Source organism: Pseudomonas sp. UTLPPB19802, assembly GCF_059730225.1.
The window spans coordinates 7,110,659-7,220,072 of record NZ_AP048545.1 but is presented as its reverse complement, the minus strand read 5'-3'; the positions used below and the strand labels follow the sequence as shown (position 1 = coordinate 7,220,072).

Sequence of the window (109,414 nt, the reverse complement as noted above, 5' to 3'; positions counted from 1 at the left end):
TGGGAAGGCCCCAAACACACAACTTCCAGTTCCGGTCAATTTCGCTTCGGTAAATTTACCTAGCGAACTCAAGGCATTACGTACTTCTGGATAGCGCCTTGAAACAACCGGCAAGCAGTCATTTCGACTGTTTCCCTCGGGAACGGGGCGCACTTTAATGGGCGCGGAGTCACGTGTCAACAGTGGATCCGAAAAAATTTCTGCTGTACTTACAGAGACTTGCGGGACCAGCACGACGTACCACGGCTCTTCGGGGGCCACCGGGGTGAGTTTTTCCCCGACACCCTCGGCGAAAGCCGCGTGGCCGCGGACGAAAACCGGTACGTCGGCGCCTAGTGTCAGGCCCAGGGTGGCGAGGCGATCCTCATCCCAGTTCAACTGCCAGAGATGGTTCAGGCCGAGCAGGGTGGTCGCAGCATTCGAACTGCCACCGCCGATGCCGCCGCCCATGGGCAGGATCTTGTCGATCCAGATGTCCGCGCCCAGTGTCGAGCCGGATTGTTCCTGGAGTCTTTTCGCTGCGCGCACGATCAGGTTGCTGTCGTGGGGGACGCCGTCGAATTCGGTGTGCAGTTGGATCACGCCGTCGTCGCGCAGGGCGAAGCGCAGTTCGTCGCCGTAGTCGAGAAACTGGAAGAGTGTCTGCAGCTCGTGATAACCGTCGGCCCGGCGCCCGAGGATGTGCAGCATCAGGTTCAACTTGGCCGGTGCGGGCAAGGTCAGTTGGCTGGCGCTCATGTCATTGCCCCAGCCGGCGTGGCTGCCAGTCCTTGATCACGAGGGTGACATCAAGGTCCTGGCCATGCAGCTTCAGGCGCTCGGGCAACCAGTAGCCGTTCTGTTCGGAATAACTCAGGTACTCGACCTGCCAGCCATCCTGCTCCAGGGTTGCCAGGCGACTGTCGTTGTCCAGGCCCAGGCGGCTCTTGCTGTCGGGCGCGGGCAGGCCGCGGACCCACCAGACCAGGTGGGACACCGGCAGTTTCCAGCCCAGCTGTTCTTCCAGCAGGGCTTCGGGGCTCCGGGCCTCGTAGCGACCCTGGTTGGCGACCTCCAGCGACACCTGGCCGGGACGTCCGGTCAGGCGTGCGGCACCGCGACCCAGCGGGCCGGAGAGGCGGATGTCGTAGTAATCCTGGCGCTGCAGCCAGAACAGCGTGCCGCTGCCGGAATCCTTGGGCGCGCGGATACCGACCTTGCCGTTGATCTGCCAGCCGTCGAGGCTGCTCAACTGCTGCTTGTGGCTGGCCCACAGGGCCGGGTCGCCGTGGCCCTCGACGGACTCACGGGCGCCGAAGCCCGCACAACCGGCGAGCAGGGCGATCAGGCTGAAAACAACGAGGTGGCGCAGGAACATAAGATTAAAGAGTCTCGGAACCGGTCAGGCGTTTGATGGTGCCACGCAGGATTGGGCTGTCGGGCTGGTCCTTGAGGAACTTGCCCCAGATTTTCCGGGCTTCACCCTGCTTGCCATTGGCCCACAGGACTTCGCCCAGGTGGGCTGCCACTTCCTGATCGGGGAAGCGTTCCAGGGCCTGGCGCAGCAGGCGCTCGGCTTCATCGAGGTTGCCCAGGCGGAAATTGACCCAGCCAAGGCTGTCGAGTACGGCGGGATCTTCCGGGTTCAGTTGATGGGCTTTTTCGATCAGTTCCTTGGCTTCGGCGTAGCGCGTGGTGCGATCCGACAATGTGTAGCCCAGGGCATTGAGCGCCATGGCGTTGTCCGGCTCGCGCTTGAGAATCGCCCGCAGGTCCTTTTCCATCTGGGCCAGGTCATTGCGTTTTTCCGCCTGCATGGCCCGGGTATAGAGCAGGTTGAGATCGTCCGGATACTGCAACAGGGCCTGCTGCAGGACTTTCCAGGCCTGGTCGCCCTTGTTGTTGGCGGAGAAAATCTCGGCTTCGATCAGGTACAGCTGGATCGCGTAGTCCGGCTGTTCGTCACGCGCAGCGGCGAGTCGTTTCGAGGCTTCGGCGCCGCGGCCGCTGGTAACCAGGATATCGGCCTGGCGCAGTTGCGCCGGCAGGTAGTCATTGCCCGCCCCGACTTGTTCGTACTCCTGCAGTGCGCCTTGCGGGTCGTCCTTCTCTTCGGCGATACGCCCCAGGTTGAGGTGGGCGGAGTCGACGTGGCTGTCGCGGGCGATCAGTTCCTCGAGGTAACCCTTGGCCTCGTCCCAGGCCTTGGCTTCCAGGCAGACCAGCGCCAGGGAGAAACGCAGTTCGTCGTCTTCCGGGTACTGCTGGACCAGGCTGGAGAACTGCACCTTGGCATCGGCCATGCGGTCCTGTTCGACCAGCATGCGTGCATAGGTCAGGCGCAGGCGCTTGTCATCCGGGTATTTCTTGATGCTTTTTTCCAGCAGCGGAATCGCTTCCTTGCCACGATTGAGGTTCTGCAGCAGGCGTGCGCGCAACAGCAGCGGGGCGATCTCGCCGTCTTCCGGCGGATTGTTCTCCAGCAGTGTCAGGGCGCCCTGGTTGTCGCCGTCCTGTTGCAGCAGCAGGGCCTTGCCGAAAATCAGCTGGCTGTTCTTCGGGTGCTTGACCAGCAGGCGGTCGAAGCTTTTCATCAGGCCGTTGCGGGTGTCCTGGTCGGTATCGGCGGCCGACAGGGCGAGGAAGTCGAAATGGGTATCGCCCTTGCCCTGCAGGACCTTCTCCATATAGACCATGGATTCGTCATAACGCCCGCTGCGGGCCAGCTGGATCGCAGCCGCGCGTTGCGCCTCGAGGTCGTCCGGGGCGTTTTTCGCCCAGATCAGCGAGGTGTCGAGGGCGGCCTGGTCGGCGCCCAGGTACTCGGCGATGCGGAAGGCCCGTTCGGAAATGCCCGGGTCCTGGGTATTGATCGCCTGGGTGACGTAGTTGTCCAGGGCGATATCGAAGCGATTTCGCTGGCCGGCCAGCTCCGCGCTCAGCAGGCTGAAGACCGTGTCTTCACTGAAGGATCCGTAGACCTTGGGCTTTTCCGGGGCCGCCGTGGTTTCCTCGGCCGCTGGCGTAGGGCCTGGCGACACGGGAGCCAAGGCCTGGCAGCCGCTGAGGAAGACAAAAGCAAGAAGCAACGCGGACGATCTATTCATATGGGAGAAGGGCAACTAACCTGCGGTCGGGCCATCATGACACAAGCGGTGGGCAGAACCATACCCGAGACCGCTCACCGGGGGCATTAATAGCAACGTTCCGTTATGACAATAGTCGGCGGTGGTTGTTCTGAACCGGGTGAAGTAGGACAATTGTCGGCTTCTCGACATCATCAGCGACCTTGAATGGCCTTCCTCGCACTCGGCATCAACCACAAGACGGCCTCCGTAGACGTGCGCGAGCGCGTGGCGTTCACTCCCGAGCAACTGGTGGAGGCGCTGCAGCAGCTCTGCCGCCTGACCGACAGCCGGGAAGCCGCGATCCTCTCCACCTGCAATCGCAGCGAGCTGTATATAGAGCAGGACCACCTGGCGGCGGAGACGGTACTGCGCTGGCTGGCCGATTATCACCACCTGAGCCTGGAGGAGCTGCGCGCCAGTGCCTATGTGCACGAGGACGATGCGGCCGTTCGTCACATGATGCGCGTCGCCTCCGGGCTGGACTCGCTGGTGCTTGGCGAACCGCAGATTCTCGGCCAGATGAAGTCGGCCTACGCCGTGGCGCGCGAGGCCGGCACCGTCGGTCCGCTGCTCGGGCGGCTGTTCCAGGCCACCTTCAGCGCGGCCAAGCAGGTGCGCACAGACACCGCCATCGGTGAGAACCCGGTTTCGGTGGCATTTGCCGCTGTCAGCCTGGCGAAGCAGATTTTCAGCGACCTGCAGCGCAGCACCGCACTGCTGATCGGCGCCGGCGAGACCATCACCCTGGTTGCCCGCCACCTGCATGAACAGGGCGTGAAGCGTATCGTGGTGGCCAACCGGACCCTGGAGCGGGCGAAGATCCTCGCCGAGGAGTTTGGTGCCCATGCCGTGCTGCTGGCCGACATCCCGCAGGAACTGGTGCACAGTGACATCGTGATCAGCTCCACGGCCAGTCAGCTACCGATCCTCGGCAAGGGTGCGGTGGAAAGTGCGCTGAAGCTGCGCAAGCACAAGCCGATCTTCATGGTGGATATCGCCGTCCCTCGCGATATCGAGCCGGAAGTCGGCGAGTTGGATGACGTTTACCTCTATACCGTCGACGATCTTCACGAAGTGGTCGCCGAAAACCTCAAGAGCCGCCAGGGCGCTGCGCAAGCCGCCGAAGAACTGGTCAGCAGTGGGGTCGACGATTTCATGGCTCGCCTGCGCGAGCTGGCCGCCGTGGATGTATTGCGTGCCTACCGCCAGCAGAGCGAACGCCTGCGTGACGAAGAATTGCAAAAGGCCCAGCGTCTGCTGGCCAACGGCAACAGCGCCGAGGAGGTGCTGATGCAACTGGCCCGGGGCCTGACCAACAAGTTGATGCATGCGCCCAGTGTGCAACTGAAGAAGTTGTCCGCCGAAGGCCGTCTCGATGCGCTGGCCATGGCGCAGGAACTCTTTGCCCTCGGTGAGGGCTCATCGGATAGCTTTTCGGATAAAAAACCGCAATGAAAGCGTCACTGCTGAAAAAACTGGACGTCCTCCAGGACCGTTTCGAGGAACTGACCGCCTTGTTGGGCGATGGTGAGGTCATTTCCGACCAGGCCAAGTTCCGCGCCTATTCCAAGGAATACGCCGAGGTCGAGCCGATTGTCGCTGCCTACCAGCAGGTGCTGAAGGTGCAGTCGGACCTCGAGGGTGCCCAGGCGCTGCTCAAGGACAGCGACCCGGACCTGCGCGAGATGGCGGTCGAGGAAGCTCGCGAGGCCAAGGAACAACTGGTCGAGCTGGAGTCCACCCTGCAGCGCATGCTGTTGCCCAAGGACCCTAACGACGGGCGCAACGTGTTCCTCGAAATCCGTGCCGGTACCGGTGGCGACGAGGCGGCGATCTTCTCCGGCGACCTGTTTCGCATGTACTCGCGGTATGCCGAGAAACGCGGCTGGCGGGTGGAAATCCTCTCGGAAAGCGAAGGCGAGCATGGCGGCTATAAAGAGGTCATCGCCCGGGTCGAGGGCGAGAATGTCTATGGCAAGCTGAAGTTCGAGTCGGGCGCCCATCGCGTCCAGCGTGTGCCGGCCACCGAGTCCCAGGGTCGTATCCACACGTCGGCCTGTACCGTGGCGGTATTGCCCGAGCCGGACGAACAGGAAGCCATCGAGATCAACCCGGCGGACCTGCGCATCGATACCTATCGCTCCTCGGGCGCCGGTGGCCAGCACGTGAACAAGACCGATTCGGCGATCCGGATCACCCACATTCCTTCCGGGATCGTGGTCGAGTGCCAGGAAGAGCGTTCCCAGCACAAGAACCGGGCGCGGGCCATGGCCTGGCTGTCGGCCAAGCTCAACGACCAGCAGACCAGCGCCGCCGCCAACGCGATTGCCAGCGAGCGCAAGCTGCTGGTGGGCTCGGGCGATCGCTCCGAGCGCATCCGTACCTATAACTTCCCCCAGGGCCGGGTCACTGACCATCGCGTCAACCTGACCTTGTACTCCCTGGATGAAATCATGGCCGGTGGTGTCGAGGCGGTGATCGAGCCGTTGCTGGCCGAGTACCAGGCCGACCAACTGGCGGCACTGGGTGATTGAATGACTATTATTGCCAGCCTGCTGCGCGCCGCCGAATTGCCTGATTCACCGACTGCGCGTCTGGACGCCGAGTTGCTGTTGGCGGCGGCTCTGGGCAAGTCCCGCAGTTACCTGCACACCTGGCCGGAAAAGATCGTCAGCAGCGAAGACGCGCTGGCCTTCGCCGATTTCCTCCAGCGCCGTCGCGGTGGTGAGCCGGTGGCCTACATCCTCGGTCAGCAGGGCTTCTGGAAGCTCGACCTGGAAGTCGCGCCCCATACCCTGATTCCGCGCCCGGATACCGAACTGTTGGTGGAAGCCGCTCTCGAACTGCTGCCGGCGACCCCGGCGAAGGTGCTCGACCTCGGCACCGGTACCGGCGCGATCGCCCTGGCCCTGGCCAACGAGTGTCCGGGCTGGCGGGTCACCGCAGTGGATCGTGTGCCGGAAGCCGTGGCCCTGGCCGAGCGCAATCGCCAGCGCCTGGGCCTGGACAACGCCACCGTGCTGCACAGCCACTGGTTCAGTGCCCTCGAAGGCCAGCGCTTTCAACTGATCATCAGCAACCCGCCCTACATCGCCGCAGCCGACCCGCACCTGGCCGAGGGTGACGTGCGTTTCGAGCCGGCCAGTGCGCTGATCGCCGGGGCCGACGGCCTGGATGACCTGCGCACGATCATCGCCCAGGCGCCCGCACACCTCGAAAACGGTGGCTGGCTGCTGCTCGAACACGGTTACGACCAGGCCGAAGCCGTTCGCGAACTGCTGGCGGCGCAGGGTTTCAGCGAGGTGCACAGCCGCACCGACCTGGGCGGCCACCAGCGTATCAGCCTGGGACAGCTAGCGTGCTGAACGACCAGGAGCTGTTGCGCTATAGCCGGCAGATCCTGTTGCGACAGGTCGATATCGACGGCCAGTTGCGCCTGAAACACAGTCGGGTACTGGTCGTCGGCCTGGGTGGCCTGGGCGCTCCGGTGGCGCTGTACCTGGCCGCCGCCGGTGTGGGCGAGTTGCACCTGGCGGATTTCGACAGCGTCGACCTGACCAACCTGCAACGCCAGATCATCCACGATACCGACAGCGTTGGCGCTAGCAAGGTCGATTCGGCGCTGCGCCGGCTGACCGCGCTCAACCCCGAGGTGCGCCTGGTCGCTCATCGCCAGGCCCTGGATGAAGACAGCCTGGCGGCGGTCATCGCCGGCGTCGACCTGGTACTGGACTGCTGCGACAACTTTGCCACCCGCGAGGCGGTCAATGCCGCTTGCGTGGCTGCTGGCAAGCCGCTGGTCAGTGGTGCGGCGATACGCCTGGAAGGCCAATTGTCGGTATTCGACCCGCGCCGGGCCGAGAGCCCGTGCTACCACTGCCTGTACGGCCATGGCAGCGAGGCTGAATTGACCTGCAGCGAGGCCGGTGTGGTCGGCCCGCTGGTGGGCCTGGTCGGCAGTCTGCAAGCCCTGGAGGCCCTGAAGCTGCTGGCCGGTTTCGGCGAACCGCTGGTGGGTCGCCTGCTGCTGGTCGATGCCCTGGGTAGCCGATTCCGTGAATTGCGGGTCAAGCGCGACCCGCAGTGTGCCGTCTGTGGCAGCCGCCATGCGTGAGGCGCCGATCGGGGTGTTCGACTCGGGTGTCGGCGGCCTGTCGGTGCTCAATGAAATCCATGCCCTGCTGCCCAATGAGTCGCTGCTGTACGTTGCCGACTGTGGGCATATCCCCTATGGCGAAAAAAGCCCTGAATACATTCGCCAGCGTTGTGAGGTGATTGCCGACTTCCTGCGCGAGCAGGGCGCCAAGGCGCTGGTGATTGCCTGCAACACCGCGACCGTTGCTGGCGTCGCCGACCTGCGCCAGCGTTATCCGGACTGGCCGCTGGTGGGCATGGAACCTGCGGTCAAGCCGGCCGCCGCCGCCACCCGCAGTGGAGTGGTCGGGGTGCTGGCCACCACAGGCACCTTGCAGAGTGCCAAGTTCGCCGCCTTGCTCGACCGCTTCGCCAGCGATGTGCGAGTGGTCACCCAGCCCTGTCCGGGGCTGGTGGAGATGATCGAGGCGGGCGACCTGCACAGCCCGGCCTTGCGCCAGTTGCTGGCCAGCTATGTCGAGCCGTTGCTGGCGGCCGGTTGCGACACGATCATTCTTGGTTGCACCCACTATCCGTTTCTCAAGCCGCTGCTGCTGGAGATGGTTCCCGCTTCCATCAGCCTGATCGATACCGGCGCTGCCGTGGCCCGGCAACTGCAGCGCCTGCTGCAGGCCCGCGACCTGCTGTCCTCGGGGCCTGCCCGCGAGGCAAGGTTCTGGAGCAGTGCTGATCCCCATCACCTCGGAAACATCCTGCCGATGCTATGGAATAAGCCGGGCGCCGTGGAACGCTTCGATCGCTAGGAAAATTCCTGCAAATTCGCTGAACTTCTGCCGCACGCCGCATTTCTATTGGATGTCTTTCTCGCTGTAAAACATCCATTTGAAATAGGACATTTCTGATGAAGCGATTGCTTTGTCTGGCCGCGTTGACGGCTGCGACCCTGGTGTATGGCGTGACGGCACAAGCGGCTGGAGTCGAGTTCTCGGTCGGCCAGACCAGCGATTCGACCCAGGCCTATCGCCTGGGCCTGCAATGGGATTGGGACAAGAGCTGGCTGCAAAGTGATGTCGGTCGCCTGACCGGCTACTGGAGCGGTGCCTACACCTACTGGGATGGCGACACGGCAGCGAGCAACCACAGCCTGTCGTTCTCGCCGGTGTTCGTGTACGAGTTTTCCGGGGCGTCGGTGAAACCCTACATCGAGGCCGGGATTGGTGTTGCGGCGTTCGCCCATACGGAAATCGAGGACAACAAGCTGGGATCGTCTTTCCAGTTCGAGGATCGCATCGGTTTCGGCCTGCGTTTTGCCGGAGGACATGAGCTGGGTATCCGCGCCACCCACTATTCCAATGCCGGCATCCGCCAGCCGAATGACGGTACCGAGAGCTACGCCCTGCATTACACCATGCCCCTGTAGCGGATCCTCGCTCAGCCTGGGAGGCGCCCGAGCAGCGGCTGCGGGCGCGCCGCCGGCTTGGCCAGCAGCAATTGCGCATTACCCAGCGTGCGTTCGAGAAAACCGCCCTCGCAATAACACAGGTAGAACTCCCACAGGCGCAGGAAATGCTCGTCGTAGCCCAGCTCGCCCAGGCGACCATGGGCCAGTTGGAAGTTCTCGTGCCACAGGCGCAGGGTGCGCGCATAGTGTAGGCCGAAGTCTTCCATGTGCAGCAGGTTCATGTCGGTGTGTTGTCCGACGGTTTCGAGGAGCTTCTGGACGCTGGGCAGTGCACCGCCTGGAAAGATGTAGCGCTGGATGAAATCGACGCTGTTTTTCGCCTGCTCGTAACGTTGTTCACGGATAGTGATCGACTGCAGCAGCATCAGGCCATCGTCCTTGAGCAGGCGGGCGCATTGCTGGAAATAGCCGGGCAGGAAACGGTGGCCGACCGCTTCGATCATTTCGATGGATACCAGTTTGTCGTACTGGCCAGTCAGGTCCCGGTAGTCCTCCAGCAGCAGGGTTATCCGGTCCTGCAGGCCAAGGGCCTCGACGCGTTGCCGGGTGTAGGCCAATTGTTCGCGGGACAGCGTGGTGGTGGTGACCTTGCAACCATAGTGCTGGGCGGCATGGATGGCCATGCTGCCCCAGCCGGTGCCGATTTCCAGCAGATGGTCGTCCGGCTTCAACGCGAGTTTCTGGCAGATCCGCTCCAGTTTGTTCAACTGGGCCTGTTCCAGGCTGTCTTCGGGGCTGAGGAACTGCGCCGCCGAGTACATCATGGTCGGATCGAGAAACTGCTCGAACAGTTCGTTACCCAGGTCGTAGTGAGCGGCGATGTTCTTGCGCGAGCCTTCGCGGGTATTGCGATTGAGCCAGTGCAGAGCCTGGATGAAGGGTCTCCCGAGCAATGCCAGGCCACCTTCCATGGCATCGAGCACGTCGAGGTTGCTGACGAACACACGGACCACTGCGGTCAGGTCGGGGCTGGTCCAGTAGCCATGGATGAAGGCCTCGCCGGCACCGATCGAGCCGTTGCTGGCGACCAGGCCCCAGGCCGCCGGGTCCTGGATATGGATCTCCCCCAGCAGGCCGCCGGGCTGGCCGAACAGTTGGCGCTCGCCGTCCTCGATCACCAGCAACTGGCCGTGACGCAGTGAACCCAGGTGGCGCAGCACGCCGCGGCGCAATAGGCCGGTGGTCAGTTGGTTGGCGCTCCACAGGTTGCTCCGGGTCACCAGGCTAGGGCTTCTCATGACGTTGTTCCTCGTGTTGCGCGGTGGCAATGCTGAAGGCGCCATCGGCAGCCTGATGGGAGAAAATCGGTGTGCGCTTGAGCAGCAGGCGCAGGGCCTGCCAATAGATCGACAGGCAGGTCTTGGCGCTCATCCAGGGGAAGTGCCACAGATAGCGGTGCAGGCTGGCGCGGCTGAGGGGCTCGCGTTGCAGGTCGAGGGTGGCATCGAATAGCTTCAATTCGCCCTGCCAGTCGGCCATGTGGACGCCGAGCCGTTCGGTCGGCTGGCTGAAACTCATGCGGTATTGCAGGTCGCGGGGCAGGAACGGCGAGACGTGGAAGGACTTGGCGGCCGTGACATGCTGATGGCCTTCACCATTGGCGGCGAGCACGTAGTGGTAGCGCTCGCCCCACGGCGTATTGGTCACTTCGCAGAGAATCGCCGCCAGGCGCTCGTCGCGGTCGAAGCAGTAGAAGAAACTCACCGGGTTGAACGACAGCCCCCAACTGCGTGGTTGGGTCAGCAGGCGTACTGCGCCTTGCGGAGCCTGGCCGAGGGCCTGGGCGACCTGCTGGCGTACCGCGTCAATCAGCGGCATGCCCTGGCGGGTGAAGGCGCACAGGTAGTCGGTCTCGCGCCAGGCGAACGGGGCGAAGCGGCTGCGGCCGGCCAACGTTGAAAGGCCAAGCACACTGTCCTGTTCGGCGAGGTCCAGGTACAGCAGGCCGATCCGATAGCGGAAGGCATGGCGACGGGGAGCGAAGCGCCGGTGGCTGATCCAGCCGCTGTACAGGGCGCTGTTCACAGCCGTTCCCCAAAGGCTTCGGCGACCCGCAGGGCGCTGTTGACGCCATCCTCGTGGAAGCCGTTGGCCCAGTAGGCGCCGCAATAGTAGGTATGACGATCGCCATGTAACTCCGCCCAGCGTTGCTGTGCGGCGATGGAGGCCAGGCTGTACTGCGGATGGGCGTAGGTGTAGCGGGCCAGGACCTTGCCTGGGTCGATATCCGCCGTCTGGTTGAGGCTGACGCAGAAGGTGGTATCGCTGGCGATGCCCTGGAGGATGTTCATGTTGTAGGTCACCGCCGCCTGGCGCTGGCCGCCGAGGCGATAGTTCCAACTGGCCCAGGCCAACTGGCGCTCCGGCAGCAGACGGGTATCGGTATGCAGCACCACCTCGTTGTCGGCGTAGGGCAGGGCGCCGAGGATCTGCCGTTCGGTGGCACTGGGCTCGGCCAGCAGTCTGAGGGCCTGGTCGCTGTGGCAGGCGAACACCACCTTGTCGAAGCGCTCGCTGCCGGCGGCGCTGTGGATAACGACGCCTTGTTCGTCGCGCTCGACTTGAGTCACCGGGCAGTTCAGGCGGATGCTCTCGCGAAAGCTGGCGGTCAGCGGCGCTATATAACGACTGGAGCCGCCCTCGATCACCCGCCATTGCGGCCTGTCGTTGACCGACAGCAGGCCATGGTTCTTGAAGAAACGGACGAAGAACTGCAAGGGGAAACCGAGCATGTCCGCCAGTGACATCGACCAGATGGCCGCGCCCATCGGCACGATGTAGTGCTGGATGAAACGTTCGCCGTAGCGGCGCTCGCGCAGATAGGTGCCGAGGGTGGTGTCGGCGGCGATACGCTGCTGCTCGAGGTCGTCGAGGGCCTGGCGATTGAAGCGCAGGATATCGCGCAGCATGCCCCAGAAGGCTGGCGAGAGCAGGTTGCGGCGTTGGGCGAACAGGCTGTCGAGGGTGTTGCCGTTGTATTCCAGGCGGGTCGCCGGGTCGTGCACCGAAAAACTCATCTCGGTGGGCTTGTGGCTGACGCCGAGTTGGCCGAGCAGGCGGATGAAGTTCGGGTAGGTCCAGTCGTTGAAAACGATGAAGCCGGTATCGATGGCATGGTGCTGCCCGGCGACCGTGACGTCGACCGTGTGAGTGTGGCCGCCGATCCAGTCGGCCGCTTCGAACAGGGTGATCGAATGCTGCCGGTTGAGCAGGTAGGCGCAGGTCAGGCCGGAGATGCCGCTGCCGATCAGGGCGATCCTCATGAACGGTCCTCGGTCTGCTGGCCGTTGCGCGCCATGCGCTTGCCGATTGCCAGCTGCAGGCGTCGGGGCAGGAGTGACAGCGGCCAGAGCCCGGCCATGAACAGTGCCGGAAAGGAAATTTCCAGCGGTCGCTTGGGCAGCCTCTCGCAAATGTGCTCGGCAGCCTTGTCGGCGGGCCAGCTCAGCGGCATGGGGAAATCATTCTTGCGGGTCAGCGGGGTGTCGACGAAGCCGGGGCTGACAAGGGTGACATCGATTCCCTCGTGGGCCAGGTCGATGCGCAACGACTCGAACAGATACCGCATGCCGGCTTTCGAGGCCCCATAGGCTTCGGCGCGGGGCAGTGGCAGGAAGGTAACGGCACTGGCGATGCCGACCAGGTGCGGCCGGTTGCCGGCCCGCAGCAGCGGCAGGGCGGTCTCGATGCAGTAGCTGCTGGCGAGCAGGTTGGTGCGTACCACCCGTTCGATGACTGCGGCGTCGAACTCCCGGGCATCGACGTATTCACAGGTCCCGGCGTTGAGAATCACGGTATCGAGGGCGCCCCAGGCCTGTTTGATGCGCTTGCCGATTTCACGCACCTGCTGGCTATCGGTCAGGTCACCGGGGACCGCGAGTACCTGGCCCGGATAACGCCCGGCGAGGGCTTCGAGGGCTTCGCTGTTGCGTGCGCTGACGGCCAGTTGGGCGCCGCCCTTGAGCAGCACTTCGGCGATGGCCGCGCCAATACCGCTGCTGGCTCCGGTCAGCCAGATCCGGTGGGTGAGCTTCGTGCTCATGTCATTCTCCTTTTCAGCCAGGCGGTGGCCCAGCCCAATAACGGCAGGTGGTCGTAGAGCAGGGCGCCAGCATCGAAGTAATCGCGATGACGGTAGACCTTTTCGATCCACAACAGGTGGGAACAGCCCTCGACGTGGATCGGTCTGCCCCCTGACAGTCTCGGATGACGGTAGCTCATGTTCCAGCGCAGGTAGCCTTCGCCCTGGCAAATTTGGTCGAAAGCGTGGAAATTGAACTCAACTTCGCTGACATTGCTGTACAAATCAGCGAAATAGCGCCGTAGCTCCGGGCGGCCGCGGACGTCGTGCAGCGGGTCGGTGAAGTGCACGTCGACGCTGTAGAGGTCGTCGAGCAGGTCCAGGTTGTGCTTGTCCAAGGCGCAAAAACGCTGGGCGAAATCGCAGAGGAACTCACTCATGCGGGCCTCCGGGCTCTTGGCGGGATGGCAGGCTCTTGAAGGCGGCCAGGGCGCGTTCGCGGCTGCTGGCCAGGTCGACGATCGGCTGTGGATAACCGGCAATGCCGAACAGGCCACCGAGGGCGGCCGGGTTGTGTATGTCCTTTTTGTTCAGTGCCGCCAGTTCCGGCAGCCAGCGTTTGATGAACAGCCCCTCGCTGTCGAATTTCTGCGATTGGCTGATCGGATTGAAAATGCGGAAGTAGGGCGCCGAATCGGTGCCGGTGGACGAACTCCACTGCCAGCCGCCGTTGTTGGCTGCCAGGTCGCCGTCGATCAGGTGGCGCATGAAGAAGCGTTCGCCTTCGCGCCAGTCGATCAGCAGGTTCTTGGTCAGGAACATCGCCACCACCATGCGCAGGCGGTTGTGCATCCAGCCGGTGTCGAGCAACTGGCGTATGGCGGCGTCGATGATCGGCAGGCCGGTACGGCCTTGTTGCCAGGCCTCCAGGTCTTGCGGTGCGTGGCGCCAGGCCAGGGCCTCGGTCTCCGGGCGGAACGCGCGATGGCGCGAGACCCGTGGATAACCGACCAGGATATGTTTGTAGAACTCGCGCCAGAGCAGTTCGTTGATCCAGGTGACGGCGCCGACATTGCCGCTGTCGAATTCGCCCTGGTTGCTTTGCAGCGCCGCATGCAGGCACTGTCGTGGTGAGACCACGCCGGCGGCGAGATAGGCGGAGAGCTGGCTGGTGCCGGGCTTGGCCGGGAAGTCCCGTTCACCCTGGTAGTAGTCGATCTGCTGGTCGGCGAAGCTTTCCAGGCGCCGCCGGGCTTCGTCTTCACCGGCAGGCCAGAGGTCGCGCAGGGCCTGGCTGGGGCTGGCAAAGCCGTCGATCGCGGTGGGAATAGGGTCACTGCGCAGTGACAGTGACGCCTGTGCCGCAGGTGCTGGAACCAGCGTCGGCAAGGCGCCGTGCAGACGGCTGTAGCAGACCTTGCGGAACTGGCTGAACACTTGGAAGTAGCCGCCGGTACGGGTCAGTACACTGCCGGGACGGAAGAACAACTGGTCGAGATGGCTGTGGAAATCGATGCCCTGGGCTTCGACGGCCTTGGCCACGGCACGGTCGCGGCGGGTTTCATGCACGCCGTACTCTTCGTTGACGTGTATCGCATCGATCCCGAGGGATTGGCACAGCTCAAGCAGGACGGCAGGAGCCTGGTCCCAGGTGTCCGCCTGGCGAACCAGTAGTGGAATGTTCAGCTCGGCCAGCGCCTGGCCCAGCTCCCGCAGGTTGCGCAGCCAGAAGTCGATCTTGCAGGGCGCGTCGTCATGGGCCAGCCATTGTCCGGGGGTGAGCAGATACACCGCCACCGTGGGTCCGCTGCGAGCCGCGGCGCTCAGGGCGGTGTTGTCATGCAGGCGCAGGTCGGTGCGCAGCCAGAACAATTGCATAGTCATTCCTTGGGGGCTTCAGAGCAGGCCGAGCCGGGTCAGGCCCTGGCAGGCCGCAAGCGGGTCCTGGGCGAGGCTCAGGCCGGGATATTCGTCGGTACAGGCGGACAGCTCGCTGGCATGGATGCACACCGAGGCACCGGCGATCAGTATCGGTGTCTCGATCCCGTTGATCAGTCTGGGCAAGGTCGCCAGGTTCAGGGTCTTGCTGGAGTACAGGAGCAGTGCGCGAGCCTTGATCTGCTCGACCGCCAGGGCCAATTCACCGGGCGGCACCGGCCAGTCGAAGACTTCCACCGGGCAGTCCGCGCTGCTGGCCAGCCAGGCTGTGAGCCAGAGATGCGGTTCGAGTGGCAGGTCCGACTGATTGACCAATAGCAGTGGCTGGCCCCTGAGCTGACGGTTGTTGTGATAGATGCGTGCGCCCAGCTTGCTGCGTAGCCAGGAGTAGAAGAACGACCGTTCCATCTGTCCACCGAACTGGCCTTGCCAGCGCTGTTCGAGTTCGGCCAGCAGTGGCATCAGCAGTTGCTCGCAGACGGTGCGTGGCGGGTACAGCGACATCGCCTGGTTGAAGCGGTCGTCGACCTGGCGTTCGTCCAGGTTGCCAATGGCCTGGATCAGTTCCTGGTGCAAGCGGTGCCAGTCGTTTTCCGGTACCTCGACAGGAGGTTGCGGTGCATCGAGCAATTGCTTGACCTGGCGCACCGCCACACCGCGGTTCAGCCAGGTCAGGATGGCCTGGATACGTTGCACGTGGTCGGCGGAGAACAGCCGGTGCCCCTTGGCCGTGCGATGGGGCACGATCAGGCCATAGCGGCGTTCCCAGGCGCGCAGGGTGACGGCGTTGACGCCGGTTTGCCGGGCCACTTCGCGAATCGGCAACCAGCCGGCCGCCAGGGCGCTGACATAATCGGGATGGGACTCATCGTCCTCGGGGAGGGGTTTGGACATGGTCAGATCGAGTTTCGCAGGCTGAGGTTTTCCGGATGGGGTTGCAGGTAGACCTGCAACCCCACGTAGGGATCGGGGTGTTGACGGAAGTGGTGCTTGAGCAGGGTCAATGGCACCACCAGCGGGACGATGCCTTGGCGGTACTGGCTGATGACCTGCTGCATCTCCTGCTTGTCTTCGCGGCTGATCGATTGCTTCAGGTAGCCGCTCAGATGCTGGAGGACATTGGTATGGGTGCGGCGGGTCGCGCATTTTCTCAACGCGGCCATCAGCTCGCTGAAGTAGCGCGGACCGAGCTCGTTCGGGTCCGAGTCGCCCATGCTGCCCAGCAAGTGGCCCAGCACCTTGTACTGCTCCGGGTTGTGAGCCATCAGCAGGTACTTGTAGCGCGAGTGGAAGTCGGTCAGGGCGCGTCGGCTCAGGCCCTTGGCGAGCAGTCGTTGCCAGTCGGCGTAGGCCAGTACCCGGGTCAGGAAGTTCTCCCGCAGCACCGGATCGTTCAGACGTCCTTCCTCTTCCACCGGCAGGTCGGGATGCAGGGAACAGAAGGCGGCAGCGAACAGGCCGCGTCCGGCATGCTCGGCAGGACGTCCGCGGTCCTGGTAGACCTTGACCCGTTCCAGCCCGCAGGACGGTGATTTCTGCATGAAGATGTATCCGCAGATATCCGTCAGTTCGCCTGCCATGCGGGTGCCATAGTCGATCAGCGCCTGGCTGACGTCCTGCTCCGGGTGAACCGTGCCTACGGCCCTGGGCTGCTGTGGGTCACCGACCAGGCGGATCGGTTCACGCGGTGCCCCCAGGCCGATCGCCATTTCCGGGCAGACCGTCAGGAAGTCGAAATGCTCGCTGAGGATTCGGCTACACAGCCGCGATTCCTTGTGCCCACCGTTGTAGCGCACCTCGTCGCCCATCAGGCAGGCGCTGATGGCAATCTTCGGTTTGGGGGAGAAGCCGCTGGGCGTAAGCATTGCAGAACCTCGACGATTTACTTGTACAGGAATCAATTCCTGTACAACTAGGTTTCATCATAGATTCTGCCTTGTACAAGTCAAATACTTTGTACAGGATTTCCTGGGCCGGCTTATCGCCAACCCATATGCCATCGCTCGGCGTCCTGCAGGTTTTGCCAGGGGATTCGCTGGTTGCGTCGGGTCAGCACCGCTTGCAGTTCAAGCTCCAGCAACAGCGTGCCGGTTTCATCATGGAACAGCTCGGTGACCAGAAAGTGTTTCTCGCGGTTCCGGGGCTGGGCTGCCGTCCATTTCGACAGCAGCAGCTTGCGCGGGTTGATGCGATTCACGCCAGGTGTTCCAGTAATCGGCGGGCCGCTTCCTGGCCACTGAGCCAGGCCCCTTCGACCCGACCGGACATGCACCAGTCGCCACAGACGTACAGGCCCAGGTCGGCGTCGGCCAGCGCGCCCCATTCGCGGGCGCCGGCTGGCCGGGCATAGAGCCAGCGGTGGGCGAGGGTGAAGGCCGGGGCGGGCATGGTGATATGCAGCAGCTCGGCGAATGCGCCGTGCAGATGCTCGATCACCGACTCCCTGGACAGATCCAGGTGCTGCTTGCTCCAACTGCTGGTGGCGTGCAGGACCCAGGTGTCGAGATGATTGTCGCGTCCCGGCTTGCTGCGGTTGCGGGCCAGCCAGTCGAGTGGGCTGTCCTGTACGAAGCAGCCCTCCATCGGCGTATCCAGTTCGGTCTCGAACGCCAGGGCGATCGCCCAGGTCGGTTCCATCTGGACTCCGGCGGCGGCTCCGGCGAGTTTCGGCGCGGCGGCCAGCAGGGCGGTTGCCTGGGAGGCTGGCGTGGCGATGACGACATGGCTGAACGGGCCATGGGTGACCCCTTCGGCATCCTGCAGGTGCCAGTGCTGCTCACCGCGGAACACGTCGGTGATCCGGCAACTGAAATGGCTGTGCAGGTCGCCGAGCAGGCCGCGGGTGATGGCGCTCATGCGCGGGGTACCGACCCAGCGGGTCTGTTCGTCCGGCGAGAGGTTGAGCTGGCCGTTCTGCCAGGTGTAGAGCTTGGGGTCCCATTCGGCGACCCAGCCTTGTGCCTGCCAGCGCTGCACCTCGTTGACGAAGCGCCGGTCGCGAGCGGTGAAATATTGGGCGCCCATGTCCAGCGACCCGGCGTCGCTGCGCTTGCTCGACATGCGCCCGCCGCTGCCGCGGCTCTTGTCGAACAATTGGATGGCATGCCCGGCATCGTGCAATGCGCGAGCGGCTGAAAGTCCGGCGATACCGGCACCGATTACTGCGATAGGTACAGTCATAGGGACCTCGTTACCTGTTTGCACAGACTACGCCGTCGGTAAAACCTGTACAATCCTATTTTTAGGTATAAGTCTCGACGTTCCTGTCGTCTGAAGCTGTCCTATTGTTAAATCAGTCGAAAAGAAAAGAACCCTGCTTATAAAAGTAGACTAACGCTCCAGGCAAAACGTTACGCGAGGACGCTTTCATGCACATATTGCTGACAGGCGGTACTGGTTTGATCGGGCGTCGGTTGTGCGAGCACTGGTTGGCACAGGGGCATCGCCTGACGGTCTGGAGTCGCCGGCCGGCGGAGGTCGCCCGGCTGTGCGGCGCGCAGGTACGGGGCGTGCGCCATCTGGAAGATCTCGCCGGAGAGCCATTGGATGCAGTGGTGAACCTGGCTGGTGCACCGATTGCCGAGCGACCCTGGACCCACCGGCGCAAGGCGCTGCTCTGGAGCAGCCGGGTCCAGTTGACCGAAACCCTGCTGGCCTGGCTCGAAGGCCTCGAACAGCGCCCGGCGGTGTTGATTTCCGGGTCGGCGGTGGGCTGGTATGGCGACGGGGGCGAGCGTGAGCTGGCCGAAGATTCACCGCCGGTCAGCGAGGATTTTGCCAGCCAGTTGTGTATTGCCTGGGAGGAGACTGCGCAACGTGCGCAGGCCCTCGGCATGCGCGTGGTGCTGCTGCGGACCGGACTGGTGCTGGCGGCCGGGGGCGGCTTTTTGTCGCGCCTGCTGTTGCCGTTCAAGCTGTGCCTGGGCGGCCCGATCGGCAACGGTCGGCAGTGGATGCCGTGGATACATGTGCAGGACCAAATTGCCCTGATTGATTTTCTTCTGCACCGCAGCGATGCCAGCGGTCCCTATAATGCCTGCGCACCGAAGCCGGTGCGCAATCGCGAGTTCGCCGAGGCGCTGGGCCGGGTGTTGCACCGTCCGGCACTGATCCCGCTGCCGGCGCCGCTCCTGCGGGTTGGCCTCGGCGAAATGTCGCTGTTGCTGCTGGGTGGCCAGCGTGCGCTGCCCAAGCGCCTGCTGGCGGCCGGGTTCGAGTTTCAGTTTAACGATCTGCCCGCGGCCCTCGACGATCTGTCGGGTCGCCTCTGACATAGGACATTGCATGACCGATCACGCGTTGCTACTGGTCAACCTGGGTTCGCCGGCTTCCACTTCGGTGGCCGATGTGCGCAGCTATCTCAATCAGTTCCTGATGGACCCGTATGTGATCGACCTGCCCTGGCCGATCCGGCGCCTGCTGGTGTCGCTGATCCTGATCAAGCGGCCCGAGCAGTCGGCCCATGCCTATGCCTCGATCTGGTGGCACGAAGGTTCGCCGCTGGTGGTGTTGAGCCGACGCCTGCAGCAGCAGATGACGGCCCAGTGGACCCAGGGGCCGGTCGAACTGGCCATGCGGTATGGCGAGCCGTCGCTCGAGTCGGTGCTGACCCGGCTGGCCGGGCAGGGCATTCACAAGGTGACGCTGGCGCCGTTGTATCCGCAGTTCGCCGACAGCACCGTGACCACCGTGATCGAGGAGGCGCGACGGGTGGTCAGGGAACGGCGGCTGGACGTGCAGTTCTCCATCCTGCAGCCGTTCTACGATCAGCCGGAATATGTCGATGCCCTCGTTGCCAGTGCCAAGCCGCACCTGGAACAGGGTTTTGATCATCTGCTGTTGAGTTTCCACGGCTTGCCCGAGCGCCACTTGACCAAGCTCGATCCTACCGGCAGCCACTGTCTCAAGGATGCAGACTGCTGTCGGAACGCATCGCCAGCGGTGCTTGCCACCTGCTACCGGGCGCAGTGCCTGCGCACTGCAGCGGCGTTTGCCGAGCATATGGGGCTGCCTGACGGCCAGTGGTCGGTGTCGTTCCAGTCTCGACTGGGACGTGCCAAGTGGATCGAGCCCTACACCGAGGCGCGCCTGGACGAGTTGGCCAAGGCCGGCGTGAAGAAACTGTTGGTGATGTGCCCGGCGTTCGTCGCCGACTGCATCGAGACCCTGGAAGAGATTGGTGACCGTGGGCGCGAGCAGTTCATCGAGGCGGGGGGGGAGGAGTTGGTGCTGGTGCCGTGCCTGAACGATGAGCCGCAGTGGGCGGTGGCGCTGAACAAGCTCTGCGAGCGAGCTCCGTTGGCCCCATAGGCCTTTGTGGCGAGCGGGCTTGCCCGCGTTGGGCGCGAAGCGGCCCCGAATGTGTGGTTTCAGGTTTTCGGGGTGTCCGGTTTTACGGCGGCTTTGCCGCCGAGCGCGGGCAAGCCCACTCGCCACAGGCCCGCTCGCCACAAGGGGGGGCTCGTGGCGAGCGGTAGCGATTACACCAGCGGTTCGTCGCCCTTTTTCTTCCAGCCGTCATTACCTGGCAGGATCAGGTTCAGCGCGATCGCGACGACGGCGCACAGGGCGATGCCCTTGAGGCCGAAATCGTCGGGACCGGTGCCGCTACCGACCAGCACGCCGCCGATACCGAATACCAGCGTGACCGAAACGATCACCAGGTTGCGTGCTTCGCCCAGATCGATCTTGTGGCGAATCAGGGTGTTCATGCCCACCGCCGCGATCGAGCCGAACAACAGGCACAGGATTCCGCCCATCACCGGTACCGGAATGCTCTGCAGCAGCGCGCCGAACTTGCCGATGAATGCCAGGCTGATGGCAAACACCGCCGCCCAGGTCATGATCTTCGGGTTGTAGTTCTTGGTCAGCATCACCGCGCCGGTCACTTCGGCGTAGGTGGTGTTGGGCGGGCCGCCGAACAGGCCGGCTGCCGTAGTGGCGATGCCGTCACCCAGCAGGGTGCGATGCAGGCCGGGTTTTTTCAGGTAGTCACGACCGGTCACGCTGCCGACCGCGATCACCCCACCGATATGCTCGATGGCCGGAGCCAGGGCGACCGGGACAATGAACAGGATCGCCTGCCAGTTGAACTCCGGTGCGGTGAAGTGTGGCAGGGCCAGCCAGGGCGCTGCGGCGATCTTCGCGGTGTCGACCACGCCGAAGTAGAACGACAGGGCGAAGCCTACCAGTACACCGGAAATGATCGGTACCAGGCGGAAAATCCCCTTGCCGAACACCGCGACGATCAGGGTGGTGAGCAGGGCCGGCATGGAAATCAGCATCGCCGTGCGATAGGGAATCAGTTCGCTACCGTCGCCGGCCTTGCCCATCGCCATGTTCGCGGCAATCGGCGCCATGGCCAGGCCGATGGAGATGACCACCGGACCGATCACCACGGGCGGCAGCAGGCGGTCGATGAAACCGGTACCCTTGATCTTCACCGCCAGGCCCAGGAAGGTGTAGACGAAACCTGCCGCCATCACGCCGCCCATGGTCGCGGCGAGGCCGAACTGGCCCTTGGCGAGAATGATCGGGGTGATGAAGGCAAAGCTCGACGCCAGGAACACTGGCACCTGGCGGCCAGTGACCAGCTGGAACAGCAGAGTCCCAAGGCCCGCCGTGAACAGCGCAACGTTCGGGTCCAGGCCGGTGATCAGCGGCATCAGCACCAGTGCGCCAAAAGCTACGAAGAGCATCTGCGCGCCGGACAGCACCGTGCGCCAGAGCGGGTCGTTGAACTCATCCTGCATGTTCAGGCGTCCTTCTGTTTGGTGCCGAAGATCTTGTCACCGGCATCGCCCAGGCCTGGGATGATGTAGCCATGTTCGTTCAGTTTCTGATCGACGGACGCGGTGTAGATGGTCACGTCCGGGTGGGCCTTCTCGACCACGGCGATACCTTCCGGCGCGGCGACCAGCACCATGGCGCAGATGTCCTTGCAGCCGGCTTTCTTCAACAGGTCGATAGTGGCGACCATCGAACCACCGGTGGCGAGCATCGGGTCGATGATCATCGCCAGGCGCTCGTCGATTTCCGGTACCAGTTTTTCCAGGTAGGTATGGGCTTCGAGGGTTTCCTCGTTGCGGGCAACGCCCACGGCGCTGACCTTGGCGCCCGGAATCAGGCTGAGCACGCCTTCGAGCATGCCGATACCGGCACGCAGGATCGGCACTACGGTAATTTTCTTACCGGCGATTTTCTCGACTTGTACGGTGCCGCACCAGCCTTCGATGTCATAGGCTTCGAGGGGTAGATCCTTGGTTGCTTCATAGGTCAGCAACGCTCCGACTTCCTGGGCAAGCTCACGGAAGTTCTTCGTGCTAATGTCTGCGCGGCGCATAAGGCCGAGCTTGTGACGGATCAGCGGATGGCGGATCTCACGGATGGGCATAGGGAAAGGCTCCGACGGCGGGCAAAAAAACCGGCCTAGATTAATCTATCCGGGGTTTATGTCCTATAGACCCGTAGTACGTTAGTCCAGAAACGCTTGATCTGACCTGCGCGGGTGCGTACCTTTGCCCGCTTTTCTTGCGCAGCCCCCTGCGCAAGTTCCATTTGAGCACCTTTTGGAGAGCGCCATGTCCGCTGATCTCGAGCATATCCGTCAAGTCATGCGCGAAGCCGACTGCCTGTACACCAACGCTGAAGTCGAGGCGGCTATCGCCCGCGTCGGCGCCCAGATCAATGCCGAACTGGCCGAGCGCAACCCGGTGGTGTTCTGCGTGATGAACGGCGGCCTGATCTTCTCCGGCAAACTGCTGACCCACCTCGACTTCCCGCTGGAAGCGTCCTACCTCCATGCGACTCGCTATCGCAACGAGACCAGCGGCGGCGAACTGTTCTGGAAGGCCAAGCCGGAAGTTTCGTTCATCGACCGTGACGTGCTGATCATCGACGACATTCTCGACGAGGGGCATACCCTGGGTGCGATCATTGACTTCTGCAAGCACGCCGGTGCCCGCCAGGTGCACACCGCCGTGCTGATCGACAAGGAACACGACCGCAAGGCCCGTCCGGACCTCAAGGCCGACTACGTTGGCCTGCCGTGCATCGACCGCTACATCTTCGGTTATGGCATGGACTACAAGGGTTACTGGCGCAACGCCGCCGGTATTTTTGCCGTCAAGGGCATGTAACCCATGGCCGCGCCCAGCTTTCTCGACTCGGCGTTGTTCGCCGACCTGGCCGCGAAAGCTGCGGCCAGCCCTCGTGGGCGTACGCACCACAACTTCCACGAGATGGACGAGCCGTGCCACCGCATGGCCGTCGGCCTGCAGCCGAGCACCTATGTGCCGCCCCACCGGCACCTGAGCGCGGACAAGGCGGAAACCCTGCTGGTGCTGCGCGGTAGCCTGGGCCTGCTGGTGTTCGACGAGGCTGGTCAGGTAGTTGCTCGGCGCGTCCTGCAGGCGGGCGGCGAGTGCCCGGCGGTGGACCTGCCGGCCGGGGTGTTCCACGGTCTGGTGGTGCTTGAGCCCGATACCGTGATGTTCGAGTGCAAGGCCGGTCCGTATCGTCCGGTGGGCGAGGGCGAGATGGCCGCATGGGCTCCGCGTGAAGGCGATGCCGGCGTGGCCGAGTATCAGGCCTGGATGCGTGCGCAGTTCGACTGACGTATGCGCAGAACGGCCGGCTTTGCCGTATCATTAGCCTCCTAACGACAGGCAACGGGTTCTCAGGGCATGCTGGCCATCTTTCTCGGTACATTGACCATCACCGCGCCGGTCTTCGCCATGTTGTTCCTCGGCGTGGCGCTCAAGCGCGTGGGTTGGATCAACGACAACTTCATCCACACCGCTTCGGCACTGGTGTTCAATGTCACCATGCCGGCGTTGCTGTTCCTCGGGATTCTTCACGCCGACTTGCATTCGGCGCTCAAGCCTGCGGTGCTGGGCTATTTTGTCGTCGCGACCCTGGTGACCTTTGCCGGCGCCTGGGGTTGGGCGATCTGGCGTTGTCCCCGGGAGGACCGCGGGATCTACACCCAGGGAGCCTTTCGCGGCAACAACGGGGTGATTGGCCTGGCCCTGGCGGCGAGCATGTATGGTGACTATGGGATTTCCCTGGGGGCGATCCTCGCTGCGCTGGTGATCCTGTTCTACAACACCCTGTCGACTATCGTCCTGGCGGTCTATAGCCCGGTGATCAAGTCCGATCCGTGGAGCATCTGCAAAAGCGTGTTGAGCAACCCGCTGATCATCAGCGTGATTGCGGCGGCGCCCTTTGCCTATTTCCAGATCGGCCTGCCGGGTTGGCTGGAGACTTCCGGCAACTACCTGGCGCAGATGACCTTGCCGCTGGCGCTGATCTGCATTGGCGGCACCTTGTCCCTGGCGGCGTTGCGCAAGAGTGGCGACATGGCGCTGAGTGCCAGCCTGGTGAAGATGGTCGGCATGCCGCTGTTCTCCACGCTGGGTGCCTGGCTCTGTGGTTTTCGCGGTGCGGAGCTGGGGATTCTGTTTCTCTACTTCGCCAGCCCGACGGCGGCGGCCAGTTTTGTCATGGCCCGCGCCGCCAACGGCAACCACGAACTGGCAGCCGCCATCATCGTGATCACCACGCTGATGGCGGCGGTCACGACGAACATCGGGATCTTTGTGCTGCAGTGGGGCGGCTGGATCTGAGCCGGTCTGCTGGTGAGCCGGCGAGGTGGCGAGCGGGCTTGCCCGCGCTGGGGTGCGAAGCAGCCCTGAAACCAGCCGACGCGGTGTGCCAGCCAAGACGGCGTCGCAGTGTCTGCGGCTGCTTCGCAGCCGAGCGCGGGCAAGCCCGCTCGCCACAGGTAGCCACAGCTGTAGTCAGAGGAGGCCGCAGGTAGCCACAGCTGGGGTCAGCTGAAGCCGCAGGTAGCCACAGCTGGAGTCAGAGGAGGCCACAGGTGGTCACAGCTACAGCTACAGGAAGCCAAAGCCACATGATGTCTTTCGGTCAGTCGGCTTTCTGATAGGTGTCGATGACTTCCTGGGCGGCACGGAACGCGTCGATCGCCGCCGGCACGCCGGCATACACCGCGCAATGCAACAGGGCCTCGCGGATTTCCTCGACGGTGCAACCGTTGTTCAGGGCGCCGCGGACGTGGCCCTTGAGTTCCTGCGGGCACTTGAGGGCGGTGAGCGCGGCCAGGGTAATCAGGCTGCGGGTCTTGAGCGGCAGTCCGTCGCGATTCCACACGCTGCCCCAGGCATGTTCGTTGACGAAGTCCTGCAGCGGCTGGCTGAATTCGGTGGCATTGCCCAGGGCACGGTCGACGAACGCATCGCCCATGACCTGGCGGCGCATCTCGACTCCGGGTTTTTTCTGATCGGTCATTGCGTTAGCTCCTAGGAATGTTGGCGGCGCCAGGCTCGCAGCGTACTGAAAAGCAGATACGCCAACAGCGCCGGCAGTATGAAGAACAGCATCAGGTGTTCCAGGCGCACCGCCATCGGCATGCCGGTGGTGAACCACACCACGTGTAGCCCGTAGGCCAGGTACAGACCCAGAAACAGCAGGCCTTCGGCGCGAGTGATGCGATAACCGGAGTAGAACACCGGCCAGCACAGTACCGCGACGCCGAGCATCACTGGCAGGTCGAACGATAGCGCGTTGGGGGAGACCGATAGCGGCTCCGGGGCGACCAGCGCGGTCACGCCGAGCACGCCCAGCAGGTTGAACAGGTTGCCGCCGATCACGTTACCGACGGCGATATCCCGCTGGCCGCGCAGGGCCGCGATCAGTGACGTGGCCAACTGTGGCAGTGAGGTGCCGACCGCGACCACGGTCAGGCCAATGATGCGCTCCGACAGTCCCAGTTCGGTCGCGACATCCACGGCGGCGTCGAGCAGCAAGTGGCCGGCGAGGGCCAGCAGGGCCAGGCCCAGCAACATCCAGCACACACTGCTGATCCACGGTGCGCGCAGGCGCTGCGGGTGCTCGGTGGACGGATGAGTCGACTGGCCGTGCTGCGAGGTGCGCAGCAGCAATCCCAGGTACAGCGCAAAGATCACCAGCATCAGTACGCCATCGAAGCGGCTCAGCTCTTCATTGAGGGCCAGGCCGAAGACCAGCAGGCTGGCGACGATCATCAGCGGGATATCCAGGCGCACCAGCTGTCGCGATACCCGCAGCGGGATGATCAGCGCCGAGAGGCCGAGGGTGACCAGGGTATTGAAGATATTGCCGCCGATCACGCTGCCGACGGCGATGTCGGCGTTTTCCTGGATGGCCGCCTGCAGGCTGACGGCCATTTGCGGGGCACTGCTGCCGAAGGCCACGATGGTCAGGCCGATCAGCAGCGACCGCACCCGCAGGCTCGCGGCCAGGCGCACGGCTGCACGCACCAGCAGTTCGGCGCCGATGACCAGCAGTAGCAGGCCGCCCAGCAGTTGCAGCAGGCTAAGGATCGGTAGATGGGTCAATCCGAAAATGGTGGGGCTCCCCGGAGTCAGTCGCTGAGGCTTTGCACGCGCACGCGCGCGGTACCGCTTTGTAGCATGCCCAACTGTTCGGCGGCTTGTCGGGAAACATCGATCAGGCGCCCACGGGTATGCGGGCCGCGATCATTGATACGGACCACGACGCTGCGGTCGTTGGCGAGGTTGGTGACTTTTACCCGGGTGCCGAAGGGCAGTTGGCGATGGGCGGCGGTCAGGCCGTTCTGGTTGAAGGGTTCGCCGCTGGCGGTGCGCTTGCCGTGGTGCTGGCGACCATAATAGGAGGCGGTGCCGGTCTCATCGTAGCCGCGCGGGTCGATATCGTGAGTGGCGCAACCGGCCAGCAGGCTGAGGAAGGCAAGGGCGGCGAGCAGGCGTCTCATCAGGTGTCCTCGGTGGAGCTAAGATTGCGCATCTGTGGCGAGGGGGCTTGCCCCCGTTCGGCTGCGTAGCAGTCGTAAAACCAGGCAGCTCATCTCTCCTGAGGCTCTGAGTGTGCTGGTTTCAGGGCCGCTTCGCTGCCCAACGGGGGCAAGCCCCTCTCCACAAGGGGCCTGTACCGTTGGGTGCTATCAGCCTTCGAGCTTGCTTTTCAGCAGTTCGTTCACCTGTTGCGGGTTGGCCTTGCCCTTGGAGGCCTTCATCGCCTGGCCGACGAAGAATCCGAACATCTTGCCGCGCTTGGCTTCGTCCGCCGCCCGGTACTGCTCGACCTGCTCGGCGTTGGCCGCCAGCACTTCGTCCAGCACCTTCTCGATTGCACTGCTGTCGGTCACCTGTTTCAGGCCGCGGGCCTCGATCACCTGGTCGGCGCTGCCTTCACCGTTGGCCATGGCCTCGAACACGGTCTTGGCGATCTTGCCGGAAATGGTGTTGTCCTTGATCCGCAGCAGCATGCCGCCCAGTTGCTCGGCGGTGACCGGCGCCTGGTCGATTTCCACGCCCAGCTTGTTCAGCAGGCTGCCCAGTTCGACCATGACCCAGTTGGCTGCCAGCTTGGCGTCGGCGCTGATGGCGACTACCTGTTCGAAGTACTCCGCCTGCTCGCGGCTCGACGCCAGGACGCTGGCGTCGTACAGCGACAGGTTGTATTGCGACTGGAAGCGCTCGCGTTTCTGCGGTGGCAGTTCCGGCAGGTTGGCGCGTACCTCATCCAGGAACGAGTTCTCGATGACCACCGGCAGCAGGTCCGGATCGGGGAAGTAACGGTAGTCGTTGGCTTCCTCCTTGCTGCGCATGGCGCGGGTCTCGTCCTTGTTCGGGTCGTACAGGCGGGTTTGCTGGATAACCTTGCCGCCGTCCTCGATCAGCTCGATCTGGCGCTGTATTTCGCTGTTGATCGCCTTTTCGATGAAACGGAACGAGTTGACGTTCTTGATCTCGCAGCGGGTGCCGAACTCGACCTGGCCCTTGGGGCGTACCGAAACGTTGCAGTCGCAGCGCAGCGAACCTTCGGCCATGTTGCCGTCGCAGATACCCAGGTAACGCACCAGGGCGTGGATCGCCTTGACGTAGGCCACGGCTTCCTTGGCGCTGCGCATGTCCGGTTCGGAAACGATTTCCAGCAGCGGCGTGCCGGCACGGTTCAGGTCCACGCCGGTGAAACCGCCGAGGTCTTCGTGCAGGCTCTTGCCGGCATCTTCTTCCAGGTGCGCGCGGGTAATGCCGATGCGCTTGACCGTGCCGTCTTCCAGGGTGATGTCCAGGTGGCCCTTGCCGACGATCGGCAGTTCCATCTGGCTGATCTGGTAGCCCTTGGGCAGGTCCGGATAGAAGTAGTTCTTGCGGGCGAACACGTTGTGCTGGCCGATCTCGGCGTCGATCGCCAGGCCGAACTTCACCGCCATGTGCACCGCTTCCTGGTTCAGCACCGGCAGTACGCCGGGCATGCCCAGGTCAACCAGGCTGGCCTGGGTGTTGGCTTCGGAGCCGAAGGTGGTCGAGCTGCCGGAGAAAATCTTCGATTGGGTGGCGAGCTGGGTATGAATCTCCAGCCCGATCACGACTTCCCATTGCATGGTGTTTTCCTCGAAATCTTTCCAGGGGACTTTTGAAGCGTTACGAGCGAAGGTAGGGCAAGGCGAAAGCTGACGAGTAAGCGGAGTTGACATTGGTCAATGAGCATTACGAGTCAGCTTTCAACGCAGCCATACCGAGCGCAGTAGCTTCAAAACCCCTGGGGGGTGCGGGTGTGCCAGTCAGTGTTCAACTGATACTGGTGCGCAACGTTGAGCAAGCGGCCTTCCTGGAAATACGGGGCAAGCAATTGCACGCCGACCGGCAAACCGTCGACGAAGCCCGCTGGCATGGACAAGCCCGGCAGGCCCGCGAGGTTGGCGGTGATGGTGTAGAAGTCTTCCAGGTACTCGGCAACCGGATCGTTGTTCTTGGCGCCGATCTTCCAGGCCGGGTTGGGCGTGGTCGGGCCGAGAATCACGTCGACTTCCTTGAAGGCGTTCATGAAGTCGTTCTTGATCAGGCGGCGGATTTTCTGCGCCTTGAGGTAGTAGGCGTCGTAGTAGCCAGCCGACAGGGCGTAGGTACCGACCATGATCCGGCGCTGCACTTCGGCACCGAAGCCTTCGCGACGGGAGCGCTTGTACAGGTCGGTGAGGTCCGCCGGGTTCTCGCAGCGATGGCCGAAGCGCACGCCGTCGAAACGCGACAGGTTGGAAGAGGCTTCGGCCGGAGCGATTACATAATAGGCAGGGATCGCGTGCTGGTTGTTCGGCAGGCTGATTTCCTTGATCACCGCGCCGAGTTTTTCCAGCTCCTTGACGCTGTTGTGCACCAGCTCGGCGATACGCGGGTCGAGACCGGCGCTGAAGTATTCCTTCGGTACGCCGATGCGCAGGCCCTGCAGCGAGTCGTTCAGGCTGGCGCTGTAGTCCGGCACCGGCTCATCGATACTGGTAGAGTCCTGCGGGTCGAAACCAGCCATGCCCTGCAGCAGCAGCGCGCAGTCTTCGGCGGTGCGGGCCAGCGGGCCACCCTGGTCGAGGCTGGAGGCGTAGGCGATCATGCCCCAGCGCGAGACGCGGCCGTAGGTTGGCTTGAGGCCGGTGAGGTTGGTGAATGCCGCCGGCTGGCGGATCGAGCCGCCGGTGTCGGTCGCGGTGGCCGCAGGGAGCAGGCGCGCGGCAACGGCCGCGGCCGAACCGCCGGACGATCCGCCGGGCACGTGCTCCAGGTTCCACGGGTTCTTCACCTTGCCGTAGTAGCTCGACTCGTTGGCCGAACCCATGGCGAATTCGTCCATGTTGGTCTTGCCGAGGGTCACTGCGCCGGCGGCGGCGAGCTTGGCAACCACGGTGGCGTCGTAGGGCGCCTTGAAGTTGTCGAGCATCTTCGAGCCGCAACTGGTGCGTACACCCTGGGTGCAGAACAGGTCCTTGTGGCCGATCGGCGCGCCGAGCAGGGCACCGCTTTCGCCATTGGCGCGACGCACGTCGGCAGCCTTGGCCTGTTGCAGGGCCAGTTCCTCGGTTAGGCTGATGAAGCTGTTGACCTGCGGGTCGAGCTGGGCGATACGCGCCAGCAGGGTACGGGTCAGTTCTTCGGCGGAAAACTTCTTGTCGGCGAGTCCGCGGGCGATCTCGGCCAGAGTCATTTGATGCATTGCAGGCTCTTTCCCTTTAGTCGATGACTTTCGGAACCAGGTACAGGCCGTTTTCGACCGCTGGTGCGATGGACTGATAGGCCTCGCGGTTATTGCGCTCGGTCACGGCGTCGACGCGCAGGCGCTGGCTCGCTTCCAGAGGGTGGGCAAGGGGTTCGATACCATCGGTATCGACAGCCTGCATCTGGTCGACCAGACCCAGGATGCTGTTCAGAGCTTCAGTGGTGCGTGGAATATCGTCTACGACCAGGTCCAGGCGGGCCAGGTGAGCGATCTTTTCCACGTCGGAGCGATCAAGCGCCATGGGAATCTCCAGTGGAAAACAAAACGGAAGCTGTCCGTGTGTTAGATTGGCGGAACACTACCGCATTTCTACGGTCACATGGCCGCGATTGTATGGGATGGTGCTCGGAAAAACGCCTAATTTAACATATTGGCGCCTTGCCCAAAATCCCCGTCGTTGTTAGAGTTTGCCGCACTTTTTTACCCACGCGTTGCCCAGGGTCCCTTTCCAATGTTCAAGAAACTGCGTGGCATGTTTTCCAGCGATCTTTCCATCGACCTGGGTACAGCCAACACCCTTATTTACGTGCGCGAGCGCGGTATCGTCCTGAATGAGCCATCGGTTGTTGCGATTCGCACCCATGGCAACCAGAAAAGTGTCGTAGCCGTCGGTACCGAAGCCAAGCGCATGCTCGGTCGTACGCCGGGCAATATTGCCGCCATTCGTCCGATGAAGGACGGTGTGATCGCCGATTTCAGCGTCTGCGAGAAGATGCTGCAGTACTTCATCAACAAGGTTCACGAAAACAGCTTCCTGCAGCCAAGCCCTCGCGTGCTGATCTGCGTTCCTTGCAAGTCGACCCAGGTCGAGCGTCGTGCCATCCGTGAATCGGCCCTGGGCGCCGGTGCTCGTGAAGTGTTCCTGATCGAGGAACCGATGGCTGCAGCGATCGGTGCCGGCCTGCCGGTCGAGGAAGCCCGTGGCTCGATGGTCGTCGATATCGGTGGCGGTACCACTGAAATCGCACTGATTTCCCTGAATGGCGTGGTTTACGCCGAATCCGTACGTGTCGGCGGCGACCGCTTCGACGAAGCGATCATCACCTACGTGCGTCGCAACTACGGCAGCCTGATCGGTGAGTCCACCGCCGAGCGCATCAAGCAGGAAATCGGTACTGCCTATCCGGGCGGCGAAGTCCGTGAAGTCGACGTGCGCGGTCGTAACCTGGCCGAAGGTGTACCACGTGCCTTCACTCTCAACTCCAACGAAGTGCTCGAAGCCCTGCAGGAATCCCTGGCGACCATCGTCCAGGCGGTCAAGAGCGCCCTGGAGCAGTCGCCTCCGGAACTGGCTTCGGACATCGCCGAGCGTGGCCTGGTGCTGACCGGTGGTGGTGCACTGCTGCGTGACCTCGACAAGCTGCTGGCCCAGGAAACCGGCTTGCCGGTGATCGTTGCCGAAGACCCGCTGACTTGCGTGGCTCGCGGCGGTGGTCGTGCCCTGGAAATGATGGACAAGCACACCATGGACCTGCTCTCCAGCGAGTGAGTTCGCTGGCAGGCGCTATGACGGTCCGTTCACAGGCAGCACTTTGCAGTGCTGCCTGTTGCGTTTATCTTCTGTCAATCTGCATCCAGGCCGGTTTGATGCCGTATGAATAAAATATCTATTTGCCTGGGAGGAGCGGCTCATTAAACCGCTTTTCGCCAAAGGCCCCTCATTGGGCGTGCGCCTGCTGGTGCTGGTCGTGCTATCGGTTGCACTGATGGTGGTCGATGCCCGCTTCACGGTGCTCAAGCCGATCCGCAGCCAGGCCTCGCTGGTGCTGATGCAATCGTACTGGATCACCGACCTGCCGCAACGACTGTGGCAAGGCGTGGCCAGCCAGTTCGGCAGCCGCACCGAGCTGGTCGCCGAGAACGAGAAACTCCAGACCGAGAACCTCCTGCTCCAGGGCCGCCTGCAAAAACTGGCCGCCCTGACCGAGCAGAACGTACGCCTGCGCGAGTTGCTGAACTCCTCGGCGCTGGTCAACGAAAAGGTCGAAGTCGCCGAGTTGATCGGTATGGACCCCAACCCTTTCACCCATCGCATCATCATCAACAAGGGTGAGCGCGATGGCGTGGTGCTCGGCCAGCCGGTGCTCGATGCCCGCGGCCTGATGGGCCAGGTGGTCGAGTTGATGCCGTACACCTCTCGCGTGCTGCTGCTGACCGATACCACCCACAGCATTCCGGTGCAGGTCAACCGTAACGGCCTGCGGGCGATTGCCAGCGGTACCGGCAACCCCGAGCGCCTGGAGTTGCGCCATGTCGCCGACACCGCCGATATCAAGGAAGGCGACCTGCTGGTCAGCTCCGGCCTCGGCCAGCGTTTCCCGGCCGGTTACCCGGTGGCAACGGTCAAGGAGGTGATCCATGACTCCGGCCAGCCGTTCGCGATTGTCCGCGCCGTGCCGACTGCTGCCTTGAACCGTAGTCGCTACCTGTTGCTGGTGTTCAGCGACAGCCGCACGCCGGAAGAACGCGCCAACGAGGCGGCCCAGGCCCAGGAGGCCGACAAGCAGGGTGACGGTGCCGCGGTCGTTCCGGCGACGGTGCCGAAGCCGGCTGCAACTCCGGCTACTCCGGCAGCCACGGCTCCGGCAGCCAAGCCTGTGGCCCATGGCACCACCAATGCGACCCCGGCCCACGGCACGACCAACAGCACTCCGGCAGCCAGGCCGACCAACGCCAAGCCCGCGGCCAAGCCCGCGGCCAAGCCAGCCAGCAAACCGCCGGCGGCCACCCAGCGGCAGGAGGAATGATGGCAGGCGCTACTCTTTCGCGTAATGGCTGGATTGTCTGGCTGACCTTTGTGATCGGTCTGCTGCTTAGCGTCTCGCCGTTGCCGCAGTTCATGGAAATCCTGCGTCCGCTATGGCTGGCGCTGTTGCTGGCGTTCTGGTCGTTGTACCTGCCGCACAAGATCGGCATGGTCACCGCCTTCCTGCTCGGCCTGGCCGAAGACGTGCTCTACGGCACCCTGCTGGGGCAGAGCGCGCTGATCCTGACGCTGATCACCTTCCTGGTGTTGTCACTGCAGCAACGGTTGCGCATGTTCCCGATGTGGCAGCAGAGCCTGGTGATCCTGGTGATCTTCGGCCTGGCGCAGTTGGTCCAGCTGTGGCTGAGTGCCCTGACCGGGAACCGCCAGCCGACCCTGGCGCTGGTCCTGCCGGCCCTGGTCAGTGCGTTGCTCTGGCCCTGGGTAAGCTTCGGCCTGCGCGGCCTGCGCCGACGCTACAAGATCAACTGATTGAATCGTCGGCCATTTCCCGGTGCCAGATGATCTGGACGAAGAGTCCTGACAAGGAGATGTCTTGATGAACCCGCTCTACCTGGCCTCCGGCTCGCCGCGTCGGCGTGAACTGCTGACCCAGATCGGCGTGCCCTTCACCGCGATCAGCGCGGACATCGACGAAACTCCCCTGGCCGATGAGTCCCCGGTGGCCTATGTCGAGCGCCTGGCGCGTGGCAAGGCGGCGGCTGGCCGGGCGACACTGGGTCAGCTCACGGCGGCCTGCGTGCTGGGCGCCGATACTGCGGTGGTTCTCGATGGACGAATCCTCGGCAAACCGCTGGACGAGGCCGATGCAGTCGCCACGCTGCTGGCGCTGTCGGGGCGCGAACACGAAGTGCTGACGGCTATTGCCGTGCTCGGGGGGGAACGCTGCGAGTCACGGGTGGTTCGTAGTCTCGTGAAATTTCGTACTATCAAGGTAGAAGAGGCATATGCCTACTGGTCCAGCGGGGAGCCCCGGGACAAGGCCGGCAGTTACGCCATTCAAGGCCTGGCGGCGGTTTTCGTGGAAAGCCTGAACGGTAGCTATTCGGGGGTTGTCGGTTTGCCTGTGTGCGAAACCGCAGAACTGCTCGGCCTTTTCGACATACCCTGTTGGCAGAACCTTATCGTGCGCTGATCGCCGCACCCCAGTGAACGGCAATAATTGTGAACACGCCTGAACGAGACGCAGCCATGAGTGAAGAGATCCTGATCAACATCACGCCGATGGAATCGCGCGTGGCGGTGGTAGAGAACGGTGTGTTGCAAGAGGTACATGTCGAACGTACGCAGAAACGCGGCATCGTCGGCAATATCTACAAGGGCAAGGTGGTCCGGGTGTTGCCGGGCATGCAGGCGGCGTTCGTCGATATCGGCCTGGACCGGGCGGCCTTTATCCACGCCTCGGAAATCTCCATGCGCGAGGGCCCGGCGGTGGAAAGCATCAGCGCGCTGGTTCACGAGGGGCAGAGCCTGGTGGTGCAGGTCACCAAGGACCCGATCGGCACCAAGGGCGCCCGCCTGACCACGCAACTGTCGATTCCCTCGCGTTACCTGGTGTACATGCCGCGTACCGCGCATGTCGGTATTTCGTTGAAGATCGAAGAGGAAGCCGAGCGTGATCGCCTGAAAAAGGTGGTCAGCGACTGCGTCGCCCAGGAAGGCATCAAGGAGGCCGGTGGGTTTATCCTGCGCACGGCCGCCGAGGGTGCCGGGGCCGACGAGATCATGATGGACATCCGCTACCTGCGGCGGCTCTGGGACCAGATCGGCGCTCAGATCAAGACCATTGGCGCGCCGAATGTCATCTATGAAGATCTCGGCCTGGCATTGCGTACCCTGCGCGACCTGGTCAGCCCCAAGATCGAGAAGATCCGGATCGATTCCCGGGAAACCTTCCAGAAAACCACGCAGTTCGTTGCCGAGCTGATGCCGGAAATCGCCGATCGCCTGGAACACTACCCGGGCGAGCGGCCTATTTTCGACCTGTATGGCGTCGAGGATGAAATCCAGAAGGCGCTGGAGCGCAAGGTGCCGCTCAAGTCCGGTGGCTACCTGGTGGTCGATCCGGCGGAAGCCATGACCACCATCGACGTCAATACCGGGGCGTTCGTCGGGCATCGCAACCTCGAGGAAACCATTTTCAAGACCAACCTCGAGGCGGCCACCGCGATTGCCCGCCAACTGCGCCTGCGCAACCTGGGCGGGATCATCATCATCGACTTCATCGACATGGAGGACGAGGAGCATCAGCGCCAGGTTTTGCGAACCCTGGAGAAACAGCTGGAGCGTGATCACGCCAAGACCAACATAATCGGCATCACCGAGCTTGGACTGGTGCAGATGACCCGCAAGCGCACCCGCGAGAGTCTCGAGCAGGTGCTGTGCGAACCGTGCAGCAGTTGCCAGGGGCGCGGCAAGCTGAAGACTCCGGAGACGATTTGCTACGAGATTTTTCGGGAAATCCTTCGTGAGGCCCGTGCCTACCAGGCCGAAGGCTATAGAGTGTTGGCCAACCAGAAAGTCGTTGACCGCCTGCTGGACGAAGAGTCGGGCAATGTCGCCGAGCTGGAGACTTTCATTGGTCGCACCATCCGTTTTCAGGTCGAGACCATGTATTCCCAGGAACAATATGACGTGGTGCTGCTCTGATTTCCTGTTCCGCAGATCTGTCTTGCGCACCGGCTGACGCTGGCCTTTTCATCGAATCCTGCCTGGGGGGCCACTGACATGGAGCGTTTGCCGCGCTTTGTTGCCGCGTTGACCCGCTGGGGCCTGAACATCTGTGCGCTACTGTTGGTGTTGCTGGCGTTGTACGTCAGCCTGGGTCGGCAACTGGTGCCGTTGGTGGCCGAGTACCGTGCCGACGTCGAAGCCAAGGCGCAGGCGGCGCTGGGCATGCCGTTGTCCATCGGCAGCCTGGAAGGGCACTGGAGCGGGTTGGCACCGGTGCTGTCGGCCCACGATGTGATGGTCGGTGCCGGTGATTCGGCCCTGCGCCTGGATCATGTGCAGGTCATCCCGGATATCCGTGCCAGCCTGCTGGCCCGTGAACTGCGTATCGGTCATCTCGAACTCGACGGACTGAAACTCAACCTCAAGCAGGGCGAGGACGGGCAATGGGCTCTCGAGGGCCTGCCTCGCCAGGCTGATGACCAACCGCTGGACCCCGAACAATTGCTCAAGCGCTTGCAGGCGGTCGAGCAATTGTCGGTGCTGAACAGTCAGTTGACGCTGGAGCCGTACGGTGAGTCGCCGCTGACGCTGACCTATGTCGGCCTGAATCTGCGCGCCGGCCCCAATCGCCAGCGCCTCGACCTGCGCCTGACCCTGCCCGATGGCCAGCCGGTTGCCCTGAACCTGGTCACTCGCATGCGCCCCAGTGAATGGCGCAAGGCTTCCGCAGAAGCCTACCTGAGCCTGCCGCAGAGTGACTGGGCGCGCTGGTTGCCGGCAGGCCTGAGCGGCAAATGGAAACTCGCCGAACTCAAGGCCGGTGGCGAGTTCTGGCTGAAGTGGGCTGATGGCACGGTGCAGAGTGCCGTGGTGCGGCTCAATGCCCCGCAGTTTCGCGGTGGTTATGCGGATCGCAAGCCGACGAAGATCGAGAACCTTGCGCTCAACGCCTATCTGCATCGCAATGAGCAGGGCTTCAACCTGCTGCTTGATTCGCTGGCGATGAATCTGGGGCAAACCCGTTGGGAGTCCCATCTGCAAGTGCAACAGAGTGTGGCGACCGACAAGACGGGAGAGTTGTGGCACGTGCAGGCCGACCGCCTCGACCTGACACCGATCACGCCGCTGCTGGACAGCCTGGCGCCGCTGCCGGATGGGCTGGCTACCGTGATCGATCACCTGAAGGTCACGGGTGCCTTGCGCAATGTGCTGCTCGATTACCGCCCGCAGGAAACCGGCGATCGTCGTGTGAGCTTCGAAGCCAACCTGGAACGCGTCGGCTTTGACGCCTATCACGGCGCGCCAGCAGCGCGGAACGTGACCGGCAGTATCAGTGGTGACCTCGGCCACGGCGAGCTGCGCATGGACAGCAAGGACTTCTCGCTGTTCCTCTATCCGATTTTCAACAAGCCCTGGCAGTACCTCCAGGCCAATGCGCGGCTGACCTGGAAACTCGACCAGCAGGGGTTCACCCTGATCGCACCCTATATCAAGGTGCTGGGCGAGGAGGGCAAGATCGCCGCGGACTTCCTGATTCGCCTGCATTTTGCCCAGGAGCAGGAAGACTACATGGACCTGCGGGTCGGCCTGGTCGATGGTGATGGCCGTTTTACGCCGAAATACCTGCCAGCGGTGCTGAGTCCATCCCTGGATGAATGGTTGCGCACCGCGATTCTGCACGGCGCCGTCGACCAGGGTTTCTTCCAGTACCAGGGTTCACTGAATCACGATGCCATCGCCGCTGCGCGCAATATCAGCCTGTTCTTCAAGGTTCATGACGCCGAGCTGGCCTTCCAGCCGGGCTGGCCCCATGTCAGCAAAGTCAACGGTGATGTGTTCATCGAGGACAGCGGCGTGCGGATCAAGGCCAGCAAGGGCCAGTTGCTCGACACTCGGGTCAGTGACGTGATGGTCAACATTCCCCATTCGACCGCAGGCAAGGCCCCGCACCTGTTACTCGACGGCAACTTTGCCGGTGGCCTTGGCGATGGCCTGAAGATTCTTCAGGAGGCGCCGATCGGCACCGGCCCGACTTTTGCCGGATGGCAGGGCGAGGGCGACCTGCAGGGCAAGGTCAAGCTGGATGTTCCGTTGGAGAAAGGCGACGAGCCCAAGGTCCTGGTGGATTTCGCCACCGATCAGGCGCGCCTGAAACTGGCTGATCCGAACCTGGAGCTGACCCAACTCAAGGGCAACTTCCGTTTCGACAGCGATAAGGGCCTGAGTGGCGATGGCATCAGTGCCCAAGCCTTTGATCGACCGATCACCGCGCAGATCAGCGCCGATGGCAAACCTGGCAACCTCAGCACCCGAGTCATGGCCAAGGGCCAGGTGGCGATCAGGAAACTCACCGACTGGCTGGGCGTCAGCCAGCCGCTGCCGGTGTCTGGCGACCTGCCGTACCAGTTGCAGTTGAACCTCGACGGTGCCGACAGCCAGTTGATGATCAACTCCAACCTCAAGGGCGTTGCCGTCGACCTGCCCGCGCCCTTCGGCATGCCGGCCAGCCAGGGGCGTGACAGTGTGTTCCGCATGACCTTGCAAGGTGCCGAGCGACGCTACTGGTTCGACTATGGCGAGCTGGCGAACTTCACCTTCGCCGCGCCGGGCGGCAAGCTGGTGGAGGGGCGGGGTGAACTGTTCCTCGGCGATGGCGATGCGCAGTTGCCGACGATCAAGGGCTTGCGCGTGCGTGGCGTGCTTTCGGAGCTGGATCTGGAACCGTGGAAAGCGGTGGTGGATCGTTATGCCGGCCAGGATCCGGGCGGCAACGCGAAGCAATTGCTCAGCAGTGCGGACTTCAAGGTCGGCAAGCTCACCGGCTTTGGCACCCAGTTCGACCAGGTGAGCCTGCAGATGGCTCGCAGCGCCACGGCCTGGGGCCTGCTGATCGACAGCCAGCAGGCCAAGGGTAGCGTGACCCTGCCGGATGCCAAGGGGGCACCGATCGGCGTCAAGCTGGCCTACGTGCGATTGCCGGCGCCGGACCCGAGCGTAGTCGCCGACGAGAATGCGCCGGACCCGCTGGCTTCAGTGGACCCGCGGCAGATTCCGGCACTGGATATCGGTATCGATCAACTGTTCCAAGGGCAGGACCTGGTAGGCGCCTGGTCGCTGAAAGTGCGGCCGACACCGAAAGGCATTCAGCTCAACGACCTCAATCTCGGTCTCAAGGGCATGCAGTTGCAGGGCAACGGTGGCTGGGAAGGCGCGCCCGGCAGCAGTGGCAGTTGGATCAATGGCCGACTGGAAGGCAAGAACCTGGCCGATGTACTCAAGGCCTGGAGCTTCGCGCCGACCGTGACCAGCGAAGATTTCCATTTGGATGTCGATGGCCGCTGGCCTGGCTCGCCGGCCTGGGTCGGGCTCAAGCGTTTCTCTGGCAGCCTGGATGCGACCCTGCGCAAGGGGCAGTTCGTCGAGGTCGAGGGCGGCGCCCAGGCCCTGCGAGTGTTTGGCCTGCTGAACTTCAACTCCATCGGTCGGCGTCTGCGTCTGGACTTCTCCGATCTGCTCGGCAAGGGCCTGAGTTACGACCGGGTCAAGGGCGTGCTGGTGGCCAGTGATGGCGTGTACGTCACTCGCGAGCCCATCACCCTGACCGGCCCGTCGAGCAACCTGGAACTCAATGGTACCTTGGACATGGTCCGCGACCGGGTCGATGCCAAGCTGTTGGTAACCTTGCCGGTGACCAACAACCTGCCGATCGCCGCGTTGATCGTCGGAGCGCCAGCGATCGGGGGAGCGCTGTTCCTGATCGACAAACTGATCGGCGACCGCGTTGCGCGGTTTGCCAGCGTGAAGTACAGCGTCACCGGGCCGTGGAAAGAACCGAAAATCACCTTCGACAAGCCTTTTGAAAAATCCAAGTAGCGCCCCATGGAGTAGCATGGTGGCCGGTCTTCCAAGGAGTGCGCCATGACTTTATCCGTCATCCAGATGGTCAGCCAGGACGATGTGCTGGCCAATCTGACCCAGGCCCGCCGCCTGCTTGAGCGGGCCGCCGAAGGCGGCGCGCGGCTGGCCGTGTTGCCGGAAAACTTTGCCGCCATGGGCCGTCGCGACGCGGCGGCGATCGGTCGTGCCGAAGCGCTGGGCGAAGGCCCCATCCTGCCGTGGTTGAAACAGGTCGCCCGTGACCTCAGGTTATGGATTGTCGCCGGGACCTTGCCGTTGCCGCCGGTCGATCAGCCGGACGCCAAGGCCAACGCCTGCTCGCTGCTGGTCGATGACCAGGGCGAGACGGTTGCCCGTTACGACAAGGTGCACCTGTTCGATGTGGATGTGGCGGACAATCGGGGCCGTTATCGTGAATCCGATGACTATGCTCATGGTAGCCGGGTGGTGGTGGCGGATACGCCGGTGGGACGCCTGGGCCTGAGCGTGTGCTACGACCTGCGCTTTCCCGAGCTGTACAGCGAGCTGCGCCTGGCCGGTGCCGAATTGATCAGCGCACCTTCGGCCTTCACCGCGGTGACCGGCACGGCGCATTGGGAGGTGCTGATTCGCGCCCGTGCCATCGAGACCCAGTGCTACCTGCTGGCTGCAGCCCAGGGCGGTGTGCATCCCGGGCCGCGTGAGACCTTTGGCCATGCAGCGATCGTCGACCCGTGGGGAGCTATCGTCGCCGAACGTGATCAAGGCGAAGCGGTCCTGCTGGCCGAGCGCGACAGTAATGAACAGGCGTCCATCCGGGCGCGAATGCCGGTGGCGAACCATCGGCGCTTTTTTTCGCAGGGCGCACAGCGACCTGCCTCGAAATGACGAAATAAGGCGCGAAACCTATGAGCGAGTTGTTGTCCTCAGTCAGCGAACACCTGTTGGCGCCGGGTGGCGTGACCATCGAAAACCTCCAATCGGTCCTGGGGGATCTGGCCGGGCCTGGTATCGACGCCGCCGACCTGTATTTCCAGGGACAGATTTCCGAGTCCTGGGCGCTCGAAGACGGCATCGTCAAGGAAGGCAGTTTCAACCTTGACCAGGGTGTTGGCGTGCGGGCGCAATCCGGGGAAAAGACCGGCTTCGCCTACAGCAACGCAATTACCCTCGAAGCCCTGGGTGCGGCCTCCCGTGCGGCCCGTTCGATCTCCCGTGCCGGGCAGCATGGTCGGGTGCAGGCGTTCACTTCGCAGGATGTGGCGCAGCTCTATGCGCCAGATAATCCACTGGATGTCCTGACCCGGGCCGAGAAAGTCGAATTGCTCAAGCGTATCGACGTTGCCACGCGTGCCCTGGATCCGCGTATCCAGCAGGTTTCGGTGAGCATGGCCGGCGTCTGGGAGCGCATTCTGGTGGCCTCCACCGACGGTGGTCTGGCAGCGGATGTACGGCCGCTGGTGCGTTTCAACGTCAGCGTGATCGTCGAGCAGAACGGCCGTCGTGAGCGCGGCGGCCACGGCGGGGGCGGGCGTACCGACTACCGTTATTTCCTCAGCGAAGACCGTGCCATGGGGTATGCCCGCGAGGCCCTGCGCCAGGCGCTGGTCAACCTTGAGGCTGTTCCCGCCCCGGCCGGTACGCTGCCGGTGGTGCTGGGTTCCGGCTGGTCCGGCGTCCTGCTGCACGAGGCGGTCGGGCACGGCCTGGAAGGCGACTTCAACCGCAAGGGCAGTTCAGCCTACAGTGGCCGGGTTGGCGAAATGGTTGCTTCGAGCCTGTGCACCATCGTCGATGATGGCACCCTGGCCGGCCGTCGTGGCTCCCTCAGCGTCGATGACGAAGGCACGCCGACCGAGTGCACCACGCTGATCGAGAACGGCGTACTCAAGGGCTATATGCAAGACAAGCTCAATGCCCGTCTGATGGGCGTGGCCCGGACCGGCAACGGTCGTCGCGAATCCTATGCGCACCTGCCGATGCCCCGTATGACCAATACCTACATGCTCGGTGGCGAGAGTGATCCGGCGGAAATCATCGCCTCGGTGAAGAAGGGCATCTACTGCGCCAACCTGGGCGGTGGCCAGGTTGATATCACCAGTGGCAAGTTCGTGTTCTCCACCAGCGAAGCCTACCTGATCGAAGACGGCAAGATCACCGCGCCGGTCAAGGGTGCAACGTTGATCGGCAACGGGCCGGAAGCGATGAGCCGGGTGTCGATGGTCGGCAACGACCTGTCGCTGGACAGTGGCGTGGGCACGTGTGGCAAGGATGGGCAATCGGTGCCGGTAGGCGTTGGCCAGCCGACTCTGAAGATCGATGCAATCACCGTGGGTGGCACGGGCGCATAAGGGAAGGGCGCCTGGGTGAGCCGCAGGGCGGTCACCCAGGGCGACACTCAACGCAGGCCGCGTTGGGTATCGTCCAGCTCGCGGATGTACTTGAAGACTTTACGGCTGGAAGCCGGTGGCTTGTTATGCGCCAGTTCGTGCTGGGCCTGGCGGATCAGCGAGCGCAGTTGCTGGCGGTCCGCGTCGGGGTACTCGTTGACGAACTTTTCCAGGACGTCGTCGTTGCCCGTGATCAGCCGATCACGCCAGCGCTCGAGGTTATGGAAGCGCTCGTTGTATTGCTTGGTGGAAGCATCGACCTGGTCGAGCACCACCTGGATGGCTTCGATGTCCTGGTCGCGCATCAGCTTGCCGATGAACAGGATATGCCGTTTGCGCGCAATGTTCGCGGTGTGCTTTGGCGCATCGGCCAGGGCACGGCGCAAGCCGTCGGTCAGTGGCAGTTTTGCCAGCAGGTCAGGCTTGAGTGTGGTAAGTCGCTCGCCGAGATCAACCAGAGCATGCAGCTCGCGTTTGACCTGGGATTTGCTTTTCTCCCCATCGAGGGAGTCGTCGTAAGAATCAACCATGGTGGCAGTCCGCAAAGAAACGCCGCCATGATAACCAGTCGGGGGCCGCTTGTCCGGCCCACTCGCTCGATGAGCGTTACCGAACGCAGAATTTGATTGGAGAAAGCTGGGTGGAGAAGACCATGAGTTCAGCACAAAGCGTCGGCCCGCAGGCGTTGCCGGCACTGCAGGAGCAGGTCGAGCAGATTCTTGCCGAAGCCAAGCGCCAGGGCGCCAGTGCCTGTGAAGTGGCGGTGTCGGTGGAGCAGGGGTTGTCGACGTCGGTGCGCCAGCGGGAAGTGGAAACGGTTGAATTCAACCGGGACCAGGGCTTCGGCATCACCTTGTACGTGGGCCAGCGCAAGGGCTCGGCCAGCACGTCGGCCAGTGGCGCCGAAGCCATTCGCGAAACCGTCGCGGCGGCGCTGGCCATCGCCCGGCACACCTCCGAGGATGAGTCTTCCGGCTTGGCCGATGCGGCCCTGATGGCCAGGGAGATCAAGGACTTCGACCTGTTCCACGAATGGAACATCACCCCGGAACAAGCCATCGAGCGGGCTTTGGCTTGCGAAGCAGCGGCGTTCGACGCCGACAGTCGGATCAGGAACGCCGACGGCACGACGCTGAGTACCTCCCAGGGCTGCCGGGTGTATGGCAACAGCCATGGTTTCATCGCCGGCTCGGCGTCGACACGCCATAGCCTCAGTTGCGTGATGATTGCCGAAGGCGATGGACAGATGCAGCGCGACTACTGGTACGACGTCAATCGCCAGGGCGAGTTGCTGGCCGATGCGGTCAGCATTGGCCAGAAGGCTGCGCAACGAGCGGCCAGTCGCCTGGGCGCACGCCCGGTGCCCACCTGCGAAGTGCCGGTACTGTTTTCCGCAGAGTTGGCGGGGGGACTGTTTGGCAGCTTCCTGTCGGCAATCTCCGGCGGCAACCTGTATCGCAAGTCGTCGTTTCTCGAGGGTGCGCTGGGGCAAAGGCTGTTCCCGGAGTGGCTGACCATCGATGAGCGTCCGCACCTGCTGCGGGCCATGAGCAGTTCGTCCTTCGACGGCGATGGCCTGGCGACCTATGCCAAACCGTTCGTCGAAAACGGCACGCTGGTGTCCTACATTCTGGGGACATACTCGGGGCGCAAGCTGGGCCTGCCGAGTACCGCCAACGCCGGGGGCGTGCACAACCTGTTCGTCACCCATGGGGTCGAGGACCAGGATGCGCTGATTCGCCGTATGGGCCGTGGGCTGCTGGTGACCGAGCTGATGGGCCATGGCCTGAACATGGTCACCGGTGATTATTCGCGCGGAGCGGCGGGCTTCTGGGTGGAGAATGGGGAGATCCAGTTCCCCGTCCAGGAAGTGACCATTGCCGGCAATATGCGTGACATGTTCAAGCAGATCGTCGCCGTTGGCAGCGATCTTGAGCTGCGCAGCAATATCCGCACCGGTTCGGTGCTGATCGAGCGGATGACCGTCGCCGGTAGCTGATCCACCTCCCTTGTGGTGAGCGGGCTTGCCCGCGCTGGGGGGCAGAGCCCCCCTGAAACCTGCCAACCCTGACCATCAGGTTGAACGACATCTAGCGTTTACGGCTGCTGTGCAGCCGAGCGCGAGCAAGCTCGCTCGCCACCCGCCAGGCTTATCCATTACTCCTCATTGCTCACCAGCCCTTGTATTTTAGGGTTGTTCCGATTCTTATTATCATATAATAATAAATCTCATTATCGAGTGAGCCTGGGTCATGAGTTCTGCCTTGCATGAGCATCCCTATCTGGACAGCTGGCGCTGGATGAGCCGCCAGGTCCGTTGCGCACTGCTGCCGGACGAGCCCCGGCTGATCGATCATTACCTCGCCGAAGGCCGCTACCTGGCCAGTTGCACGGTTACCTCACCCTGGACCGTTGCCGAAACCGCCTTTCGCCTGCTGCTCGACACCGCCACCGATACCGCGTTGCCCTGGCACTGGCGCTCGTTATGCCTGGACCAGGCCTGGCGACCATTGCGCGACCTCGAGCGCCTGGCCTTGTGTAACTGCCGGCTACGCCGCTGGCAAAGCTTTGCCTGGCAGTTGGCGAGTTGTTCGCTGCTGCCTTCCATTCCCCTGACTGAACTGGTGCAAGGATTTCCCGATGAGTAATACCCGTATCGAACGCGACAGCATGGGCGAACTGCAGGTGCCGGCCGACGCGCTGTATGGCGCCCAGACCCAGCGTGCCGTGAACAACTTCCCCATCAGCCACCAGCGCATGCCGACGCAGTTCATTCGTGCCCTGATCCTGGCCAAGGCCGCAGCGGCCCAGGCCAACGTCGAGCTGGGTCAGGTGAGCGCGGCTCAGGGCAAGGCCATCGTCGATGCCTGCCATGGCCTGCTCGGAGGCGACTTCATGGTGCATTTCCCGGTGGATATCTACCAGACCGGTTCCGGCACCAGTTCCAACATGAACGCCAACGAGGTGATCGCGACCCTCGCCAGCCGTCTGCTGGGCGAGCCGGTGAACCCCAACGACCACGTCAACTGCGGTCAAAGCAGCAACGACATCATTCCGACCACCATCCACGTCAGTGCCGCGCTGGCCTTGCACGAGCAACTGCTGCCGGCCCTGGCGCACCTGGTGCAGGTCACCGAAGCCAAGGCCGAACAGGTTCACCCGTTCATCAAGACCGGCCGTACTCACCTGATGGATGCGATGCCGGTGCGCCTGAGCCAGGTACTCAATGGCTGGGCGGCACAGCTCAAGGCCAACGTCCTGCATCTGCAGAACCTGCTGCCGAGCCTGCAGTCCCTGGCCCAGGGCGGCACCGCGGTCGGCACCGGTATCAATGCGCACCCGCGCTTCGCCGAATTGTTCAGTCGCCAGTTGAGCGCCTTGACCCATGTGTCGTTCACGCCGGGCAGCAACCTGTTCGCCCTGATCGGTTCCCAGGACACCGCCGTCGCCGTTTCCGGCCAGTTGAAGACCACTGCGGTGTCGCTGATGAAAATCGCCAATGACCTGCGCTGGATGAACTCCGGTCCCCTGGCCGGCCTGGCCGAAATAGAGCTGGAGGCCTTGCAGCCCGGCTCGTCGATCATGCCGGGCAAGGTCAATCCGGTGATTCCGGAAGCCACCGCCATGGTCGCGGCTCAGGTGATCGGCAACGACGGCACGATTGCCGTGGCCGGCCAGTCGGGCAACTTCGAGCTGAACGTGATGCTGCCGATCATTGCCCAGAACCTGCTGAGCAGCATCGAGCTGTTGGCCAACGCCAGCCGCCTGCTGGCCGACAAGGCCATCGCCAGCTTCAAGGTCAACGAGGCCAAGCTCAAGGAGGCGTTGTCGCGCAACCCGATCCTGGTCACTGCACTGAACCCGATCATCGGTTACCAGAAGGCTGCCGAGATTGCCAAGAAGGCCTATCAGCAAGGTCGTCCGATCATCGACGTCGCACTCGAACATACCGATCTGCCCCGCAGCCAACTGGAAACCCTGCTGGATCCGGAAAAGCTGACGGCTGGCGGCGTGTAACCCACTGCATTGTCTGGAGGTTCGTCATGGAACACTGGAGACGCACGATCGAAAGGGCCAACCGCCATTTCCACCTTGGCGAGCTGGTCGATGCCCGCGAGCACTACCTGCAGGCCCTGGCCCTGGCGCAGGTGCTGTTCGAGCGCTGGCCGGATGCGGAGGAGGCGGTAGCCGCCTGCGTGATATCCCACCACAACCTGGCGGACCTGCACCTGCGCCTCAACCAGCCGGAAGAGAGCGTCGAGTACCTGTGTGCCATTCACCAGCGCCTGCTGCAGGCGATGCAGGACACTCGACTCAGCCTCGCGCTACGTGAGGCTGCGCTGCATCAGAGCAGTAAAACCTACGTCGAGCTGCTGGCCTTCATCAGCGAGCACGGCGAATACCCTCGCACCAGCCGTCTGCTCCACAACCAGACGGCCTCCTCGGGCAATGTCCCGTCGAGTCATCAACATGGAGTTCATTGAAATGCCTCATGCCTTGCCTGCGCTGCCCTATAGCTACGACGCTCTGGAACCGCATATCGATGCCAAGACCATGGAGATTCACTACACCAAGCACCACCAGACCTACGTCACCAACCTCAACGCGGCCGTCGAAGGCTCGCAGTGGGCCGACTGGCCGGTGGAAAAGCTGGTTGCCGCAGTCGCAGAATTGCCGGAAAAAATGCGCCCGGCAGTGATCAATCATGGTGGCGGCCATGCCAACCATTCGTTGTTCTGGGCGGTGATGAGCCCGTTGGGCGGCGGTGAGCCGGAAGCGGCGCTGGGCAAGGCCATCAACGAGCAGTTGGGGGGCTTCGAGGCGTTCAAGGAAGCCTTCACCAAGGCTGCGCTGACGCGTTTCGGCAGTGGTTGGGCCTGGCTGAGCGTGACTCCACAGAAACAGCTGGTGGTCGAGAGCAGCGGCAACCAGGACAGCCCGCTGATGAACGGCAATACGCCGATCCTCGGCCTGGATGTATGGGAGCACGCGTACTACCTGCTGTACCAGAACCGTCGTCCGGAATACATCAACGCCTTCTACAACGTGATCAACTGGCCGGAAGTCGAACGGCGTTATCTCGCTGCCCTGGCGTGAAGCACACTACCAACAAGATCCAAAGCCGATGATGGAGACTGAAACCGTGGCAATGAGCAGATGGCGATTACTTCGCCAGGGAGTTGGCTGGCTATTGTTGCTGGCTGGAGTGGTATTGCTCGTTGCCCGGCTGTTGGGCTGGTCGGGAGGGGGCTGATAGCAGGGGCGTTGCTTCAATCATCGCCTGCAAGCCGGCTCCCGTGGGAGCGGGCTTGTTGCGAAGGTGTCTACTCGCCTTCGTCGAAATAGTTGTTGATCAGTGCCACCAGCGCGGCCATGGCCTCGTCTTCCTGTTCGCCTTCGGTCTTCATGTGGATCTTGGTGCCCTTGCCGGCAGCGAGCATCATCATGGCCATGATGCTCTTGCCGTCGACCATGCTCTCGGGCGTACGCCCTACCCGGATATTGCAAGGATACTGGCCGGCAACGCCGACGAACTTGGCGGAGGCACGGGCGTGCAACCCCAGCTTGTTGATGATTTCGATTTCCAGAGCGGGCATCGCGATGGTGATCCTTTCAGCTAAGGTCGCGGTGGCGGACCTGGACGTTCTTCAGGGATTGCTGCAGGAGCTGACCCAGGCGCTCGGTCAGGTAGACGGAGCGGTGATGCCCGCCAGTGCAGCCAATGGCAATAGTGACGTAAGCGCGGTTGCTGGCAGCGAAACGTGGCAACCATTTGAGCAAATAGCTGGAAATGTCCTGGAACATTTCCTCCACATCCGGTTGCGCAGCCAGGTATTCGGCCACCGGCTGATCAAGCCCGGATTGTTCGCGCAGCTCCGGTTTCCAGTAGGGGTTGGGCAGGCAGCGCACATCGAACACCAGGTCGGCGTCCACCGGCATGCCGCGCTTGAAGCCGAACGATTCTACCAGAAACGCAGTGCCCGGCTCCGGCTGGTTCAGCAGGCGCAGCTTGATGGTGTCGCGCAACTGATAGAGGTTGAGGTTGGTGGTGTTGACCTTGAGGTCCGCCAGGTCGGCGATCGGCCCGAGCAGGCTGCTCTCGTCGCGGATGGCCTCGGCTAGCGAGCGGTTGGCGTTGCTCAGGGGGTGGCGCCGACGGGTTTCGGAGAAGCGCTTGAGCAGCGTCTCCTCGTCGGCGTCCAGGTACAGGACGTCACACTGGATATGCCGCCCGCGGACTTCGTCGAGCAGTTCGGGAAAGCGCGACAGGTGGCTGGGCAGGTTGCGCGCATCGATGGATACGGCGACCAGTGGTTGCGCCAGCTCGGTATGGATCAGCGCCCGTTCGGCCAATTCCGGCAGCAAGCCGGCCGGCAGGTTGTCGATGCAGTAATAGCCATTGTCCTCGAGTACGTCGAGGGCAGTGCTTTTACCTGAGCCGGAGCGGCCGCTGACGATGATCAAGCGCATGATTACTGACCGTTTTGTACGTCCAGAACAACCTGATAGAGGGCTTCATTGCTTGGTGCGCCACGCAGCCGGTCACGCACCTCCTTGCGGTCCAGCATACTGGCGATCTGCCGGAGCAGTTCCAGGTGTGCATCGGTGGCGGCCTGCGGGACCAGCAGCACGAACAGCAGGTCTACCGGCGCACCGTCGATGGCGTCGAAATCGATCGGCGCATCCAGGTGCATCAGCGCGCTGACGGGGGCCTCGCAGCCCTTGAGGCGGCAGTGGGGAATGGCGATGCCGTTGCCAAAACCGGTTGAACCGAGTTTTTCGCGGGCAATCAGGCTCTCGTAGACATCCTGCATTTCCAGATCGGGCACTTCGCGGCTGATCAGGTTGGCGATTTGTTCGAGGGCGCGTTTCTTGCTGCCGCCCGGCACGTTCACCAGGGAACGGCCGGGGGTCAGGATATTTTCAAGTCGAATCATGGGAGGGAGTTAACGACCCGTACCTTGGAGCAGGTGCAGGTTCTTTTCCTTATGCTTTTTCAGTTGGCGATCCAGCTTGTCGGTCAGCAGGTCGATGGCTGCATACATGTCGTCATGTTCTGCGTTGGCGACCACCTCACCGCCGTGGATATGCAAAGTGGCTTCGATTTTCTGCTTCAGTTTTTCGACGGCCATTGTCACCTGTACATTGGTGATCTTGTCGAAGTGGCGTTCCAATCGGTCGAGCTTCTCGCCGATATAGGCACGCAGTGGTTCGGTCACTTCCAGTTGGTGTCCACTGATGTTGACTTGCATACAGCTTCTCCTTCGTTGCCAGTGCATAAAGCGGCAAGCCTGGTGGCTTGCCACTGGAACGCTGTGGCACGCCCGGCGGTTACATCAACCGCTTCCGTTCGCTGGAAGGCGCGATCCCGAGGGACTCGCGGTACTTGGCGACGGTACGACGGGCGACCTGAATGCCTTGTGCCTCCAGTAAACCAGCGATCTTGCTGTCGCTCAACGGCTTTTTCTGATTTTCCGCTGCAACCAGTTTCTTGATGATCGCGCGGATCGCCGTGGACGAGCATTCGCCGCCTTCGGAGGTGCTGACGTGGCTCGAGAAAAAGTATTTCAGTTCGTAGATGCCGCGCGGGGTATGCATGAATTTCTGGGTGGTAACCCGGGAAATGGTCGACTCGTGCATGCCCACGGCTTCGGCGATGTCATGCAGCACCAGCGGCTTCATCGCTTCGTCGCCATATTCCAGGAAGCCGCGCTGATGCTCGACGATCTGGGTGGCAACTTTCATCAGCGTCTCGTTGCGGCTCTGCAGGCTCTTGATGAACCAGCGCGCCTCCTGCAACTGGTTGCGCATGAAGGTGTTGTCGGCGCTAGTGTCGGCGCGGCGGACAAAGCCGGCATACTGCGGGTTGACCCGCAGGCGTGGCACCGACTCCTGGTTCAGTTCCACCAGCCAGCGCTCATTGTCCTTGCGCACGATCACGTCGGGCACCACGTATTCGGCCTCGGTCGACTCGATCTGCGAGCCGGGGCGCGGGTTGAGGCTCTGCACCAGCTCGATGACCTGGCGCAGTTCGTCCTCCTTGAGCTTCATGCGCCGCATCAGCTGGCTATAGTCGCGGCTGCCGAGCAGGTCGATAAAGTCGGTGACCAGGCGCTTGGCCTCGTTCAGCCAAGGGGTCTTGGCCGGCAGTTGGCGCAGTTGCAGCAGCAGGCATTCGCCGAGGTTGCGTGCGCCGATGCCGGCGGGCTCGAACTGCTGGATACGGTGCAGGACGGCTTCGATCTCGTCGAGCTCGATGTCCAGTTCCGGGTCGAATGCCTCGAGAATCTCCTCGAGCGTCTCGTCCAGGTAGCCCTGGTTGTTGATGCAGTCGATCAGGGTCACGGCGATCAGGCGATCGGTGTCGGACATTGGTGCCAGGTTCAATTGCCACAGCAGGTGGCTTTGCAGGCTTTCACCGGCGGACGTGCGGGTGGTGAAGTCCCACTCGTCATCATCGTTGCTGGGCAGGCTGCTGGCGCTGGTCTGGTAGACGTCTTCCCAGGCGGTGTCGACCGGGAGTTCGTTGGGAATGCGTTCGCTCCACTCGCCTTCGTCGATGTTGTCGACTGTCGGTGCAGCTTCCTGCTGATAGGAAGTTTCCGGAGCGTCGGGAGTGGTCTTCTGCTCGGCGTTGTCGGCCATTGGATCGCTGTTGTCGAAGTCGTCGCCTTCTTCCTGGCGCTCGAGCATCGGGTTGGATTCCAGGGCCTCCTGGATTTCCTGCTGAAGATCCAGGGTCGACAATTGGAGCAGTCGGATGGCCTGTTGCAGCTGCGGTGTCATCGTCAGCTGCTGGCCCATTTTCAGGACGAGCGATGGTTTCATGGCAGGGGCTTAACACCTTATTCGCCGGCGCGCATGCGCCATCCACTACAGGGCGCCGGAACGCCAAACATAAGCAAATTATATGCCTGAAACCGGAGTGTTTGCCTAGAGCGCTGTAACAATAAAACAGTGGTTTTTATCGAACATCGATGCGCTCCGGGCGGGTATTGGGCATCCCGATACTTACAGGCGGAACTCGTGGCCCAGGTAGACTTCCTTGACCAGTTCGTTGGCCAGGATGGTGTCCGAATCGCCTTCGGCGATCAGTTGTCCATCATTGACGATATAGGCGGTTTCGCAGATGTCCAGGGTCTCGCGGACGTTGTGGTCGGTGATCAGTACACCGATGCCCTTGGCCTTGAGGTGATGGATGATCTGCTTGATATCGCCCACGGAGATCGGGTCGACACCGGCGAATGGTTCGTCCAGCAGGATGAACTTCGGTGCGGTGGCCAAGGCGCGGGCGATTTCCACGCGACGGCGTTCACCACCGGACAGGCTCATGCCGAGGTTGTCGCGGATGTGGCTGATATGGAATTCCTGCAGCAGGCTTTCCAGCTCCTTGCGACGGCCGGCCTTGTCGAGGTCCTTGCGGGTCTCGAGGATCGCCATGATGTTGTCGGCCACCGACAGCTTGCGGAAAATCGAGGCTTCCTGCGGCAGGTAGCCGATCCCGGCACGGGCACGACCGTGCATCGGCTGGTGGCTGACGTCCTGGTCGTCGATCAGGACGCGGCCCTGATCGGCCTGGACCAGGCCAACGATCATGTAGAAACAGGTGGTCTTGCCGGCACCGTTGGGGCCGAGCAGGCCGACGATCTGTCCGCTTTCGATCGACAGGCTGACGTCACGCACCACCTGGCGACTCTTGTAGGCCTTGGCCAGATGCTGGGCTTTCAAAATTGCCATTACTGGGCCTTGTGCTCGTCGGTTTTCTTTTTCGGCTGGATCACCATGTCGATTCGCTGGCGCGGCGTGGTGATCGGGGTGCCGTTGGCGCGGCCGGCGGTAGCCACCTGCTTGACCGTGTCGTAGACGATTTTCTCGCCTTCGGTGGTGTTGCCGTCGTTGATCACCTTGGCCTGGTCGAGCAGGATGACGCGGTTCTGCTGGGCGTGGTACTGGATGGTCTTGCCATAGCCCTTGACCGGCTGCGGGTCGGTAGCTTTCTGCTTCTGCTCGAAATAGGCCGGGCTGCCGACTGAGGTGACCACGTCGATGGCGCCGTCCTTGGTTCGGGTCAGCGTCACGGTGTTGCCCTTAACGATCATCGAACCTTGAGTGATGATGACGTCGCCCTTGTAGGTGGCAATGCCTTGCTTGTCATCCAGTTGAGCGTCGTCAGCCTGAATGCGGATGGGCTGTTCGCTGTCGTTCGGCAGAGCCCAGGCGCTCACGCTTCCCAGTGCTGCGCCCAGGCTGAGCAAAATAGGGAGGGTTTTAACGAGACTCATACTGTCCTCTTACGTTCGATAGCAGGTGCATCCTGCTTTCTTCCAGATAGGCTTTCATGCCTTTGCCCGTGGTCACGCCATTGGGGCCGTCGATTCTAACGGCTTGCTCGGTCTGCGCATATTGCTTCTGTGGGAATACTGTCATCCGAGTTGTAGTAATAAGTACATTGCGCTGCTTTTCGTCGGTGCGGGCGACCCGTACCGAGTCGATCAGCTCGACCTCGGTGCCGTCCGGATTGACCTCGGCGCGTTCGCTCTGGACGTGCCAGGGAAAGGCGGTGCCGCGGTAGATCTGCATGTCGGGCTTGGTCACCACGGTGACATCGGAAACCTTGAGGTGCTCGACCTTGTCACCGGTCATGTCGTACTGGATCTTGCCGTCGGGCATGTACTGGACGCTGTGGGCGTTGACCGCATAGTAGTCGATAGCGGTGTTGTCCACTGGCGCGGCGGTCTGCTCCAGGAACCGTTCCGGACTGATGTTCCAGTAGCCGACGGCCGCGAACAGTGCGGCAATGACTCCAAACAGCAGAATGTTGCGAATCTTCTTGCTCAGCATAAAAGGCTCTACAGGTAGGCGGCGTGCGCCGCTTCGAGGCTGTCTTGGGCGCGCAGGATCAGTTCGCAGAACTCGCGGGCAGCACCTTCGCCACCACGGGCCTGGGTAATGCCATGGGCGTGTTCGCGCACGAAGCTTGCAGCATTGGCCACGGCCATGCCCAGGCCGACGCGCCGGATCACCGGCAGGTCGGGCAGGTCGTCGCCCAGATAGGCGACCTGCTCATAGCTTAGGCCGAGTTGGGCAAGCAGGGCGTCGAGTACCACCAGCTTGTCTTCGCGGCCCTGGAATACATGGGGAATGCCCAGGTTTTTGGCGCGTCGCTCGACCAGCACGGTCTTGCGACCGCTAATGATAGCGGTTTGCACGCCGGCGGCCATCAGCATCTTGATGCCTTGGCCGTCCAGTGTGCTGAATGACTTGAACTCGCTGCCGTCCTCGAGGAAATACAGGCGACCGTCGGTAAGTACGCCGTCGACGTCGAATACCGCCAGCTTGATGTTCTTGCCGCGTTGCAGCAGATCGATGCTCATTTACATTACTCCGGCGCGCAGCAGGTCGTGCATGTTCAAGGCGCCGACCGGGCGGTCCTCGTCATCGACGACCACCAGGGCGCTGATTTTATGGTCTTCCATGATTTTCAGGGCTTCGGCGGCGAGCATTTCGGCCCGTGCGGTCTTGCCGTGAGGGGTCATGACGTCTTCGATCAGGGCGCTGTGGATATCGATGGTGCGGTCCAGGGTGCGGCGCAGGTCGCCGTCGGTGAAGATCCCGGCGAGACGGCCGTCGGCCTCGACGATCACGGTCATGCCCAGGCCCTTGCGAGTCATTTCCATCAGCGCGTTTTTCAGCAGGGTGCCGCGCAGCACGTTTGGCAACTCTTCGCCGGCGTGCATGACGTTTTCCACTTTCAGCAACAGGCGTCGCCCCAGGGCACCGCCCGGATGGGAAAAGGCGAAGTCTTCGGCGGTGAAGCCACGAGCCTCGAGCAGGGCGACGGCAAGGGCGTCGCCCATCACCAGGGCTGCGGTGGTCGACGACGTCGGAGCCAGGTTCAGCGGGCAGGCCTCGTGCTCGATGCGGGCGTTGAGGTTGACCTCGGCGGCCTTGGCCAGCGGTGAGTCGGGATTGCCGGTCAGGCTGATCAACTGGATGCCCAGGCGCTTGATCAGAGGCAGCAGAGTGACTATTTCCGAGGTCGAACCGGAGTTCGACAGGGCCAGGATGACGTCGTCACGAGTGATCATGCCCATGTCGCCGTGGCTGGCTTCCGCCGGGTGGACGAAGAACGCCGGAGTGCCGGTGCTCGCCAGGGTGGCGGCGATCTTGTTGCCGATGTGGCCGGACTTGCCCATGCCGAGCACGACCACGCGGCCCTTGCTGGCCAGAATCATCTCGCAAGCACGTACGAAATCTGCGTCGATATGGCTCAACAAGCCTTCTACGGCTTCTACTTCGAGGCGGATGGTGCGTTGTGCCGATTGAATCAGCTCGCTGGATTGGCTCATGTCAGAAATCGTATAGCCCGATGAAAAGGCGCGATTATAGCGGTAATGAACAATTCCCTCACGCTTGATCTTTACGCCATGAGCGTAGGGGTTGGCTATCCGTTTTCGTACGATGGTGTGTCAAAACCCACTGTACCTATCCTGAACAAGCACGGCTTCGGCCTTGGGCGGCTCGTATCAGCAGTGATATAGTTCGCGACCAGTTCGGCCCGCTCAGGATGTGCGCACCTCTTTACAGGGGCCTGGTGTCCGAGACAGAGGCTGCATCGCAAGGAGTTTAGATGAGCGTCGATAACGCCTACGCGGTCGAGCTGAAGGGGGTTTCCTTCAAGCGCGGCGCGCGCAGCATCTTCAATAATGTCGATATTCGCATCCCCCGGGGCAAGGTCACCGGCATCATGGGACCCTCCGGGTGTGGCAAGACCACGCTGCTGCGGCTGATGGGCGCCCAGTTGCGTCCGAGCAGCGGCGAAGTCTGGGTCAACGGCCAGAACCTGCCGACACTGTCGCGCAGCGATCTGTTCGATGCGCGCAAGCATATGGGCGTGCTGTTCCAGAGTGGGGCGCTGTTCACCGACCTGGACGTGTTCGAGAACGTCGCCTTTCCGCTGCGGGTGCACACCAAGCTGCCGGACGAGATGATTCGCGACATCGTCTTGCTGAAACTCCAGGCCGTTGGCCTGCGGGGTGCGGTCGACCTGATGCCCGACGAGCTTTCCGGCGGCATGAAGCGACGCGTGGCCCTGGCCCGGGCGATTGCGCTGGACCCGCAGATTCTCATGTATGACGAACCGTTCGTCGGCCAGGACCCGATCGCCATGGGCGTACTGGTGCGCCTGATCCGCCTGCTCAACGACGCGCTGGGTATCACCAGTATAGTCGTCTCCCATGACCTGGCGGAAACCGCCAGCATCGCCGACTACCTCTATGTGGTGGGTGACGGGCAGGTGCTCGGGCAGGGCACTCCCGAAGAACTGATGAATGCCGACAACCCGCGCATTCGCCAGTTCATGACCGGCAATCCGGATGGCCCCGTGCCGTTTCATTACCCGGCGCCGGATTACCGCGCAGATCTGTTGGGGAAGCGCTGATGCGCAAACATTCATTGATCGAGAGAATTCGCCTGTTCGGACGTTCGGGCATCGACGTGCTCGCCGTGCTCGGACGTTCGACGCTGTTCCTGTTTCATGTGTTGTTCGGTCGCGGTGGCATCGGCGGCGGCTTTGGCCTGCTGGTCAAGCAGTTGCACGCGGTGGGCGTGATGTCGCTGGTGATCATCGTCGTATCCGGCATCTTCATCGGCATGGTGCTGGCACTGCAGGGGTTCAATATCCTTTCCAGCTACGGTTCCGAGCAGGCGGTGGGGCAGATGGTGGCCCTGACGTTGCTGCGTGAACTGGGGCCCGTAGTGACCGCCCTGCTGTTCGCCGGTCGCGCCGGTTCGGCATTGACCGCGGAAATCGGCAACATGAAGGCCACCGAGCAGCTTTCCAGCCTGGAAATGATCGGTGTCGATCCGCTCAAGTATATTGTCGCGCCTCGGCTTTGGGCCGGCTTCATTTCCCTGCCGCTGCTGGCGGTGATCTTCAGCGTGTTGGGCATCTGGGGTGGCTCGTGGGTCGCGGTGGACTGGCTGGGTGTCTATGACGGCTCCTACTGGGCCAACATGCAGAACAGCGTGACCTTCAGCGGCGATGTATTGAAGGGTGTTATCAAGAGCATCGTGTTCGCCTTCGTGGTGACCTGGATTGCCGTGTTTCAAGGCTATGACTGCGAACCCACCTCAGAAGGGATCAGTCGTGCCACCACCAAGACCGTGGTCTATGCCTCACTGGCAGTACTCGGCCTGGACTTTATTCTGACCGCCTTGATGTTTGGAGATTTCTGATGCAAAACCGCACCCTGGAAATCGGTGTCGGCCTTTTCCTGCTGGCTGGCATCCTGGCTTTGCTGCTGCTGGCGCTGCGGGTCAGTGGACTGTCCCCGACGGCAAATACCGAAACCTATAAACTTTACGCGTACTTCGACAATATTGCCGGTTTGACTGTCAGAGCTAAAGTGACCATGGCCGGTGTGACCATCGGCAAGGTCACGGCGATCGATCTGGACCGCGACAACTTTACTGGCCGGGTGACCATGCAAGTCGAGAAGAACGTGAACAATTTGCCCACCGACTCTACCGCGTCCATTCTCACGGCAGGCCTGCTGGGCGAGAAGTACATCGGTATCAGCGTCGGCGGGGAAGACACGCTGCTCAAGGATGGCGGGACCATCCATGACACCCAGTCGTCGCTGGTGCTGGAAGATCTGATCGGTAAATTCCTGCTCAATACCGTTAACAAAGACGCCAAATGAGGAGTTTTTTCATGGTCTCTATCTTGCGCCGTAGCCTGTTGGTATTGCTTGCGGCGTTGCCGCTGATGGGCAACGCAGTGGCTGCGCCCACCGCCCACGACCTGGTCCAGGACACCACCAACCGGATGCTCGCGGACCTGACGGCGAACCGGGAGAAGTACAAGCAGAACCCGACGGAATTCTACAACTCGCTCAATGCCATCGTCGGTCCGGTGGTGGATGCCGAAGGTATTTCCAAGAGCATCATGACCGTCAAGTACTCGCGCAAGGCAACGCCCGAGCAGATGACCCGCTTCCAGGAAAACTTCAAGCGCGGCCTGTTCCAGTTCTACGGCAATGCACTGCTGGAGTACAACAACCAGGGCATCACCGTCGATGCACCGAAGGATGAGTCGGGCGATCGCACCAGCGTCGGCATGACGGTCAAGGGTAACAATGGCGCGATCTATCCGGTTTCCTACACCCTTGAGAAAATCAATGGCGAGTGGAAGCTGCGCAACGTGATCATCAATGGCATCAACATCGGCAAGCTGTTCCGCGACCAGTTCGCCGACGCCATGCAGCGCAACGGCAACAACCTCGACAAGACCATCGATGGTTGGGCAGGTGAAGTGGAGAAGGCCAAGGCCGAGTCCGAGAAGAACCCGCAGAAGGCCAGCGGCGGTGAGTGAGGCGAGCGTTCGCCTGGGCGAAGCGGGTGAGCTGCACCTGGCTGGCGTGCTCGACTACAGCACCGGCGCCGACCTGCGCAAGCAGGGCCAGGCACTGATCAAGTCCAGTAGCGCGACGGCCCTGGTGGTCGATTGTTCGGCGGTGGAAAAATCCAGTAGCGTCGGCCTGGCCCTGCTGCTGGCGTTCATGCGTGACGCCGCGCAGCTTGGCAAGTCGTTCTCTATCCGCGGCATGTCCCGGGAAATGCGCGAAATCGCCGAGGTTTCCGAGCTTACGGAACTGCTGGGCGTTCATTGATTGACACAAACCACGAAGCCCCCCGTCAGAGTCCTGCTAATGCGGGGTTCGCAGGCGCGGGGCTTTTTTGTATCATGACCGACCCGCGCGCGTTGGGCGCCGATCGAGGTTGAGCATGCAGGCCACCGAAGTAAAGAGCTTCCTTGAAGGAAAGCTGCCAGGAACTCAGGTTGAAGTTGAGGGCCAGGGCTGCAACTTCCAGTTGAATGTAATCAGTGACGAACTGGCGGCCTTGAGCCCGGTGAAGCGTCAGCAGAGCATCTATGCCCATTTGAACCCATGGATCGCCGATGGCAGCATCCACGCGGTCACCATGAAATTTTTCAGCAGCGCGGCCTGGGCCGAGCGCACCTGAGCCTGAATTGGCGTCGAGATTCCTATGGATAAACTGATTATTACCGGCGGCGTTCGTCTTGATGGCGAAATCCGCATCTCCGGGGCAAAGAACTCCGCCCTGCCGATTCTGGCTGCCACCTTGCTGTGCGATGGCCCGGTCACCGTGGCCAACCTGCCGCACCTGCACGACATCACCACCATGATCGAGCTGTTCGGACGCATGGGCATCGAGCCTGTGATCGACGAAAAGCTCGCCGTGGAAATCGACCCGCGCACCATCAAGACCCTGGTGGCGCCGTACGAGTTGGTTAAAACCATGCGCGCGTCGATCCTGGTACTGGGGCCTATGGTTGCCCGTTTCGGTGAGGCCGAAGTGGCCCTGCCTGGCGGTTGCGCCATCGGTTCGCGTCCGGTCGACCTGCACATCCGTGGCCTGGAAGCCATGGGCGCGGTGATCGACGTCGAGGGCGGATACATCAAGGCCAAGGCGCCGGAAGGCGGCCTGCGCGGCGCCAACTTCTTCTTCGATACCGTCTCCGTGACCGGTACGGAGAACATCATGATGGCCGCAGCCCTGGCCCGCGGCCGCAGCGTGCTGCAGAACGCCGCGCGCGAACCGGAAGTGGTCGACCTGGCGAACTTCCTCATCGCCATGGGTGCGAAGATCTCCGGTGCCGGTTCCGATACCATCACCATCGACGGTGTAGAGCGCCTGCATTCGGCCAACTACAAGGTCATGCCCGACCGCATCGAGACCGGTACTTACCTGGTCGCAGCCGCTGTCACCGGTGGCCGCGTCAAGGTCAAGGACACCGATCCGACCATTCTCGAAGCGGTGCTGGAGAAGCTCAAGGAGTCCGGCGCGGTCATCACCACCGGTGAGGACTGGATCGAGCTGGACATGCAGGGCAAGCGGCCCAAGGCGGTCAACGTGCGCACCGCGCCGTACCCGGCTTTCCCGACCGACATGCAGGCCCAGTTCATTTCTCTCAACGCGATTGCCGAAGGCACTGGCGCGGTGATCGAGACCATCTTCGAAAACCGCTTCATGCACGTCTATGAGCTGCACCGCATGGGCGCCAAGATCCAGGTCGAGGGCAATACCGCAATCGTCACCGGTACCGAGGTCCTCAAGGGCGCTCCGGTCATGGCCACCGACCTGCGGGCTTCGGCCAGCCTGGTGATTTCGGCCCTGGCCGCCGAAGGCGACACGCTGATCGACCGGATCTACCACATCGACCGCGGCTACGAGTGCATCGAAGAGAAGCTGCAGATGCTCGGCGCCAAGATCCGTCGCGTTCCGGGCTAGTGTGTGGGAGCCGGCTTGCTGGCGATAGCGGTGTGTCAGGCGGTAGAGATGTCGACTGATAGATCGCCATCGCCAGCAAGCCGGCGCCTACAAGGAATGCGCTTCGGTCTGTTAGAGTGTTGCAATATCCTGAATTGAAGGACCTAGGTTTTCCCATGCTGACCATTGCACTGTCCAAGGGCCGCATCCTCGACGACACCCTGCCGTTGCTCGCCGAAGCCGGTATCGTGCCCACCGAGAATCCGGACAAGAGCCGCAAGCTGATCATTCCGACGACCCAGGACGATGTGCGCCTGCTGATCGTTCGGGCCACCGATGTGCCGACCTATGTCGAGCACGGCGCGGCCGACCTCGGTGTCGCCGGCAAGGATGTGCTGATGGAATACGGCGGCCAGGGTCTCTACGAGCCGCTGGACCTGCAGATCGCCCGTTGCAAGCTGATGACCGCCGGCGCCGTTGGTGCGGTGGAGCCCAAGGGCCGCCTGCGGGTGGCGACCAAGTTCGTCAATGTCGCCAAGCGCTACTACGCCGAACAGGGCCGTCAGGTCGACATCATCAAGCTGTATGGCTCGATGGAGCTGGCGCCGCTGATCGGCCTGGCCGACAAGATCATCGACGTCGTCGACACCGGTAACACCCTGCGTGCCAACGGCCTGGAACCCCAGGAACTGATCGCGACCATCAGCTCCCGCCTGGTGGTGAACAAGGCATCGATGAAGATGCAGCACGCCCGTATCCAGTCGCTGATCGACACCCTGCGCAAGGCAGTGGAGTCGCGACACCATAGCTGACTCACGTGCGCGGCCTTGAGCCGCGCCCATCTATCCGTGTCATAGCCAGAATTCTCAGGTGCCCACGCGGATGGCTTGGTAGTCTGGGGCGCGTGATCGCTATTGAGCGTCAGCACCCACCTGGGCGCCTGAGATTTGCTGTTCCCAAGCATTCGCCAATTATTGAGGCCCTCGCTATGACTACGTCCACCGCCATTCGCCGACTCAACGCTGCCGATCCCGATTTCGCCCATCATCTGGATCATCTGCTGAGCTGGGAAAGCGTGTCCGATGACTCGGTCAACCAGCGGGTGCTGGACATCATCAAGGCGGTGCGCGAGCGTGGCGATGCGGCCGTGGTCGAGTTCACCCAGCGTTTCGACGGCCTGGAAGTGGCCTCGATGGCTGACCTGATCCTGCCGCGCGAGCGCCTGGAACTGGCCCTGACCCGCATCACCGACGCCCAGCGCGAAGCCCTGGAAAAGGCTGCCGACCGGGTGCGCAGCTACCACGAGCGGCAGAAACAGGATTCCTGGAGCTACACCGAGGCCGATGGCACGGTGCTGGGCCAGAAGGTCACCCCGCTGGACCGCGCCGGCCTGTATGTGCCGGGCGGCAAGGCGTCCTATCCATCCTCGGTATTGATGAACGCGATTCCGGCCAAGGTGGCCGGCGTCGGTGAGGTGGTGATGGTGGTGCCGACCCCGCGTGGTGAGGTCAACGAACTGGTACTGGCGGCGGCCTGCGTCGCCGGTGTCGACCGGGTTTTCACCATCGGTGGTGCCCAGGCGGTCGCGGCGCTGGCCTACGGTACCGAGAGCGTGCCGCAGGTCGACAAGGTGGTCGGTCCGGGCAACATCTATGTCGCCACTGCCAAGCGCCATGTGTTCGGCCAGGTCGGTATCGACATGATCGCCGGCCCTTCGGAGATCCTGGTGGTCTGTGATGGCCAGACCGATCCGGACTGGATCGCCATGGACCTGTTCTCCCAGGCCGAGCACGACGAGGACGCCCAGGCGATCCTGGTCAGCCCGGACGCGGCGTTCCTCGACCGCGTCGCGGCGAGCATCGACAAACTGCTGCCGACCATGGACCGTGCGCAGATCATCGAAACCTCGATCAATGGTCGTGGCGCGTTGATCCAGGTGCGTGACATGCAGCAGGCGATCGAGGTCGCCAATCGCATCGCGCCGGAACACCTGGAACTGTCGGTCGCCGACCCGCAGGCCTGGCTGCCGCAGATCCGCCACGCTGGCGCGATCTTCATGGGCCGCCACACCTCCGAGGCGCTGGGCGACTACTGTGCCGGCCCGAACCACGTGCTGCCGACCTCCGGCACCGCGCGCTTCTCGTCGCCGCTGGGGGTGTACGACTTCCAGAAACGTTCGTCGATCATCTTCTGCTCTGAACGGGGGGCTTCCGAGCTGGGCAAGACCGCCTCGGTGCTGGCTCGTGGCGAGTCACTGAGCGCCCATGCCCGCAGCGCGGAATACCGGATCGTCGGCAAAGACCAGGAATAAGGGGAAAAGCATGAGCAAGTTCTGGAGCAAATTCGTCAAGGACCTGGTGCCCTACGTGCCGGGTGAACAACCCAAGCTGACCAAGCTGGTCAAGCTCAACACCAACGAAAACCCCTACGGTCCTTCGCCCAAGGCCCTGGCGGCGATGCAGGCCGAGGTCAACGATAACCTGCGCCTGTATCCCGACCCCAACGGCGACCGGCTCAAGCAGGCCGTGGCCGAGTACTACGGCGTACAGGGCAACCAGGTGTTCCTCGGCAATGGTTCCGACGAAGTCCTGGCCCATATCTTCCACGGCCTGTTCCAGCAGGATCGGCCGCTGCTGTTCCCGGACATCAGCTACAGCTTCTATCCGGTCTACTGTGGCCTGTACGGTATCGGTTTCGAGGCGCTGCCGCTGGACGAGCAGTTCCAGATTCGCGTGGCCGACTATGCCCGGCCCAACGGCGGGATCATCTTCCCCAACCCGAACGCGCCAACCGGCTGCCTGTTGGCACTGGATGCGGTCGAGCAAATCCTCAAGGCCAGCCCCGACTCGGTGGTGGTGGTCGATGAGGCCTACATCGATTTCGGTGGCGAGACAGCCATCAGCCTGGTCGATCGCTACCCGAACCTGCTGGTGACCCAGACCCTGTCCAAGTCGCGCTCCCTGGCCGGCCTGCGGGTCGGCCTGGCAGTCGGCCATCCGGACCTGATCGAGGCGCTGGAGCGGATCAAGAACAGCTTCAACTCCTATCCGCTCGATCGCATGGCGATTGCCGGTGCGGCGGCAGCCTTCGAGGACCGGGCGTACTTCGAGCAGACCTGTCGCCAGGTCATCGAAAGCCGCGAGCGGTTGGTCGAGCAATTGCAGGCCAAGGGTTTCGAGGTGCTGCCTTCGGCGGCGAACTTCATCTTCGCCCGGCATCCCCGGCACGACGCAGCCGCATTGGCGGCCAAGGTGCGGGAGCAGGGCGTGATCGTGCGTCACTTCAAGCAGGAGCGGATTGCGCAGTTCCTGCGCATCACCATCGGCACGCCCGAGCAGAACCAGGCGTTGATCGAGGCCCTGGGCGAGCTCTGAGGCCGACCGAGGCGCTCTGGTGGCGAGCGGGCTTGCCCCCGCTCGGTCGCGAACCCGGTTATCTCGGTCTGTTTGACAGGCCGGGTTCGCTGATTCCAGGGCCGCTTCGCGCCCCAGCGCGGGCAAGCCCGCTCGCCACGAGTGCCGCCCGGGCCCGAGCCGGCTCACCGGGCCAGACGCTGCTCCTGCGATATTGCCTTACTCTTCTTCCTTCTGCGCGGCCTGCTGCGGTGGACGCAGGCCGATCTCGGCGGTCAGCTTCAGCTCCTTGCCATTGCGCAGTACCTGGATCACCACCTTGTCGGTTGGCTTGATCCGCGCCACCTGGTTCATCGACCGGCGACCATCATTGGCCGGTTCGCCATCGATGCTCAGGATCACATCACCCAACTGCAGGCCGGCCCGCTGCGCCGGTCCGTCACGGAAGATTCCCGCCACCACGATGCCTGGACGGCCGCTCAGGCCGAACGATTCCGCCAGTTCCTGGGTCAGCGGTTGCACTTCGATGCCGAGCCAGCCGCGGATCACCTGACCGTGCTCGATGATCGCCTTCATCACCTCGACGGCCAGGTTGATCGGGATCGCGAAGCCGATGCCCTGGGAACCGCCGGACTTGGAGAAGATCGCGGTGTTGATGCCGGTCAGGTTGCCGTTGGCGTCGATCAGTGCGCCGCCGGAGTTGCCGGGGTTGATCGCCGCATCGGTCTGGATGAAGTCTTCGTAGTTGTTCAGGCCCAGCTGGTTGCGGCCGGTGGCACTGATGATGCCCATGGTGGTGGTCTGGCCGACACCGAACGGGTTGCCGATCGCCAGTGCAATGTCACCGATGCGGATCTTGTCCGAGCGGCCGATGGTGATCGATGGCAGGTTCGGCAGGTCGATCTTGAGTACCGCCAGGTCGGTTTCCGGGTCGCTACCGATCACGCGGGCCAGGGTCTCGCGACCATCCTTGAGCGCCACGACGATCTGGTCGGCACCGGCGGTCACGTGGTTGTTGGTCAGCAGGTAGCCGGTTGAACTCATGATTACCGCCGAGCCCAGGCTCGACTCCATGCGTTTCTGCTTGGGCAGGTTGTCGCCGAAAAAGCGCCGGAACTGCGGGTCTTCGAACAGCGGATGGCTGTTCTTGTTGACCATCTTGGTGGTGTACAGGTTGGCTACCGCCGGCGCGGCGAGGTCCACGGCATCGGCATAGGACACCGGACCCTGCTGGATGGTCGCGGTCTGTGGGGCTTGCTGCAGGTTCACATCCATGTCAGGCAGGCCGACCCATTGTGGGTAGCGCTGGATAATCAACAAAGCGACCAGCACGCCGACCAGCAGCGGCCAGCCGAAAAAACGCAGAGCCTTGAGCATTGAACAAGTCCTGGGAGGTTGCAGGCCGTCTTGGACGGCCCATAATGTCGCGCATTATACGAGGCTGCGAGCGCCTCCGGACGGGATATTGAGGAGTTTTTATGGCCGTTGCCCTGAGCACCCTGGTCGAGGAAGCAGATCGCTTTCTCGGCAGTTCGCGAATTGCCGATTATTGCCCCAACGGCCTGCAGGTCGAGGGCCGGCCGCAGGTCACCCGGATCGTCAGTGGGGTCACCGCCAGCCAGGCGCTGCTCGATGCGGCGGTGGAGGCCGGGGCCGACCTGATCCTGGTGCATCACGGTTATTTCTGGAAGGGTGAGGACCCTTGTGTGGTGGGTATGAAACAGCGCCGGCTGAAGACCTTGCTCAAGCACGACATCAGCCTGCTGGCCTACCACCTGCCGCTGGATCTGCACCCGGAAGTCGGCAACAACGTACAACTTGCCCGCCAACTGGATATCACCGTGGAAGGGCCGCTGGACCCCGAGAATCCCAAGGTGGTCGGCCTGGTCGGCTCCCTCAACGAACCGATGACCGCCCGCGACTTTGCCCGCAAGGTCCAGGAGGCGCTGGGGCGCGAGCCGTTGCTGATCGAGGGGGACGAGATGATCCGACGGGTGGGTTGGTGCACTGGCGGCGGCCAGGGTTACATCGACCAGGCGGTACTGGCCGGGGTCGACCTGTACCTGAGCGGCGAGGCGTCTGAACAGACTTTCCACAGCGCGCAGGAAAACGGCATCAGTTTCATTGCTGCCGGCCACCATGCAACCGAGCGCTATGGTGTGCAGGCCCTGGGCGAATATCTGGCCCGACGGTTTGCCCTGGAGCATCTGTTCATCGACTGTCCGAACCCGATCTAGGCTCGGCCCCGCCCGCTCTCATGGGCGGAGGCTGCCAAACAGGGCGATATATTCTTATATCGTTTCGATCTATCTGTGCTAATCAATAGAATAGGTCGCTGTGCTAGCATGCCCCGCTCGAACACGGCCCGCAGGCCGTCCATAAGAACGCTTTTCGTGAGTAGCCATGGTTGACAAACTGACGCATCTGAAACAGCTGGAGGCGGAAAGCATCCACATCATCCGCGAGGTGGCCGCCGAGTTCGACAACCCGGTGATGCTGTACTCCATCGGTAAAGATTCCGCCGTGATGCTGCACCTGGCACGCAAGGCGTTTTTCCCCGGCAAGCTGCCGTTCCCGGTGATGCATGTCGACACCCAGTGGAAATTCCAGGAAATGTACAAGTTCCGTGATCGCATGGTCGCGGAAATGGGCCTGGACCTGATCACCCACGTCAACCCGGAAGGTGTGGCGCAGGGCATCAACCCCTTCACCCACGGCAGCTCCAAGCACACCGACATCATGAAGACCCAGGGCCTCAAGCAGGCACTGGACAAGCATGGCTTCGACGCAGCCTTTGGTGGTGCCCGGCGTGACGAAGAGAAATCCCGCGCCAAGGAGCGCGTGTATTCCTTCCGCGACAGCAAGCACCGCTGGGACCCGAAGAACCAGCGTCCGGAGCTGTGGAACGTCTACAACGGCAAGGTCAACAAGGGCGAGTCGATCCGCGTCTTCCCGCTGTCGAACTGGACCGAGCTGGACATCTGGCAGTACATCTACCTTGAAGGCATCCCGATCGTGCCGCTGTACTTCGCCGCCGAGCGTGAAGTCATCGAGAAGAACGGCACCCTGATCATGATCGACGACGAGCGCATCCTCGAGCATCTGTCCGACGAGGAAAAGGCCCGTATCGTCAAGAAGAAGGTGCGTTTTCGTACCCTTGGCTGCTACCCGTTGACGGGCGCGGTGGAGTCCGAGGCCGAAACCCTCACGGACATCATTCAGGAAATGCTCCTGACGCGTACTTCCGAACGCCAGGGCCGGGTCATCGACCACGATGGCGCAGGTTCCATGGAAGACAAGAAACGTCAGGGCTACTTCTAAACAGGGTTTTTCAGCATGTCGCACCAATCCGATCTGATCAGCGAGGACATCCTCGCCTACCTGGGCCAGCACGAGCGCAAGGAACTGTTGCGTTTCCTGACCTGCGGCAACGTCGATGACGGCAAGAGCACCCTGATCGGGCGCCTGCTGCACGACTCCAAGATGATCTACGAAGACCATCTGGAAGCCATTACCCGCGATTCGAAGAAAGTCGGTACCACCGGTGAGGAAGTCGACCTGGCGCTGCTGGTCGACGGCCTGCAGGCTGAGCGTGAGCAGGGCATCACCATCGATGTGGCCTACCGCTATTTCTCCACCGCCAAGCGCAAGTTCATCATCGCCGACACCCCCGGCCATGAGCAGTACACCCGCAACATGGCCACTGGTGCCTCCACCTGTGACCTGGCGATCATCCTGGTCGACGCCCGCTACGGCGTGCAGACCCAGACCCGTCGCCACAGCTTCATCGCCTCCCTGCTGGGCATCAAGCACATCGTCGTTGCCATCAACAAGATGGACCTCAAGGACTTCGACCAAGGCGTGTTCGAGTCGATCAAGGCCGACTACCTGAAGTTCGCCGACGGCCTGAAGATGAAGCCGTCGAGCATGCACTTCGTGCCGATGTCGGCGCTCAAGGGCGACAACGTGGTGAACAAGAGCGAGCGTTCGCCCTGGTACACCGGCCAGTCGCTGATGGAAATCCTCGAGACCGTGGAAGTGGCGGGTGACCGCAACTTCACCGACCTGCGTTTCCCGGTGCAGTACGTCAACCGGCCGAACCTGAACTTCCGTGGCTTCGCCGGCACCCTGGCCAGCGGCATCGTGAAGAAGGGCGACGAAGTCGTGGTCCTGCCGTCGGGCAAGAGCAGCCGCGTGAAGTCCATCGTCACCTACGAAGGTGAGCTGGAGCATGCAGGTCCCGGCCAGGCGGTTACCCTGACCATGGAAGACGAGATCGACATCTCCCGTGGCGACCTGCTGGTGCATGCCGACAACGTGCCGCCGGTCACCGACAGCTTCGAGGCCATGCTGGTCTGGATGGCTGAAGAGCCGATGCTGCCGGGCAAGAAGTACGATATCAAGCGCGCCACCAGCTACGTGCCGGGCTCGATTGCCAGCATCGTCCACCGGGTCGATGTGAACACTCTGGAAGAAGGCTCGGCCAGTGCCCTGCAACTGAACGAGATCGGCAAGGTCAAGATCGCCCTGGATGCACCGATCGCCCTGGACGGTTACGACAGCAACCGCACCACGGGTGCGTTCATCGTCATCGACCGCCTGACCAACGGCACCGTCGGCGCCGGCATGATCGTCGCCCAGCCGCTGGCTCATGGCAGCGCCACTCACCATGGCAAGCTCGCCCATGTAGCGACCGAGGAGCGTGCCCAGCGTTTTGGCCAGCAACCGGCGACTGTTTTGTTCACCGGCCTGTCGGGCGCGGGCAAGAGCACCCTGGCCTATGCCGTGGAGCGCAAGCTGTTCGACATGGGGCGTGCGGTGTTCGTCCTGGATGGCCAGAACCTGCGTCACGACCTGAACAAGGGCTTGCCGCAGGACCGTGCCGGCCGCACCGAAAATTGGCGGCGTGCCGCCCACGTGGCGCGCCAGTTCAACGAAGCTGGCCTGCTGACCCTGGCCGCCTTCGTGGCGCCGGATGCCGAAGGCCGTGAACAGGCCAAGTCGTTGATCGGTACCGAGCGCCTGGTGACCGTCTACGTCCAGGCCTCGCCATTGGTCTGCCGCGAGCGTGATCCGCAAGGCCTGTACGCGGCGGGTGGCGACAACATCCCGGGAGAGTCCTTCCCGTACGATGTGCCGCTCAATGCCGACCTGGTCGTCGACACGCAAGCCTTGTCGCTGGAAGACAGCGTCAAGCAGGTGCTGGATCTGCTGCGCCAGCGCGGCGCGATCTAAGCCCCGCCGGCCACTGAAAAGCCCGCGACCGATCACTTGGTCGCGGGCTTTTGCATGGGCCTTCAGATTGTTGGTTGGTTAAGATCGCCTTCGCGGGCAAGCCCGGCTCCTACAAGGTTTGTGTCGTTCATCAGTCTTGTGAGCGACGCCGACCTGTAGGAGCCGGGCTTGCCCGCGAAGGCGTCTTCAAATCCACCACAGAATCAAAGCCATACCGCATCCCAAAGCGGATAATCCCCAATCCGCTTCACCAACCCCGCCCGCAACGGATTGGCCACGATGTAGCGTGCTGCCGCCCGTAAATCCTCCTCCCGTCGCAGTGCTCGGTCATGAAAGCCTTTCTGCCAGAGCGCCCCTGTTCTCCGCATCTGCCGATTAACCGCCAATGCTGTGCGAGATTTGGTCTTGCACATCAGTTCCCCGAGACTGGCCTTCTGCAGTTCGACCAGCCAGTGAAAATGATCTGGCATCACCACCCAGGCCAGGGAAAGGGCTGAGTGTTCCTCCTGTGCGGTTCTGAGGTTCCGTACCAGCATTCGGCCCAACTGGAAGTCACTGAACAGCGGCTTGCGATCGAGCAGCACGGCTGTCAGCAGATAGATTCGGCTGGATTCCGAGTAGCGCCCGGTGCGCAGGTTTTTGGCCTTGTAGCGGAGCGTCATCCTTGCGGCTTCCGAGATATCGAGGAAGCCTCAGGCTACAGCGGCGGGGATGGGTGTTGGAGGTGTGAAAGGGAACGAAAAGTATCGGAGGGCTTTGGTGGTCTTGCGGGCCTTTTCGCGGGAAAGCCCGGCTCCTACAGGTCGGCGTCGTTCGCATGGCTGGTGAACGACACAATCCTTGTAGGAGCCGGGCTTGCCCGCGAAGAGGACCTTCCCGACACCTCAGGACTTGGCGGAATGCTCGCTGTGCAGCCGCTCCAGCAAGGCATCCTTGTCCGCCCATAGCTGGTTGATCCAGGCCTGGAATGCCTGGCGGTACTCGGCGTCCTGTTCGTAATTCCTTCCGGTGAACTCGGGCGGGATCCGAAGCTCCTCGAAATGCACCACCACCTCCCGCACGTTTCCGCACAACAGGTCCCAGAACCCTGGTCGTCCACCCGGATAGTGGATGGTCACGTTGACGATGGACTCCAGTTGTTCACCCATTGCATCCAGCACGAAGGCAATGCCACCGGCCTTGGGCTTGAGCAGGTAGCGGAACGGCGACTGCTGTTGCGCATGCTTGCCCGGCGTGAAGCGCGTGCCTTCGGCGAAGTTGAAGATACCCACAGGGTTCTTGCGAAATTTCGCGCAGGTCTTGCGGGTGGTTTCCAGGTCCTTGCCTTTCTTTTCCGGGTGTTTTTCCAGATAAGCCTTCGAATAGCGTTTCATGAACGGGAAGCCCAGGGCCCACCAGGCCAGGCCGATCACCGGAACCCAGATCAGTTCCTGCTTGAGAAAGAACTTCAGTGGGCGAATGCGGCGGTTGAGCACGTACTGCAGGACCAGGATGTCGACCCAGCTCTGGTGGTTGCTGGTAACCAGGTAGGAGTGCTGGTAGTCCAGGCCTTCCAGACCGCTGAGGTGCCAGCGGGTCTTGCGGACCAGTTGCATCCAGGCCTTGTTGTTGCTGATCCAGGCCTCATGGGTATGGTTCATCAGCCAGTGGCTCAGGCGCTGGGTCAGGCCGAAGGGCAGGGCCTTCAGCAGCGCCACGCAGAACAGGAACGAACACAGCAGCAGGGTGTTCAGGGCCAGCAGCAGCGAGCCGAGCAGGCCGCGCAGGGGCGCGGGGAGGAAGTCGAGCATGGTGTCCTTGTCTCGGAAATGGGGTCGGGGAGAGGGCGGGCAGCCGTTACCCTCATGCGCGTGGCATGAGAGTAACGGAGACAGGTTTCAGATATCCACAGGCCGATTGGCGGCCTGGATCGCCGTCAGGGCGATCGTATAGACGATGTCATCGACCTGGGCCCCGCGTGGCAGGTCGTTCACCGGCTTGCGCAGGCCCTGGAGCATCGGCCCCAGGCTGACGCAGTCGGCGCTGCGTTGCACGGCCTTGTGGGTGGTGTTGCCGGTGTTCAGGTCGGGGAATACGAACACCGTGGCGCGGCCAGCGACCTGGCTGTTGGGCGCCAGTTGCCGGGCGACATGTTCGTTGGCGGCGGCGTCGTACTGCAACGGGCCGTCGATCAGCAGGTCGCGCTGGGCCTCGTGGGCCAGCAGGGTGGCTTCGCGGACCTTCTCCACTTCCTCGCCGCTGGCCGAGTCGCCGCTTGAGTAGCTGATCATCGCCACCCGAGGCGTGATACCTAATGCCTGGGCCGAGTCGGCGCTCTGCCGGGCGATTTCCGCCAGTTCGGTCGCGGACGGATGCGGGTTCATCACGCAGTCGCCATAGACCAGTACCTGCTCGGGAAACAGCATGAAGAACACCGACGACACCAGGGTGCAGCCCGGCGCGGTCTTGATCAGTTGCAGGGCCGGGCGGATGGTGTTGGCGGTGGAGTGGATCACCCCGGAAACCAGGCCATCAACTTCGTCCAGCGCCAGCATCATGGTGCCGATCACTACGGTGTCTTCCAGCTGCTGCTCGGCCATCGGCGTGTTCAGGCTCTTGCTCTTGCGCAGGGCAACCATCGGCTCGGCATAGCGCCCGCGGATCTCGTCCGGGTCGAGAATCTCCAGGCCCGGCGGCAGTTCGAAACCGTGGGCCTTGGCGACCGCCTCGACATCCGCCGGCTTGGCCAGCAGTACGCAACGGGCAATGCCCCGCGCCTGGCAGATCGCCGCAGCCTGGACGGTCAGCGGCTCGCTGCCTTCGGGCAATACGATGCGCTTGTTGGCCTGCTGGGCGCGCTGGATCAACTGATAGCGGAATACCGCCGGTGTCAGGCGCATTTCCCTCGGTGTACCGCAGCGTTGGTGCAGCCACTGGGCATCGAGGTGGCTGGCGACGAAATCGGTGATGATCTCCGCTCGCTCGCGGTCATCCACCGGGATTTCCTTGTTCAGGCTGTTGAGCTGGTTGGCAGTGTCGTAGGAGCCGGTGCTGACCGACAGCACTGGCAGGCCGGCCTGCAATGCACCGCGGCACAGCTCCATCAGTCGTGGGTCGGGCTTGGTGTCGCTGGTCAACAGCAGGCCGGCCAGCGGCACGCCGTTGAGCGCCGCGAGGCTGACGGCGAGAATGATGTCGTCGCGATCGCCTGGGGTCACCACCAGCACACCCGGCTTGAGCAGTTGCAGGGTGTTCAGCACGGTACGGGCGCAGAGGATGATCTTCGACATGCGCCGGGTTTCATAGTCGCCGGCATTGAGCACCTGGGCGCCCAGCAGATCGGCGACATCACGGGTGCGCGGAGCGTTGAGTTCCGGCTGGTACGGAATGCAGCCAAGCAGGCGGAAGTCGCCGCTGCGCAACAACGGCGAGTGTTCCTTGAGGCGAGCGGCGAAGGCCTCCATGCCCTCGTCGGTGCGTACCTTGTTGAGGATCACGCCGAGCACCTTGGGGTCTTTCGGCCCTCCGAACAGCTGTGCCTGCAACTCGACGCGGCCGGACAATTCGGTCAGCACTTCGTTTTCCGGCGCCGAAACGAGGATCACCTCGGCATCCAGGCTTTTCGCCAGGTGCAGGTTGACCCGCGCCGCATAGCTGGCGCTGCGGGTCGGGACCATGCCCTCCACCACCAGCACATCCTTGCCGACCGCGGCCTGCTGGTACAGGCTGATGATTTCTTCCAGCAGTTCGTCGAGCTGGCCGTCGCCGAGCATCCGCTCGACATGGGCCAGGCCCAGTGGCTGGGGTGGCTTGAGGCCGTGGGTCCGTGCAACCAGTTCGGTCGAACGTTCCGGCCCGGTATCACCCGGATGCGGCTGGGCGATGGGCTTGAAGAAGCCGACCTTGAGGCCGGCGCGTTCCAGCGTGCGGACCAGTCCGAGGCTGATCGACGTCAGGCCCACGCCAAAATCGGTGGGCGCGATAAAGAAAGTTTGCATGCGTAGTCTCTTGTGGAGCGCAAGTGCGAGGACCGATGGTTGATCCCCTGCGATATTCAGACGCCAAGGTTAGCGCTAACCGAGCCCTGTGCGCACCAACCACATGCAAAGGGTTGGCCGATCCGGGCCGAGCGCTGGGCCGGGTCCAGCACCCAGGCGCGGGACTGCCAGGGTGGCTGGTGGCGCAGGTGCTGGGTATGGCCGCAGGACAGCTCGGCGACCCAATGGCCGTCTTCATCCTGGTGAAAACCGCGAATGATCGACGGCCCCGGTGTCACCCGTCCGTCCGGGTTCCGTTCGCTTTCGGACGAATCCTTGTTTAGACTTGTCCGTTCTTCATTCTTCTGCAAAAGGTCTCGCCCCATGCTGATCGCCGCCAATAAGGCTGTGTCCATCGACTATACCCTGACCAACGACGCTGGTGAGGTCATCGACAGCTCCGCCGGCGGCGCGCCGCTGGTGTACCTGCAAGGTGCAGGCAACATCATTCCAGGCCTGGAAAAGGCCCTGGAAGGCAAGGCCGTTGGTGACGAGCTGAACGTTACCGTCGAGCCCGAAGATGCCTACGGCGAATACGCTGCCGAACTGGTCAGCACCCTGAGCCGCAGCATGTTCGAAGGCGTCGACGAGCTGGAAGTGGGCATGCAGTTCCACGCTTCCGCTCCGGATGGCCAGATGCAGATCGTCACCATTCGCGACCTGGACGGCGACGACGTCACCGTCGACGGCAACCACCCGCTGGCTGGCCAGCGCCTGAACTTCAAGGTCAAGGTCGTCAACGTCCGTGACGCCAGCCAGGAAGAAGTCGCCCATGGTCACATCCATGGCGAAGGCGGCCATCACCACTGAGTTCTGCTGCTAAGCTCTGGTTGTAGGAAGGCGCCCACGGGCGCCTTTTTAGTCCGCCGCGGTTTCATCACTGGAAACCGGTCGTGGTGTCGGGCAACAATGTCGAGACGTTACACAGGATTATCGGGAGTTCGCCATGAGTGCTTTTCACGACCTTACGCTGGTGGCGCTGGATGGCCAGGACCTGCCCCTCGCACCCTTCAAGGGGCATGTCGTGCTGGTGGTCAATGTCGCCTCCAAATGTGGGCTGACGCCGCAGTACGCCGCACTGGAAAACCTCTACCAGCAGTACAAGAGCCAGGGCTTCACCGTGCTGGGCCTGCCGTGCAACCAGTTCGCCGGGCAGGAGCCGGGTTCCGAAGACGAAATCCGCGAGTTCTGCAGTCTCAACTATGGGGTGACCTTTCCGTTGAGTCGCAAGCTGGAGGTCAACGGCCATGATCGTCACCAGCTGTATCGGCTGCTGGCGGGCGAGGGCGCCGAGTTTCCCGGTGACATCACCTGGAACTTCGAAAAATTCCTGATGGGCAAGGACGGTCGTGTACTGGCCCGTTTCTCGCCACGCACCGCGCCGGATGATCCGGCGGTGGTCCAGGCCATCGAGAAGGCACTGGCCTGAGACTGCTGCGGGGCAGGATTTATCCGTGGGGCAGAATCGATCCTGAAGCAGCGTTTTTCCGCGGGGAAGATCTTCTCCGTGGGAGCCGGATTTATTCGCGAAGCTTTTAGCGGTCCTGCGGGCTTGTTCGCGGATAAATCCGGCTCCCACAGTGCCTAACCTCCACAGTTCAAGCCCCTCTTGGCTTTATCCAGAGTCGTTCAGCCTCCCGACACTTTTCGAGCTTAATCACTCAGATCAATAGTGCTGGGCGCCGCCTCGTGGGCGGAATATTATCCTGATCATAAATTCCCCTTCAGCCGCGGAGTGCTTCCATGTCGGTCCAAGCCCTGTTCAAACCTTTCCAACTCGGTGCCCTGGAGTTGCCGACCCGAGTGGTGATGGCGCCGATGACCCGGTCGTTCTCCCCAGGCGGCGTGCCCAATTCGAAAGTCATCGAGTACTACCGCAAGCGTGCGGCGGCAGGCGTCGGCCTGATCGTCACCGAAGGCACCACGGTCGGCCATCCGGCGGCCAACGGCTACCCGAATGTGCCGCATTTCTATGGTGAAGCGGCCCTGGCCGGCTGGAAAAAAGTGGTCGAGGCGGTACATGCCGAGGGTGGCAGGATCGTTCCGCAACTCTGGCACGTGGGCAACGTGCGACGCCTGGGCACCGAGCCGGATGCCAGCGTTCCCGGCTACGGTCCGAGCGAAAAACTCAAGGATGGCCAGGTCGTGGTCCACGGTATGACCCACCAGGACATCCAGGACGTGATCGGCGCGTTCGCCCAGGCGGCGAAGGATGCCCAGGCCATCGGCATGGACGGCGTCGAGATCCACGGTGCGCATGGCTACCTGATCGACCAGTTCTTCTGGGATGGCAGCAACCAGCGCAGCGATGAGTACGGCGGTAGCCTGGCCAACCGCTCGCGCTTCGCCATCGAGCTGATCCAGGCCGTGCGCGCCGCCGTTGGCCCGGATTTCCCGATCATCTTCCGTTTCTCCCAGTGGAAGCAGCAGGATTACACCGCGCGCCTGGTGCAAACTCCGGAAGCGCTGGGAGAGTTCCTCAAGCCGCTGGCCGATGCCGGCGTGGATATTTTCCACTGCTCCACCCGACGTTTCTGGGAGCCTGAGTTCGACGGTTCGACCCTCAACCTGGCCGGCTGGACCCGCAAGCTGACCGGCAAGCCAACCATCACCGTCGGCAGCGTCGGCCTGGACGGCGAGTTCCTGCAATTCATGGTCAATACCGACAAGGTCGCCCAGCCGGCCAGCCTGGAGAAGCTGCTGGAGCGTCTGGACAACGACGAGTTCGACCTGGTGGCAGTAGGCCGTGCGTTGCTGGTTGACCCGGATTGGGCAGTGAAAGTGCGTGACGGTCGCGAGCAGGACATCCTGCCGTTCAGCCGTGAGGCGTTGACCAGCCTGGTCTGAGCCCTATCTAGGCATCGGGGGCGCGTGAGGCGTCCCCTGTTCCGCTTCGCAGGCACCGCGCAACTGCATCTCGAACTGTTCGACGATCGCCCCCCAGCTCTGCCGGCTGGCATGCTGGCGGGCGTTCAGGCGCACATTGCGCAAGGTTTCCCCGCCTTCGAGCAGCCAGCAGGCCGCGTCGCGGAAAGCTTCCTCATCCCCGGGCATCGCCAGCACGCCATTGTAGCCATGGCGAATGTGCTGGGCTGCCGCCGCCTGGTCATAGGCCACCACTCCCAGGCCCGAGGCCAATGCTTCCAGCACTACGTTGCCGAAGGTCTCGGTCAGGCTGGGAAACACGAACAGATCGCCGGATGCGTAGTGTTGCGCCAGGACCTCGCCACGCTGGGTACCGCAGAAAACCGCGCCGGGCAGCTCCTTCTCCAGCGAAGAGCGAAGCGGACCGTCGCCGACCACCACCAGCCTCATCGTCCGCTGTGGATAAGTCGCCTGCAAGGCCTGGAAGGTGCGGCCCAGCAGGCCGAGGTTCTTCTCGGTCGCCAGTCGCCCGACATACATCACGGCGATGTCGTCCTGGGCCAGCCCCCAGCTTTCCCGCAGGGCATTCTGTCGTTTGGCCGGGTGGAACAATTGGCTGTCGACGCCGCGCGACAGCAGTTCGAGCCGTTCGAAATGCCGCCGCTCCAGTTCCAGGCGCTGGCTGACGCTGGGTACCAGGGTCAGCTTGGAGCGATTGTGGAACCAGCGCAGGTAATGGGTCAGGAATCGCGTCAGCATCCCCAGGCCGTACTGGTTGGAGTACTGCTGGAAGTTGGTGTGGAAGCCGCTGACCACCGAGATCCCCAGTCGCCGTGCCGCGCGCAGTGCCGACAGCCCCAGCGGCCCTTCGGTGGCGATATACAGCACATCCGGGCGTTGGCGCTTCCAGCGGCGCAACAGCTTGTGCATCGACGACTGGCCCCATTGCAGCCCAGGATAACCGGGCAGCGGCCAGCCACGGCACAGCAGCAGTTCGGTGTCGCTGGGGCGGGTCTGGTCGCTGCCCTGACGCGGGCGTACCAGCTCGATCTGGTGGCCACGGGCGCGCAGGCCATCGCACAGCCGGCCAAGGGTATTGGCCACGCCATTGATTTCGGGTGGGAAGGTTTCGGTGACCAGGGTGATATGCAGAGCTGTCGTCATGGTTCCAGTATCGAACCCGGCCCGTTGCGACGTTATGGCATTTGGGTGATGGATTTGTGACGAAGGCTCCAGACTGTCCGCCAGGTCCTCGATATCCGGGTCACTGGATCGTTATCATCAGGTGTCCACCCCATTCAAGGAGATCCCGTGACCGACAATATCTATGCACCGCCCCAGGCGGACCTGAGTGCACCGCGCAGCGAGGCCACCGGCCGCTTCTACGTGGTGTCGCGAACCAAGTTCTTCGTGCTGTTCATCTTCAGTCTTGGGCTGTACCAGATCTACTGGTCGTACAAGAACTGGAGTCAGTACAAGGCGTCGACACAACTGGACATCTGGCCGGTAGCCCGGGGGATCTTCGCGATCTTCTTCGTGCATGCGCTGTATCGCAATGTCGAGAAAAGCATACTCGCCAGCGGCCGTGGCTATCGCTGGGACGCCTCGCTGTGGGCGACCCTGTTCGTGGTCTTTGCGGTACTCAGCAACGTGTTGGAAACCCTGGTCAGGAAAAACGTCGGCGGATCCTTGCTGCTGGTGCTGAGCACGTTCTGGGTGTTTGCCCAGGTGTTCATCACCTGGCAGGGCCAGCAGGCCATCAACTTTGCCAGCGGTGATGCCGAGGGTCAGGGCAATGCCCACTTCGGTCCGGTCAATTACCTGGTGATCGTGCTCGGCGGGATCGTCTGGCTGTTTGCCCTGATCGGCACTTTTTCCCTCTTGATCTGAGGGGGAACGCCGGACCCATTGCGGGCCCGGCGCACCTGCCTGGCGTCAGCGCGTGGCCGGCACCAGCGCCTCATCGCCGCGTTCACGCACCCAGAACAGCGTGGCCCCGGCAATCGCCGCCGGCATCATCAACAGGTTGACCACCGGGATCAGCAGCACCAGGTAGACGCTGCCGCCGAAGCTCATGCTCTGCCAGCGCTTGCTGCGCAGCCAGGCGAGCATGTCCTGCCAGCTCATCTTGTGGTTGTCCGCCGGGTAGTCGATGTACTGGATCGCCATTATCCACACCCCGAACAAAAGCCAAAGCGGTGCGGCGATAATGTTCACCACCGGGATGAACGACAGGATGAACAGCCCGATGGCCCGGGGCAGGAAGTAGCCCAGCTTGCGCATTTCCCGGCCCAGGGTCCTGGGGACCATCGCCAGCAGTTCGCCCCAGCTGAAGGCCGGGAAGTTGTCGCTGCCGCGCACCACCACCTCGACCTTTTCCGCGAGAAAGCCGTTGAACGGCGAGGCGATGATGTTGGCGAGCAGGGTGAAGGTGAAGAACACCATCAGGATCACCAGCGCCACGAACAGCGGCCAGAGAATGTAGTTCAGAAAGCTCAGCCAGTCGGGCAGGGTCGGCATCAGGTGCTCGACCCATAGGCTGAACTGGTGGCCGGCGAAGTAGATCAGCCCGACGAACAGGACCAGGTTGACCAGCAGTGGCAGCAGGACAAACAGGCGCAACCCTGGGCTCAGGACCAGCTTCAGGCCTTCGCGCAGGTATTGTGGGCCGGACATCACGGGTGCGGGCATAACGGGCTCCGAAACGAGGAAAACGCGCCGACCTTACCGGCTTTGCAGTGGCGGTGAAAGCGTCGACATTTACGGTAACAAAGGCGTCTTGCAGAACGTCCTTATGGATAGAGACCTGCTATGAGCTGGATTGTTATTGCGTATTTCCTTAATCTTTGCCCCCTCGTTACGCTGCACATCATTATTTTTCAGGACTGTGTGCTACAAGCCTTCCCCAAGCGCTTTCGCAGTCCTTTTTTATTCCAGCCGGTGCGCCGGCGATCCGTCCCGGTGTCCTACGGGCGGTCGACAGGAGTGAGTCATGTCTGAAGTACGTCATTCGCGAGTGATTATTCTCGGTTCCGGCCCTGCCGGTTACAGTGCTGCAGTCTATGCGGCTCGGGCCAACCTCAAGCCGCTGCTGATCACCGGCATGCAGGCCGGTGGCCAACTGACCACCACCACCGAAGTCGACAACTGGCCCGGTGACGTGCATGGCCTGACCGGCCCGGCGCTGATGGAGCGCATGCGTGAACACGCCGAGCGTTTCGAAACCGAAATCGTCTTCGACCACATCAACTCGGTGGACTTCGCCAAGAAGCCCTACACCCTGGTGGGCGACAGCGGCACCTTCACCTGCGACGCGCTGATCATCGCCACCGGCGCCAGCGCCCGCTACCTGGGCCTGCCATCGGAAGAGGCGTTCATGGGCAAGGGCGTTTCGGCCTGCGCGACCTGTGACGGTTTCTTCTATCGCAACAAGCCGGTTGCCGTGGTCGGCGGGGGTAACACCGCCGTGGAAGAGGCGCTGTACCTGGCCAACATCGCCAGCACCGTGACCCTGATCCACCGCCGCGATACCTTCCGCGCCGAGAAGATCCTGATCGACAAGCTGCACGCCCGCGTGGCCGAAGGCAAGATCATCCTCAAGCTGAACGCCACCCTGGACGAAGTCCTGGGCGACAACATGGGCGTGACCGGTGCCCGCCTGAAGAACAACGATGGCAGCTCCGACGAAATCAAGGTCGACGGTGTGTTCATCGCGATCGGCCATACGCCGAACACTTCGCTGTTCGAAGGCCAGTTGACGCTGAAGGATGGTTACCTGGTCGTGCAGGGCGGTCGTGAAGGCAATGCCACCGCGACCAGCGTCGAAGGTATCTTCGCGGCCGGTGACGTGGCTGACCACGTTTACCGCCAGGCGATCACCTCGGCCGGCGCCGGCTGTATGGCGGCACTGGACACCGAACGTTACCTGGACGGCCTGCAGAACGCTTCGTTCTGAGTGAGCCTGAAATGAAAAAACCGGCCCTGGGGCCGGTTTTTTTATGCCTGCGAAGGCCTCAGCGGCGGGTCAGCGGCTGTGCGGCGAACTTCACGCCGGCCAGACCGTGCTTGATCAGCGCGCGGATATTGCCGTGGTCGCTGCCCTCTGGCGTTGCCAATACCGAACGGTAGTGCTCGCCAAACGCCAGCAGCGCCTGCTGGTCGCTCAGGCCTTCGAGCAGGGCCAGGCCCAGGGTCTTGCACGAGCCTTCGTTCTGCCCGGCGGCGTTTTCCACGCCACCGTTGTTGAAAGCCTGGGGCTGGTAGTCGTAGCCGGCGGCGATGAAGGCCAGGGTGTCGGCAAAGACGTGTTCGCCGCTGTCGAGGCTGGCGCGCAGGGTGTTCAGATCAGTCATGGGGTTTTCCTTTGGCGAATGCCGCCTGTTGTTCGGCACTGGCTTCTTTCTGGTATTGGGCTTTCCACTCGGCGTAGGGCATGCCGTAGACCACCTCGCGGGCGTCGTCGAGGCTCAGCTCGATCCGGCGCTCGTCGGCTTCGGCCTTGTACCACTTGGACAGGCAGTTGCGGCAGAACCCGGCGAGGTTCATCAGGTCGATGTTCTGCACATCCTTGCGGCTGTCCAGGTGGGCAACCAGCCGGCGAAAGGCGGCGGCTTCGAGTTCGAGGCGTTCTTGCTCGGTCATGATGGGCTCTGTGCTGGGGGAACTTGGGGCGCGATGATAAAAGCCTGGCGCGGCGAACGCCAGGCGAGGCAAGGCGTCAGCGGCTGGCCGCGAGGGTGATCGACACCGACTCGGCGAACCGCAGCGCGTGCGGCTTGTCGACTTCGACCTCGGCGTAGAGTACTGCCTCGTTGCTCATCACCAGGTCCAGCAATTCCTGGGTCATGCGTTCGAGCAGGGCAAAGCGGTTGCCCTCCACATGCTGGATGATCGCCTTGGTGATGGTGCGATAGTTCAGCGCGTGGTCGATATCGTTGTCGCGCACCGCCTCCTGGGCCGCGTACAGGATGGTCAGGTTGATCAGCACATCCTGCTTGTTGAGAATTTCCTCCTCGTTGATCCCGATAAAGGTGCGCAGGCGCAGGTCCTTGACCCGGATCCGGGCCATTCCCGGTTGAAGTTGTGGCATTTACTTGCTCCGTCCGATCAGTTGCAGGAACTCCATGCGGGTGGTGCTCGAGTCGCGGAAGACACCGAGCATCACCGAGGTGTTCATGGTCGAGTTCTGTTTTTCCACGCCGCGCATCATCATGCACATGTGCTGCGCCTCAATCACCACCGCGACGCCGGCGGCGTGGGTCACCTGCTGGATGGCGTCGGCGATTTCCCGGGTGAGATTCTCCTGGATCTGCAGGCGCCGGGCGAACATGTCGACGATCCGGGCGATCTTCGACAGTCCCAGCACCTTGCCGGTGGGAATGTAGGCGACATGGGCCTTGCCGATGAAGGGCAGCAGGTGATGTTCGCACAACGAGTACAACTCGATGTCCTTGACGATCACCATCTCGTCGTTGTCCGAGGCGAACAGCGCCCCGTTGACCACGCTTTCGAGGCTTTCTGCGTAGCCGTGACACAGGTACTGCATGGCCTTGGCCGCCCTTTTCGGGGTATCCAGCAGACCCTCGCGATCAGGGTCTTCGCCAAGGCCCTGGAGGATCTCGCGGTAATGCTCGGGCAGTGATGCGCTCATTGCGGTGTTTCCTCGCGGGGCGGCCTACTTGAGATGCCGGCCGCCGTTGACGGTCAAGGTTGTGCCGGTGACGTAGGGATTGTCCAGCAGATAGCGCAGGCTCTGGTAGATCACTTCGGGACCGGGCTCGATGCCCATGGCCGACTTGGCCAGGGTCTTGGCGCGGTACGCCGCGTCGTCGTCGGGGTTGAACATCAGCAGGGCCGGGGCGATGCCGTTGACCTTGATGCGTGGCGCGTACTTGGCGGCGAACGACAGCGTCAGGCTGTCCAGCCCGGCCTTGCTGGCGCAATAGGCGATGTGCTTGCTGCTGCCCTTGCGGGTCACGTCGTCGCTGATATGCACGATGTCGGCCCTGGGCGAGCGGTGCAGCAGTTCGGCGCAATGCAGGTTGATCAGGTAGGGCGCGAGCATGTGGATGCCGAACATCCGGGTGAAGGCCTCGCTCTCGTCCCCCGGTGTTTCGGCAAGCCACGCCGAAGCGTTGTGGACGATCGCCCGCAGGCTGTCGGCATGCTGCTTGAGGTTATCGATGAAGGCCAGGATGCCGGCCTCGCTGGCGAAGTCGGCGAACAGGGTGATCGCACCCTGCTCCCGCAATGACTGCAGGCCCGGGCGTTCGCTGCGGTAGCTGACGATCACCGGGCAGCCGTCGGCCAACAGCCGCTCTGCGCAATGCAGGCCGACACGCTGGCTGGCGCCAGTGATCAGGATCGGGGCGGTGGAAGGCATCGAAGGCTCGCGGCAGGCAGTGGAAGGGTATCTGAAATCAAACTATACCAGCCGCACGCCTTCGACAACCATGCCGCGAGCCCTTGGGAGGTCAGCGGCCCCGGCTCGTCGCCGTGTCCGGTAGCGAGCGGCTCGGTGCACCGCGCAGCCAGCCTGCCAGCAGGCGGGTCGACAACGGAATGAAGAAGTAGACCATCAAGGGCGTCAGCATCAGGGTGCTGATGAAAATCCGCGGTACCAGCTCCAGCTCGGCCAGCAATGGCCCCAGCACGAAGTTGAACAGCAGCGAGACCGGGAAGAACGCCAGCCAGATCGCCACGCTCTGTTTCCAGCGGGGTGGGCGCTGGTCGGCGGTGCCGAACCAGCCTTCAAGGCCGCTGACACGATGTTCGGAAGGCCGGGCGAAGAGGTCGCCGCCCCGTTCCAGCCAGGCCTTGCGCGAGACGGAGTGCTCCCAGGCGTGCAGGGTCTCGGCGTCGCTGAAGCGGAAAATCATCTGGAATTCGTTGTCGCCGGGAGGTGGGGCGAGTACGCCGGAACCGAGGTAGCCGGGGAAGTCGGTAGCCAGTTGTTCGCCTTCCTGGAGCCAGGCGAGCATGTCCTGATAACGGCCGTCGGCAACGCGACGTGCCACCATCATGGTGACGGGTGAGGTAGACATCATGTATCTCCACAAGACGAGCAGGCTGCCCGGGTAGGGCAGATGCGAAACGCAGCACCGGGGTGGTGGGCTGCGCCTGGATTAAACGCAAGAATCATTCCGTTCTTCAAGCGGGCGCACGGGAGGTGCACGCAGAGTGTTTGATGTTTGAAGAAACGGGAGAGGTATAAGCTAGAATGTCGATAAAATTATACACATTGATGTGAAAAACATGCCTGTCATAACCGCCCGTGACCGTGTAGCAGTAGAACTGCCGCTGCCAGCCTTTAAACAGGAAGAGCTGTTTCCCATCCGCGAGGTATCCCGCCTCACCGGCGTAAATCCGGTGACACTCCGTGCATGGGAACGGCGCTATGGCCTGATCCAGCCGACGCGCACCGAAAGTGGGCATCGACTTTACGCCATGAGCGATATCGAGACGGTTCGCAGCATCCTTGGCTGGATCGAACGCGGGGTTGCCGTCAGCAAGGTGGGCAAACTTCTGGCGAAGACCGCCGTCGCGCGCGAGCCCGCGACGGACATGTTGCTGTCGCTGCCCTTCGAGGACTGGCGCAATTGCCAATTGCAGTTGGCCAATGCCGTGGGCAGCTTCGACGAGCTGGCGCTGGAGCGCCTGTATGGGCAGATATTTTCCAGCTATCCGCTGACGGTGGTGTTCCAGAACATCCTGATGCCGCTTTGGCATGAGTTGCGCGCCAAGCGGGACGAGTTCGGCCACACCAGCGAATGGCTGTTCCTCGACAGCTTCCTGCGCGGGCGGGTGTTGCAGCGGCTGCAATCGGTGCGCGGTGTCGCCTCGGAGCGGATCATCCTGGCGGCCTTGCCCGGCGATTGTCGTGAACTGGAATTGCTGGTCGCCGGCCTGTTGCTCGGTAATGGTGAGTGGCCGGTCAGCGCCCTGGCCATCGGACAACCGCTCGACGAGTTGCCGCTGATTTGTGAAAAGGCCCGGCCGCGGGCGCTGGTGCTGTATTCCAACCGTTCGCCGGCCTCGGACATGCCGAGGCGGCTGAATCGGCTGGCGCTGGCGGTGGAGTGTCCGGTGATGCTGGCCGGCGACACCTCGGACTTGCTGCAGGACGCCCTGGAGGGTAGCAGCATTGGCTGCCTGGGGCAGGAGGGGCAATCGATGCGTCAGCGCCTGCAGCAGTTGCTGGCCGGCAAGCTCGACACCTGAGCCGCGTTTGTAGCGTCGGTCTTCAGAGGTGCAGTTCCGGATGCGTCACACGGTGCTGTTGCAGGATGTACTGGCGCAGCCGCTGGATTTCGCCGGGGTCGCCCTGATTCAGCCGGTAGGCGTACAGGCCCTGTTCGGTTTCACGCTCGAAACGCCCCTGCAGGGCAATGCGCTCATAGCCTGACGGGCTGAACCATTGGTTGAACTGCCTGGGCGGCTTGAGGCCGCTACGCAGTTGCAGCAACACACCCTTGAACGAGATCTCGCGTACTGCCAGCGCCCCGGCCTGGCCGCGAACGTTTTCCAGGTGTACCGGCTTCTCCAGGATCAGGCGCCAGGGGCGAACCCGTGGACCGTCCTCGAAGATGCTCGGTACGCCCAGGCGCAGGTGCTGGGCATGGAACTCATCTTCGACCAGATGCAGCGGAAAGCTCATCTTCTGGTTTTCGAAGTTCGCCTGGAGAGTGACCTGCTCATGGGCTGCGAGCCGGGTAAGCAGGTCGCGGATCTGCGACACGCCATTGACCAGCAGGCTCGACGAGCTGTCGCGCTTGTTGAGTTGCGGGTTGTGCTGCATGTTCTGTATGAAATCCAACTCGTCCTGAGTCAGAAGGGCAGTGCGGGGCATGATCGAGCTCGAAAGAACAAAACGTGCAAATTGGGGCGGGTAACGCCCGATAAGACCACAGATTCCGTTATTTGTTGACACCGCTGGTCGCCCGTAGGGCTTCGAGTTCGGCTGTGACCTCGGCCAGTTGCGCCTCCAGTTGGGCAACCCGTTCCTGGGCCCTGACCTGGGCGGTGACATCCTTCTGGACACCGACGAAGTAGGTCAACTGGTCGCTTTCATTGAACACCGGTGACAACGACAGTTCGTTCCAGAAGTGCGTGCCGTCCTTGCGGTAGTTGCGAATTATATGGCGGCATGGCTTGCGTGTCCGCAATGCTTCGCGAATCAGCTCCAGACTGGCTTGGTCGCGGTCGCCGGACTGCAGGAAACGGCAGTCCTGGTAGAGAATTTCTTCGTTGCTATAGCCGGTCAGGCGTTCGAACGCCGGGTTGGCGTAGATCAGGATATTGTCTTCGCCTTCCTGTTCGGCAACCACGATACCTTCGTTGGAGGCATCGATGACAAGTTGCAGCAGTTTCGGGTTGATCATTGTTGGAGTAATCCGCAGTCCATTGGCACGCAGCCCAAGTGTAAGAGAAAGTCCCGGCGGGTCAATGCCGGACAGGATGTGAATGGAAGTTCAGTGGGAATATTTCTCATCTGGTAATATCCGCGGTTTTCAAGCTGCCCCAGGATGAGATTGATGAAAGTCGCCATTCTTTCCGGATCGGTCTACGGTACCGCCGAAGAAGTTGCCCGTCATGCCAAGCGGGTTCTCGACAAGGCCGGCCTCGACGCCTGGCACAACCCGCGTGCCACCCTGGCCGACGTCGAGGCGTTTGCCCCCGAAGCGTTCCTGGCGGTGACTTCGACCACCGGCATGGGTGAGCTGCCGGACAATATCCAGCCACTCTACTACGCCATTCGCGACCAGTTGCCAGCGGCTTGGCGCGGACTGCCGGGGGCGGTGATCGGGCTCGGTGACACGAGCTACGGCGATACCTTCTGCGGCGGTGGCGAGCAATTGCGCGAGCTGTTCGCCGAACTCGGCCTGCGGGAGGTCCAGCCTATGCTGCGTCTGGACTCCAGTGAAACGGTCACCCCGGAAACCGATGCAGAGCCCTGGCTGGCCGAGTTCATCAACGCACTGAAAGGTTGACCGGCCGCTCGCGCAGCAGTGCCAGCCAGGCCTGCGCGGCTTGCGACAGATAGGCGCCACGGCGCCAGATGAAGGCGATATCCCAGCGCAGGTCGGTGGGTGAACTGAGGTTCAGGCGGACCACGCCGGGCCGGACCAGTGAGCGCGCGACCACGCTGGGCATCAACGCCACGCCCTGGCCGGCGGCCACCAGCGCGGCGAGGAAGTCCGCCTGGCCGCTGCGTCCGCTTTCCCTGGGCGTGAATCCCAGGCGCTCACAGGCCTGGATCAGCCGGTGGTTGAGCACGAAGCTGCGCTGATAGAGCAGGAAGGGCGTTTCGGCCAATTGCTCCAGGCGAATGGAGCCTTCCTCGGCCAGCGGATGGTCGATCGCCAGCAGCACATCCAGCGGTTCATCGCAGAACGGTTGGCAGTCGAACGCCGGGTTGCTTGGCGTGAGACCGGCGCCCAGTTCCAGTTCGCCGCTCAACACCGCGGGTTCGATGCTCAGGCTGCCGCCCTCGAGCAAGTGAATGGCGATATTCGGATAGCGCCGTCGATATTCGGCGAACAGTCCGGCGAACAACGTATCGCCGCCCAGTTGCGGCAGTCCCAGGCGCAATTCTCCCCGAGCCAGTTGGCTCAGGTCATCGAGCTCGTGCAGCAGTCCGTTGCGCAGGCGCAGCATTTCTTCGGCCCGTTGCAGTACCACCCGACCCGCGGCGGTGGGCAGTACATGGGGACCCTGGCGATCGAGCAGTCTGACTCCCAGGCTGTGTTCGAGCTGGGCGACCTGCTTGCTCACCGCCGACTGGCTGACGTGCAGGGTCTTGGCGGCCTGGGTGAAGCCGCCCTGGTGTGCCACTTCGACAAAACTGCGCAGCTGTTTGAATTCCATTGCGTGATTCCAATTTGGAATGGCCAGCAGTCTAACAATTCGCTTTTGGGATGGTAGACCCGGCTCTAGAATTTTCCTCACTGGGGGGCCTGAATCCGATGAACAGATCACTGCTGGAAAAAACCATCCGCCTGCTGGCCGAACTGTCGGTTCTGTGCGGTCTTTATCTGCTCGGCGGCCAAGTGGCAGCCTGGACCGGCTGGCCGATTCCCGCTGGCGTGATCGGGCTGGCGCTGCTGTTGCTGTTGTTCGCCACCGGCCGGGTCAAGCCGGCCGCGCTGCAACGGGGTGCTGGCTGGCTGATGGCGGAGATGCTGCTGTTCTTCATCCCGGCGCTGATGAGCCTGCTCGACTATGGCGCCACGCTGCGCCAGGACGGCTGGCGGATCCTCTTGGTAATCATGTGCAGCACCTTGCTGGTGATGTTGGCGACAGCATTCACCGTCGAGTTCGTCTGCCGTTGGAGCAGCCGTCGTGAAGCTTGAGTGGATGTCGCTGTTCTGGCTGGCGCTGACCTTGGCGGCCTATGTCTTCAGCCGTTGGAGCTACCAGCGCAGTGGCCGCTACCTGCTGTCGCCGTTGATCCTGGTGCCGGTCATCCTGCTGGCGGTAGCCATTCCGCTGCACACGGCCTACGCCGAATATTCGCGGGATACTCATTGGCTGATCCTGGCGCTTGGCCCCGCTACCGTGGCTTTTGCCGTGCCGATCTGGCAGCAGCGGGGCTTGCTCGTTCGCCACTGGCCGGCGCTGCTGATGGGCATGCTGGCGGGCAGCGTGGCGTCCATCGGCAGTTCCTATGGGCTGGCCCGTGCCCTGTCGCTGGACAGCGCCCTGACCCTGTCGCTGGTGCCTCGTTCGATTACCACCCCCTTTGCCATGCCGCTGGCTCGCGACCTGGGCGGCGTGCCCGAGTTGACGGCGGTGTTCGTGCTGGTCACTGGCGTGTTCGGTGCGATGGTCGGCGGTGTCCTGCTCAAGTGGCTGCCGCTGCGCAGCAGCCTGGCGCGCGGCGCGCTGTTCGGGGTGGGGGCGCACGGTGCCGGGGTCAGCCGGGCTCGGGAGGCGGGCGGCGAGGAGGGCACGGTCGCCGGCCTGGTGATGGTCCTGACCGGCTTGCTCAACCTGTTTTCCGCGCCCCTGCTGGCTATGCTGATCTGAGTCGGCGGGGCTGGCAGCAGCAGGGACGTGTGGACTATCCCCCAGCCTTATCGCACACCATTCAGCCTCTAGCGTATCTATTGTGACTGGATGCCCCGTGTCCGACACTCAGGTTCTATATCCCATTGCCCCTGGCTGGAGACCTGTATGAGTGAGTCTGTACGCTTCGAAGATAAAGTGGTGATCGTTACCGGTGCCGGCGGTGGCCTGGGGCGTGCCCATGCATTGCTCTTCGCCCGCCATGGTGCGCGGGTGGTGGTCAACGATCTCGGCGGCTCGACCCACGGCGAGGGGGCCAGTGCATCTGCGGCGGACCAGGTGGTGGCACAGATCCGCGAAGCCGGTGGCACTGCCGTCGCCAACCATGATTCGGTGACCGATGGCGACAAGATCGTACAGAACGCCCTGGATGCTTTCGGCCGTGTCGACGTGGTGGTGAACAATGCCGGCATCCTGCGGGACAAGTCGTTCCTCAAGATGGAGGACGCCGACTGGGACCTGGTCTACCGGGTGCATGTCGAAGGCGCCTACAAGGTCACCCGCGCCGCCTGGCCGCACCTGCGCGAGCAGAACTACGGCCGGGTGATCTTCACGGCCTCGACCTCCGGCATCTACGGCAACTTCGGCCAGTCCAACTATGGCATGGCCAAGCTCGGGCTCTACGGCCTGACCCGCACCCTGGCAATCGAGGGGCGCAAGAACAATATCCTGGTCAACGCCATTGCGCCCACCGGCGGTACCCGCATGACCGAGGGCCTGATTCCGCCGCAGGTGTTCGAGATGCTCAAGCCGGAACTGATCAGCCCGCTGGTGGTATTCCTCGGTAGCGAGCAGTGTGAGGAAACTTCCGGCCTGTTCGAGGTCGGTGGCGGTTGGATCGGCAAGACCCGCTGGGAGCGCAGCCTGGGAGTAGGCTTCGACCCGCACGACGGCTTTGGCGTGGATGAGGTGGCGGCCAACTGGCAGAAGATCTGCGATTTCGACAATGCCGTGCACCCCCGGGATACGCCGGAGTCCTTGCAGCAGATGATGGCAAACCTGCAAAAGTACAGCGGCTGATCGTCGGCGCCTATGGATAAATCTCGACCATAAAAAAGGCCGCTGTAAACACAGCGGCCAAGGGAAGACGTTTGATCAAGGAGCTACAAATCAACGTCGGTAACGCGGGTGATGGTCGGCCCGCAACCAGGCCGATATCGAAACAGTAATGGCCGCAATGGCCATGATCGCTTTCAGTGCAGCGTCGATGACGCGATGCCCGAACCTCTCCCGAAGCGTTGTCCCTCCGAGCGATTCCCCTTGAAAGCCAGGCCAGGATAAGGAATTGCCGCGCCCTGAAACAGTGCGCTTCATGACAATCACTGTTGCATCGAACGTAACAGTCGCCAATGGCTGTGCCGAGGTCGCAGGCTGTGTCGCCGCGCTCCATCCATTCCCCCTATGGCGTGTTATCCAGCGTCTCGATGGTGCCCTGCAAGCCCACGCCGGTGCGGTCATTCATCCTTTGGAGGTACAGCGAAAATACCTCCTTGGTGCGCTTATCGCTCCCGCTGGCGGTGGGTAGGGTGAAGCCTTCTGTCACTCACCGGGGAAGACGCATGACAAAAACAACAATGCGCGCCATCTTCACGCCGCAGGCGCTGGCGGTTGCCGTGGCACTGGGGGCTAGCGCCCAGGCCAACGCGGTTTCGTTCAATATCGGAGAGATCGAGGGCAAGTTCGACTCGTCCCTCTCGGTCGGTGCGAGCTGGGGCATGCGGGATGCCGACAAGTCGCTGGTCGGAACGCCCAATGGCGGTACCGGGCAGGCTTCCACGGGTGATGATGGGCGGCTGAACTTCAAGAAGGGCGAGACCTTCTCGAAGATCATCAAGGGTATCCACGACCTGGAACTCAAGTATGGCGACACCGGTGTGTTCGTCCGTGGCAAGTACTGGTACGACTTCGAACTGGCCGATGGCGACCGTGAGTTCAAGGACCTCAGCGACCACCATCGCGATGAAGGCGCCCGTTCCTCCGGCATCGAACTGCTCGATGCCTTCGTCTACCACAACTACTCGATTGCCGACCTGCCGGGCACCGTGCGCCTGGGCAAGCAGGTGGTCAGCTGGGGCGAGAGCACCTTCATCGGCAACTCGATCAACAGCATCAACCCCATCGACGTTTCGGCCTTCCGTCGGCCGGGCGCCGAGATCAAGGAAGGGCTGATTCCGGTCAACATGTTCTTCGCGTCCCAGAGCCTGACCGACCAACTCACGGTCGAAGGCTTCTACCAGTTGAACTGGCAGAACACGGTGGTCGACAACTGCGGCACCTTCTTCGCCAACGACGTCGTGGCCCACGGTTGCAACAACAACTATACGGTCGCCAACCCGGCCATTGCGCCATTGCAACCGCTGGCGGCGGCCTTTGGGCAGGGCTTCGAAGTGACTTCCGAAGGCGTGGTGGTACAGCGCAGCAAGGATCGCGAAGCCCGCGACGGCGGACAATTCGGCGTTGCACTGCGCTGGCTGGGTAGTGACACCGAGTACGGCCTGTACTTCATGAACTACCACAGCCGGACCCCGACGGTGGGGACCACCACCGCTGGCCAGGGCACCATCAACGCATTGGGCAGCATCCTGCCGCTGGCACCTGCTGCGACCCGTACCGGCCTGGCTCAGAGCATCATGCTCGGACGCGGCCAGTACTACCTCGAGTACCCCGAGGACATTCGCCTCTACGGCGCGAGCTTTTCCACCACCTTGCCGACCGGGACCGCCTGGAGCGGCGAGATCAGCTATCGCCCCAATGCCCCGGTGCAGCTCAATACCAACGACCTGACTCTGGCCCTGCTCAACCCGATTGCCGGTGGCACGGCTTCGCCGATCCGCACCACGGCCGGCTCCGACAACACCGGCTACCGCCGCAAGGAAATCACCCAGGCCCAGACCAGCCTCACGCAGTTCTTCGACCAGGTGCTGGGCGCCGACCGCCTGACTCTGGTGGGCGAGGCCGGTATCACCTACGTCGGCGGGCTGGAGTCCAAGGACAAGCTGCGCTACGGGCGTGACTCGGTCTACGGCGCCTACGGCTTCCAGGGCGATACCGGCGGCTTCGTTACCGCCACCTCCTGGGGCTACCGTGCCCGGGCGATCCTCGACTACAGCAACGTGATCGCCGGGATCAACCTCAAGCCCAACCTGTCGTGGTCCCACGACGTCAAGGGCTACGGCCCCAACGGCCTGTTCAACGAGGGCGCGAAGGCGGTGAGCATCGGCGTGGATGCCGACTACCGCAACACCTACACCGCGAGCCTGAGCTACACCGACTTTTTCGGTGGCCGCTACAACACCCTGATTGACCGCGACTTCCTGGCGCTCAGCGTCGGCGCGAACTTCTGATCAAGGCTGAATAAGGACTACATTTATGCGCAAGACGATTCTGCAATGCGGCGCCCTGGCCCTGAGCCTGCTGGCGGCCAACGTGATGGCGGCGGTTTCCCCGGAAGAAGCGGCCAAGCTCGGCACCACCCTGACGGCGATCGGCGCGGAAAAAGCCGGCAACGCCGATGGTTCGATCCCGGCCTACACCGGCGGTATCCCGAAAAACGCCGGCGCGGTCGACAGCAAGGGCTTCCTGGCCGACCCGTTCGCCAGTGAAAAACCTCTGTTCGTGATCACCGCCGCCAATGCCGACCAGTACAAGGCCAAGCTTTCCGACGGCCAACTGGCGATGTTCAAGCGTTATCCACAGACCTACAAGATTCCGGTCTACCCGAGCCATCGCACCGTCGCCCTGCCACAAGCGGTGCTCGACTCGGCCAAGCGCAGCGCCCTCAACGTCACCACGATCAACGACGGCAACGGCTTGGCCAACTTCACCGGCAACCGCTACTACGCCTTCCCGATTCCGAAGAACGGCGTGGAGGTGCTGTGGAACCACATCACCCGTTACCACGGCGGTAACCTGCGCCGTACCATCACCCAGGCGACGCCGCAGACCGACGGCTCCTTCACTCCGATCACCTTCGAGGAAGAAGCCGCGGTTCCTTCGGAAGTCCCGGACCTGGCCCCGGACAAGGGCGCCAACGTGCTGACCTTCTTCAAGCAGGAGGTGACCGCGCCGGCACGCCTGGCGGGTAACGTGCTGCTGGTCCATGAAACCCTCGACCAGGTGAAGGAGCCGCGCCTGGCCTGGGTCTACAACGCCGGCCAGCGTCGGGTACGGCGTGCGCCACAGGTTGCCTACGACGGTCCGGGCACCGCCGCCGACGGCCTGCGCACCTCGGACAACTTCGACATGTTTTCCGGCGCACCCGATCGTTACGATTGGAAACTGATCGGCAAGAAGGAGATGTACATCCCCTACAACAGCTACAAGCTGGACTCGCCGAGCCTCAAGTACACCGACGTGATCAAGGCCGGTCACATCAATCAGGACCTGACCCGCTACGAGCTGCACCGGGTCTGGGAAATCGAGGGGACAGTGAAGCCGAGCGAGCGGCACATCTACGCCAAGCGCCACATGTACATCGACGAGGACAGCTGGCAGGTTGCACTGGTGGATCACTACGACGGTCGTGGCCAACTGTGGCGGGTGGCCGAGGGGCATGCACAGTTCTACTACGACCACCAGGTGCCGGCCTACACCGTCGAAACCCTGTATGACCTGATCGCCGGCCGCTACATCGCCCTGGGCATGAAGAACGAAGAGAAGCACAGCTTCCAGTTCGGCTTCGTCGGCAAGGCCGCGGACTACACCCCGGCGGCGTTGCGGGCCAGCGGGGTGCGCTGAGCCCGTTGTGGGAGCCGGCTTGCTGGCGATAGCGGCCTGTCAGTCAATGAACATGTTGAACGACGAATCGCAATCGCCAGCAAGCCGGCCAGCACTGCGTGGGCTGTTCTCCTGAAGCTTTTTTATGAGGTCCGATAAGCCTCCTGAATACTTGTTCATGCCAATGCTGGAACAGGACTAGGGTAAGTGGATAAAACCAAGAAAGGCCGCCGCAATGACTGCCATGACCCCGCGTCTGGATCGTCCCGGGTTCCTGCCTCGCCTGTCCTCCCGCCATGTGTCGCGTCCCCGCCTGAGTGCCCCCCTGATCGAGTCCCAGGCGCGGGTCCGCCTGCTCTGTGCGCCTGCCGGCAGTGGCAAGAGTGCGTTGCTTGCCGAATGCCTGCTGCAGGCACCCGCCGATTGTGGCGTTTGCTGGCTGCCGTTGGCCGGGGCCAGCCTGGCGACCGATGCCTTCTGCTCGGTACTGGCCGAGGCACTAGGCCTGGACGGCGCCTGGGATGAGCCGAGCCTGCTGGCACGCCTGGCGCGTTGGGCGACCCCGACCTGGATTTTCCTCGACGATTACTGCCGCCTGCCTGATCCGGCGCTGGACCAACTGCTCGACCGCCTGCTGGCGGTCAGCAGCCCGATGCTCAACTGGTGGCTGGGCGGACGGCGGCGCCCACACTGCAACTGGCCCCGACTGTTGCTCGAGGGCGAACTCCATGAGGTCGGTGCGGCACAACTGGCCTTCGAGCGCGGTGAAATCGAGCGTCTGGTGGTCAACCCGACGATCGCGGTATCGCCGCAATGCATCGAGCGGATCAGCCAGTACACCGGCGGTTGGTGCGCCGGAGTGCGGGTCGCGCTGCTGGAAGCGCCGGCCTGGATCGCCAATGACCCGGAGGCGGGCTCGCGGCGTTCGGCAACCCTGCTCGATTACCTGCAGCACGAGCTGTTCGATGTGCTGGCGCCCGAGCTGGCCGAGGCCTGGCGCGTGCTGGCGCATTTGCCGCGGTTCAACGCCGACCTCTGCGAGCACCTGTTCGGGGCGGGCGAGGGTGCCCAGTGGATGCGCACGCTGCAGGAACTGGGATGCTTCGTCGAACCCTGGGAGGACTCCACCGAATGGCTGCAGATCTTCGCGCCACTGACCCTGTTGCTGCGTGACGAGCCGTGGCCGGCCGCGCGCTCCTGGCATCGTCGTGCCTGCCAGTGGTTCAGTGCCCGGGGTGACTGGCAGGCGGCGGTGGAACAGGCCCTGGCCGCCGAAGAGTTGGAGGTCGCGGCGAGCCTGCTGCACAACTTCAGTTTCGACTACCTGTTCGAGGGGCAGAACGTCCCGCTGCTGTTGCATCTGCATGAGCAGCGCCCGGATGAGCTGCTGTTCGGCACGCCGCACCTGCTCGGCCTGATCACCACCGCGCTGCTGTTCGCCGGGCGTTTCGACGACGCGGCGCGCAGCATCGAACAGATGGCCCGCTTCGCTCCGCAACCGTCGGCGGCTGCGCAACGACAACTGGTGGCACGCTGGCAAGCCCAGCAGGGCTGGCTGTTGCATTTGCAGGGACGGGCCGGACCTGCCCGCGAGCATTTTCTCGACGCGCTCCAGGACCTGCCAGCGGTGGCCTGGCCGGCGCGGCTGTTCTGCCTGTCGGGGTTGACCCAGCAGGCCTTGCTCAACGGCGAACTGGAACAGGCTCATGCCTTGAGCCGGGAGGCCCTGTGCCTGGCCCGTGCACAAGGCTCGCTGTTGTTCGAGGCACTGCTGGAACTCGACCACGCGCAACTGCTGGAGCAGCGTGGTGCTCTGCATCGCAGTGAGGCATTGCTGGACGGCATCCAGGCACTGCTGGTGGCCAAGCATTACCTGACCGGGCCTCTACGCGGACGTGTGGCCCTGCGCCAGGGGCGTCTGGCCTTGCGCCAGGGCCGCGACCAGCAGGCCGCCGAGTACTTTCAGACCGGGCTCGATGAATGCCTGCGCTGCCATGATAAACGCGGCCTCTACGGTTTCCTCGGGTTGGCGCTGCTGGATGCCAACCACGGCAACTATCCTCAGGCTTTCGTGCGTCTGCGTGATGCCGAACGGCTGATGCAGCAGCGGCATATTCCGGATACGGTGTACCGGGCGGTGCTGTTGCTGATCAGCAGTCATTTCTGGCTGCAACAGGGGCGCCCCGAACTCGCGGATGAGGCGCTGACCCGAGTGTTGCGCCACTATCGCGGTCCGAACGCGGTGCAGGCGCCGCCCGCGACCCTGGAGTTGATCCCGCGGCTCGAATACCTGCTGGTGCTGGCCCAGGTCTATCAGCGCAAGCCTTGTTCTGCCCTGGAGTCCCTGGCGCAGCAACTGGAGCAGGCGCAACGCTGCGGCATGCAGGGCATCGAGACGGAGATTCGCCTGGCCTTGGCGGAAGTGGCCTTTCTGGAGGGGCAGATGAACCTGGCCAGGACGCATCTCGGCGAGGGGCTGGCGCTGGTCGGTCGCTGCAATCTGCAGCAGGCGTTGCGTGAACTGCGTCTGCGCCAGCCGGGGCTGTTACCGGCGCTGGGTGTCGAAGAGGAGCTGGTTGCCAGTGGCGACAACCCGTTGAGCCAGCGTGAACTGGAAGTGCTCAGGCTGATCGCCCAGGGCAGCTCCAACCTGCAGATTGCCGATCAGTTGTTCATCTCGCTGCATACGGTGAAAACCCATGCCCGCAGGATTCACAGCAAGCTCGGTGTCGAGCGGCGGACCCAGGCGGTGGCCAAGGCCAAGGCGTTGGGGCTGATGGGCTGAAACTGTCCAACTTTCAGGGGGCAGTCCAGTCACTGGCTTTTCTGGTAGCCCATCCGCCAACTGATCGCTTCGCTGGCCGCCAGCAGGCGCTTGGCCGCCGGGCCGTTTTCATCGGCGTGGAACAGCGACGTCGGGCCAACCACCGTCAACACTGCCACCACCTGTTCCAAGGCGTTGAACACCGGTGCCGACAGTGCATCGACCCCCGGCATCAGCAAACCATGGACGAAATGCAGCCCACGTTGGCGGATCTGTTCGCAGGTCGCGGTATAGGTGGCGGTATCGGCCAGCGGGTGCGGGTGTCCGGCCCTGAGCTCGGCTTCGCGCAGGTCGACCGTCTCGCGATCCGGCAGAAAGGCGTTGAACACCAGCCCGGTGGATGAACTGAGCAGTGGCAGCACCGAACCCAGTTGCGTCACCACCGTCACCGCGCGCACCGCCGGTTCGATATGCACCACGGTTGCGCCGTGATTGCCCCACACCGCCAGGAAGCAGCTTTCATTCAGGTCGTCGCGCAATTCCGCCAGGGGCATGGCGGCCACCTGCAGTACATCCATGCCATTCAGCGCCGCCAGGCCGACCCGCAGCGCCTCGCGCCCCAGGCCATAGTGGTTGGTGGCGGCGTTCTGCTCGGCGAAACCGCTGGCGATCAGTGCCTGCAGGTAACGGTGCACCTTGCTCGCCGGCATCTGCACGTGCTCGGCCAGGCGCGACAGTGAGGTACTGGGCGACAGCTCGGCGAGGGCCTTGAGGATGTCGGTGCCGACCTCGGCCGAGCGGACTTTCTGTTTGGCGTTGCTGTCGCTGCTGCGCGGCTTTTCCATGGAGGCGATGTGATCCCGAGACGAATGGGCGTCTTTATAGCTTGACGCGCACAGTCAATCAAATTACGTTTTGCATAATCGAGTTACGCAATTCATAATTCCAAGCCAATAAAAACAACCGACCTTGCTGTCTGTGCGTGATCGCGGAGGCTGGCACGGGTCCACTCCACCAGGAGGCTCCATGAACCTCGACGCGACGACGCTGGCCTATCAGTCCGGCTTCGGTAACGAATTCAGCAGCGAGGCGCTGCCCGGCGCGCTGCCGGTCGGCCAGAACTCACCGCAGAAAGCCCCCTACGGGCTCTACACCGAACTGTTGTCCGGCACCGCGTTCACCATGTCCCGCAGCGAAGCCCGGCGGACCTGGCTGTATCGCATCCAGCCTTCGGCCAATCACCCGGCGTTCGTCAAGCTCGAGCGGCAACTGGCTGGCGGCCCCTTGGGCGAGATCACGCCCAACCGCCTGCGCTGGAACCCGTTGCCGATTGCGCAGCAGCCCACGGATTTCATCGATGGCCTGGTAGGCATGGCCGCCAACTCGGCTGCGGAAAAACCGGCCGGCATCAGCATCTACAACTATTGCGCCAACCGTTCGATGGAGCGGGTGTTCTTCAACGCCGACGGCGAGCTGCTGCTGGTGCCCGAACAGGGGCGCCTGCGCATCGCCACCGAACTGGGCGTGCTGGAACTCGAACCGCTGGAAATCGCCGTGATCCCCCGAGGCATGAAATTCCGCGTCGAACTGCTCGATGCCCAGGCCCGTGGCTACGTCGCCGAGAACCACGGCGCGCCGCTGCGCTTGCCGGACCTCGGTCCTATTGGCAGCAACGGTCTGGCCAACCCGCGCGACTTCCTTGCGCCCGTGGCCCATTACGAAGACCACCGGCAGCCGACCACCCTGGTGCAGAAGTTCCTTGGCGAACTGTGGGGCTGCGAGCTGGATCATTCGCCGCTGAACGTGGTCGCCTGGCACGGCAACAACGTGCCGTACAAATACGACCTGCGGCGTTTCAATACCATCGGCACGGTCAGTTTCGACCACCCGGACCCATCGATTTTCACCGTATTGACCTCGCCGACCAGCGTGCCGGGCATGGCCAACCTCGACTTCGTGATCTTCCCGCCGCGCTGGATGGTGGCCGAGAACACCTTCCGTCCGCCATGGTTCCACCGCAACCTGATGAACGAGTTCATGGGGCTGATCCAGGGCGCCTACGATGCCAAGGCCGAAGGTTTCCTGCCGGGCGGCGCGTCCCTGCACAGTTGCATGAGCGCTCATGGGCCGGACGGCGAGACCTGCAGCAAGGCGATCGCCGCCGAACTGGCGCCGAGCAAGATCGACAACACCATGGCCTTCATGTTCGAGACCAGCCAGGTGCTGCGCCCGAGCCGCTTCGCCCTCGACTGCCCGCAGTTGCAGAACACTTACGACGTCTGTTGGGCGAGCCTGCCCAACACCTTCACCCCGGATCGGAGATAACCCATGACTCAACCCAACCTTGCGCGCAGCTGGGTCGCATCCGCCAACGGGCATGCCGATTTTCCGTTGCAGAACCTGCCGCTGGGCATCTTCAGCCAGCACGGATCGGCCCCACGCAGTGGCGTGGCGATCGGCGAACACATCTTCGACCTGCAGGCCGCGCTGGACATCGGCCTGTTCGATGGTGCGGCCAAGGCCGCGGTCGAAGCCACCCGTGGCGGCCAACTGAATGCCTTCTTCGAACTTGGCAGCAGCACGCGCCAGGCCTTGCGCCAGCGACTGCTGGAACTGTTCGAGGAAAACAGCAGCCTGCGTGGCCGCATCGAAGCCGAAGGGGCCAGGTTGCTACCGCTGGCGGCGGACTGCGTCATGCACCTGCCGGCAAGGATCGGCGACTACACCGACTTCTACGTCGGCATCGAACACGCGCAGAACGTCGGCAAGCTGTTCCGTCCCGACAATCCGCTGTTGCCCAACTACAAGCATGTGCCAATCGGCTATCACGGCCGCGCCTCGACCGTGCGCCCGTCCGGCACTGATGTACGCCGTCCCAAGGGCCAGACCCTGCCGGCTGGGCAGAGCGAGCCGGTGTTCGGCCCGTGCGCCCGGCTCGACTATGAGCTGGAACTGGGCATCTGGATTGGCCAGGGCAATGCCATGGGCGACTCGATCGCCATCGGCGAAGCGGCCGAGCACATCGCCGGCTATTGCCTGCTCAATGACTGGTCGGCGCGTGATGTGCAGGCCTGGGAATACCAGCCGCTGGGGCCGTTCCTGTCGAAGAGTTTCATCACCAGCGTCTCGCCCTGGGTGGTGACCGCCGAGGCCCTGGAACCGTTCCGCAAGCCTCAGCCGGCGCGTCCCGCTGGCGACCCGCAGCCGCTCCCGTACCTGCTCGACCAGCGGGACCAGGAAGCTGGCGCCTTCGATATCGAACTGGAAGTGCTGCTGCTGACCGAGGCCATGCGTGAACAGCAACTGCCGCCGCAACGCCTGACCTTGAGCAACACCCGCCATATGTACTGGACCGTGGCGCAGATGGTTGCGCACCACAGCGTCAACGGCTGCCAGTTGCAGGCCGGCGACCTGTTCGGTTCGGGCACCTTGTCCGGCCCTGAGGCCGGGCAGTTCGGCAGCCTGCTGGAGATCACCGAGGGCGGCAAGAAACCGGTGGAACTGCCCTCGGGCGAAGTGCGCCGCTTCCTCGAGGATGGCGACGAAATCATCCTGCGGGCCCGCTGCCGTCGCGAAGGTTTCGCTTCCATCGGGTTTGGCGAATGCCGCGGCAGGATCCTGCCGGCGCGTTGAGAGGAGCGAGCCATGGAGCTTTACACCTACTACCGTTCGACCTCGTCCTACCGGGTACGAATTGCCCTGGCGCTCAAGGGGCTGGACTACCACGCGCAGCCGGTCAACCTGATCGCGCCGGGCGGCGGTGAACATCGCCAGCCCGAATACCTGGCGCTCAATCCCCAGGGACGGGTGCCCGCACTGCGGACCGATGCCGGCCACCTGCTGACCCAGTCGCCGGCGATCATCGAGTTCCTGGAGGAGCGTTATCCCCAGGTGCCGCTGTTGTCCCGCGAACTGGCGACCCGGGCGCAGGAGCGGGCGGTGGCGGCGTTGATCGGTTGCGATATCCATCCGTTGCATAACGTCAGCGTACTCAACCAACTGCGTCAGTTGGGGCACGACGAACAGCAGGTGCAGGCGTGGATCGGACACTGGATCAGCCAGGGGCTGGCGGCGGTTGAACAATTGATCGGCGACATCGGTTACTGTTTCGGCAGCGAGCCGGGGCTTGCCGACGTCTACCTGATTCCGCAGTTGTACGCGGCGGAGCGCTTCAAGGTGGCGCTTGATGCCTACCCGCGTATCCGTCGGGTTGCGGCGCTGGCGCAGCAGCATCCGGCGTTTGCTCAGGCGCATCCGGCGAATCAGCCGGATACTCCGGCCTGAGGAGTGCCATCTGTGGGCCCCGATGTTCCTGATCGGGGCCTGCTTCATGCCTTCCAGTTTTTCTGGATGGATGTGGCATCGATCATTTCATAAATCCATTCATTGCCCACTTTGCGCTTCATGAACAACTTCAAGTCGACCAGGCCGCTCAATACCGCTGCCGCCGTGTTGTAGGCGCAACCGAGGTTGTCTTTCACGCCCGTGACGGTGAATTGCTGAGCCGTGCCGGATTTTGCGACATTGAAAACCACCCGCTGCTTTTCCGAGAGCTTCGCGTAGAGACCGGACTCGTACAGGAATGTGTTGAACCGGGTCATCGATTCGACGGTAGCCTCGTAGGTTTTCTTGAATTCTCCGATGGCACGGGTGATGACACGGCACTGGTAGTCAACGAAGTACGTAAGGTCCATGTCGTCCGTTTCGGTGTACAGGTAGCTCTTTCCATATTGGATCGGGGCAGCTTTGAGCAACGTGCTGATGGCGATGTAGCGGAAGGCCCCGAATCCCTTTTTGAACAGATACCAGTAGAACAACGACCTGGCGACTCGGCCGTTACCATCATGGAACGGATGCTCGAAACCTATCGCGAAGTGAAGAGTGATCGCCTTCACGAGCGGGTGAATGTAATTGAGATTGTTCATGTCCGAATGGTTGGTGTTGATCCATTCGCATATCAGACGAAGGCGTATAGCGAGATTTTTCGCAGGAGGTGGTTGGTGCACCACATCGCCCCTGCCATCCTCGATGACAATGTTGTCGTCATTCCTCAGTGCGCCGGGGTAGTAGTGTTCGTCGTCTATGCCTTCGACCCCGGCCTGATGTAGTTCTGTAATCAGCTCCAGCGAGAGTTCACGATCCCTGCACTCCCAGGCCAGCTTCATCATCTTGAAGTTGCCGATGATCATTTTTTCATCAGGCGTCCTGGGGCCCCGTGCCCGCTTCAACAGTTCCTTGGCCGCCTTTGTGGTGGTGGCTGCGCCTTCCAGTTGACTGCTGCTGATCGCTTCGTCTTCGATGAGATCCTTGAGCAGGTACTGCAGGTGCTTTTCCTCACCAATTTTCGAACACATCCATTCCAGGGCAGCGGTAGTCGTGTTCTGGTCGCAGGCGGAAATGGCGATATGCATTGCTGGTGTATGGAAAAGGGGACAATTGAGTGCCGGTTCGCCCAGCGAGACTGCTGTTCTCTGTTGTTTTTGGCGCTCGAACTTGACGATAGCCCAGGCCAGTTGTGGATCGACACCCTTGGGCAGGCGAAAACGGAGTTCGTCGAAATGCTGATAGCGTCCCTTGGAGTCGACTGCCTGGGCCAACTCCAAATACACCTCCACCATCTCCAAGTGCTGCTTGATGAGAGTTGCGAAAGGATTGTCTATCGGCGGTGGCGGAGCTTTGATCATGCTCATTTCAAAAAATCTCTAATTTGAAATGAGCATAGCGATGAGAGGGGTTCATTTCAATAAAGCGAAAAAATGAAATGTAACGTGCTGCTGAGCTTCTTCGCGACACAGGATGGCAATGGTCTTTGTGCAGAGGGCATCTCTCTAATGCATGACGGTATCCGGCGGCAGCCGCCCCAGCCGTTCTGTCAGACGCAGGCGTTGGATCGGGTCGTCACTGAGCAGCAGGGCCCGTTCCAGGTCGTGGCGCTCGGCGCGTGGACAGTCCAGTTTCTGGTACAGGCTGGCGCGGGCGAGGTAATCGCTGGCGTTGCCCTGGCCCAGTTCAAGCACTCGCTCGGCATCGCGCAGGCCGGCGAGGAAGTCGTCATTGGCCAGGTGCAACTGCCGCAGGTTGCGCGACAGGCGCTGGAGCATCTCCAGGGGTGTCGCGGTCTGCATGTGCTCGGCGCCCAGTTGCATGCCCGGGCCATATTGGCGGCTCAACAGCTCACGGCAATCGTTGGGATAGAGGCGGCGGCCGCCACAGGGGTCGAGCAGGTGATCGGCTCCAGGCACCCGCAGCAGGAAATGTCCGGGGAAGTTGATTCCGACCAGCGGGATTTCCAGGCCACGAGCCAGCTCCAGGGCGATCAGTGCCAGTACCAGTGGCTGCCCGCGACGACGTTGCAGAACCTTGTCTAGCAATGCCGCATGGGGCCGTAGCGGCGTGAATTCATCCTGCTGGAAACCCAGTTCGTTCATCCGCCGCAGCAGCGGTTGCGCCAGTTCGCTGACCGGCAGCATCGGCAACCCCGCGCTGACTCGTTGCTGCAGGTCCTTGAACTCGCGCAGCAGATGCTCGGGCTGGCACTTGGGATCATGTTCGGCGGCGATCCACAGGGCCGCTTCAAACACCGCAGGCGGTGTGCGCTCCAGGCAGGCAAAAAAGGCTTGGCGGGAATTCATCGAAATCTCCGGCAGAGATTCCGTTTTAGCGCCGTGGCGAGATTTCGTCCAGTGGCATCGATAGCCACCTTGGGTTATGCCATAACGCCTGCAACGCGCGCCGGCTTATTCCGCGGCACTTCGGCGTTTTTTACGGCGAAGCCTATACTCGCTGTGTACAAGAAGTGATCAGGGGGCTATTTGATGTTTGCTCTCATGCAAAGCACTCGCCTTGAATCGCTGCACCTCAGCGTCGACCCGGTGACCGGATTGAAGGCGGTGATTGCCATCCACAACCGTCGCCTGGGACCGGCGCTGGGTGGTTGTCGTTACCTGGCCTATCCTGACGACGAATCCGCCATGACCGATGCCATCCGCCTGGCCCAGGGCATGAGCTACAAGGCGGCCCTCGCCGGGCTGCCGGTGGGCGGCGGCAAGGCGGTGATCGTCCGTCCTGCCCATGTCGAAAGCCGGGCGGCACTGTTCGAGGCCTTCGGGCGTTGCATCGAGCAACTCGACGGCCGCTACATCACCGCGATCGACAGCGGCACCTCCATCGCCGACATGGATTGCATCGCCCAATACACCCGGCACGTCACCAGCACCACCAGTGCGGGCGACCCTTCGCCGTATGCGGCCCTGGGGGTATTCGCCGGCATTCGGGCCACGGCCATGGCGCGCCTTGGCAGCGACAATCTCGAAGGCTTGCGTGTAGCGGTGCAGGGGCTGGGCAATGTCGGTTATGCCCTGGCCGAACAGTTGCACGCAGTCGGTGCGGAACTGCTGGTCAGCGATAACGATCGGGGCAAGGTACAACTGGCGATGGAACAACTGGGCGCCCATCCGGTTTCGACCGAGGCGCTGATCAGTACGCCCTGCGATATCTTCGCGCCTTGTGGCCTGGGCAATATCCTGACCAGCCAGAGCGTGATGCAATTGCGTTGCGCGGCAGTGGCCGGCTCTGCCAATACGCAATTGACCAACCTGAACGTTGCCGATCAGTTGGAAAAGCGCGGCATTCTCTATGCGCCAGACTACGTGATCAATTCCGGAGGCTTGATCTACGTGGCTCTCAGGCACCATGGCGAGGAGCTGCCGAACATCACCGCGCACCTGTCACGGATTGCTGTGCGGCTGACCGAAGTCTTTGCCCATGCCCAGGCGGAAAAACGTTCGCCGGCGCGGGTAGCAGACGAGTTGGCGGAACGCCTGCTGTACCGCTGAGGCGCTTCGTTACTCGGCGTCCGCCGGGGCCGAAAGCAGCTCGGCCAATGCATCCGGTTGGCTCTTGAACGCCTTGGCAAATACATCGCGATTCTTCGCCATGTAGATACCGGCTTCTTCCACCTGCTGTTCGCTCAGCGAAGGTACGGCTTTTTGCAGGACTTCAGCCAGCAACTCGGCCAGTTCGAGCATTTTGTCATGACGATCAGCTTCGGCTTTATCCATGAACAAACGCTCCAGATCTCGGCTGCTGCGGTATACCACTTCGACGGCCATTTACCACCTCACATGCCTTCTCGATAGGTTGTCTTGTACGATTACTGTATTCATATACAGTGTTGAGAATAAGCCAATCCCGAAGGTTTGGATAGTGGCTTTTTAATGTAGACCGGTTTCAGGTTTTGTCAGGGCGCGTTCACCTTGTGGGAGCCGGCTTGCTGGCGATCCGCCGCATGGCGGCTATTCAGTAATATCCAGGACGCCTTTACAACCGCTCTCGCCAGCAAGCCGGCTCCCACAAGAAAAGCGGCGTGCCTCAAAGGCTGTGGCGACCATCTCATGGCAACTTCTGGCCTTTTTTCTGCATGGCATTGCCAGCAGTGAAACAGTCACCTTCAACCCGCATCATCCGATCAAGCCGATCTAAGGACCGCACCGTGAAAATCAATTGGGCCGAGAAACTGCGGCAAAACGTGCATCAGGTGGCCGAGTCCCTGGGCAACCTGTTCGTCGAGTCCTTCCATTACCTGGCGTTGTTCGCCATTGGCGGGGTTACCGCCTGGGCGGCGGTGATGGAGTTCCTGGTGATGATCGACGAGGGACACATCAAGATCGACGACATCCTGCTGCTGTTCATTTATCTCGAATTGGGCGCAATGGTCGGGATCTACTTCAAGACCAACCACATGCCGGTGCGCTTCCTGATCTACGTGGCGATTACCGCGTTGACCCGCCTGCTGATCTCCAACGTGTCGCACCACAACCCGCCGGACATGGGCGTGGTCTACCTGTCCGGGGCGATCCTGCTGCTGGCGTTCGCGATCCTGGTGGTGCGTTATGCCTCGTCGCAGTTCCCGTCGGTGAAGATCGAACACCCGCAACGCAAGGTCGGCGAGGGCTCCGCCGAACATCCGGAAGTGGAGAAGGGCGAGCTCTGAGCCCGCCCCTCAGGGTATGAAGTGGATCAGTTGATCCACATCCCCGCCCGCAGGTGCCAGCCATCGCTATGCTGTTCCCAGTGCGGGTGCACGTAGCGATAGCCGGGGCGCACCGGTTCCCAGTGACCGTGCATCGCCACATAGCGATGACCATCCCAATGCCAGTAGCCGCGGGCCCAGACGAAGCCCGGACGGTAGGCTGGCTCCACCTCGATGATTTGCTGCGGCGGCGGTTGTGGTGCCACCACCTCGACGTACCTGACTGGCGCCGGGCGTTCAACGATCACCGGGCGCTCACGTACCACCCGTTCCTGCACGCAGCCCGATGCGGCCGCTACAGCGATTGCCAATACGGCATAACGAAAAAACATCAGACCTCCTCGGATTCTTCCTGGCATGGCATGTCTGTAGTTGAACCTCAGGGCCGCGAATGGCGGCCGCTAGAATGGTTGTAACAGCATGTGTCTGTCCGTTGGCTGAATCCGCAGGCTCTTTGTTTCGTATCCTATGCCGTTTGTCGGGCGGGAGTGGAAGGTCTAGATCGCCACGTAGCGAAGCTCTGGCCGGGAGGCTTGCGCAGGGCGGGCCAGCAGCTTGAGGTTGTCGTCATCGGTCATGGCGGTGAGGATTTCCAGCGCGCTATGGCCCTGCTCGATGGCAATGCCGAACTGCACGCTCTGGATCAGGCGTTTCAGGCGCTGCGGATCGTTGCGTTGCGCCGGGCTGATCATTCGCTTGGCGACCACCCCGTCGGCATTGGACAGGGTCAACAGGATGCGGCCATCCAGGCCTTGCAAGCTCAGGTTGACCCGGTACTCGGGTTGGAACGCGTCGTTGATCAACTGAAAGGGATTGTCCATGGTTTTCACCGCTCTGATCGAAACATGCAGACATTGACTACCTGTGCTCCGGATTGGTTCGTTATTCCGGACCGTCGGCAGCCCGGCGGTACTGGCCTCATGCCGTAACCGTCGAACTCATGAATGACGAAGCAAGCCCTGTGCCGATTCGAGGGCAGGGCGTTCGAGAGAGCGAGGAAAGTTGATCCGTGCCGTGTTTCCGAGGGGTGTTGTATCAGGAAATTACAGCATCGAGCCCTGACCCAATTCCCGACCATACCAGTGCTTTTGCGGCTTGTCCGGCTTTTTTGTCGGAAAAAAATTATCTTTTCAAAGGGCTTGAATTGTTTTTCCAGCTGCCCAACTCTGTAACCAAGAGGCGACGTTTCGCACTGCCTCCAGCGGTGCGGCGAACCTCTTGCGAGCTAGCTGAAATAAGGGAAGAACTATGCAAATCCAAGTCAATAGTGATAACCATATTCAAAGCAGCAACCGACTGGAGGAGTGGGTACGTACTACCGTTGAGAGCACGCTCGAACGCTACGAAGACGACCTGACCCGCGTCGAGGTCCACCTTGGGGATGAGAACGGCGAAAAGCCCGGCCCCCACGATATTCGTTGCCAGATCGAAGCCCGGCCAAAGGGCCGCCAACCGATTTCCGTCACCCATAAGGCCGATACGCTGGAACAGGCGATCGACGGGGCGTCCAGCAAGCTGGAACATGCATTGGAACACCTGTTCGGCAAACTGGCGGCCAAGCGCGCCGCAGTGGTCAGGGGCGAGCGCCGTGACCTGGGAGATGCCCTTCTGGAAGAGGAATTTGAAGAAAAAGAGCGCGTACGCCTGGCCGCCAATGGCTGATCGTCAGCGCTGAAGAAAAACGGGCCTGCATTTGCAGGCCCTTTTTTTGCGGCGTAATCGGGAATCAGAACGCCACGGAGGTTTGCAGGTACACCGTACGCGGCTCACCCACGTACTTGCCCTTGTTGTTGTCGTCGAACGAGCGGGTGAAGTACTGGTGGTTGAAGATGTTCTTCACCCCCACCGCGACGTTCAGGTCCGACAGTTGCGGGCCGAAGTCGTAGGCCGCGCGGCTGCTGAACAGCATGTAGCCGGGGATCCGCCCGGTGCTGCCGTCGGCACTCTCGGCCGAGGTGTTGGCGTTGTCGGCGAACTGGCTGCTCTGGTAGCTGCTGTCCAGGTTCAGCTTCCACGGGCCTTCGGTGTAACCGATCCCCAGGGTGCCCTTGTGCTTGGAGGAGAACGGCACGCGGTTGCCCTTGTTCGGTCCGTCTTCGCGGATGGTCGCGTCGACGTAGGCATAGGTCGCGTAGACATCGAAGCCCGCCAGCGCCGGGCTCAGCCCGTCCAGGGCATATTTGACGCTGGTTTCGATGCCCTGGTGACGGGTCTCGCCACGGGCAATCACCGTGTCGTTGGTCTGGTTGCTGTCGTACTGGTTGTCGAAGTTGATCAGGAACGCACCGATTTCCGCACGCAGGTTGCCGTTGTCGTAGCGGGTACCGATTTCCCAGGTCCGGGCCTTCTCCGGTTTCACCTCGCCGCCGGCGACCCGGTTGGGCATCTGGCTGTACTGCACGCTGCCGAACGAACCCTCGGTGTTGGCGTAGAGGTTCCAGCTTTCATTCAGGTGATACAGCACGTTCAGGGCGGGCAGGGCGGTGTTGTAGTTGCCCTGGTATTTCACGTGGGTCAGGTTGTTGTTCTGCTGGGTGTTGATCATCTCGTAGCGGATGCCGGGAGTGAAGGTCCACTTGCCGATATCGATGCGGTCATCGATGAAGAATGCATGGGCCTCGGTGGCGCCACGGGTATCGCGGTCGTTGCGGCTGTTGGTGTCGGGAAAGACCTGGTTGGTCGCGATCGGCGTGCGATAGCGCAGTTCATGCCCGGCTTCGTTGATGTAGCGGTAGCCGACGCCCAGCTCGTGCACCGTGTCGCCGAGGTCGAAGCCCTGGCTGAAGCGGGTTTCCACACCACGCACCCAGTACTCGCGGGGGGACAGGGAAAGGAAGGTGCCCTGGTCCAGGTAACCGCTGCGCAGGGTCTTGGTGAAGAAACTGTTCACGGTGAATTCACGGCGATCCTGCTGGTAGCGGTAGCCGAAGTCGAACATCGTCCGCCGGCCCCAGAAGCTGTCCTTCAGGCGGGTCGACTGGTACGGGTCGGCCTCATAGGCGGCGCTGCTCAGGCCGCCGGGCATGTCGGCCTTGCCTTCGTAATACTGGGCCATGGCGGTGAAGCTGTTGGCGTCGTCGAGCTGGTACTTGCCCTTGAGGATCAGGTCGTCGATCTCGGTATCGCTATGTTCGCGCCAGTCGCTGCCGCGTGTGCCGGAGTACAGCAGGGCACCGCCGAGGCCGTTGTCGGCGGTGCCGCCGGCCAGCAGGTTGCCGGTGCGCTTGAAGCCGTCCTGGGTGGAGGATGGGCTGACTTCGGTCTGGAAACCGCCCTTGACGGTCGGAGCATCTGGAATCGCGCGGGTCACGAAGTTGACGATGCCACCGACGTTCTGTGGACCGTAGCGTACCGCGCCGCCACCACGGACCACGTCGACCGCATCCATGTTGCCCATGCTTATCGGAGCGAATGACAGTTGCGGCTGGCCGTAGGGTGCGAACGGTACCGGGATGCCGTCCATCAGCACGGTCGAGCGCGAGGCCAACCGTGGATTGAGGCCGCGGATACCGAAGTTGAGCGCCATGTCATGGCTGCCGGTACCGTTGTTTTCCGGGGCGTTGACGCCGGGGATGCGATTGAGCACATCGCGTGCCTGGGTGGCGCCCTGGCGTTCGAACTCTTCGCGACGGATCACGTCACGGGCGCCAGGGTGCTCGAAGACATTGGCTTGTTCGGCGGAGCCGAGCCAGTCGCCGACCACGGTCGAGGTACCCAGCTCCAGTGTCGTCTGACCGGCAGCAGCGGTGGCCGGTTGCAGGCTGAAAGCGTTGTTGCCTTCATCGCGGGCTTGCAGGCCGGTGCCTTCGAGCAGGGCGGCGAGCCCATCGGCGGTGCTGTAGTTTCCGTCCAGGCCATGGCTTTGCAGGTTGCCGGTGACTTGGGAACCGAAGGAAATCAGCACGCCGGACTGGCGTCCGAACTGGTTGAGGGCATTTTCCAGCGAGGTCGGCGCGATCTGGTAATGCCGGGCCGGGGCTTCATCGGCGAAGGCCAGGCTCCCCAGGCTCAGGCTGGCGCCGAGCAGCAGGAAACGCAGGGAGCGGGCGACGGGCGTGAGACGGGACGGTTGAGAGGGCATGGGGGATCCTGAGAAGTGAGGTCAAGGTGGCTTTCCTTCTCTGTCACGCGACACTGGAAAAACGGCTCACTCTTTTTCGATTATTTTTTGCGGCAGCTTCAGGCTCGCGCTTCGACGTTGATCCAGTAGCGGGTGAACCGCCGTATCCGCACCGGCAGGCTGATTTCCAGCAGGTCGAGAATGCGCTCGCTGTCGTCCAGCGGGTAGCTGCCGGAAATCAGCAGGTTCGCCACCTGGGGATCGCAGTGCAGTTGTCCGCGCCGATAGCGAGCCAGTTCATCGAGGAAGTCCGCCAGGCGCATATGGGCGGCCACCAGCATGCCTTCGGTCCAGGCGCCGCTGCCGGCCTCGACGGCTTGCGGTGCCTCCCAGCCCTGGCGGCTGAAGCGCAGCTGCTGGTTCTTCGGCAGCCGCAGCGGCGCGCCGCTCCAATCGGTGGGGCGCACTTCGACCTGTCCATCGAGCACCGCCAACAGCGTGTGATCGCGTCCTTGCCGGACGTCGATCCGCGCCTCTTGCATGCGGGTTATGCCCTGGCCGGTAGCGAGCAGCAGTGGCCGGTTGTCCGCCGCTGCGGTCAGCAGGATCTGCCCTTCGAGCAGGCGGACCAGCCGTTGCCCGGCATCGAAACGCACATCGACGGCACTGCCGGTATTGAGCTGCAATTGGCTGCCGTCGGCCAGTTGTACCTTGCGCCGTTGTCCGACCGAAGTGCGGTAGTCGGCCAATAGCGGCACAAGCGGATTGTGCTCGCGAAAGCCCCAGCCCAGTGCTGAACCGGCGCCCAACAGCAACAGAAGCTTGAGCGCCTGGCGCCGGCCCTGGCTGCGTGGTGCATTCAGCGCGGCATGTGCCAGCGGCGAGGACAGCCCGCGCAGTCGTTGATTGACCCGCTGGATATGCTCCCACGCCCGCTGGTGCTCACTATGGGCGGCCAGCCATTGCTGCAGGGCCTGCTGCCGGCGCGGGTCGAGCGGGCCATCCTGGATTTCCATCAGCCAGTGCACCGCCTGCTCGGCGACCTGGCTGGAAAAGTCCGCCGGGCCTGGCATCGACGACCTCACAGGGCGAAGTAGCAGCGCATCGCTGCCTTGGTCAGGTGCCGCTTGACGGTGGCGATCGAGATGCCCAGTTCGGTAGCGATGGCGCCATGGCCCAGGCCGTCGACCTGGGACAGCAGGAACGCACGTTTTACCTGGCGGGGCAGGCCGTCGAGCAACTGGTCCAGCTCGACCAGGGTCTGCAGGATGATTGCCTTCTCTTCCTCGGACGGGGCGAGCAACTGCGGGAACTGCGCCAGGGTTTCCAGGTAGGCGCGTTCCAGATCCTGGCGTCGGTAATGGTTGAACAGCACGCGCTTGGCGATGGTTGTCAGGAATGCGCGGGGCTCGATGATCTGCGGCGTTTCCCGCGCTGCCAGCACCTTGATAAAGGTGTCCTGGGCCAGGTCCGCGGCATTTTCCGGGCAGCCGAGCCGTCGCCGCAACCAGCCGGTGAGCCAGCCGTGGTGGGCGTGATAGAGGACTTCGACGGTCTGTGCGTGGGGCACCGCTGGCACTCCGGCAACTGCTGTGGATGCGTAAGAGAACAAGAATTGTTCGCATTGTAAGGTCCGGCCACGTCATTCGGCAATCCACCCCGACCCGCGGCGCTGGAGATATTCGTCGGCGTCTTTTGCGTATGAGAATATTTATCATTAATATTGCGCGATTGTTCGCAGTCGGGTGTCGCTGCTTTCCTCGAGTTCCTGTCACCCATTTCCTCGTGCTTCCAAGGTTGGTCCATGAAAAGCAGCACCGGCGGGCTGTCCGTCTCCTATCGTCTGGCCGTCACGTCACGGGTATTTGCCGCGCTGCTGGGCGGCTACGGGCTGGCTTCGCTGGCGAGCGTGTGCCTGGCACTCTGGTTGCCGATGGCGAAGGTGGATGCGGTGGTCAGCGGCATGATGCTGTCGTTCCTGGTCTACCTGCTGGCGGTGATCTGGTGCTTTGCCTGCCGTAGCGCCTGGCGGGCCTGGCTTGGCCTGCTGCTGCCCGCGGCGCTGTTCGGCGTGCCGGCGCTGCTGCAGTGGATGGCCCGCCCATGAAGGAAGGCTTCCGCCAGGCCATGGCCTGGTTGCACACCTGGACTGGATTGGTTTTCGGCTGGCTGCTGTTCGCGATTTTCCTGACTGGCACGCTGTCCTATTTCAAGGATGAGATCAGCCTGTGGATGCAGCCGGAGATCCATGCCCAGGCGGCTGACGGCAAGGCCAGCGCCGAGCTGGCCAGGGCCTACCTGTCGCGCGAGGCGCCGAATGCCTCGCGCTGGTACATCGAGCTGCCGGATGCCCGCGAGCCGGTGTTGTCGTTGGCATGGCTGGTTCCGGGCGAGGAGGATTTCCGCCAGAAGCGCCTGGACCCGAACACGGGCGCCGAACTGCAGGCCCGCGATACCCGTGGTGGCGAGTTCTTCTATCGTTTTCACTTCCAGTTGCAGATGCCCTACCCATGGGGGCGCTGGCTGGCGACGGCGGCGGCGATGCTGATGTTCGTCGCGCTGATCAGCGGGATCATCACCCACAA

The 109,414-nt window shown here is 62.6% G+C and carries 115 protein-coding genes (2 of these 115 cut by a window edge); 58 read left to right on the top strand and 57 right to left on the bottom strand.

Annotated elements, in window-relative coordinates:
* The 3 genes in view from ispE to AC6I6U_RS31955 are tightly spaced (at most 4 nt apart) and all read right to left on the bottom strand, a layout consistent with a single transcriptional unit that may run on beyond the window.
* Positions 1-738: the 5' portion of a 4-(cytidine 5'-diphospho)-2-C-methyl-D-erythritol kinase gene (gene ispE / locus AC6I6U_RS31965; protein WP_497879913.1), read on the bottom strand. 114 nt of this gene lie to the left of the window's left edge; only the first 738 of its 852 coding nucleotides appear in the window; it begins with the start codon at positions 736-738; the stop codon falls past the left edge of the window.
* Between the two features lies 1 nt (position 739).
* Positions 740-1,357, bottom strand: a complete 618-nt coding sequence (lolB, locus tag AC6I6U_RS31960) for a lipoprotein insertase outer membrane protein LolB (protein WP_497879912.1) — start codon at positions 1,355-1,357, stop codon at positions 740-742.
* 4 nt (positions 1,358-1,361) lie between these two features.
* Positions 1,362-3,086 carry a tetratricopeptide repeat protein gene (locus AC6I6U_RS31955; RefSeq protein ID WP_497879911.1) on the bottom strand — a complete coding sequence of 575 codons (1,725 nt, stop codon included), beginning with the start codon at positions 3,084-3,086 and terminating at the stop codon, positions 1,362-1,364.
* Positions 3,087-3,272: 186 nt separating this feature from the next.
* Between AC6I6U_RS31955 and hemA the strand changes: the two genes are divergently transcribed.
* The 6 genes from hemA to AC6I6U_RS31925 all read left to right on the top strand — a co-directional run bounded on the left by hemA (position 3,273) and on the right by AC6I6U_RS31925 (position 8,622).
* Positions 3,273-4,562 (top strand): glutamyl-tRNA reductase, encoded by a 1,290-nt coding sequence (hemA, locus tag AC6I6U_RS31950; protein WP_497879910.1) that lies wholly within the window; start codon positions 3,273-3,275, stop codon positions 4,560-4,562.
* Entirely contained in the window at positions 4,559-5,641 is a 1,083-nt protein-coding gene (gene prfA / locus AC6I6U_RS31945) for a peptide chain release factor 1 (RefSeq protein ID WP_497879909.1), read from the top strand. Before hemA ends, prfA begins: the two co-directional genes overlap by 4 nt.
* Entirely contained in the window at positions 5,642-6,472 is an 831-nt protein-coding gene (gene prmC / locus AC6I6U_RS31940) for a peptide chain release factor N(5)-glutamine methyltransferase (protein WP_497879908.1), read from the top strand.
* Positions 6,466-7,221 carry a molybdopterin-synthase adenylyltransferase MoeB gene (locus tag AC6I6U_RS31935; RefSeq protein ID WP_497879907.1) on the top strand — a complete coding sequence of 252 codons (756 nt, stop codon included), beginning with the start codon at positions 6,466-6,468 and terminating at the stop codon, positions 7,219-7,221. Before prmC ends, AC6I6U_RS31935 begins: the two co-directional genes overlap by 7 nt.
* Complete coding sequence (gene murI, locus AC6I6U_RS31930) at positions 7,214-8,005, top strand: glutamate racemase (RefSeq protein WP_497879906.1); 792 nt, start codon at positions 7,214-7,216, stop codon at positions 8,003-8,005. The genes AC6I6U_RS31935 and murI overlap by 8 nt, the downstream gene beginning before the upstream one ends.
* Before the next feature lie 98 nt (positions 8,006-8,103).
* Positions 8,104-8,622, top strand: coding sequence for an acyloxyacyl hydrolase (locus tag AC6I6U_RS31925; protein ID WP_497879905.1), 519 nt, complete (start codon positions 8,104-8,106; stop codon positions 8,620-8,622).
* Positions 8,623-8,633: 11 nt separating this feature from the next.
* Here AC6I6U_RS31925 and AC6I6U_RS31920 read toward each other — a convergent pair whose 3' ends face one another.
* From AC6I6U_RS31920 to AC6I6U_RS31875, 10 genes are all read right to left on the bottom strand, one after another.
* Positions 8,634-9,902, bottom strand: coding sequence for a class I SAM-dependent methyltransferase (locus tag AC6I6U_RS31920; RefSeq protein ID WP_497879904.1), 1,269 nt, complete (start codon positions 9,900-9,902; stop codon positions 8,634-8,636).
* Entirely contained in the window at positions 9,889-10,689 is an 801-nt protein-coding gene (locus tag AC6I6U_RS31915) for a DUF1365 domain-containing protein (RefSeq protein ID WP_497879903.1), read from the bottom strand. The genes AC6I6U_RS31920 and AC6I6U_RS31915 overlap by 14 nt, the downstream gene beginning before the upstream one ends.
* The gene (locus AC6I6U_RS31910; protein ID WP_497879902.1) at positions 10,686-11,927 is read right to left on the bottom strand and encodes an NAD(P)/FAD-dependent oxidoreductase; all 1,242 of its coding nucleotides are present in this window, start codon (positions 11,925-11,927) and stop codon (positions 10,686-10,688) included. Before AC6I6U_RS31910 ends, AC6I6U_RS31915 begins: the two co-directional genes overlap by 4 nt.
* A complete protein-coding gene (locus tag AC6I6U_RS31905; RefSeq protein ID WP_497879901.1) occupies positions 11,924-12,706 on the bottom strand; it encodes an SDR family NAD(P)-dependent oxidoreductase in 783 nt (260 codons plus the stop codon). Before AC6I6U_RS31905 ends, AC6I6U_RS31910 begins: the two co-directional genes overlap by 4 nt.
* On the bottom strand, positions 12,703-13,125 hold the full coding sequence (locus AC6I6U_RS31900; protein ID WP_497879900.1) for a nuclear transport factor 2 family protein: 423 nt from the start codon (positions 13,123-13,125) through the stop codon (positions 12,703-12,705). Before AC6I6U_RS31900 ends, AC6I6U_RS31905 begins: the two co-directional genes overlap by 4 nt.
* Positions 13,118-14,563: a deoxyribodipyrimidine photo-lyase gene (gene phrB / locus AC6I6U_RS31895; protein ID WP_497879899.1), complete on the bottom strand. Its 1,446-nt coding sequence runs from the start codon at positions 14,561-14,563 to the stop codon at positions 13,118-13,120. The genes AC6I6U_RS31900 and phrB overlap by 8 nt, the downstream gene beginning before the upstream one ends.
* A gap of 18 nt (positions 14,564-14,581) precedes the next feature.
* Positions 14,582-15,517 (bottom strand): MerR family transcriptional regulator, encoded by a 936-nt coding sequence (locus tag AC6I6U_RS31890; RefSeq protein WP_497879898.1) that lies wholly within the window; start codon positions 15,515-15,517, stop codon positions 14,582-14,584.
* A gap of 2 nt (positions 15,518-15,519) precedes the next feature.
* Positions 15,520-16,488: a YbgA family protein gene (locus tag AC6I6U_RS31885; protein WP_497879897.1), complete on the bottom strand. Its 969-nt coding sequence runs from the start codon at positions 16,486-16,488 to the stop codon at positions 15,520-15,522.
* Positions 16,489-16,601: 113 nt separating this feature from the next.
* A complete protein-coding gene (locus AC6I6U_RS31880) occupies positions 16,602-16,820 on the bottom strand; it encodes a TIGR02450 family Trp-rich protein (RefSeq protein ID WP_497879896.1) in 219 nt (72 codons plus the stop codon).
* The gene (locus AC6I6U_RS31875; RefSeq protein ID WP_497879895.1) at positions 16,817-17,803 is read right to left on the bottom strand and encodes an NAD(P)/FAD-dependent oxidoreductase; all 987 of its coding nucleotides are present in this window, start codon (positions 17,801-17,803) and stop codon (positions 16,817-16,819) included. Before AC6I6U_RS31875 ends, AC6I6U_RS31880 begins: the two co-directional genes overlap by 4 nt.
* 188 nt (positions 17,804-17,991) lie before the next feature.
* Between AC6I6U_RS31875 and AC6I6U_RS31870 the strand changes: the two genes are divergently transcribed.
* Together AC6I6U_RS31870 and hemH are read left to right on the top strand one after the other, a co-directional pair.
* Positions 17,992-18,894: a TIGR01777 family oxidoreductase gene (locus tag AC6I6U_RS31870; protein ID WP_497879894.1), complete on the top strand. Its 903-nt coding sequence runs from the start codon at positions 17,992-17,994 to the stop codon at positions 18,892-18,894.
* A gap of 13 nt (positions 18,895-18,907) precedes the next feature.
* Positions 18,908-19,933, top strand: a complete 1,026-nt coding sequence (gene hemH / locus AC6I6U_RS31865; protein ID WP_497879893.1) for a ferrochelatase — start codon at positions 18,908-18,910, stop codon at positions 19,931-19,933.
* Positions 19,934-20,103: 170 nt separating this feature from the next.
* Here the strand turns inward: hemH and AC6I6U_RS31860 are convergent, their stop codons facing one another.
* Both AC6I6U_RS31860 and upp read right to left on the bottom strand, forming a co-directional pair.
* On the bottom strand, positions 20,104-21,375 hold the full coding sequence (locus AC6I6U_RS31860) for a uracil-xanthine permease family protein (protein WP_497879892.1): 1,272 nt from the start codon (positions 21,373-21,375) through the stop codon (positions 20,104-20,106).
* Between the two features lie 2 nt (positions 21,376-21,377).
* Positions 21,378-22,016 carry a uracil phosphoribosyltransferase gene (gene upp / locus AC6I6U_RS31855; RefSeq protein WP_497879891.1) on the bottom strand — a complete coding sequence of 213 codons (639 nt, stop codon included), beginning with the start codon at positions 22,014-22,016 and terminating at the stop codon, positions 21,378-21,380.
* A gap of 187 nt (positions 22,017-22,203) precedes the next feature.
* Between upp and AC6I6U_RS31850 the strand changes: the two genes are divergently transcribed.
* From AC6I6U_RS31850 to AC6I6U_RS31840, 3 genes are all read left to right on the top strand, one after another.
* Positions 22,204-22,761 (top strand): hypoxanthine-guanine phosphoribosyltransferase, encoded by a 558-nt coding sequence (locus tag AC6I6U_RS31850; protein WP_497879890.1) that lies wholly within the window; start codon positions 22,204-22,206, stop codon positions 22,759-22,761.
* Positions 22,762-22,764: 3 nt separating this feature from the next.
* Positions 22,765-23,238 carry a WbuC family cupin fold metalloprotein gene (locus AC6I6U_RS31845; protein WP_497879889.1) on the top strand — a complete coding sequence of 158 codons (474 nt, stop codon included), beginning with the start codon at positions 22,765-22,767 and terminating at the stop codon, positions 23,236-23,238.
* A 69-nt stretch (positions 23,239-23,307) separates the two neighbouring features.
* On the top strand, positions 23,308-24,249 hold the full coding sequence (locus AC6I6U_RS31840) for an AEC family transporter (RefSeq protein WP_497879888.1): 942 nt from the start codon (positions 23,308-23,310) through the stop codon (positions 24,247-24,249).
* 304 nt (positions 24,250-24,553) lie between these two features.
* Here the strand turns inward: AC6I6U_RS31840 and AC6I6U_RS31835 are convergent, their stop codons facing one another.
* The 6 genes from AC6I6U_RS31835 to gatC all read right to left on the bottom strand — a co-directional run bounded on the left by AC6I6U_RS31835 (position 24,554) and on the right by gatC (position 29,960).
* Entirely contained in the window at positions 24,554-24,934 is a 381-nt protein-coding gene (locus tag AC6I6U_RS31835; protein WP_497879887.1) for a carboxymuconolactone decarboxylase family protein, read from the bottom strand.
* Between the two features lie 11 nt (positions 24,935-24,945).
* Positions 24,946-25,998, bottom strand: coding sequence for a calcium/sodium antiporter (locus AC6I6U_RS31830; protein WP_497883150.1), 1,053 nt, complete (start codon positions 25,996-25,998; stop codon positions 24,946-24,948).
* 50 nt (positions 25,999-26,048) lie between these two features.
* Positions 26,049-26,420 (bottom strand): septal ring lytic transglycosylase RlpA family protein, encoded by a 372-nt coding sequence (locus AC6I6U_RS31825; RefSeq protein ID WP_497879886.1) that lies wholly within the window; start codon positions 26,418-26,420, stop codon positions 26,049-26,051.
* Positions 26,421-26,609: 189 nt separating this feature from the next.
* Complete coding sequence (gene gatB / locus AC6I6U_RS31820) at positions 26,610-28,055, bottom strand: Asp-tRNA(Asn)/Glu-tRNA(Gln) amidotransferase subunit GatB (protein WP_497879885.1); 1,446 nt, start codon at positions 28,053-28,055, stop codon at positions 26,610-26,612.
* A 149-nt stretch (positions 28,056-28,204) separates the two neighbouring features.
* Positions 28,205-29,656 (bottom strand): Asp-tRNA(Asn)/Glu-tRNA(Gln) amidotransferase subunit GatA, encoded by a 1,452-nt coding sequence (gene gatA / locus AC6I6U_RS31815; protein ID WP_497879884.1) that lies wholly within the window; start codon positions 29,654-29,656, stop codon positions 28,205-28,207.
* Positions 29,657-29,672: 16 nt separating this feature from the next.
* Positions 29,673-29,960 (bottom strand): Asp-tRNA(Asn)/Glu-tRNA(Gln) amidotransferase subunit GatC, encoded by a 288-nt coding sequence (gene gatC / locus AC6I6U_RS31810; RefSeq protein WP_497879883.1) that lies wholly within the window; start codon positions 29,958-29,960, stop codon positions 29,673-29,675.
* Between the two features lie 210 nt (positions 29,961-30,170).
* Between gatC and mreB the strand changes: the two genes are divergently transcribed.
* The 8 genes from mreB (at position 30,171) to tldD (ending at position 41,386) form a co-directional block, all read left to right on the top strand.
* On the top strand, positions 30,171-31,208 hold the full coding sequence (mreB, locus tag AC6I6U_RS31805) for a rod shape-determining protein MreB (RefSeq protein WP_002555108.1): 1,038 nt from the start codon (positions 30,171-30,173) through the stop codon (positions 31,206-31,208).
* A gap of 172 nt (positions 31,209-31,380) precedes the next feature.
* Positions 31,381-32,466 carry a rod shape-determining protein MreC gene (mreC, locus tag AC6I6U_RS31800; protein WP_497879882.1) on the top strand — a complete coding sequence of 362 codons (1,086 nt, stop codon included), beginning with the start codon at positions 31,381-31,383 and terminating at the stop codon, positions 32,464-32,466.
* Positions 32,466-32,957, top strand: a complete 492-nt coding sequence (mreD, locus tag AC6I6U_RS31795) for a rod shape-determining protein MreD (RefSeq protein ID WP_497879881.1) — start codon at positions 32,466-32,468, stop codon at positions 32,955-32,957. The genes mreC and mreD overlap by 1 nt, the downstream gene beginning before the upstream one ends.
* A 67-nt stretch (positions 32,958-33,024) precedes the next feature.
* Positions 33,025-33,621 (top strand): Maf family protein, encoded by a 597-nt coding sequence (locus AC6I6U_RS31790; protein WP_497879880.1) that lies wholly within the window; start codon positions 33,025-33,027, stop codon positions 33,619-33,621.
* A 56-nt stretch (positions 33,622-33,677) separates the two neighbouring features.
* Positions 33,678-35,135, top strand: coding sequence for a ribonuclease G (rng, locus tag AC6I6U_RS31785; protein ID WP_497879879.1), 1,458 nt, complete (start codon positions 33,678-33,680; stop codon positions 35,133-35,135).
* Between the two features lie 78 nt (positions 35,136-35,213).
* On the top strand, positions 35,214-39,032 hold the full coding sequence (locus AC6I6U_RS31780; RefSeq protein ID WP_497879878.1) for a YhdP family protein: 3,819 nt from the start codon (positions 35,214-35,216) through the stop codon (positions 39,030-39,032).
* Positions 39,033-39,077: 45 nt separating this feature from the next.
* Positions 39,078-39,923, top strand: coding sequence for a carbon-nitrogen hydrolase family protein (locus AC6I6U_RS31775; RefSeq protein ID WP_497879877.1), 846 nt, complete (start codon positions 39,078-39,080; stop codon positions 39,921-39,923).
* Positions 39,924-39,943: 20 nt separating this feature from the next.
* A complete protein-coding gene (gene tldD / locus AC6I6U_RS31770; RefSeq protein WP_497879876.1) occupies positions 39,944-41,386 on the top strand; it encodes a metalloprotease TldD in 1,443 nt (480 codons plus the stop codon).
* 47 nt (positions 41,387-41,433) lie between these two features.
* Here tldD and yjgA read toward each other — a convergent pair whose 3' ends face one another.
* Positions 41,434-41,955, bottom strand: a complete 522-nt coding sequence (gene yjgA, locus AC6I6U_RS31765) for a ribosome biogenesis factor YjgA (protein WP_497879875.1) — start codon at positions 41,953-41,955, stop codon at positions 41,434-41,436.
* A gap of 122 nt (positions 41,956-42,077) precedes the next feature.
* Between yjgA and pmbA the strand changes: the two genes are divergently transcribed.
* The 5 genes from pmbA to AC6I6U_RS31740 all read left to right on the top strand — a co-directional run bounded on the left by pmbA (position 42,078) and on the right by AC6I6U_RS31740 (position 46,522).
* A complete protein-coding gene (gene pmbA / locus AC6I6U_RS31760) occupies positions 42,078-43,424 on the top strand; it encodes a metalloprotease PmbA (RefSeq protein WP_497879874.1) in 1,347 nt (448 codons plus the stop codon).
* Positions 43,425-43,677: 253 nt separating this feature from the next.
* Entirely contained in the window at positions 43,678-44,073 is a 396-nt protein-coding gene (locus AC6I6U_RS31755; RefSeq protein WP_497879873.1) for a FagA protein, read from the top strand.
* Positions 44,066-45,442, top strand: coding sequence for a class II fumarate hydratase (locus AC6I6U_RS31750; RefSeq protein ID WP_497879872.1), 1,377 nt, complete (start codon positions 44,066-44,068; stop codon positions 45,440-45,442). Before AC6I6U_RS31755 ends, AC6I6U_RS31750 begins: the two co-directional genes overlap by 8 nt.
* Positions 45,443-45,468: 26 nt before the next feature.
* The gene (locus AC6I6U_RS31745) at positions 45,469-45,909 is read left to right on the top strand and encodes a DUF2753 family protein (RefSeq protein WP_497879871.1); all 441 of its coding nucleotides are present in this window, start codon (positions 45,469-45,471) and stop codon (positions 45,907-45,909) included.
* A gap of 1 nt (position 45,910) precedes the next feature.
* On the top strand, positions 45,911-46,522 hold the full coding sequence (locus AC6I6U_RS31740) for a superoxide dismutase (protein WP_497883149.1): 612 nt from the start codon (positions 45,911-45,913) through the stop codon (positions 46,520-46,522).
* A 227-nt stretch (positions 46,523-46,749) separates the two neighbouring features.
* On the opposite strand, the gene AC6I6U_RS31735 is transcribed toward AC6I6U_RS31740, so the two are convergent.
* The 10 genes from AC6I6U_RS31735 to AC6I6U_RS31690 form a co-directional block, all read right to left on the bottom strand.
* Positions 46,750-47,022, bottom strand: a complete 273-nt coding sequence (locus AC6I6U_RS31735) for an HPr family phosphocarrier protein (RefSeq protein ID WP_497879870.1) — start codon at positions 47,020-47,022, stop codon at positions 46,750-46,752.
* A gap of 16 nt (positions 47,023-47,038) precedes the next feature.
* A complete protein-coding gene (gene rapZ, locus AC6I6U_RS31730) occupies positions 47,039-47,896 on the bottom strand; it encodes an RNase adapter RapZ (RefSeq protein WP_497879869.1) in 858 nt (285 codons plus the stop codon).
* A gap of 2 nt (positions 47,897-47,898) precedes the next feature.
* Positions 47,899-48,363 carry a PTS IIA-like nitrogen regulatory protein PtsN gene (ptsN, locus tag AC6I6U_RS31725; protein ID WP_497879868.1) on the bottom strand — a complete coding sequence of 155 codons (465 nt, stop codon included), beginning with the start codon at positions 48,361-48,363 and terminating at the stop codon, positions 47,899-47,901.
* Between the two features lie 9 nt (positions 48,364-48,372).
* Positions 48,373-48,678, bottom strand: a complete 306-nt coding sequence (gene hpf / locus AC6I6U_RS31720) for a ribosome hibernation-promoting factor, HPF/YfiA family (protein ID WP_017126531.1) — start codon at positions 48,676-48,678, stop codon at positions 48,373-48,375.
* Between the two features lie 79 nt (positions 48,679-48,757).
* The gene (locus AC6I6U_RS31715; protein ID WP_497879867.1) at positions 48,758-50,254 is read right to left on the bottom strand and encodes an RNA polymerase factor sigma-54; all 1,497 of its coding nucleotides are present in this window, start codon (positions 50,252-50,254) and stop codon (positions 48,758-48,760) included.
* 183 nt (positions 50,255-50,437) lie between these two features.
* Positions 50,438-51,163 carry an LPS export ABC transporter ATP-binding protein gene (gene lptB / locus AC6I6U_RS31710; protein WP_497879866.1) on the bottom strand — a complete coding sequence of 242 codons (726 nt, stop codon included), beginning with the start codon at positions 51,161-51,163 and terminating at the stop codon, positions 50,438-50,440.
* Complete coding sequence (lptA, locus tag AC6I6U_RS31705; protein WP_497879865.1) at positions 51,163-51,708, bottom strand: lipopolysaccharide transport periplasmic protein LptA; 546 nt, start codon at positions 51,706-51,708, stop codon at positions 51,163-51,165. The genes lptB and lptA overlap by 1 nt, the downstream gene beginning before the upstream one ends.
* The gene (gene lptC, locus AC6I6U_RS31700) at positions 51,695-52,267 is read right to left on the bottom strand and encodes an LPS export ABC transporter periplasmic protein LptC (RefSeq protein ID WP_497879864.1); all 573 of its coding nucleotides are present in this window, start codon (positions 52,265-52,267) and stop codon (positions 51,695-51,697) included. Before lptC ends, lptA begins: the two co-directional genes overlap by 14 nt.
* A gap of 8 nt (positions 52,268-52,275) precedes the next feature.
* Entirely contained in the window at positions 52,276-52,800 is a 525-nt protein-coding gene (locus tag AC6I6U_RS31695) for a KdsC family phosphatase (protein ID WP_497879863.1), read from the bottom strand.
* Positions 52,801-53,775, bottom strand: a complete 975-nt coding sequence (locus tag AC6I6U_RS31690) for a KpsF/GutQ family sugar-phosphate isomerase (RefSeq protein WP_497879862.1) — start codon at positions 53,773-53,775, stop codon at positions 52,801-52,803.
* 281 nt (positions 53,776-54,056) lie between these two features.
* On the opposite strand from AC6I6U_RS31690, the gene AC6I6U_RS31685 reads away from it, so the two are divergent.
* The 10 genes from AC6I6U_RS31685 to hisC all read left to right on the top strand — a co-directional run bounded on the left by AC6I6U_RS31685 (position 54,057) and on the right by hisC (position 62,097).
* Entirely contained in the window at positions 54,057-54,866 is an 810-nt protein-coding gene (locus AC6I6U_RS31685; RefSeq protein ID WP_497879861.1) for an ATP-binding cassette domain-containing protein, read from the top strand.
* A complete protein-coding gene (gene mlaE / locus AC6I6U_RS31680) occupies positions 54,866-55,663 on the top strand; it encodes a lipid asymmetry maintenance ABC transporter permease subunit MlaE (RefSeq protein ID WP_497879860.1) in 798 nt (265 codons plus the stop codon). Before AC6I6U_RS31685 ends, mlaE begins: the two co-directional genes overlap by 1 nt.
* Positions 55,663-56,130 carry an outer membrane lipid asymmetry maintenance protein MlaD gene (gene mlaD, locus AC6I6U_RS31675; protein WP_497879859.1) on the top strand — a complete coding sequence of 156 codons (468 nt, stop codon included), beginning with the start codon at positions 55,663-55,665 and terminating at the stop codon, positions 56,128-56,130. Before mlaE ends, mlaD begins: the two co-directional genes overlap by 1 nt.
* A gap of 11 nt (positions 56,131-56,141) precedes the next feature.
* On the top strand, positions 56,142-56,801 hold the full coding sequence (locus AC6I6U_RS31670) for an MlaC/ttg2D family ABC transporter substrate-binding protein (RefSeq protein WP_497879858.1): 660 nt from the start codon (positions 56,142-56,144) through the stop codon (positions 56,799-56,801).
* Positions 56,794-57,099, top strand: a complete 306-nt coding sequence (locus AC6I6U_RS31665; RefSeq protein WP_497879857.1) for an STAS domain-containing protein — start codon at positions 56,794-56,796, stop codon at positions 57,097-57,099. The genes AC6I6U_RS31670 and AC6I6U_RS31665 overlap by 8 nt, the downstream gene beginning before the upstream one ends.
* 115 nt (positions 57,100-57,214) lie before the next feature.
* Positions 57,215-57,454: a BolA family protein gene (locus AC6I6U_RS31660; protein WP_010445256.1), complete on the top strand. Its 240-nt coding sequence runs from the start codon at positions 57,215-57,217 to the stop codon at positions 57,452-57,454.
* Between the two features lie 24 nt (positions 57,455-57,478).
* Positions 57,479-58,744, top strand: a complete 1,266-nt coding sequence (gene murA, locus AC6I6U_RS31655) for a UDP-N-acetylglucosamine 1-carboxyvinyltransferase (protein ID WP_497879856.1) — start codon at positions 57,479-57,481, stop codon at positions 58,742-58,744.
* A gap of 155 nt (positions 58,745-58,899) precedes the next feature.
* Entirely contained in the window at positions 58,900-59,535 is a 636-nt protein-coding gene (gene hisG / locus AC6I6U_RS31650; protein WP_497879855.1) for an ATP phosphoribosyltransferase, read from the top strand.
* A gap of 176 nt (positions 59,536-59,711) precedes the next feature.
* Positions 59,712-61,034, top strand: a complete 1,323-nt coding sequence (gene hisD, locus AC6I6U_RS31645) for a histidinol dehydrogenase (protein WP_497879854.1) — start codon at positions 59,712-59,714, stop codon at positions 61,032-61,034.
* Between the two features lie 10 nt (positions 61,035-61,044).
* Positions 61,045-62,097, top strand: a complete 1,053-nt coding sequence (hisC, locus tag AC6I6U_RS31640) for a histidinol-phosphate transaminase (protein ID WP_497879853.1) — start codon at positions 61,045-61,047, stop codon at positions 62,095-62,097.
* A 198-nt stretch (positions 62,098-62,295) separates the two neighbouring features.
* Here hisC and algW read toward each other — a convergent pair whose 3' ends face one another.
* The gene (gene algW / locus AC6I6U_RS31635; protein WP_497879852.1) at positions 62,296-63,453 is read right to left on the bottom strand and encodes a Do family serine endopeptidase AlgW; all 1,158 of its coding nucleotides are present in this window, start codon (positions 63,451-63,453) and stop codon (positions 62,296-62,298) included.
* Positions 63,454-63,554: 101 nt separating this feature from the next.
* Here algW and AC6I6U_RS31630 point away from each other — a divergent pair, with 101 nt between their 5' ends.
* From AC6I6U_RS31630 to cysN, 3 genes are all read left to right on the top strand, one after another.
* Positions 63,555-64,313 carry a Nif3-like dinuclear metal center hexameric protein gene (locus AC6I6U_RS31630; protein ID WP_497879851.1) on the top strand — a complete coding sequence of 253 codons (759 nt, stop codon included), beginning with the start codon at positions 63,555-63,557 and terminating at the stop codon, positions 64,311-64,313.
* A gap of 166 nt (positions 64,314-64,479) precedes the next feature.
* The gene (gene cysD, locus AC6I6U_RS31625; protein ID WP_017904285.1) at positions 64,480-65,397 is read left to right on the top strand and encodes a sulfate adenylyltransferase subunit CysD; all 918 of its coding nucleotides are present in this window, start codon (positions 64,480-64,482) and stop codon (positions 65,395-65,397) included.
* A 15-nt stretch (positions 65,398-65,412) separates the two neighbouring features.
* Positions 65,413-67,311, top strand: coding sequence for a sulfate adenylyltransferase subunit CysN (cysN, locus tag AC6I6U_RS31620; RefSeq protein ID WP_497879850.1), 1,899 nt, complete (start codon positions 65,413-65,415; stop codon positions 67,309-67,311).
* A 203-nt stretch (positions 67,312-67,514) separates the two neighbouring features.
* Here the strand turns inward: cysN and AC6I6U_RS31615 are convergent, their stop codons facing one another.
* The 4 genes from AC6I6U_RS31615 to AC6I6U_RS31600 all read right to left on the bottom strand — a co-directional run bounded on the left by AC6I6U_RS31615 (position 67,515) and on the right by AC6I6U_RS31600 (position 71,683).
* Positions 67,515-67,973, bottom strand: coding sequence for an REP-associated tyrosine transposase (locus tag AC6I6U_RS31615; protein WP_497879849.1), 459 nt, complete (start codon positions 67,971-67,973; stop codon positions 67,515-67,517).
* 222 nt (positions 67,974-68,195) lie between these two features.
* On the bottom strand, positions 68,196-69,101 hold the full coding sequence (gene yihG / locus AC6I6U_RS31610) for a 1-acylglycerol-3-phosphate O-acyltransferase, YihG family (RefSeq protein ID WP_497879848.1): 906 nt from the start codon (positions 69,099-69,101) through the stop codon (positions 68,196-68,198).
* An 87-nt stretch (positions 69,102-69,188) separates the two neighbouring features.
* Positions 69,189-71,288 (bottom strand): phosphate acetyltransferase, encoded by a 2,100-nt coding sequence (pta, locus tag AC6I6U_RS31605; protein WP_497879847.1) that lies wholly within the window; start codon positions 71,286-71,288, stop codon positions 69,189-69,191.
* A gap of 56 nt (positions 71,289-71,344) precedes the next feature.
* Positions 71,345-71,683, bottom strand: coding sequence for a DUF3565 domain-containing protein (locus AC6I6U_RS31600; protein ID WP_497879846.1), 339 nt, complete (start codon positions 71,681-71,683; stop codon positions 71,345-71,347).
* On the opposite strand from AC6I6U_RS31600, the gene AC6I6U_RS31595 reads away from it, so the two are divergent.
* The 3 genes from AC6I6U_RS31595 (at position 71,652) to AC6I6U_RS31585 (ending at position 74,174) form a co-directional block, all read left to right on the top strand.
* Positions 71,652-72,137, top strand: a complete 486-nt coding sequence (locus AC6I6U_RS31595; protein ID WP_497879845.1) for an FKBP-type peptidyl-prolyl cis-trans isomerase — start codon at positions 71,652-71,654, stop codon at positions 72,135-72,137. The two genes, AC6I6U_RS31600 and AC6I6U_RS31595, sit on opposite strands and share 32 nt — an antisense overlap.
* 136 nt (positions 72,138-72,273) lie before the next feature.
* On the top strand, positions 72,274-72,756 hold the full coding sequence (locus tag AC6I6U_RS31590) for a glutathione peroxidase (protein ID WP_497879844.1): 483 nt from the start codon (positions 72,274-72,276) through the stop codon (positions 72,754-72,756).
* A 314-nt stretch (positions 72,757-73,070) separates the two neighbouring features.
* Positions 73,071-74,174, top strand: coding sequence for an NADH:flavin oxidoreductase (locus AC6I6U_RS31585; protein ID WP_497879843.1), 1,104 nt, complete (start codon positions 73,071-73,073; stop codon positions 74,172-74,174).
* 3 nt (positions 74,175-74,177) lie between these two features.
* On the opposite strand, the gene AC6I6U_RS31580 is transcribed toward AC6I6U_RS31585, so the two are convergent.
* Positions 74,178-75,356: a glycosyltransferase family 4 protein gene (locus AC6I6U_RS31580; protein WP_497879842.1), complete on the bottom strand. Its 1,179-nt coding sequence runs from the start codon at positions 75,354-75,356 to the stop codon at positions 74,178-74,180.
* 147 nt (positions 75,357-75,503) lie between these two features.
* Here AC6I6U_RS31580 and AC6I6U_RS31575 point away from each other — a divergent pair, with 147 nt between their 5' ends.
* Positions 75,504-76,082 carry a hypothetical protein gene (locus tag AC6I6U_RS31575; protein WP_497879841.1) on the top strand — a complete coding sequence of 193 codons (579 nt, stop codon included), beginning with the start codon at positions 75,504-75,506 and terminating at the stop codon, positions 76,080-76,082.
* 45 nt (positions 76,083-76,127) lie between these two features.
* Here AC6I6U_RS31575 and cysZ read toward each other — a convergent pair whose 3' ends face one another.
* Positions 76,128-76,883: a sulfate transporter CysZ gene (gene cysZ / locus AC6I6U_RS31570; protein WP_497879840.1), complete on the bottom strand. Its 756-nt coding sequence runs from the start codon at positions 76,881-76,883 to the stop codon at positions 76,128-76,130.
* Positions 76,884-77,184: 301 nt separating this feature from the next.
* On the opposite strand from cysZ, the gene trxB reads away from it, so the two are divergent.
* Positions 77,185-78,147 (top strand): thioredoxin-disulfide reductase, encoded by a 963-nt coding sequence (trxB, locus tag AC6I6U_RS31565; RefSeq protein ID WP_497879839.1) that lies wholly within the window; start codon positions 77,185-77,187, stop codon positions 78,145-78,147.
* A 58-nt stretch (positions 78,148-78,205) separates the two neighbouring features.
* On the opposite strand, the gene AC6I6U_RS31560 is transcribed toward trxB, so the two are convergent.
* The 6 genes from AC6I6U_RS31560 to AC6I6U_RS31535 all read right to left on the bottom strand — a co-directional run bounded on the left by AC6I6U_RS31560 (position 78,206) and on the right by AC6I6U_RS31535 (position 81,235).
* Positions 78,206-78,544 carry a HopJ type III effector protein gene (locus tag AC6I6U_RS31560; RefSeq protein WP_497879838.1) on the bottom strand — a complete coding sequence of 113 codons (339 nt, stop codon included), beginning with the start codon at positions 78,542-78,544 and terminating at the stop codon, positions 78,206-78,208.
* Positions 78,537-78,833, bottom strand: coding sequence for a DUF1244 domain-containing protein (locus AC6I6U_RS31555; RefSeq protein WP_497879837.1), 297 nt, complete (start codon positions 78,831-78,833; stop codon positions 78,537-78,539). The genes AC6I6U_RS31560 and AC6I6U_RS31555 overlap by 8 nt, the downstream gene beginning before the upstream one ends.
* A gap of 76 nt (positions 78,834-78,909) precedes the next feature.
* Entirely contained in the window at positions 78,910-79,281 is a 372-nt protein-coding gene (gene folX, locus AC6I6U_RS31550; RefSeq protein ID WP_497879836.1) for a dihydroneopterin triphosphate 2'-epimerase, read from the bottom strand.
* Positions 79,282-79,842: a GTP cyclohydrolase I FolE gene (gene folE, locus AC6I6U_RS31545; RefSeq protein WP_497879835.1), complete on the bottom strand. Its 561-nt coding sequence runs from the start codon at positions 79,840-79,842 to the stop codon at positions 79,282-79,284.
* A gap of 24 nt (positions 79,843-79,866) precedes the next feature.
* Positions 79,867-80,574 carry a dihydromonapterin reductase gene (gene folM / locus AC6I6U_RS31540; RefSeq protein WP_497879834.1) on the bottom strand — a complete coding sequence of 236 codons (708 nt, stop codon included), beginning with the start codon at positions 80,572-80,574 and terminating at the stop codon, positions 79,867-79,869.
* 91 nt (positions 80,575-80,665) lie between these two features.
* Complete coding sequence (locus AC6I6U_RS31535) at positions 80,666-81,235, bottom strand: antibiotic biosynthesis monooxygenase (RefSeq protein WP_497879833.1); 570 nt, start codon at positions 81,233-81,235, stop codon at positions 80,666-80,668.
* A gap of 211 nt (positions 81,236-81,446) precedes the next feature.
* Here AC6I6U_RS31535 and AC6I6U_RS31530 point away from each other — a divergent pair, with 211 nt between their 5' ends.
* Positions 81,447-82,412, top strand: a complete 966-nt coding sequence (locus AC6I6U_RS31530; protein ID WP_497879832.1) for a MerR family transcriptional regulator — start codon at positions 81,447-81,449, stop codon at positions 82,410-82,412.
* 22 nt (positions 82,413-82,434) lie between these two features.
* Here AC6I6U_RS31530 and AC6I6U_RS31525 read toward each other — a convergent pair whose 3' ends face one another.
* Together AC6I6U_RS31525 and AC6I6U_RS31520 are read right to left on the bottom strand one after the other, a co-directional pair.
* The gene (locus tag AC6I6U_RS31525) at positions 82,435-83,040 is read right to left on the bottom strand and encodes a hypothetical protein (RefSeq protein WP_497879831.1); all 606 of its coding nucleotides are present in this window, start codon (positions 83,038-83,040) and stop codon (positions 82,435-82,437) included.
* 67 nt (positions 83,041-83,107) lie between these two features.
* Positions 83,108-83,572: a PAS domain-containing protein gene (locus tag AC6I6U_RS31520; RefSeq protein WP_497879830.1), complete on the bottom strand. Its 465-nt coding sequence runs from the start codon at positions 83,570-83,572 to the stop codon at positions 83,108-83,110.
* A gap of 153 nt (positions 83,573-83,725) precedes the next feature.
* On the opposite strand from AC6I6U_RS31520, the gene AC6I6U_RS31515 reads away from it, so the two are divergent.
* Entirely contained in the window at positions 83,726-84,181 is a 456-nt protein-coding gene (locus AC6I6U_RS31515) for a flavodoxin (RefSeq protein WP_497879829.1), read from the top strand.
* On the opposite strand, the gene AC6I6U_RS31510 is transcribed toward AC6I6U_RS31515, so the two are convergent.
* Positions 84,162-85,058 (bottom strand): LysR family transcriptional regulator, encoded by an 897-nt coding sequence (locus AC6I6U_RS31510; protein ID WP_497879828.1) that lies wholly within the window; start codon positions 85,056-85,058, stop codon positions 84,162-84,164. The two genes, AC6I6U_RS31515 and AC6I6U_RS31510, sit on opposite strands and share 20 nt — an antisense overlap.
* 98 nt (positions 85,059-85,156) lie before the next feature.
* Between AC6I6U_RS31510 and AC6I6U_RS31505 the strand changes: the two genes are divergently transcribed.
* From AC6I6U_RS31505 to AC6I6U_RS31480, 6 genes are all read left to right on the top strand, one after another.
* A complete protein-coding gene (locus AC6I6U_RS31505; RefSeq protein WP_497879827.1) occupies positions 85,157-85,543 on the top strand; it encodes a CidA/LrgA family protein in 387 nt (128 codons plus the stop codon).
* Positions 85,533-86,219 carry an LrgB family protein gene (locus AC6I6U_RS31500; RefSeq protein WP_497879826.1) on the top strand — a complete coding sequence of 229 codons (687 nt, stop codon included), beginning with the start codon at positions 85,533-85,535 and terminating at the stop codon, positions 86,217-86,219. The genes AC6I6U_RS31505 and AC6I6U_RS31500 overlap by 11 nt, the downstream gene beginning before the upstream one ends.
* A gap of 147 nt (positions 86,220-86,366) precedes the next feature.
* Positions 86,367-87,278: an SDR family oxidoreductase gene (locus AC6I6U_RS31495; RefSeq protein ID WP_497879825.1), complete on the top strand. Its 912-nt coding sequence runs from the start codon at positions 86,367-86,369 to the stop codon at positions 87,276-87,278.
* Between the two features lie 539 nt (positions 87,279-87,817).
* Positions 87,818-89,602 (top strand): DUF1302 domain-containing protein, encoded by a 1,785-nt coding sequence (locus tag AC6I6U_RS31490; RefSeq protein ID WP_497879824.1) that lies wholly within the window; start codon positions 87,818-87,820, stop codon positions 89,600-89,602.
* A 25-nt stretch (positions 89,603-89,627) separates the two neighbouring features.
* A complete protein-coding gene (locus AC6I6U_RS31485) occupies positions 89,628-90,995 on the top strand; it encodes a DUF1329 domain-containing protein (RefSeq protein ID WP_497879823.1) in 1,368 nt (455 codons plus the stop codon).
* A gap of 214 nt (positions 90,996-91,209) precedes the next feature.
* Positions 91,210-93,759: a LuxR C-terminal-related transcriptional regulator gene (locus AC6I6U_RS31480; RefSeq protein ID WP_497879822.1), complete on the top strand. Its 2,550-nt coding sequence runs from the start codon at positions 91,210-91,212 to the stop codon at positions 93,757-93,759.
* Positions 93,760-93,788: 29 nt separating this feature from the next.
* Here AC6I6U_RS31480 and AC6I6U_RS31475 read toward each other — a convergent pair whose 3' ends face one another.
* A complete protein-coding gene (locus tag AC6I6U_RS31475; RefSeq protein WP_497879821.1) occupies positions 93,789-94,583 on the bottom strand; it encodes an IclR family transcriptional regulator in 795 nt (264 codons plus the stop codon).
* Positions 94,584-94,764: 181 nt separating this feature from the next.
* Between AC6I6U_RS31475 and hmgA the strand changes: the two genes are divergently transcribed.
* From hmgA to maiA, 3 genes are read left to right on the top strand one after another with little or no spacing between them, the layout of a single operon-like run.
* Positions 94,765-96,063 carry a homogentisate 1,2-dioxygenase gene (hmgA, locus tag AC6I6U_RS31470; protein ID WP_497879820.1) on the top strand — a complete coding sequence of 433 codons (1,299 nt, stop codon included), beginning with the start codon at positions 94,765-94,767 and terminating at the stop codon, positions 96,061-96,063.
* Positions 96,064-96,066: 3 nt separating this feature from the next.
* Complete coding sequence (gene fahA / locus AC6I6U_RS31465; protein ID WP_497879819.1) at positions 96,067-97,371, top strand: fumarylacetoacetase; 1,305 nt, start codon at positions 96,067-96,069, stop codon at positions 97,369-97,371.
* Positions 97,372-97,383: 12 nt separating this feature from the next.
* The gene (gene maiA / locus AC6I6U_RS31460) at positions 97,384-98,022 is read left to right on the top strand and encodes a maleylacetoacetate isomerase (RefSeq protein WP_497879818.1); all 639 of its coding nucleotides are present in this window, start codon (positions 97,384-97,386) and stop codon (positions 98,020-98,022) included.
* 44 nt (positions 98,023-98,066) lie between these two features.
* Here the strand turns inward: maiA and AC6I6U_RS31455 are convergent, their stop codons facing one another.
* Together AC6I6U_RS31455 and AC6I6U_RS31450 are read right to left on the bottom strand one after the other, a co-directional pair.
* Positions 98,067-99,422 carry a Fic family protein gene (locus AC6I6U_RS31455; protein WP_497883148.1) on the bottom strand — a complete coding sequence of 452 codons (1,356 nt, stop codon included), beginning with the start codon at positions 99,420-99,422 and terminating at the stop codon, positions 98,067-98,069.
* A 144-nt stretch (positions 99,423-99,566) separates the two neighbouring features.
* A complete protein-coding gene (locus tag AC6I6U_RS31450) occupies positions 99,567-100,370 on the bottom strand; it encodes a SirB1 family protein (protein ID WP_497879817.1) in 804 nt (267 codons plus the stop codon).
* 183 nt (positions 100,371-100,553) lie between these two features.
* Here AC6I6U_RS31450 and AC6I6U_RS31445 point away from each other — a divergent pair, with 183 nt between their 5' ends.
* A complete protein-coding gene (locus tag AC6I6U_RS31445; protein ID WP_497879816.1) occupies positions 100,554-101,573 on the top strand; it encodes a Leu/Phe/Val dehydrogenase in 1,020 nt (339 codons plus the stop codon).
* 9 nt (positions 101,574-101,582) lie between these two features.
* On the opposite strand, the gene AC6I6U_RS31440 is transcribed toward AC6I6U_RS31445, so the two are convergent.
* Complete coding sequence (locus AC6I6U_RS31440; RefSeq protein ID WP_010445169.1) at positions 101,583-101,849, bottom strand: YebG family protein; 267 nt, start codon at positions 101,847-101,849, stop codon at positions 101,583-101,585.
* A 380-nt stretch (positions 101,850-102,229) separates the two neighbouring features.
* Between AC6I6U_RS31440 and AC6I6U_RS31435 the strand changes: the two genes are divergently transcribed.
* Complete coding sequence (locus AC6I6U_RS31435) at positions 102,230-102,730, top strand: phosphate-starvation-inducible protein PsiE (RefSeq protein WP_497879815.1); 501 nt, start codon at positions 102,230-102,232, stop codon at positions 102,728-102,730.
* Positions 102,731-102,756: 26 nt separating this feature from the next.
* Here the strand turns inward: AC6I6U_RS31435 and AC6I6U_RS31430 are convergent, their stop codons facing one another.
* Both AC6I6U_RS31430 and AC6I6U_RS31425 read right to left on the bottom strand, forming a co-directional pair.
* Positions 102,757-103,101, bottom strand: coding sequence for a YXWGXW repeat-containing protein (locus tag AC6I6U_RS31430; RefSeq protein ID WP_497879814.1), 345 nt, complete (start codon positions 103,099-103,101; stop codon positions 102,757-102,759).
* 165 nt (positions 103,102-103,266) lie between these two features.
* The gene (locus tag AC6I6U_RS31425) at positions 103,267-103,590 is read right to left on the bottom strand and encodes a DUF3509 domain-containing protein (protein WP_497879813.1); all 324 of its coding nucleotides are present in this window, start codon (positions 103,588-103,590) and stop codon (positions 103,267-103,269) included.
* Between the two features lie 427 nt (positions 103,591-104,017).
* Between AC6I6U_RS31425 and AC6I6U_RS31420 the strand changes: the two genes are divergently transcribed.
* Positions 104,018-104,431 (top strand): HPF/RaiA family ribosome-associated protein, encoded by a 414-nt coding sequence (locus tag AC6I6U_RS31420; protein ID WP_497879812.1) that lies wholly within the window; start codon positions 104,018-104,020, stop codon positions 104,429-104,431.
* A gap of 64 nt (positions 104,432-104,495) precedes the next feature.
* Here the strand turns inward: AC6I6U_RS31420 and fecA are convergent, their stop codons facing one another.
* From fecA to AC6I6U_RS31405, 3 genes are all read right to left on the bottom strand, one after another.
* A complete protein-coding gene (fecA, locus tag AC6I6U_RS31415; RefSeq protein ID WP_497879811.1) occupies positions 104,496-106,850 on the bottom strand; it encodes a TonB-dependent Fe(3+) dicitrate receptor FecA in 2,355 nt (784 codons plus the stop codon).
* Between the two features lie 98 nt (positions 106,851-106,948).
* Positions 106,949-107,902, bottom strand: coding sequence for a FecR domain-containing protein (locus AC6I6U_RS31410; RefSeq protein WP_497879810.1), 954 nt, complete (start codon positions 107,900-107,902; stop codon positions 106,949-106,951).
* Between the two features lie 8 nt (positions 107,903-107,910).
* Positions 107,911-108,399 (bottom strand): sigma-70 family RNA polymerase sigma factor, encoded by a 489-nt coding sequence (locus AC6I6U_RS31405; protein WP_497879809.1) that lies wholly within the window; start codon positions 108,397-108,399, stop codon positions 107,911-107,913.
* 234 nt (positions 108,400-108,633) lie between these two features.
* Here AC6I6U_RS31405 and AC6I6U_RS31400 point away from each other — a divergent pair, with 234 nt between their 5' ends.
* Positions 108,634-108,936: a DUF3649 domain-containing protein gene (locus AC6I6U_RS31400; RefSeq protein WP_497879808.1), complete on the top strand. Its 303-nt coding sequence runs from the start codon at positions 108,634-108,636 to the stop codon at positions 108,934-108,936.
* On the top strand, positions 108,933-109,414 hold the 5' end (the start) of the coding sequence (locus tag AC6I6U_RS31395) for a PepSY-associated TM helix domain-containing protein (protein WP_497879807.1). 1,099 nt of this gene lie beyond the right edge of the window; 482 of the gene's 1,581 nt are visible here — the first part of the coding sequence; the start codon lies at positions 108,933-108,935; the stop codon falls past the right edge of the window. Before AC6I6U_RS31400 ends, AC6I6U_RS31395 begins: the two co-directional genes overlap by 4 nt.

What these genes read in the sequence shown, in the direction of transcription:
- AC6I6U_RS31475 (WP_497879821.1), bottom strand. Translation starts at nt 94,583, where the DNA reads ATGGAAAAGCCGCGCAGCAGCGACAGCAACGCCAAACAGAAAGTCCGC.
- AC6I6U_RS31905 (WP_497879901.1), bottom strand. Translation starts at nt 12,706, where the DNA reads ATGAGCACGAAGCTCACCCACCGGATCTGGCTGACCGGAGCCAGCAGC.
- AC6I6U_RS31670 (WP_497879858.1), top strand. Translation starts at nt 56,142, where the DNA reads ATGGTCTCTATCTTGCGCCGTAGCCTGTTGGTATTGCTTGCGGCGTTG.
- AC6I6U_RS31925 (WP_497879905.1), top strand. Translation starts at nt 8,104, where the DNA reads ATGAAGCGATTGCTTTGTCTGGCCGCGTTGACGGCTGCGACCCTGGTG.
- lolB (WP_497879912.1), bottom strand. Translation starts at nt 1,357, where the DNA reads ATGTTCCTGCGCCACCTCGTTGTTTTCAGCCTGATCGCCCTGCTCGCC.
- AC6I6U_RS31840 (WP_497879888.1), top strand. Translation starts at nt 23,308, where the DNA reads ATGCTGGCCATCTTTCTCGGTACATTGACCATCACCGCGCCGGTCTTC.
- lptC (WP_497879864.1), bottom strand. Translation starts at nt 52,267, where the DNA reads ATGCTGAGCAAGAAGATTCGCAACATTCTGCTGTTTGGAGTCATTGCC.
- AC6I6U_RS31560 (WP_497879838.1), bottom strand. Translation starts at nt 78,544, where the DNA reads ATGACTGATCTGAACACCCTGCGCGCCAGCCTCGACAGCGGCGAACAC.
- AC6I6U_RS31525 (WP_497879831.1), bottom strand. Translation starts at nt 83,040, where the DNA reads ATGCCCCGCACTGCCCTTCTGACTCAGGACGAGTTGGATTTCATACAG.
- AC6I6U_RS31715 (WP_497879867.1), bottom strand. Translation starts at nt 50,254, where the DNA reads ATGAAACCATCGCTCGTCCTGAAAATGGGCCAGCAGCTGACGATGACA.
- AC6I6U_RS31850 (WP_497879890.1), top strand. Translation starts at nt 22,204, where the DNA reads ATGTCCGCTGATCTCGAGCATATCCGTCAAGTCATGCGCGAAGCCGAC.
- AC6I6U_RS31510 (WP_497879828.1), bottom strand. Translation starts at nt 85,058, where the DNA reads ATGGAATTCAAACAGCTGCGCAGTTTTGTCGAAGTGGCACACCAGGGC.
- rapZ (WP_497879869.1), bottom strand. Translation starts at nt 47,896, where the DNA reads ATGCGCTTGATCATCGTCAGCGGCCGCTCCGGCTCAGGTAAAAGCACT.
- lptA (WP_497879865.1), bottom strand. Translation starts at nt 51,708, where the DNA reads ATGAGTCTCGTTAAAACCCTCCCTATTTTGCTCAGCCTGGGCGCAGCA.
- AC6I6U_RS31515 (WP_497879829.1), top strand. Translation starts at nt 83,726, where the DNA reads ATGAAAGTCGCCATTCTTTCCGGATCGGTCTACGGTACCGCCGAAGAA.
- yjgA (WP_497879875.1), bottom strand. Translation starts at nt 41,955, where the DNA reads ATGGTTGATTCTTACGACGACTCCCTCGATGGGGAGAAAAGCAAATCC.
- rng (WP_497879879.1), top strand. Translation starts at nt 33,678, where the DNA reads ATGAGTGAAGAGATCCTGATCAACATCACGCCGATGGAATCGCGCGTG.
- AC6I6U_RS31590 (WP_497879844.1), top strand. Translation starts at nt 72,274, where the DNA reads ATGAGTGCTTTTCACGACCTTACGCTGGTGGCGCTGGATGGCCAGGAC.
- AC6I6U_RS31920 (WP_497879904.1), bottom strand. Translation starts at nt 9,902, where the DNA reads ATGAGAAGCCCTAGCCTGGTGACCCGGAGCAACCTGTGGAGCGCCAAC.
- tldD (WP_497879876.1), top strand. Translation starts at nt 39,944, where the DNA reads ATGAGCGAGTTGTTGTCCTCAGTCAGCGAACACCTGTTGGCGCCGGGT.
- cysZ (WP_497879840.1), bottom strand. Translation starts at nt 76,883, where the DNA reads ATGCCCGCACCCGTGATGTCCGGCCCACAATACCTGCGCGAAGGCCTG.
- AC6I6U_RS31890 (WP_497879898.1), bottom strand. Translation starts at nt 15,517, where the DNA reads ATGTCCAAACCCCTCCCCGAGGACGATGAGTCCCATCCCGATTATGTC.
- trxB (WP_497879839.1), top strand. Translation starts at nt 77,185, where the DNA reads ATGTCTGAAGTACGTCATTCGCGAGTGATTATTCTCGGTTCCGGCCCT.
- AC6I6U_RS31445 (WP_497879816.1), top strand. Translation starts at nt 100,554, where the DNA reads ATGTTTGCTCTCATGCAAAGCACTCGCCTTGAATCGCTGCACCTCAGC.
- AC6I6U_RS31535 (WP_497879833.1), bottom strand. Translation starts at nt 81,235, where the DNA reads ATGTCTACCTCACCCGTCACCATGATGGTGGCACGTCGCGTTGCCGAC.
- AC6I6U_RS31490 (WP_497879824.1), top strand. Translation starts at nt 87,818, where the DNA reads ATGACAAAAACAACAATGCGCGCCATCTTCACGCCGCAGGCGCTGGCG.
- AC6I6U_RS31455 (WP_497883148.1), bottom strand. Translation starts at nt 99,422, where the DNA reads ATGATCAAAGCTCCGCCACCGCCGATAGACAATCCTTTCGCAACTCTC.
- AC6I6U_RS31615 (WP_497879849.1), bottom strand. Translation starts at nt 67,973, where the DNA reads ATGACGCTCCGCTACAAGGCCAAAAACCTGCGCACCGGGCGCTACTCG.
- hemA (WP_497879910.1), top strand. Translation starts at nt 3,273, where the DNA reads ATGGCCTTCCTCGCACTCGGCATCAACCACAAGACGGCCTCCGTAGAC.
- AC6I6U_RS31790 (WP_497879880.1), top strand. Translation starts at nt 33,025, where the DNA reads ATGAACCCGCTCTACCTGGCCTCCGGCTCGCCGCGTCGGCGTGAACTG.
- phrB (WP_497879899.1), bottom strand. Translation starts at nt 14,563, where the DNA reads ATGCAATTGTTCTGGCTGCGCACCGACCTGCGCCTGCATGACAACACC.
- hpf (WP_017126531.1), bottom strand. Translation starts at nt 48,678, where the DNA reads ATGCAAGTCAACATCAGTGGACACCAACTGGAAGTGACCGAACCACTG.
- AC6I6U_RS31900 (WP_497879900.1), bottom strand. Translation starts at nt 13,125, where the DNA reads ATGAGTGAGTTCCTCTGCGATTTCGCCCAGCGTTTTTGCGCCTTGGAC.
- hisC (WP_497879853.1), top strand. Translation starts at nt 61,045, where the DNA reads ATGAGCAAGTTCTGGAGCAAATTCGTCAAGGACCTGGTGCCCTACGTG.
- AC6I6U_RS31775 (WP_497879877.1), top strand. Translation starts at nt 39,078, where the DNA reads ATGACTTTATCCGTCATCCAGATGGTCAGCCAGGACGATGTGCTGGCC.
- upp (WP_497879891.1), bottom strand. Translation starts at nt 22,016, where the DNA reads ATGCCCATCCGTGAGATCCGCCATCCGCTGATCCGTCACAAGCTCGGC.
- folM (WP_497879834.1), bottom strand. Translation starts at nt 80,574, where the DNA reads ATGCCTTCCACCGCCCCGATCCTGATCACTGGCGCCAGCCAGCGTGTC.
- cysN (WP_497879850.1), top strand. Translation starts at nt 65,413, where the DNA reads ATGTCGCACCAATCCGATCTGATCAGCGAGGACATCCTCGCCTACCTG.
- AC6I6U_RS31410 (WP_497879810.1), bottom strand. Translation starts at nt 107,902, where the DNA reads ATGCCAGGCCCGGCGGACTTTTCCAGCCAGGTCGCCGAGCAGGCGGTG.
- AC6I6U_RS31685 (WP_497879861.1), top strand. Translation starts at nt 54,057, where the DNA reads ATGAGCGTCGATAACGCCTACGCGGTCGAGCTGAAGGGGGTTTCCTTC.
- AC6I6U_RS31870 (WP_497879894.1), top strand. Translation starts at nt 17,992, where the DNA reads ATGCACATATTGCTGACAGGCGGTACTGGTTTGATCGGGCGTCGGTTG.
- gatB (WP_497879885.1), bottom strand. Translation starts at nt 28,055, where the DNA reads ATGCAATGGGAAGTCGTGATCGGGCTGGAGATTCATACCCAGCTCGCC.
- AC6I6U_RS31860 (WP_497879892.1), bottom strand. Translation starts at nt 21,375, where the DNA reads ATGCAGGATGAGTTCAACGACCCGCTCTGGCGCACGGTGCTGTCCGGC.
- algW (WP_497879852.1), bottom strand. Translation starts at nt 63,453, where the DNA reads ATGCTCAAGGCTCTGCGTTTTTTCGGCTGGCCGCTGCTGGTCGGCGTG.
- AC6I6U_RS31450 (WP_497879817.1), bottom strand. Translation starts at nt 100,370, where the DNA reads ATGAATTCCCGCCAAGCCTTTTTTGCCTGCCTGGAGCGCACACCGCCT.
- ptsN (WP_497879868.1), bottom strand. Translation starts at nt 48,363, where the DNA reads ATGATTCGACTTGAAAATATCCTGACCCCCGGCCGTTCCCTGGTGAAC.
- hemH (WP_497879893.1), top strand. Translation starts at nt 18,908, where the DNA reads ATGACCGATCACGCGTTGCTACTGGTCAACCTGGGTTCGCCGGCTTCC.
- hisG (WP_497879855.1), top strand. Translation starts at nt 58,900, where the DNA reads ATGCTGACCATTGCACTGTCCAAGGGCCGCATCCTCGACGACACCCTG.
- AC6I6U_RS31630 (WP_497879851.1), top strand. Translation starts at nt 63,555, where the DNA reads ATGGCCGTTGCCCTGAGCACCCTGGTCGAGGAAGCAGATCGCTTTCTC.
- AC6I6U_RS31600 (WP_497879846.1), bottom strand. Translation starts at nt 71,683, where the DNA reads ATGGACACAGCCTTATTGGCGGCGATCAGCATGGGGCGAGACCTTTTG.
- AC6I6U_RS31695 (WP_497879863.1), bottom strand. Translation starts at nt 52,800, where the DNA reads ATGAGCATCGATCTGCTGCAACGCGGCAAGAACATCAAGCTGGCGGTA.
- maiA (WP_497879818.1), top strand. Translation starts at nt 97,384, where the DNA reads ATGGAGCTTTACACCTACTACCGTTCGACCTCGTCCTACCGGGTACGA.
- AC6I6U_RS31745 (WP_497879871.1), top strand. Translation starts at nt 45,469, where the DNA reads ATGGAACACTGGAGACGCACGATCGAAAGGGCCAACCGCCATTTCCAC.
- hisD (WP_497879854.1), top strand. Translation starts at nt 59,712, where the DNA reads ATGACTACGTCCACCGCCATTCGCCGACTCAACGCTGCCGATCCCGAT.
- AC6I6U_RS31495 (WP_497879825.1), top strand. Translation starts at nt 86,367, where the DNA reads ATGAGTGAGTCTGTACGCTTCGAAGATAAAGTGGTGATCGTTACCGGT.
- mlaD (WP_497879859.1), top strand. Translation starts at nt 55,663, where the DNA reads ATGCAAAACCGCACCCTGGAAATCGGTGTCGGCCTTTTCCTGCTGGCT.
- AC6I6U_RS31530 (WP_497879832.1), top strand. Translation starts at nt 81,447, where the DNA reads ATGCCTGTCATAACCGCCCGTGACCGTGTAGCAGTAGAACTGCCGCTG.
- prfA (WP_497879909.1), top strand. Translation starts at nt 4,559, where the DNA reads ATGAAAGCGTCACTGCTGAAAAAACTGGACGTCCTCCAGGACCGTTTC.
- fahA (WP_497879819.1), top strand. Translation starts at nt 96,067, where the DNA reads ATGACTCAACCCAACCTTGCGCGCAGCTGGGTCGCATCCGCCAACGGG.
- AC6I6U_RS31555 (WP_497879837.1), bottom strand. Translation starts at nt 78,833, where the DNA reads ATGACCGAGCAAGAACGCCTCGAACTCGAAGCCGCCGCCTTTCGCCGG.
- murI (WP_497879906.1), top strand. Translation starts at nt 7,214, where the DNA reads ATGCGTGAGGCGCCGATCGGGGTGTTCGACTCGGGTGTCGGCGGCCTG.
- AC6I6U_RS31585 (WP_497879843.1), top strand. Translation starts at nt 73,071, where the DNA reads ATGTCGGTCCAAGCCCTGTTCAAACCTTTCCAACTCGGTGCCCTGGAG.
- pta (WP_497879847.1), bottom strand. Translation starts at nt 71,288, where the DNA reads ATGCAAACTTTCTTTATCGCGCCCACCGATTTTGGCGTGGGCCTGACG.
- AC6I6U_RS31440 (WP_010445169.1), bottom strand. Translation starts at nt 101,849, where the DNA reads ATGGCCGTCGAAGTGGTATACCGCAGCAGCCGAGATCTGGAGCGTTTG.
- lptB (WP_497879866.1), bottom strand. Translation starts at nt 51,163, where the DNA reads ATGGCAATTTTGAAAGCCCAGCATCTGGCCAAGGCCTACAAGAGTCGC.
- AC6I6U_RS31735 (WP_497879870.1), bottom strand. Translation starts at nt 47,022, where the DNA reads ATGCCCGCTCTGGAAATCGAAATCATCAACAAGCTGGGGTTGCACGCC.
- AC6I6U_RS31505 (WP_497879827.1), top strand. Translation starts at nt 85,157, where the DNA reads ATGAACAGATCACTGCTGGAAAAAACCATCCGCCTGCTGGCCGAACTG.
- hmgA (WP_497879820.1), top strand. Translation starts at nt 94,765, where the DNA reads ATGAACCTCGACGCGACGACGCTGGCCTATCAGTCCGGCTTCGGTAAC.
- cysD (WP_017904285.1), top strand. Translation starts at nt 64,480, where the DNA reads ATGGTTGACAAACTGACGCATCTGAAACAGCTGGAGGCGGAAAGCATC.
- AC6I6U_RS31690 (WP_497879862.1), bottom strand. Translation starts at nt 53,775, where the DNA reads ATGAGCCAATCCAGCGAGCTGATTCAATCGGCACAACGCACCATCCGC.
- mreB (WP_002555108.1), top strand. Translation starts at nt 30,171, where the DNA reads ATGTTCAAGAAACTGCGTGGCATGTTTTCCAGCGATCTTTCCATCGAC.
- AC6I6U_RS31520 (WP_497879830.1), bottom strand. Translation starts at nt 83,572, where the DNA reads ATGATCAACCCGAAACTGCTGCAACTTGTCATCGATGCCTCCAACGAA.
- AC6I6U_RS31425 (WP_497879813.1), bottom strand. Translation starts at nt 103,590, where the DNA reads ATGGACAATCCCTTTCAGTTGATCAACGACGCGTTCCAACCCGAGTAC.
- folX (WP_497879836.1), bottom strand. Translation starts at nt 79,281, where the DNA reads ATGCCACAACTTCAACCGGGAATGGCCCGGATCCGGGTCAAGGACCTG.
- gatC (WP_497879883.1), bottom strand. Translation starts at nt 29,960, where the DNA reads ATGGCGCTTGATCGCTCCGACGTGGAAAAGATCGCTCACCTGGCCCGC.
- AC6I6U_RS31400 (WP_497879808.1), top strand. Translation starts at nt 108,634, where the DNA reads ATGAAAAGCAGCACCGGCGGGCTGTCCGTCTCCTATCGTCTGGCCGTC.
- AC6I6U_RS31750 (WP_497879872.1), top strand. Translation starts at nt 44,066, where the DNA reads ATGAGTAATACCCGTATCGAACGCGACAGCATGGGCGAACTGCAGGTG.
- AC6I6U_RS31660 (WP_010445256.1), top strand. Translation starts at nt 57,215, where the DNA reads ATGCAGGCCACCGAAGTAAAGAGCTTCCTTGAAGGAAAGCTGCCAGGA.
- AC6I6U_RS31910 (WP_497879902.1), bottom strand. Translation starts at nt 11,927, where the DNA reads ATGAGGATCGCCCTGATCGGCAGCGGCATCTCCGGCCTGACCTGCGCC.
- prmC (WP_497879908.1), top strand. Translation starts at nt 5,642, where the DNA reads ATGACTATTATTGCCAGCCTGCTGCGCGCCGCCGAATTGCCTGATTCA.
- AC6I6U_RS31780 (WP_497879878.1), top strand. Translation starts at nt 35,214, where the DNA reads ATGGAGCGTTTGCCGCGCTTTGTTGCCGCGTTGACCCGCTGGGGCCTG.
- gatA (WP_497879884.1), bottom strand. Translation starts at nt 29,656, where the DNA reads ATGCATCAAATGACTCTGGCCGAGATCGCCCGCGGACTCGCCGACAAG.
- AC6I6U_RS31955 (WP_497879911.1), bottom strand. Translation starts at nt 3,086, where the DNA reads ATGAATAGATCGTCCGCGTTGCTTCTTGCTTTTGTCTTCCTCAGCGGC.
- AC6I6U_RS31845 (WP_497879889.1), top strand. Translation starts at nt 22,765, where the DNA reads ATGGCCGCGCCCAGCTTTCTCGACTCGGCGTTGTTCGCCGACCTGGCC.
- AC6I6U_RS31875 (WP_497879895.1), bottom strand. Translation starts at nt 17,803, where the DNA reads ATGACTGTACCTATCGCAGTAATCGGTGCCGGTATCGCCGGACTTTCA.
- yihG (WP_497879848.1), bottom strand. Translation starts at nt 69,101, where the DNA reads ATGCTCGACTTCCTCCCCGCGCCCCTGCGCGGCCTGCTCGGCTCGCTG.
- AC6I6U_RS31480 (WP_497879822.1), top strand. Translation starts at nt 91,210, where the DNA reads ATGACTGCCATGACCCCGCGTCTGGATCGTCCCGGGTTCCTGCCTCGC.
- folE (WP_497879835.1), bottom strand. Translation starts at nt 79,842, where the DNA reads ATGAGCGCATCACTGCCCGAGCATTACCGCGAGATCCTCCAGGGCCTT.
- fecA (WP_497879811.1), bottom strand. Translation starts at nt 106,850, where the DNA reads ATGCCCTCTCAACCGTCCCGTCTCACGCCCGTCGCCCGCTCCCTGCGT.
- murA (WP_497879856.1), top strand. Translation starts at nt 57,479, where the DNA reads ATGGATAAACTGATTATTACCGGCGGCGTTCGTCTTGATGGCGAAATC.
- AC6I6U_RS31825 (WP_497879886.1), bottom strand. Translation starts at nt 26,420, where the DNA reads ATGAGACGCCTGCTCGCCGCCCTTGCCTTCCTCAGCCTGCTGGCCGGT.
- AC6I6U_RS31835 (WP_497879887.1), bottom strand. Translation starts at nt 24,934, where the DNA reads ATGACCGATCAGAAAAAACCCGGAGTCGAGATGCGCCGCCAGGTCATG.
- AC6I6U_RS31485 (WP_497879823.1), top strand. Translation starts at nt 89,628, where the DNA reads ATGCGCAAGACGATTCTGCAATGCGGCGCCCTGGCCCTGAGCCTGCTG.
- AC6I6U_RS31740 (WP_497883149.1), top strand. Translation starts at nt 45,911, where the DNA reads ATGCCTCATGCCTTGCCTGCGCTGCCCTATAGCTACGACGCTCTGGAA.
- AC6I6U_RS31885 (WP_497879897.1), bottom strand. Translation starts at nt 16,488, where the DNA reads ATGCTTACGCCCAGCGGCTTCTCCCCCAAACCGAAGATTGCCATCAGC.
- AC6I6U_RS31420 (WP_497879812.1), top strand. Translation starts at nt 104,018, where the DNA reads ATGCAAATCCAAGTCAATAGTGATAACCATATTCAAAGCAGCAACCGA.
- AC6I6U_RS31580 (WP_497879842.1), bottom strand. Translation starts at nt 75,356, where the DNA reads ATGACGACAGCTCTGCATATCACCCTGGTCACCGAAACCTTCCCACCC.
- mlaE (WP_497879860.1), top strand. Translation starts at nt 54,866, where the DNA reads ATGCGCAAACATTCATTGATCGAGAGAATTCGCCTGTTCGGACGTTCG.
- AC6I6U_RS31430 (WP_497879814.1), bottom strand. Translation starts at nt 103,101, where the DNA reads ATGTTTTTTCGTTATGCCGTATTGGCAATCGCTGTAGCGGCCGCATCG.
- pmbA (WP_497879874.1), top strand. Translation starts at nt 42,078, where the DNA reads ATGAGTTCAGCACAAAGCGTCGGCCCGCAGGCGTTGCCGGCACTGCAG.
- AC6I6U_RS31595 (WP_497879845.1), top strand. Translation starts at nt 71,652, where the DNA reads ATGCTGATCGCCGCCAATAAGGCTGTGTCCATCGACTATACCCTGACC.
- AC6I6U_RS31755 (WP_497879873.1), top strand. Translation starts at nt 43,678, where the DNA reads ATGAGTTCTGCCTTGCATGAGCATCCCTATCTGGACAGCTGGCGCTGG.
- mreD (WP_497879881.1), top strand. Translation starts at nt 32,466, where the DNA reads ATGGCAGGCGCTACTCTTTCGCGTAATGGCTGGATTGTCTGGCTGACC.